Source organism: Sphingomonas sp. DMC6 (genome assembly GCF_056314225.1).
Window position 1 is genome coordinate 683,679 of the sequence record NZ_JBQUYT010000001.1, and the last position, 114,324, is coordinate 798,002.

The window sequence follows — 114,324 nt, forward strand, 5'->3', positions numbered from 1 at the left end:
GCAGGAACAATCGGCTTCTGTCATGGCTTTGCGGAGCACTTCTGCTTGCCAGCATGAACATCATCTCAGCCGCTCCAGCCCAGGCTGCGGCCGGTCCCGGGCGCTGCACCGGCAAGTTCGTCAATCCGATCACGGACATTTGCTGGTCATGCCTCTTTCCGATTTCGGTTGGCGGCCTGAAGATCTGGCCGTCAAGCCGGCCCGACACCAGCAACCCAGCTCTCCCCGTTTGCCTCTGCGGTTTGCGGCCCGGTATCGCCATGGGGTTCTGGGAGCCGGTCCGGCTTGCCGACGTCAGCATGAAGCCTTGGTGCTTCGTCAATCTGGGCGGGATGAAGCTCGATCCGGGGTTCGACATCGGCTTCAAGTCGATGGCGGGGCCATCTGCAGTTGGCGGCAATACCCAGTACAACTCGCAGTGGCATGTCCATTGGTATGCCTATCCGCTGATCTACTGGATGGAGATCATCGCCGATTTCCTGTGCCTCGAGTCCGGCTCGATCGACATCCTTTACATCACCGAGATCGATCCGCTCTGGCAGGACAGCGAACTCACCGCGATCATCAATCCCGAGGCGGTGCTGTTCGCCAATCCGCTGGCGCTTGCGGCCTGCGCGGCCGACTGCGTGGCGGCAACGGCCAAGCTGCCGACCGATGAACTGTTCTGGTGCGCGGGCTGTCAGGGCACGATGTATCCGCTCAACGGGAATGTCTCGGCGACCATTGGCCATGTCCAAGCGTCGCGGCTCGCGCTCGCCCGCTTCTCCTACAAGCTCCACCGCGAGCTCGTCGCCTGGGGGACGATGGGGAGCAAGGGACTTTGCGGCAAGTACCTGATGCCGGTGATGCGCAAGCAGCAATACCGCTTCCAGGCCACCAATCCCAATCCGCAGACCAAGGGCCGCTACGCCTGCGCGCCCATTGGTGCCTCCACCACCTTCATGTCGGCAGGCCAGGTCTATCCCGTCATTGGCGAGGACATGGGCTATCTGGTCTGGCGCAAGCGGAACTGCTGCGCACTATGAAAACCATTCCTCGTCTCATTGTGATCGCCTCGCTTTCGAGCCTTGCCGCTTTGGCTGGCGCGTCGGCGCAGACGGCCGAACCGGACCTTGATGTGGCGGCCATCCGGGCACGCGCCAGCGCTGGCGCCAGTGATGCCGACGCGCTCTCTGCCAATGCTCGCGCAAGGGCCGAGGCGCTGGCGCGGGAGGCCAGGACAAGCACCAGCGAGGCCGAGGCGCACGCTCGTCGCTTCACCCGTGAGGCCGCCGCAAGTGCTAAGCATGATCCGGCCAGCACCTTCGACTTTGACCGGATGGTGGCCGATACCGGCACCATGACCAGCGAAGGCATGGGCGATGCGCCAAGGTTCATAGCCTTTGCTTCGCTCTCGATGCCGCCAGCGGCGTTGCGGGCAATAATCGAAGACGTGGCCAAGGCCGGCGGCATCGTCGCCCTGCGCGGTCTGCCTGGCAACAGCGCCAAGGCTCTGACGGACGCATTGGCAAAAGTCGCAAAGCCCGGCGAGCAGCTGGACGGCGTCGGTATCGACCCGCGGCTTTTCCGTGCTTTCGGGATCGAGACCGTGCCCACCTACGTCGTCACCAGCAGCGACTTCGGTCTGTGCGACGGGTTCGATTGTCGGACGCAGGTCCCGCCCCACGACCGGATGAGCGGCAATGTCAGCGCAGCCTACGCCCTTGAGACCTTCGCGCACGGCGGCGGCCCTAGCGCTTTGCTCGCGGCCCAGCACCTCGCCCGTCTTGAAAGGCAGGATCCATGAAACGACCAATCCTCTGTCGCGCAGGCGTGTTCGCGCTCCTGCTCACCCTCGCCGGACCGCTTCACGCCCAGACCACGACCGATGCCGCAAAGGCAGAGGGCAAGGCTTTCGGGCGAGACAAGGCAGCCTTGGCGCAGAGCGCGGCAACCACAAACCCGGATGCCAGTAGGATCCCCAATTTCGGCGGTGTGCCAAGCCAGTCGGGTTATTTCGACGATCCCGACCGGATGAGCCGCGAAGCGGCAAGCCAGGCCACGACCAGTACCGGCTATAAGGCCATGCGGGACTCGATGGACCGGCGGGCCCGATTTGCGCCGCAGGATCTCGATGCGACGATCGCGCGCAGCAACGTGATCAGCAATGACCCGCTCGCCTATACGAGCGGGATGGCCATCGGCGGCACACAGGGGCGCTGCGTGCCCTTGCCGCCGGCCAGCGGAACTGCCGCGCGCTACATGGCGACCTGCAATGTCGGTTACACGGCATCCCAAGAAACCCGGACCTGCCCCGTGACATTGACCGCGCGGGTCGAGCAACGTCAGCTCTACGGCTACTACTGCGTGGGCGGCAGCGGGGTCGACCCGGCTTCGGTCTATAACTGCAACCGCTACCCCGCGCCGCAATGCACGGTCACGCAGTCCTATCCGATCAACCTGTGCGATCCCTATTTCGGGATCTACTGGGGCTGCAACTCCGGCGATCTGAGGGTTGACCTCGTCAGTTGCACCGCGCCGGTCGAGGGCGCCACGCCCTATACGGTGACGGGCGAGAACGTCGTCACGACGACACGCGACGAAAGCCAGTGCGCTGGCCTCGCAGCCGACAGCTCATGTCAGCAGGACACTGAGACGTGCACCGACAGCGATCCGGTGACCCGCATTGTCGATGGCATCGCCGTGACGCAGCCTTGCTGGGCATGGAGCCGTAGTTACAGCTGCGCACAGTTTACCGAGGCTCAGGACTGCCAGACACTTGAAGACACCCCGGGCTGCAAGCTCGTGCGCGAAGACTGTCTTGCTGGCGAGCCCTGCCGCACCTGGGAGCGGGTCTATGATTGCCCGGTTCCGGACCAGCCCGCGAGCACCAACCAGTTCATCTGCGATGGCGATGTCTACTGCATCGATGGCTCCTGCGAGACCATCCAGCGCGAAGCCAATGACGAGTTCAAGGACGCGGTTGTCGCGTTGAACGCGATGAATCAGGCCCGCCGCGAATTCGATCCAGACAATCTAACCCTGTTCAAGGGGACCCGCGAAAGCTGCTCGTCGAAGGTGTTCGGCATTCTCAATTGCTGCAAGGGCAAAGGCTTCCCGCTGATTCCGGGCATCCAGCTGCTCGTGGCACTGGGCTGCAGCCGCGAGGAGATGCTGCTGCATCAAAAGGACGCACAGGGTCTGTGCGCCTACGTCGGCACTTATTGCTCGTCCTCCTTCCTTGGCGTGTGCCTGACCAAGCGGAAGGTCTACTGCTGCTTTGAATCCAAGCTCTCGCGGATCCTGCAGGAGCAAGGCCGCCAGCAGCTGAACAAGCCCTGGGGCAAGCCGAAGACCGAGCAATGCTCCGGGTTCACCATCGACGAGTTCGCCCGGCTCGACCTCAGTCGGATGGACTTCAGCGAAGTCTATGCCGAGTTCACCGACGCCGCCCGCCTGCCTGACGAACTGCAGGCCACCCAGGAAATCCAACAGAAGATCGAGGACTATTATGCCCGCGCACGCCAATAAGGCCGCGTGGCGGCTGCGTGCCGCCTGCGCGATTGCCAATGCCGTTTGCGTCCTTCCGTCCGCAAACGCGCAGACGACCACCACCCAGACCGATGCGCTGCCACGCGCCGAGACGGACGAGCGGCAGGACAGCTTCTACTGCGCCGAGCGCCGGCTTGGGTACTGGTTCTACTGCAACCGGCCCAAACCGCCGGAACAGAAGGCACCTGCGCCGGCGGCGAGCGCCACGAGCCAGCTTGACGCGATCACGGCGACCTTGCGGGAGCTCAAGGCCAAGGCGATCCTCGAGCCCACGCCTGCTAATGTGACGGCCTACATTCGGTTCCAGCGCGCCCAGCTCGACCGGGCTTCACTCTTCAGCGACGTCTGGCAACGGGCGATCTGGCAGGATCCCGAGCTCGACTACACGCTGCAGCGCCCGGTTTCGACGCTCGGCAAGCGCCAGTGGCAGGATTCGCGCAGCGCGGAACGGAACGCGGCAATGGCGCAGCTCTCCGAGCGCTACGGGCTCTTCTACTTCTTCGCCCAGAGCTGCGGCGCCTGCGAGGTCATGTCGCCGATCGTACAGAGTGTTGCCTCGACCTGGCATATCGCTGTCCGAGCGATTTCGACCGACGGCGGCCCATCGCGGCATTTCCCGAATTACACGGTCGAGACCAACCAGCGCACCCGCATGGGCCTGGAGCCCAAGATTACGCCAGCTGTCGTGCTCTGGGACGCCCTGACCGGCCGCCCTATTCCGATCGGCTACGGCGTGATGAGCGCCGACGAGCTTCAGGACCGGATTTACCTCCTCACATCGAAGGAAGCTGGACGTGACTACTAGGATGAAAAGAGCCGTCGCTGCGATCCTTGCAGCTACCCTTCCTCTCACCAGTGCATCGGCCGACGTCGGCAGTTCGATGGACTCGTTTCTGAACGACTTCGGCGGCGCAGCCAACGTCAACGGGCCGACCGCGTTCCAGGGGCAGTCAGCTGGCTATTACAGCCTCGGCAATGTCTGGACGCGCTTTCCCCAGAAGACGACCAACATTGCCAACCTGCAGCTGCCGCGCGCCCGCGCAGGGTGCGGCGGTATCGACATTTTCGCGGGATCCTTCAGCTTCATCAACGCGAGCGAGATCGTGGCGATGCTGAAGGCGGTCGCCAACAATGCCGTCGGCTTCGCCTTCAGCCTGGCGATCGACACGGTCTGCCCGGAATGCTCGAAGATCATGCAGGAGTTCAGCCAGAAGGCTCAGCTCATGAACAACCTCAACATCAATTCCTGCGAGATGGCACAAGGATTGGTGGGCGGAATCTGGCCGAAGGGCGACCTTGCCGACAAGGCGGTCTGCGAAGCGATCGGCAACTCCGAGGGCATCTTCACCGACTATGCTGCAGCCAAGCACGGCTGCGGCACAAGGGGGCAGCGTTCGAGCACGACTGCGCAAGGGTCGGGCAAGTATGACGACGTCAATCCCGGCGTGCCGCGAAACTACACCTGGACGATCCTCAAGAAGTCGGCGTTCTTCTCACCCGGAGGCCGCTTCGACGAAGAGCTCGCCGAATATGCCATGACGCTGTTGGGCACGATCATCTACGTGCCGCCCAAGGACGATGAACCGGGCAAGTTCGTGCCGATTGTTGGCGAAGCCTCGTCGACGCTTGTGACCTCGTTGCTGGATGGCACCACGAACGGCAACGTCCTCATTTTCGACTGCGACGAGACGGAGAAGTGCCTCAACCCAGGTTTCAAGTCGCTGAGCCTGCCCGCATCGAAAGCGCTGCGGCCGCGCGTCGCGGCGCTCATTGGCGGGATGGTTCAAGCGATCCGCGATGATACGGCGATCACCGAAGAGCAGAAGGAACTGCTGCAGGTCGCATCGATCCCGCTCTACAAGATCCTGACCGTCCAGGCGGCCTATGGCCGCGGCATGCCGACCGACGACCGCGAGACCCTGGCCGAGATCGCCAGTGTCGACCTGCTGTTTGCCGTGCTCGACCGGATCGTCAGCGAGGCCGGCCGATCGATGTCGAGCTTCATAGGGGCCGACGAAGCGAAGATCGCGATGTGGCAGAGCCAGGTCAATGTCGTGCGTCAGGCGCTGGCTGATCGGCAGGCCAACACGCATCTCAAGGTCAATGCGGTGCTGCAGATCATCGAGAAGACGGCGTTCATCGAGAACGTGCTGGCTGCCTCAATGTCTCCCGGCATGGCCGCATCGCTCGACTGGTCGCGCGGCGTCCAGAGCCGCGCCCTCACCCACTGACCGGGCCAACCACATCCAGGCGGGACAATAGACATGGTCGAGATTTTCACGGTCGGCGGCGGCGACTATCTGGTCAACGTCTTCCAGGCAGTCGCTGCCTGGACCGGCAATGGCGGCTACAAAAGCCTGCTCCAGGTGGTCATGGTGATGGGTCTTGGCCTTTCCGCCCTGACACTGGCATTCAACCAGGACTGGCGGGCGTGGATCAACTGGTTCCTGGGCGCCACGCTCATCTACTCCTGCCTGATGGTGCCGCGGCTCGATGTCCATGTGACCGACCGGCTCAACCCGAGCCTTGCGCCAGCCAATGTCAGCAATGTGCCGCTGGGCCTGGCTCTCATGGCGAGCTTTACCAGCCAGGTCGGCGATTATTTGACGGGCTCGGCCGAGGTGGTGTTCGGCCTGCCTGGCGATCTCAACTATTCAAAGAACGGCATGATCTACGGCGCGCGGCTCTACGATGCGACCCGGTCCTTGCGGATTTCCGATCCCGAGTTCGCCGCCAATCTCGATGAGCATTTCCGGCAGTGCGTGTTCTACGATGTCTTGCTCGGCCGCTACTCGATGAAGGAGCTGGCGGAGACGGGCGACATCTGGGCGACGATAGCCCCGGGCAGCCAGGCTCGCGCGCAACGGTTCCTGACACGCGATGCGACCACTGGCGAGGTGAGCTCGAACATCGTGACTTGCCGCGAGGCTTACGACACGCTCAATGCGCAGTGGGCCGGACTGGTCGATGCGATGGGTTCGGTATTCGGCCGACAGCTCTACCCCAACCAGACGGCCGCGCTGGCCAAAGCGAAGCTCTTCGCCGATCTGCCGGTCGCCTATCAGTACCTGACCGGGGTCTCGGCCAACGCGACCGAGATCTTCAAGCAGACGCTGACGATCAATGCGATGAGCCAGGCCATGCACTCGATGTCCGGCGGCAGCGGCGCGGGCAATGTCGACGTCTATGCCCAGACCCGCGCCGACATCCAGACCGAGCGGACCTATGGTTCGATCGCGAGCAACGCGATGAAGTGGGTTCCGCTCCTGAACGTCGTGCTGACCGTACTGTTCTACGCCCTCTTCCCGGTGCTGTTTCCCCTATTCCTGCTTCCCAAGACGGGCCCGGTCGCACTCAAGGGCTATGTGACGGGCTTCTTCTATCTCGCGGCCTGGGGACCGCTGTTCGTGATCCTCCACATGATGTTGATGTACAAGGGCGCGGCCGACATGAGCGCGGTCACAGGCAGCAACGGCCTCAGCCTTGCGAGCTTCACCGGGATGGCCGACGTGAACAGCGATATTGGCCTGCTGGCAGGCTACCTCATCGCCTCGGTTCCGTTCCTGGCAGGCGGTGTGGCCAAGGGTGCCATGGCAATCTCGCACCATGCGACGAGCTACCTCAACCCGAGCCAGAACGCGGCGGAAGAAGCTGCCCGAGAGGCGAGCACAGGCAATATCTCGCTCGGCAACAGCAGCTTCGAAAACTCGAGCGTCCTCACGCGCCAGTTCGCCCAAGGCACGATTGCTCCGAGCTTCACCTATGGCGCGCCGCAGACCCGGACATTCAGCGACACCGGCTCTATGACCACGAGCTTCCCGGAGGGCAGTTACGACCAGATCCCGAACTCCAGTTATCCCTTTACGCCGACGCTGGGCCAGGAGTTCACATCGCGGCTTTCGACAATGGCGTCCCAGGCCCGCGCCAACAGCGAGACCTATGCCAATGTCGCAACGGAATCGACGACCAGCGCCGTCACGAAGTTCCGCGAGCTCAGGGACCAGTTCAGCCGAGGCGCATCCTTCGAGAGCGCGACCGGCACCTCGAATTCCGACAGCATCCAGACCGCATTCAGCGAGGTCGATCAGGCATCGACCAGTCTGCAGCGGCAATTCGGGTTGTCGCGCAGAGCGGCCGATGACATCTCCACTGCCTGGTTCATAGGTGGTGAAGCCGGCGCCAAAGCGGGAATCTCAAACGGTGTCGCTTCGGCCAACGTCGGCCTCAAGGGCGGTGGGACACGGACATGGACCGACAGCGACATCGGCATCGCATCCGAAGACCGTTCCCGGATCTTTGGTAGCCTGTCCCAGATGTCGGACAGCCGCAATTGGTCGAGCACCCGCGATGGGTTCGTTCGCTCAGTGAGCACCTCGAGCAGCTCGTCGATCTCGACAACCGCAATCGGCATGAATGCCTCTCTGACGGAAGCGCAGAGCTTCACTATCGAGGCTCGCCGAGCCGAGGAGCTTGCCAATCGTCTAGAGAGCCAAGCGTCTTTCTTTGAGGGCAACAGTGCTGCAGGCAATCTGAATCTGTCACAAGCCTACCGAGAATGGGGTCTCGCCGAAATTGAAAGCAACCGTGACTATTATGGCAACGCTCGGTTCGACGACGTCACTTTCCAGCTCAGTCCGGAAGGCCAGGCATTGCAGGCAAAGTTCATCGAAAGTTACGCCGAGCAGCTTCGCGACGGGATCGATGATCGCCTCGTACTCGTCTCCGGACAGCCCATATCGCGTCCAACCGTCTCCAGCGCGGCGTCAGTGCGCGGCCAATCACAAATCGGCGGCGGCAATCGAGGCTCAGTGCCAATGTCAGGTGCCGGCAATCTCCACGAAGAAGTGCAAAGGGCTCAGGCGATAGGACGCCAAAGGATCAGCGGCTCCAAGGGACGCCTCGACGCTGTTACGAAGGGAGCCCAAGGCGCCAGCGCAGAGGCAGCGGATGACGTGAAAGAGTGGTAACCTGCAATAGTCACCACAATCCGAATGACCCACCAGCCAAGTACGAGAAACCAGCTGCAATGACGACCAGAACCCCTATCGTGAGCCTACGCCCCCAAGGGTCGGCCCACGACTTCTTGATCTTGTACTCCATTAGGCGATTGTCACGAATTGCCTGGTCGATTTCCGACAAGCCTTCCCAGCGGCGACTTCCGTGCGCTTTGGCGTCATCAAGATCAAAGTGTGTCATAATCGCATCCACCCCAATTCACATGGGAACATAGCAGAAACACGATGTCGGTGAAGCACTATAATTCACCACTGCAGACGCTTGCTCAATTCAAATGGGTCATGTGGTGTGGAGCCCTCAATCGGCCACCCATATTTCGCTGCGGTGCCACGCCAAACGGCTTCTGTGTTCATCCACCAACTGCAACGGAGGCGCTTGATCCAGCGCCAGTGCAAGTCGCGCTGATTTGCCAAGCCTGGGGGAGGCAATAGCATTGCCCAAGTCGTCGAAAGTCACCAAGCCGCTATCGAATGCGGCGTCCCACAAAGATGATAGTAGCAAGCCATTGTGGACGTTCAGTCTTTCCTGATCGCTCTCACAATCGGCCCACGGAATGATATGTGAGGCGCGAAGCAGTTGCGGCTCAACGATGCCAGTGAACGGGCAAGTTCTGTTCCAGTAATCCATGACTGCTGCCCGGAATCGATCCTGCCCTATTCGGACCTTCTGAGCGCGGTCGGCTTCTGTGTCGCCCAGATGAGAGGTTCCCCGAACGAAGTCTTCAAAGGGCAAGGTGGGCAGACTCAGCGACAGGCGGTAAACTGCACTGACGCCAGCAAAGAGGGCGTCTCTCGTGATGAAGGCAAAGGCCGCTGCATGTCCCTTCGCACATGGTCCGGCAGCCTTCGCCTTAAGTTCCCTGGCCGCACCTGGATGTGCGACTGACAAGAAGAATGGCCCATGCAAGCCGGAAGCTGTTGCGGCGACCGCTATTTCACCCGGTGCTGACGCAGACGAGTAAAACAGCCAACCAGCTGCCTGGCCTTGGGAAATGCGATACCCTTGACCGTTGGCGGCATCGCGTAGCTCAGATTCAAGCGCGAAGGGGTAATCGAAAAGGCGTTGCCCGGTGTCGATCATGGGATACGTTCGCTTTCAATATCGTCACCAGCTCTCATGAAAGAGCTGCGAAACCGGTTCCATCGATCCGGGTAGTGCTTTCCCCGAACAAGTGAGCCCCAGAAAAGTCGCCGGTCGGATAGCGCCGACGTAGATATAGCGCTCAAATAGTTCAGGTTCTTGGCAGGCAAGTTCGTCAATATCGACAAAGAAGATCGCCTCGAACTCAAGACCCTTGATGTGTTGAACCTCAAATATTCTCACGTCATTTTCCGGGCCGATTGCCTGGCCCTTTGGACAAGCCACAGCACGAATGGCTTGGTCCTCCAGGGCTTCGTTCAAGGCATCGGCAAGCGTCTGGAGCTGGTCTTCCCGATTCACCAGCACCGCGATCGACCTCGATCCATCGCAAAGGAGGGCGGGCGCTGGCGACGCTGATACCATCAGTCATCCCCTTCAGCTTGCGGGAGGAAAGTCTCGCCGCAGTGGCAAGATCGGAAATTCCTTGGTCCCGCCACCGCTTATAGATCCCGCTCAAAAAGGCGCATTTCTGCGGGTGCGCTGCTAAGCTGCAAAATCAGCCAAGGCGCTACCTGAAGGTCCGGCGGCGGCCTTGTTGTTGTCGTGATGATGTACTGGAAGAGCGGCGCCGTCGTCAGACCTTCCAATGTCCTGACGAGGTCGAACAAACGGTGGTATAGCGGCAAGCCAAGGTCAGCCTCCCGGGGACTATCATGCAGCCAAAAGCCTGGAAGCTGGGTCTTTCCTTCAATCGATAAAATCAGTGCTGCGAGATCAAATGCCACAACTTTGAGCGAGTCCACAGCCGCTGTCGTCAAATTGCCATGCAGCCTAACCGAAGGCTGAATACCGCCTTCCGATAACACTACCTCGCCATGGGCATTGTCCGGGATGATCACGCGGATGACTGTATCAAAGTGCTCCGACAGGCGCTTCACCACGTTCTGTGAAGCCTTGCGAAGGTCATCCGCTTCACGTGAAGCCTTGGAGGCTTTTTCCAAGTCCGCCTTGGCCTGTGTGTCCAGACGAGCGATTTCCGCTCCGAAGGCGCGATAATTAGCCGTCAACGTGACATAGCCACGGGCAGAGGCAAGCTTGTCGGCGGCACTTGTGAGTTCCGCCAATTTCGTCTTTCGGCGTTCGAGCTCCTGCCTAGCCGCCGCAACGTCATAGTTCAGGCTATTTTGCTCACTCTTGAGCGACTGCTGCTGCTCGAGCGCATCATTCTTTTGCTTGAGCAGCACATCGCGCTCAGCCATCCGCTCCGCGATAAAAGCTTCAGAATGCGCGCTGATCGGCTGTCCGCACGCATGGCATTTGGGATTTTCTGCGTCGCTCAGAAGCATTTCACGTTTTGGAAGCACTTCGGCCAACGTTTTCAATTGCGCAGAAAGTCCCGCTTGCTCGCCTTCTATCGATGACAACCGATTTTCGGCTTTGCGGATCTCGTCATCCTTCTCGGCAACGGCCTCTTGCGCATCCTTGAGCTTTTGTCCGAGATCCGGATCGGCTGCAGTCACCTCCGCTTGCGCGGCCGCTCCAGCGGTCCGAGACCACAATTCCGGCGAATCTGAATCTTCCGGATCTCCGCCGAACGCAGCAGCGAGTCCGCGCGCGACATCAGCTCGTGTGGCCTCGATGCGAGTCTTCTTCTTATCAGCTTCTTCGGCGGCGCGCCGATGGCTTTGAGCGCGGCGACTGGCGTCGATCTCGGTCGGTTGGAGGGCATTGATCAGCAATCGGACAACGGCCAATCTATCCGCCTTGGACATGGCGCGCGAAGGCGAGCGTGACTGCGTTTCTGCGGCACGCCACTCCAGTATGTCGAGCAATCGGCATTCCTGATCCCGACTGATCCACGCCAGAGCCGCCTCCCACGCATCGTCGGCACTGCTACCGATCGGCATATGCGGCGTTGCCTCAGGCATGATTGCTTCGGCAATTGCCTGCCGGAGCGGAGACATCGTTGTGTTGGGCATATCGTCACTGAAGGCAGTGTCGAGATTGCCGCCCTTCTGAGCCAGATGCCTGCCGCGCGGGTTACCAATGGGCCGCACAACCACCCAGGGGTTGCCATCGAGAATGATTTCCGCACTAACATGAGCGTCGGGCATCGCGTTTGCGATCAGTTGCCGTTGGTCGATAGTCCCGAAGCTATCCTCACCCAGGCAATAGCGCAGCAGGCGGCAGAAGCTGGTCTTGCCGCCGCCATGCCCCATAGGATTGCCATCAGCATCAGCGTCGGGAGACCAGACGATATTCAAGCCCGGGCGCAACGAAATGTCGCGCACGACCTGCCCGCGCTCGCTCCAGATGATCAGTCGACGCACCCACAGGCGAGGTTCGCTCCTCCCCGCTTCCGGGATGATCGCGTCAATTGAGGATCTGAAAAGATCAGGCAGCGACGGCTTGGGCAAGGAAGCTATGCTCCTCCTGAGACAGCGCGCCGGTCGCGTTCTGCTGGTTGATGGAACGCATGGCGTGCCAAACGAAATCGGCGCGCCCCTCGGTCGAAGGAGGAAGGCTGATGCTGTATATGGCAGAGCCGCGATCCACGGTGTTGGATGCAACATCGAAGCGCCATGCGCCTTCAGCGGCGAGTCTGCCCTTTGCTTCCGTGAAGCGCGCCAGGTGAGACGAGGCGAAGCTGGCGACGGAAATTCTGGACATGTCTGCTGTCGGGCCAACCAGCCGTCGCCACTCAGCCTGACGATCCGCACTGAGGTGCGGCATCAGAAGATGTGGCTGGGCGGCATACAGGAATGCCAGCATCACCTCTTGAATTGGGCGAGGCTGGCCCATTCGCTTGACGATCGCCGCCAGCAAGAGCCGCACATCGACTTCATCGCGAATGGAGTAATCCCAAGCTCCATCGGCAATGTGATGAGAACCCTGCGCGACCGCGCTCAATTCCTGAGGCGCCGCAAGATGTCCCGGCTCGGCATGACAACAGCTCGGGTCGGCGGGCGGCGGTGACAAGCGGCTTTGATAGAATGTCCCGCTGGCCTGCGCCCTTTCCATCTCGCCATAGATTTCCAGCACGAGGCGTTTGGTCCGAAACTCACTGTGATCTCGCTCCTCGTACTTTCGAAGCACAGCAAAGGAGTCCAGCAGCCACTCTGCATCGGCGCGATTTAGCCCATACAAATGAAGAACCGCGGCATCGATCTCTGCCTGCAGCAAGACTCGACGCTCCGGATTCCATCGGAAGGGCCTACCATCAAAGCCAAGATCTTCAGCAAACGGTCGCAGTTCAATGTTCGTATAGTACAATTCCAAAGCCCGAAGTCCGATCCAAATTTCGAATGACGAGCCGAGCCAGTCGCAGTTCTTGTACAAAGCGGTAGGCGTCATGACCGGCAACTGTTCTACGACGAAGTACGTCATACGATTGGTTTTTTGTCGGGCCGCGTAGTCGACAACGAGGCTCGACAGAATTGCGTAAAAGGCGGCACGGGCATAGCCAGCCGACGTCGTGAAAAGTACCGGTGCGGCATGTCCAACGGCTGATTTGGGTAACACAGTTCCGACAAACGTACGTTCTGACGGTCCGACATCGCGCCAGGAATAGTAGAAAGGTTCAGTGTATCTCTCGGCCAAGGCATCGTCGGTGAGAGACGCATCAACCCAATAGAGCGGTTCAATTTGATAAAGTGGGTCGTCGTGCTGGTTATCTCCGGTGCGAGGAAGCACCCCCTTGTTTGACTGCTTTTCGGTTTGCCCTTCGTAAGTCCCGTATCGATGGTCAAAATGCCAAAACATCTTGCCCTCGTAGAGAGGGTAGACTGCCCGGCCATCTTTGAGTGTGGCTTTCGCAAGCTGCCTTTCGACGATTGATTGAGCAATATCGGAGTGATCCAAGAATTTGCTGGCATCATTTGCCATGTCGAACATGCGCTGGAAAAACACATCCCAGACGTTCTCTACGCCATCGTCCGTCTTACGTACCAACACCGGAGCCGCTCTATGCACGGCCGCAGCAACCCTCGCGTCTTTTGCCCAACGAAATGCGGGCAAATTCAGCGTATTTGGATTGATCGCTTCAATTTCTTCAATGCTCAAAGCATACCGACGCTCAGGATCGTGAACCTGTGTTGGTTGGCGCAGATGAGCCGTGAACCACGGCTGTTCAACAGGTGCCTCGGTGCCAGAAAGGGTCAGCAGGCCGAATTTCACCTTGTTCGTAATATGGCGGAACAAAAGTTCCTCGTTCTCAAAGCCGAAGTAGGAAACAATCGTCTTGGTCCGAAGCAAATGCCCGAGGAATTTCCGATAGGTGAAGCCGTCCACTAAGCCGGTCGGCAAAATCAACGCCGCCCGGCCTGTCTTGGTTACAAGCTGCCTGAAGTGGTCGGCAAATACCGCGTATGTGTTCACGTCACCAACGCCGCCGAGAGGGTATCGGCCAGACAAGCGCATAAATGCACTTTCCGCGGCAGACTGGCGAACTGCTGTGGCCCAGGCCGCAGCCAAGGGCGGATCGGTTTCATCGAGAGCGGCAATCATTTTCTTCCGGGCTGCCGCGTTCTTCGCATTCGCTATTTCAGGGGCAGGTGCTGCGAAAAACTCCTCTTCCTGAAGCTTGATCCGCTCCCAAGGCGGATTGCCGATGACCAAGTCAAACCCGCCCTTGCCGATGACGACTTCCGGGAATGCCAGTGGCCAATGAAACGCTCGGACAGAATGTGCGGCAGTGTCGATAGCTACCGCCATCGGGCCTTGGGGTGGACGGCGATCGAGTGCCTCCCTTACGTGCCGTGTTGTTGGCACAAGAACTTTGTCGACTGACGTTTCGGTCTTCGGCTTCGGGAGCATGAACGCTGCGATCCATGCGTCGCAGGCAATCCGAAGGGACCACCAATCTGGGTCGCTTCGGATCTCCGAGAAGGCCCGAGCCTTTTGAGCGATCTCCGCCAAAGTGGCTTCTGGCAATGCATGAAACCGATCAAACTTCTCCGCCAGCTTTTCAGGGGCAATGGCCCTTCGGAGCAGCCCGGCATCACGTTCGGCACGATTCAGCTTTTTGAGCCCGTTGGCCGTATCTTTGTCATCGCTTGGAAGCGTCTTGTAGGCATCATCGGGTATGCCATCTTCCAAGACCTTGAGATCAATAACACCCAGCAAGCTGTCGCCGCACTGTATATTGGCGTCAAGGAAGCCGAGCGGCTTGCCCGGTTCCACCGTCTCGATCCAGAGAGCAACCTTGGCCAGCTCTACGGCCATCGGGTTGCGGTCCACGCCATGGATGCAATTGCGCACCACATCACGCATCGCCGCATTGTAATCGGGCGCATCAGGATTGCGCAGCTGCGCCACCCGAGTCGCCATGCGCCGCGCTGCGCCGAGCAGGAAGTGGCCCGATCCGCAGGCGGGATCGATCACGTTCAGCTCAAGGATCGCGTCCGCGCCGCCTTCAGCTTCGGCGCGCTCCAGCACCGGATCGAGCGCAGAATCGAGCAGGCACTGCACCAGAGAGTCCGGCGTGTAATAGCTGCCCGATACCTTGCGCGCATTGCCACGCGCTTCCGCGCCGCCTGCAAAACTGAAGGTTCGCCCTTCATCCTCGCGCACCGGCACCAGTTCGAGCAGCCCTTCATAAACGCTGCCCAGTTCCTCGGTCGCCATATCGCGCCAGTTGATCCGCACGCGGCGGCCATCCTCGATCAGCCAGCCCAGCTTGAACGCAGCCGCCAGCAGCGCGCGGTTGGGGATTTGCGCGGCATCCAGATCGGGGGTGAGCGCACGGTCGAACAGGCCGCCCAGTGCCGGGAGGCCCAGCAGCTTTTCACCGCGTTCCAGCGCGCGGAACGTGACCTTCATGCCTTCCCAGGCATCATGGTGATGATCATGCGCGTTGCGGCGCGTTGACCTGTCCCGTGCCCAGGCGAAACCATAGTTGTTGCTGTAAAGATCGCGCACGGCCTTGGGCGTTGCGTGCGGGTGCAGCAGATCGCGATCCTCGGCCACGCCAAGGAAGATCATTCGATAAACCACGCGCAGCATCTGTTCGAACAGGTGCGGCATGGTCAGCTGGTTGGTGTCGAGCCGTTCGCGGATCGCGGGGTTGGCATCGAGGATGCCCTGACCCAGCGCCATCAGCGCTTCCTCAACATTGACGCGCAACCGCTCCCGCGCGGACGTGCCCGCCCGCATGCCGGCCTCACGCCAGCGTTCCAGCGCGCAATCGCTGGCCGCTGCGCCCTCTGCGCCGAAGCGGCTGGCGTGGATCAGCAGCCACAGCGCCGCGAAATCGGCGAACATCTCATCACGGAAGATCGCGCCGAGGTCTGCCTCGATCCAAGCGGGCCGGGTCAGGCTGGCGTTATCGCGCATCAACCGCACCCGGTCGCCTGCGAAAACGAGGCCCCAGTAGAAGTCGGGATTGGCATTGAGCCAGTCCTGCAACAGCACGGTGGGCGAACGGCGCGCAATGCGGCCATCGGCGCCATCGCCGAATTCGGACAAAGCGCGGGCGAAGCCATCGCCAACCTTGCCCTTTTCCGCAGGGGCTGGTGGGGAGACCACTATAGGCACACGCCCGCCCTTGGCTTCCCACGCGATGGTGAAGCGCCTGTCCTCACGCATGTGATGGTGTGGCCCGGTCAATTCAAAGCCAAACGCCTGTTCGAGCAGGTTGCGGGCAAACTCTGCCGTCTGCTGCATCGTCGGCTGCTCGAGCCGCGCGTAACCCTGCCAATGGGCCTGTGCGATGCGGAAATAACGTGTGATCTCGTCGCGCAGGCCTGTGCCTTTGGGGCAGCCATAGTCCGCCGCCGTTTTCTGATCGGGCGCGGCGGAAGCGATGGCCTGAACCTGATCGGGCGCGATCAGCCCGCCTTCGATCGTGAGCGCGGCAAAGCCGGTGTCGCTTGCGCGTTTGGTGGGCCGAGACATCAGTTCACCTCCGGCAGCAGGACATAGAGGCCGATGATATCCGCCGGGAGCACCGGGGTCACCTTGACGGTCGCACCGCCGCCTGCCGCTTCGGTCAGGCGCAGATGATCGTGCGACAGTGCTTCACCCCTTTGATGCGCGAAGGCTTCTATGGCCGGGCGATAGGCCGAGAGACGCTCATGCGCGGCCTCGATCTGCCGAATGCGGGCGCTTTCATCCATGTTGCTCGATGCTTCGGCCTCAAGCAGCGTCAGCGCGTCTTCGGCATTGAGCGCGACATCCTGGCCGAGACCGGAGAAGGCAAGCCCGGTTGCCTCTTCGGCCAGCAGCAGCCGGTTCAGGCGTCCGCTCGTCACCAGCTTGTAGCGCAGCCGCAGGACGAGCAATGTTGTCATCTGGGTGACCGCCCGGGTCCGCCACACGCCGGCGCGGCCAAGGGCCTTGCCGTCTGCGCCCGCAGGATCGAGTGCGCCTTCGGCCAATGTTTCGGCCAGCACCGCGACGATGGGATGCACCCGCCCGACATAAGTGACGCCGGGAAGGGGATCATCCTCGAAACTGATCCGCCTCGTGCCACGCAGGCCGCGCTGCTGGAGCCGTTCGCGCATCATGTCAGGCAAGAAATCGGTGTGGAGAAGGGAGTGTCCCTTTGAAGCCTCAAGCGGGGCCTGCAAACGCTTCAGGGCGCGCTCTGTGAAACGGGAGACCTCTTGCGGGCCGCCGTTGAGCGCCCGCATCTTGCGCCATTCGGGCAGCACTTCATCGGGCTTCAGAGCGCCCTGTGCATAGCGTGCGCGGCTGGCCTTCGCGCCTTCCGCCGTATCGCGCCACTGGCGTTCGAACTGCTCGGCGCCCGGCCCGAAATCAAACGCCATCTGGCTGCGCGCACTTCCGCCGCGATGGAGCAGAACCGCCTGCATCAGCGCAGATGTCACACTCTCCTGATCTTCCGGCATCGGAACGCTGACGCCGGTCGCCTTCTCGATGGCTTCAGCCTTGCGCAGGATGACGTTGAGCACGGCACCGTCGATCGGACTGTTGTCGCCGTACATCATGATCGAGCGGACGACCTTCGCCCGTTGGCCGAACCGGTCGACGCGGCCTTCGCGCTGTTGGTGCCGTGTCGGGTTCCAGCTGAGATCATAATGGATGACCGCATCGAACAGGCTCTGGAGGTTGATCCCTTCCGATAGGCAGTCCGTCGCCACTAGGATACGGTTCTCATGCGGCTCCAGCGCATCCACCCGGACCCGGCGTTCGTCGGGTGCCAGTGTGCCGGTAACCACCGCGATCTGGTGTTTGGGGAAGATTGTCCGGAGCGTTTCCCCCAGGGCTTCAGCCGTCGCAATGAAGCGGCAGAAAATGACCGGCTTTACGCCGTCCTTGAGCAACGGCTTTAGTTCAGCGACGAGCTGTCTTACCTTCGGATCGTCATCACGGCTGCTGGACAGGGTTTGTGCAAGGTCGATCAGGCCGCGCAGCGCCTCTCCCTCTTCGCCATGCTCGCTCGCGGTCGCGGGTTCTACATCACTGTCATTGAGCACGCCGTCTTCGGCATCGAAAACGACCGGCTCGATGGCTTCCTCCTCGGCCATGCCGCCAAGCCGGTTGCGGAGAGCGCTCAGGGCCGCGGCGGGAGAGGAGCCGACGCAGCGCATCAGGGCAAGGGTGCCCCAGAAGGCAAGGCGGCGATGACGCTGATCGGACCCGGCGCGCTCGGTCACCGATAGGCAATAGTCCAGCACAGCATCCTGAAATGCCGCGAAATCGCCTGTCAGCGTGAACGGCGCTTCCTTGGCCTCGTGTTTCGCAAAGGCGCGCTGTTCGTCCCAGCCGTCCTGAATGTCCGGGCGGCGACGCTGTACAAAATGCTGCGCCAGACGTCGGGCGTAGCGTTCTCGCGCATTGCTGTCGCCCGCATCGGGGCCGCCCTGCAGATCCTTGTGCACAAGGCCGAGCAAACGGTCGTAGGCCACGGTGTCGCCGCTGTGGGGCGTAGCCGTAAGCAGCAGCAAGTGCCGCTCGCTGTCCGCCGCCAGGCGTTCCAGCAAACCGTAGCGTTGATGCTTGCCACGTTCGTTGCCGACGCAGGCATGCGCTTCATCGACAATCACAAAGGGCGGGCAAGCCCGGGCAAAATCATCTCGGCGACTGTCGGCCTTGATGTAGTCGAGGCTGACGACCGTAAAGGGATAGGCCTCGAAAAGGCTTTGTGAGGTGGGCAGCCCCCGCTCCAGGCCGCGTGCCTTGGCCGCAGTCACAGCAACCGCGTCGATATCGAACTTTTCGCCAAGTTCGCTGACCCATTGATCGACGAGATGCGGCGGGCAAAGCACAGCGAAGCGATCAACGATCCCCCGATCCAGCCATTCGCGCAGGATCATGCCTGCTTCGATGGTTTTGCCAATGCCGACATCGTCTGCGATCAGCAGCCGAGCAACTGATTGCTTGAGCGCCATCATAAGCGGAACAAGCTGATATGCGCGAGGCTCTACCCCGAGATGGGCCGCGCTTCGAAATGGCCCAGCCCCGCGGCGAAGCGACAACCGCAAAGCATCCGCCAGCAATCTGGCGCCGTCCTGCGTGTCCAGGCGATCCGAGGTCGGTGCGGCAAAACTTGCGGCTGAAACCGGAGACGTTTCCAGTGCGGGTGCGATCAGCTGGGCGTCATCGTCCGTGCCCGACAATGGCCGTACATTGAGCAACTCTTCCGACGGTGAAGGCAGAACAATCCATTCGCGCCCGCGCGCGCGCACCATGTCTCCGGGAGAAAAAACAACCGCGTTCATGCGCAAATTCCCAAAGCTGCAACAAGTTCGTTCCGAGCCTGCTCGTCGGGCGTCAGGGGCAAGGAGATGATGTCGAGAATGCCGAGCGCCGAAGCTTCAGCCACGAGGCCGGGTGTCGGGCCGCCAGGAATTGCCAGGACACCTCGCGCAGGCCAGAACAATCGTTGCACCGATCCATCGATCGTAATCGCGGAAGGTGTTGGGACGCCCCATTGCTCAATTGCAGTCAACCATGGATGCTGCGTTTCTGTGTTTTCGGACGCAACTTCGCTTGCCTGTGCAAGCCTGCACAGAACGTCGATCACCTGATCATGACGGCGATCAATCAGCTCGTGATCAGGCTGATTGAAATAGGACAGGATGCAGCGATAACATCCGGCAACGCAGGCATCATCAGTCTCCAGCATATCGGCCGGGTTAAACGGTTCGCGATAATGCATGAGCGTGAGCGCCACCTGAGCGACTTCGGCAACCTTGTTGGGATCAGCCACCAACCGATTCAGCACGCCAGCGCCGCCTTCGGTTGCTTCGTAAAGCAGGATGGCATTGCGAATGTCACGGCTCGGTAGAGGCTCGCCGAGAATTTCGCCTTCTTCCAGCTCGAAAACCAGCTGAGTGCCGCGAATAAATGCATGCTGGAATGTCGCCATTTCCTCCGTGCTGAAGGTGACCTGTGGCTGCAAGAGCAGTGCGTTCTTATGATCCTCCACCATCGGAACAATCCGCTGCGGCTTGGCCTGGGTCGGATCGCCCATGCCATCATCATCGTCACCGTTGGCCGGGTCTTTCAGCCAACGTCCCGAATTCGGGTCGATAAAGAATCCGCAGATCGATTTCGATTTGCGCCGCCGCAGCCCCTTGTTGATGCGCGAGAGCTTTGTTGCTGCGCCATAATCCAGTCGCAGCAAATCTTCTCCAGCGTGACCAAGCACCGTGGAGCGGATGTCTGGCGCACCATTGTGGACCGGCCATTGAAAGACCGTCTGGATCTCGAACCCGCGGCGTTGACGATCTTCGTCATTTGCCGTGATCCGCTCTGCCGGTGCGGTCTCGACATTGTCGATGCGGAACACAGTATCGAGCCGCTCGGCACCACCCAGCGAAGTGTGGCACGCGTGGCAGCGTTCCCGAAGCTCGTCGGTATGTGCTGCTCCGCACTCCGGGCACAGGATCAGTGTCGAGGTCGCCAACTGTCCGCTGTCCATTCGGCCCTCGGCGGGGAGTTTTGCCTTGGTAACGCGGTAGGCGCGACCTTCATGATAGATCATACTGTTCGGACCGAATTCGGCGATCGCGAGGAAGCGCGGACGTTGTAAAACCGCGCTCTTGGCAGCCGGGATAAAGGCATACAACGGGAGGCGCGGGAAGTTGTAGCCGGGCAGAAAGCCCTCGGTGGCGAGGTAGCGATAGGTGTAGAAATCCGAACTGTTGGATGCCTTCCCGCACTCGAGGATCTCAAGCTCCCTGGATGCATTGCGATATCGCCCGGCTGCTGCGGTTCTCTCCCCAGCTTTCAGCCCCACCTTGTTCTGGATAGCGTGAGCCAGCTCCTGCTCGCGGCGCGCGCTGCTATGCAAATTGCGCCAGCGATCGAACGCCTCATTCAACGAGGCCAAGGCCTCCTTGTCGGTCCGTTCGACAAAGGCATCGACGTCAGCAAGCCAGGGTGCGTCACGAAGATTAACAGCAGGTAGCATGGCATCGATGAGGCGGCGCATGATGGGCTTGGCTGCCCCACTTGCTGCAAGCACCTGTAGGCCCTCGTTGATTTCTGCTGTCAACGGCTTCCCATCCCGACCCATGTCCAGGTTTTCCGGAATGGCGGATTTCAGCGGCACATTGGCTGCAGCCAGCCATTCGGCGTGGAGGTGGCTGCGGAGCAGATCCTGATTGGCGAGATCAAGCGCTGGCGGTCGCACGGCGCCTGCAACCACTGCCTGCTGATCGGCGAAATAATATTGATCGTGGGGCGACTGGGCAGCGCAATAGACAACGATCAACGCGGCTTGCCCGCTGCGCCCTGCTCGGCCTGAGCGCTGGGCATAGTTGGCGGGCGTCGGAGGCACGTTACGCAGGTAAACAGCATTCAACGCGCTGATATCGACGCCAAGCTCCATTGTCGGTGAGCAGAACAGCGCAGGAAGGAAGCTGTCCGGCTCACCTTGCTCTCGCATCTGCTCAAGATTGGTTTTCAACCTTTCACGATCCGGCTGCTCAAAGCGGAAGCGGTCTTCCCGCCACGCCCGGACTTCCTGATCGACCTGTGCCGTGTGTTCCCTGGCCTCGAAACTGTAGGGAAGATTGCCGGAATGGCTGAGCATATCGGCGACCTGCTCGTACAAATCTCGGAAAAACAGGTTTTGCCGCTTGCCATCACGACGTGTGTCAGCGGGGATCAGGCGGATTGCTGTCGGCGCCATACGCCATGCCGGCGCTTCATAACCGACATTGACCCGTCGAACGAACTGATGGGCCTCGGCAGCCTTCAGCAATGTCTCGATCAGTTCGTCATATTCTTTCGCCGGAACCTGTTCATTGTTCCAAAGCTTGGGATGGCGCAGGGCTTTGCCGAGCTTGCTCTGGCGACCAGCCCGCAGAATCAAGGCTGCTTCAGAGGCACGGATGGTGCCGCTTCGGGGCGGCGAAATCATCAGGAAACCGCACTCCCGCAGCGTGTTTTCCTCCTCCCTGTCGATAGCCCAGGGAAGCCGGAGGCGGTTGCGTGATACTTCGGCCGATTGCTTCACCTTGCCACGGTCAAGAGCGTCCGTCGCAACCGCGAGACCCTGCCGCATTTGATCGAACAGGATTTCGAACAAATGACGCCTCTGGGCTGGCGTTGCGGATGCCAGGCGCGGATTGCTGGCAAACTCTTCATCGTCGGCAATCAGATCATCCAGTCCCGGGAAGTGAGCCGTGATCAGGCCGACTTCTTCCAGATTTGGATTTGTATAACGCCACCCTCTGCGCAAATCTGCCCAAAGCCGGTGAGCCAAAACTTCGGACAGAGCCTCTTGGGCCTCTTGCCGGTTCTGGTAGCCCTTGGCGTTCGGATCGAGCATCCATTCGCCGAGCCGGTCCTTGTCGTCGAGGTCGAAGCCCAAGGCCAACCGCACGGCCTCACCAAACTTGTCTGCCTTTAGCCCTTGAGGCCCAGCATTCCTGACCGCTCGCAGGATCGCTGCGCGCAGAAGGGTGACAAAGATAAAGTCATTGAAGTGACCTGCCTGAAGCGCTGCATCTTGCCGGTTGTCGGTGAAGCCCAGCAATTTGCGGGTATGCGGGTCGAGCGACCCATCCCGCTCCATCCATGCCAAAATGGTGGCAACGATCAGTGTCGTAGCCGAACTTCGTCCTTCAGCGGACAGGCCGGCCAGCTTGTTGATTTCACGCGCTTGTGACGCTGGTTGATGACCGCATTCCGGGCAGAAGCGGTACTTTCCGGAAAAAAACCACGCCGGGATGCCCTCGTCGCCAAAGCTGCCGTCGGGACGCACCATGACAAGGCGCCCTTCATGCTTTCCGCGATGCGCAGACTTCAGGCGGACCTCACCGCTCGCCGTAGGCTCCAGCCATTCGTCAGGATAGTCATCTGGACTACCCGCAAACCGGAAACCTGCGTTGACCGCAGGCACCAGATAACCCGTTTCTGTGCCATCAGGCTCTGCCTCGTCGCGGGCAGCTTCATCGATCGAGCGAGCAATGACGCGATGCGCGCCATCAGCATTTGTGATGGACACGCTATGGTGTTCCTGACCGCATTCACGGCAGAAGAACAATGGGTAGAGCCGGGCCTCAGGATCATCAGGATGAAACTTCTGTCCCTCGAGACTGACCCGGCGCTGTGCGGACGGTTCCAGTGTCGAATAGGCCTGACCCGCACCGGAGATAAAACGGTGAAGTTTGAACGCAAGAAAGGCCCTTGAAGACGTCCCTCCACGCTCACTCTCGGGCTTGCCCATCATGGCGAGCATGTCGGCTATCGCGCGACTGCAATCCTCTTCGGGCGCGCCCGTCTGAAGGCTCAGCGCTTGCGCTGCAGTGGTAAGGGTCATCGGCTTTCGGCGCCGCAGCTTCTCGGCGTCGTCAAGACCAACCTGAGTCTCGATCCAGCACGCCAGCGGATGAAGTGTGAGATCAGCATCCGTGAGATTGCCGGCAAGCGGCTGCAGCACAGCCTGGCGAAGCTGTTCTCCGAGCGTTTCTGCCTTGATTGCGGGAGATGTGGCGCGCGCGAGACTTTCATCGATGATACTACCAATACCGATGGACTGCCCAAACAGCTTGGTCGCAACTTCGGCAACCGCTGCCGCTCTCTCGGCTTCGTCGGGCGAACTCGACATCGTGGCCGACGTGCCGATACAAATCAGATCCTTGGATGGCGTAAGGCGCTGTTTTACCCGCCGAACCAGCATTGCGACATCGGCACCTTGCCGGCCACGGTAGGTATGAAGTTCATCGAGAACGAGGAAATCGAGGTTCTGGGCATTGTCTATGACCGCCCGATCAAGGCGCTCCTGCCGGGTCATCAGCAGTTCGAGCATCATGAAGTTTGTCAGCAGGATATCGGGCTTGTCCCGTGATATCTGCTGACGCTCTTCGTCCGTTTCCTGGCCGGTATAGCGCGCGACGGAAGGACGCAGGTGTGCTGGCAAACCGGCATCATCAACAAATTTACGGATCTCTCCGAGCTGCGAATTTGCCAATGCATTCATCGGATAAATGATGATCGCCTTGGTACGCGGCGCTTCTCCGGCCTGCTTCGCCCGGACGATTGCATCAACGATCGGCACGAAAAAGCACAGAGATTTACCCGAACCCGTTCCGGTCGTGACAACGAAGCTCTCACGGTTCCGGGCCTTCGCAACGGCCCGCTCCTGATGGCGGTGTAGGCGGATCGGTGTTCGATCTGGTCCAGCGGCGAAGATCGACGCCAGCTCTGGCGCAACGTCACCCGATACGACCAGTTCGTCGATCGATTTTCCAGCTTCAAATCGTGGATTGATCGTGATCAGCGGGTCGGGCCAGAAACGGCCCTGCTCATAGATGGACCGCACCTGCTGATCGATTTCTGGCGCACGAATGGCAGAGAAAGAACGGGCGAAGGAAGCGTATCGGTCAACGAGCGCTTTATCGAGTTCGAAGATGTTCACGCCCTTTGATCCTCCACAGAATCTCGATTTTGCAAAACGATCTGCTGGTCTTGGGGACGTCGCGCGGCGGGGTCCGTGTCTAATCCGAGCCGCTTAAGTGCGTAGTAAAGCATTGCCCGCCGGACAGATATGGTCGTCACCCCATTTTCCATACCGTAGTCGAGCTCGATCGCCTTGCGCTGACCAGCACTCAGTTCGGGATGTGGCACAATCTGGAGATCAACCTGCTCTTCCCAATCGCTATCGACCGAAGACCGCGCATCAGCAGGCTTTGATGCGCGGGTATCGGTAATTCGCGAGAGAATAAAGTCCTTGAAGGCGCTGCTACGTGGGCAGTGCGCGCGAGCATGCCATCTGAACCCGTCAAACACCAAGGCATGGGGTTCGATCCACCGCCAAGCTGGCTCGGGCGATGACATGGATTGATAGAAAACTTCGATCGCCTCGTGCCGCTTGATCGCCGTCACCATCGCCCGCAAGATGTTGGGCGAGACACCTCGAGCAGGCGTCGGAGCGCAGGCAAAGCTTGGCAAACCCCCGATCCAACTGTCCTCGGCGGCAATGATGCCATCCGAAAGCGATCTGAGCTGAGAGAGATACTGGGCTGCGTCTGGCTGGTGGAACACGGGGCTGAAGGACGAGCTACGCACATACGTCCTGGCGCTCTTGTCGTAGACCATGTTTGCTTCGGCTAGGCCGAGATATCTGTTCAGATCCGTCGATGCCTGATTGATCGAAACGCCGAAAACTTCGATCAGGTCACTCCGGTTGACGTGGCCCTCCCAGAAGAGCCTGAATTCAATGAATTCGAGGCGGCTCTCAACCCCGCGCCGCAATCCCGATTCGCTCTCCATGCCCCGATCCCCCAAGAAACTGGGCTAAACCAGTTTCTGTATGGGTAAGCGTAGTGGATGCTTGATGTTGAGGCAACGAGATTCGGAAATCTCCTCGCCTTTCTGTTTTGTCGACCTACCGGCGGCTAACCATCTCTGAGCTCGCAAGAAATTCCGAAACTTTCTGGCAGGTTTTGCGGCGTGGCCTGCGCCCGTCCCTTAGGTCCTGAACGAAACGGGGATCAGCTACAACATGACGGCCGAAGGTGCTCGGCGACGTCCGGGTTTGCACCAGATATTCCTCGATCTGCTCCAGAAGCTCCATCACCGTAGACTCGCTTTACCCTTGCGTTCTTGTTATGTTCTTACTAGGAAGGCTTCCTAGAGTCTAGGATCGATTTTCCTAGGCGCCCGCGATAGGACTGGCAGTCATGGACGACGCACGAAGAGCCCTGGACGAGTTGATCCAGCAACGAGGAGTAAACTATTCCTCGGTTTCGCGCCTGCTGGGGCGCAATGCCGCCTACATCCAGCAGTACATCCGGCGCGGCAGCCCGCGGCAGCTGGACGAGCAGGATCGCTCGGTTCTGGCGCGATTTTTCGGGGTCGATGAGAAAATTCTCGGTGCCCCCGCCCGTCGTTCAGGTCCGGTCGTCGAACTGGTCCATGTGCCTTTGCTCAATGTCGAGGCATCAGCCGGCCACGGCGCGCTCGCGGAGATGGAAGCCAAATCAGCACAATTCGGCTTCGACGAGAAGTGGCTACGCCGGCTGACCGCGAGCAAGGCATCGAGCCTGTCGATCATCGCCGTGCATGGCGACTCCATGGAGCCCACTCTTCATGATGGCGACGAAGTGATGGTCGATCTCGGGGACGGCCAGGCGCGCCTGAGAGACGGGATCTATGTCCTGCGGATGGACGACATGCTGAGCGTCAAGCGGATTGCCCTCGAACCGCAGGGCAAGCGCGCTTCGGTTCTGAGCGACAACCCGGCCTATCCGAGCTGGCGCGGTCTCGAGAAGCGGACGCTCAATATCGTCGGGCGGGTTCTCTGGTTCGGACGAGCACTCTAAGGGAGCCATATGATACTCGCCTTGCTTGCTGCCTCCATCGTCGCCTCCGGACAGCCATTCACCTGCACACCGACCCACGTCTGGGATGGTGACGGTCCGGTCTGGTGCGCGGAAGGTCCTCACCTTCGGATCGCCGGCATCGCTGCGCGGGAAATGGACGGCACCTGCCGGACCAATCAGCCCTGCCCCGCTGCCTCGGCGATTGAGGCGCGCGATGCGCTGGTACAGCTGATGGGCGGCGCGCGCGGAACGATCTCGACCGGTCATGTGGTCGTAAGGGGGCCGCGACTGACATGCCGCTCCGAGGGGGGCGCAGGCGGAAACAGGACCGCTGCCTGGTGCCGCCTGCCGTCAGGCGCAGATCTGTCATGCGCCATGATCAAGACCGGCACTGTCCTGCGCTGGGATCGCTACTGGAAAGGCCCGGCTTGCCGGTGAGCAGCACCACGCATCTGACCGGCATCGTCGAGCGGGCAGCGAACGGACCGGTGCTACGCACCGATGGTGGCGGGACCTGGAAACTCGACAACACCCGCCAGGTACGCAAATTTTTCGGCTCTCGCGTCGAAGTGGTCGGGGAGCGTTCGGGGTTCAACGGGTTTACCTGCGAACAGATATGGCTAGCCGGCCAGCCTCGTCCGAAAGCATTCAAACTCCGCATCGAATTCCTTCTTGCCGCGGGCTTCGTCGCCTACGGCCTCTACGCGACAGTTAGCGCGGTCGTGAGCGCGCTAAGCTGATGCTAAGCGATTGGGAACTATGGGCCTGCGCCAATCACGTCCTGCAAACCCACGGTGACAAGGCGCCCCTTCATGTCGCCGAACAGATTGGCGCGCTTGCGCTCGCGGGTGATGCCGCGGGAATTCAGACCTGGCAGGCTATAGCTGCGCGGATCGTCCAGCTGACTTCAGAAAGTGCTGACCGGCCGCTCCAATAAGCGGCCACCGCCACACTGCCTCACTCACCCGATCGGCGACAGATCGCCGGGAAAGAGACAGGATTGCGCGCCTGCGCCGCCATGGCTGTCGCTTTCGATGGTGAAGCCGCGCATGCGTTCGACCAGATGATGAGCAAGATCGACCCTAGCGCTGCGTTGGGCGCGTGGATCATCGGCATTGAGACGCAAGAGCGTGTGCTCCGGCGCAACGGCCAGTGCGACTTCGAGATGCGTAAGGAGGATTTCGTCGGAGATTCGGGGCATGGGACAATGAGAACAAATAAAGAACTTCTCGTCAACCGGTAGAGTGCGGACGCATGGGGACAGCAGGTCGCTAGATGCCAATCTCGAAGGGCTTCGTGATCGACCGGTCAAGCTCTGGCGGCTTGCGTTCCGGTGCAAGATCGACACGATCTTTGGCCTGCCCTTTTGACGCAGCGTCGCGGAGGAGATCGACCGTTTCCAGAGCCGAGCGCTTCATACCGGCATTGCGCTCGACCGCGACTTCAAGCTTGCCAGCATTGTCGACATAGAGGGTGAGGCCATCGCGCAGCCGTGTGATCGTGACCAGAAACGTCTGCTGGTTGGCCAGATTGCGCTCGCGGCTGTCCATGACCGCAATGCCGCGATCGGAGGTCAGCCCCTGCGCCATATGGGCATTGAGCGCATAGGCGAGATCGAGACGGCGGAGCATCGGGTCGCCCTGCTCCAGCCTGTGCTCTGCGCCCAAGGATGTCTTCACCACGACAGCCTCTTTGTCGACTGCGACAATCCGGGCCTGGTCGGCATTAAGCAGGCCGCGCTGGTGATCGGTCTCTGTCCACCGGATTTTGTCGCCGGTGTAAATGTCGAGGGCGCGGACTTCGAATAAGCGCAGCGGATCCTGTTCACCTTGCGGCCTTATCCGACCGGGACGAAACTCGAACTGCCGGCCACGCTCGTTCTCCAACGTGACCCGCTCGCGAGGCACATCAGTTCCGACCACCCGGTACTCGCCTGCTGCAAGGCCTTGGCTGCGCTGACGCCGCGCGACCTCGACCACCATGCCGGGGGCATAGGTGCTCGCGTATCGCAGCTCTTCGCGGGTGACATTGACGCGCGACAGGGTCTGGAGCCGCATGGTTTCAGGACCGAGCTCGCCGCTCGCTTTAAGGCCCGTCTGCACCGCATCGTTCACCGCACTGCGCAGGTTTCGGCCTGAAGCATAGATCGCGGTTGCCTCGCGCGCCGCTGACGAGAGCGACAACCAAGCGGCGGCGGCTTCGACAGCAGCATCGTTCCCCGCCTCGATCACCTGGGGTGCGAGATGGCGCATGGCGTCCTCAATGCGCCCTTCTTGCGCTGCCTGTTGGGCTTCACGCAGGCCTTCGCTGCGCGCGCGAAGATTGGTGCTCATCACCGCAGTCTCGATCCCGGCCTGCTGCATCATATCGAACGGCTTGCCGGCATCTACGGCACCCAACTGCTTGCGGTCGCCGATGCTGGCAAAGCGGCCGAGTTCGAGCAGGTTGGCGAGGCGCACCAGCTTTTCCTTGTCGGCATTGCCGACCATAGATGCTTCGTCGAGCAGCACGACACTGCCGCGCATATCGGCCCGAGCCTCGGCGAGGCGGTCCGCATCGGCCCCTTCGAGAAGATCGCGGTGCCGCGCGAGAAACCGCGACACCGTCATCGAGGGAATACCCGTATCGCGTTCAAGCATCTGGACCAGCGTGTTTTGCACCGCGAGCCCGAGCACGGCCCTGCCCTCCTCACGCAGAATGTCCGCAACGGGCTTGAGGACCGTGCTCTTGCCTGCCCCGGCAACGCCCTGGATGGCGACGATGCGGTTGTTCGACCCAAGCAGCAGGCGCCCCGCCCCTTCCTGTCCGGCGTTCAAGGTGAGCCCGTACTTGATCTGGGAGAGTGCCTGCAGGCGGGGCCCGGCAAGGTCGGGAGAGACAATCGCCGGAGCGCCGCCGCGCCCGCTTTCGACGCCGGCGATGATGCGCTGCTCCAGACTGACGGCTTCGCGGGTGGTCAGCAGGTCCCGGTCTGCGCCCCTGCCCTTCTCCAGATATCCTTGGCGGAGCAGTTGATCGACGCGATGCTCGACCGCGGCAAGCGATGTAGGGAGCGCAAAGCCAAGTGCGGTGCGGTAGATCTCGGTGCGCGTGAATGCCGCTTCCCGCTCGCCCAGATGCCGGACAGCCGAGGCGACCGCATGAATTGCGGCGACCTGCTCGACACTGCGATTGGTCAGCCGGGCAGGTATCAGAGGATCACCTTCCCGCAGGCCCAGACGCTCGGCAAAGGAAGTTGCGAGGGCCTGAGCATGGCGGACAAACCCGCGCATCGTTGGACCGATACCGGCCACATTCCCAAGATCCTGTGCACTGCGGCCGTTGGCACTGGCAATGACGGTAGCGGGATCAAAGCCAAGCCTGGCGGACGTTTCCTGCCACTGCTGCGTAAGCGCATCGCGATTCTCGATCCGGCCCTTGTTGGCCCTGGTCATCAAGGTTGCGGCATCAAGGACGCTTGGCCCTGAGAAGTTCATTTGGGCTGCTGCCTCCATGATCTCTGCGCGCCGGGAACTGAAGGCATCGCGCACGGCCTTGGGCACCCCGACCGCCTCGAAATTCCCGTGCTTTCCGAACTCCCCAACCTCGTAGCCGAGCTTCTCTACGCCTAACCGAAACCGGGCCATTGTCATGGCATTGAGCAGGGTGTTGTGCTGCCAAAGCTTGTCGTTGCGCAGCGCCCGCCATTTGCCGTCAAGCCCCTGGGTCACATTGGCAACGACCGCATGGAGATGCGCATTGGGTTCCTGGTTACGGTTGGTGTCATGCTGGAAGAGCGCGATCGCGAGGTTACCGGTTTGGACGGCTCGTTCCTTGCCCCGAACCTCCATCCTGGTCTCAGCGAGGTTCTTTTCGGCCCAGCGCAGGGTTTCCCGGACGGCTGACGAGTAGGCATCGAGGATCCGTTTGTCGCCGCCCACCAGAGCAAGGACCGACCAGCTTTTCGGCATCGAAAAGGTGAGGTCGGTCCCCGCCCGGTGCGCCCGATTGTCACTACCAACCCGGCTACCATCCGGCAGCATTCCTTTAAGGACTGCCTCGAACTGCCGCGCATCCACGGCCCCAACCAGCCCAAGGGCGGCAGCGCCCTTCCCCAGCCATTCGCCCGAGCGATCAGCGTCTGCGCGCGTGTAGTAGTTGTCGGCAGCAAAGTAGTTGGCCGCGCCGCCTGCGGTGCGGACGTTGGCTACCGACAGCATCGCTTGTCCCCCGAGGCGGTGGCAATCGGCGGCATGCTCACATCTCCATGTCGCCGAGGTCGGGCCCCGGGATTGGCGGCGGTTCCTGCTCGCGCAGACCATCCTCGAGCATCAGCTTGCGCGCAGCGGCATCGCTGGATCCTCCGCTCTTGGGGCCATCCGGCTTGCCCTCTTGCAGCGGATTTGCGTCCGGTGTTTCGGCTCTAGCAGTGCCCTTGGGAGTAGCCGGCTGCTCCTGCGTCGCGGCGGTTTCGCCGGTAGGCAGGAGCGGGCGGGCGGAGGGTCCAGCCTTTCTCGGCCTTACATCAGTTCGGGTGTTCGAACCCTCCCGGTTGGCGCTGCCCGCCTTCTCTTTCCCGGATCGGGCTGCTCGCTCCTGTTGCTTCGGCATCTTACCCGATGTGCTTTCAACGGCCCGCTTCAAATCCCTTACGGTCGCTTCGGGCTTCTGCCTCGGCTCTGATTGCGGCGCCTTTTCGAGGGCAAGTTCTCCCTGCTTGGGCACGACCGGCTTCCCTGCCCCGTCGTCGTTCGCAGAGGGATGTTCATTGTCCGCCGATGCTGCGGATGGCTCAGACTGCTCCGCCGGCCGCCGGGGCTCAACGACGCGTGCCTTGGGCCCTTCCTTCACTCTTGCGATGAAGGTCTCCGCCCGCTTGGGACGGTCGACGGGAGTGAGCTTGACGGGCGCGGCAGGGAAACCATCGGGGAACTTGATGTACCCGGACAGGCGCGGCAGGTTCATCAGCTGGTCGGGCAGCAAGAGCGGTTCAATGTGCTTGCGCGGGGTCAGGCTGACCGCATCACGTGCATTGTTGTACCCGTAGGTATAGCCCTCCTCCATGTCCCGGACCTGGCGATGTCCTATGAAGTCGGAGCACCAGGTTGCCGTTTCGCGGTCGGCAGTTCCGAGGATCAGTTTCGTCCGGGCCAGCGATGCCAGCGTCATCGCCATGTTCTCGCCGTAGACTTCTTTGAGCTTGGCATAGGCGTGAAGGCCAAGGACAATCGCGCCGCCGAAATTGCGGGCCGTCTGCAAGCCCTTTTCGAGGGCTGGCAGGCGATGCAATGCCCCCAGTTCATCAACGAAGAACCAGCACTTGAGATCGCGCGTGCGAGGCATCGTCATCAGCGTGTTCATCGCGGTGTCGAGCCAGAGTGTGAGCAGCTGCGCGCAAACACTCATGTCGACATAGCGGGCCGAAATGAACAGGATCGAGCCTTCGCTTCGGGTGCTATCGGCTCCGTCCTCAATCCACTCGCGGACCGAGAAACGAGGACCTGCAGTCGGTAGCAGCTTGAGCGCCTTGGCGTTGACGTTGAAGACAGCCCGGATCGATTCCGCCATGCGCGCGGCTTCGGGCGCGGTCAGCGGATCGGCGATCGTTCCGCGCATCATGGCATGCACGCGCGACAGGTCCGCGGTCATCAGCTCGCGCGCCAGGGCATCATTGGTTGCCCTGCCTTCCGCCACGAGCTTGAGGCAGAATTCGACGAACAGGGCGCGGGCAGCGATCACCCAGAACTGGGCTTCCCCGCCCCCGTCATGGGGCACGAGGGCATCGGCAGCGGCCCAGAATTCGCCTTCGGTGCAGCATTCGTCGAAGAGACTCCACTGGGGGCAGCGCGCATCGAGCGGGTTCAAAATGATGTCGCAATGGGCGGCATGGAAGTGCTCGATGAAGGTACCGGTCAGATCGAAAACCACGCAGCGCTGGCCCTTGGCTCTTGCCTCCGCAATCATGTCCGAGATCGCCACGGTCTTGCCCATGCCCGTCGTGCCAATGAGCATCGCGTGGCTCTGTTCGAGCCGCCAGGGATAAGCCACAGTGGCGATATGCGATGGTCGATAGGGAAAGACCCGGGCGATCTCTCGCGGCAGGCTGAGCCGCCATTTCCAGCCCATAGCGGAATCGAGCTCACGGTTGCGCTCGCGCCGGTTGTGGCTTGTGAGTTCATCGACGAGGTCGGGAAGCGTGACAAGCATGGCGCCGCGCTCGTGTTTGCGTTCCTTGGAACGACCACCGAACCGCTCAGCAAACCAGTAAAAGACGGCAAAGGCAGGGACCAGCAGGAGCCCCGATCGCCACAAGGCACTGGTCAGAAGATCTGTCAGCTTATCCCACGCATGGACAACCGGTGGATAGTGGTCGAGCTGTGCAATAGGAAACTGAATGGCGGCGCCGAAGGCGGTTTCCAGCGTGATACGCTTGGCAGGATCGAACTCCATGAAACCGTAGATGGCGGCATAGATCCGCATCCAGACAAGGTAGACTTCGTGGTCGGTGAGCCCTGCCGAAATGGTCCACCAGGATGTCCATGAGATCACGAGCGCGGCAACGATCAAGGGGCCCTTGAGACCTGCCGCGAACATGAAGCTGAAGTGTCCGAGCAGCTGGCTGCCGCGCGTGAAATTGACGAGGTTACGCTTCATCGGAACCTCCCTCGCCGGTAGCGGTGGAGAGGCCGAGCTCCTTGCATTTGCGCACGTAAGCCTGATGAGCCCGACCGCGCAAAGCTTGGTCGGGGTGCCCTGCCAGTAGCGCATCCACACCGACCATGAGGAACACCGAGCGGCGGGAAATGCGTTCAATGGAAGCGTCGAGCCGAGAGGCAAGATCGTCCTCGGCGCAGGCATTGGCGAGCAAGGCACGAACCCATTCGCTCATGCTGATCCCCTTGGCCTTGGCAGCCTTGCGGATCAGCGAGCTGAGCTCGGCCGAGATGTAAACCTGGAGACAGATTGGCCGTGTCATGCACGGACTCCTTGTGGTCAGGAGCCCGGTTCACACTGCGAAAGGCAGGATCGAAGCTAAGTCAGATTCAAGAACATGTCAAGAACATCGAAGTCGGCGAAATTCCGCCCTTCGCTGCGCTGCTTGGGTCAAATCCACGTAACTCGCCTCGCCCACGTCATTTTTGACGGAGAAGCTGCCATTCCAGTACCACCCACACAAATATCTGTATTTTCATGGTTTATCGCCCAATTTTCCTGCGACCGGTCGCGTAGGGTGTGCTCCCCAGTCCCCAGCTGCCAGGTCGGGAACCAGCAATTGAGCCTGTAACGGATGATGCGGTCTGCGATGTCGGTTCGGCCGGTCGCTCTGCAGGTTGCCGATGCCTCGGATCCTAATAGGCACAGACGGGATCGATGCCTATGATGCGGGCATTACCCCGGGCAACAAGGAAGCACGGCATGGGCCAGGTCACATTGAGTGCGACACCGAAGGGCAACGGCTTCCAGGCGACAGTCACTTACCCGAACGGGGTGTCGATCAGTTCTTCCGAGGCTTTTCCGACGCAGGCAGAGGCGATCGAGGCGGCGGCTTTGAAGGTCCTGGATATGCCGAAGCGGCTCACTGATCTCGACCGTTCCGATACCCCCGACTGAAGATTGCGACCCGCATTCCCGTCCCGGCTGAGAGATGCCGAAACAGTCTGCGAGCAAAAAGAAAGGAGGAAGCCCTGACGGACTTCCTCCCAAACCGGCGGATCAGAATTCATCGCTGAGCCGGCCCGGCACCGTCTCAATGACACGGTCCAGCAAGGCCTTGGGTAGTGCGCCGTAGTCCCCTTCATCGACCGCGATGTAGCCTGCCTCTTCATCGCTCAGAATGTACTGCGTGAAGTAGCTGTGAAAGGACCGGGCATGGGCCTGATCCAGTGCGGCAACGAAGGCGGCCTGATCTGCCTTGAGACCGGCATCGGCAATGTTCAGCGAAGCGTACATGATCTTTCCTCCTGATGTTCGATGCGTCGCATCAGGAGTTGCGAAAGATGTGGGTGACGGGCTGGGTCAGGGACCGCGCAAGCGGCCGCGAAGCGGCGATGGGGGCAACGATTTTTGCCGGGCTTGCCCGGTAAAAATGGTGGGGCCCCGTCGTCCTTGACGCAGCCCCAAAGCCCGCATCAGACTTGGTCTTTCTGCGAGAGAGACCTCTCCAACGTCAGCGGGAAAGCGCACCAATCGCCCCACAAACCATTTTCCTACACGCGTCCGGAATGCCAATATCGTCAACGGAGGGGACCAACGGCCAGCAAGAAGGAAACCCTATGGCCAGGTCGAAACCCACTGCGCGCGATGCGCTGAAGAAGCTTCGCGAACAGCGTGCGAGGCTCGAAAGCGAGGAAGCTCGTCTTCGCGAAGAGGCAGCGACCGAACTCGGCAGGCTGCTGATCGAGTGCGGCGCCGAGACGATCGAACCGGCACAACTGAGCCAGATCGTGCGTGCTTCTATGGCACTCGGGATCGAGGAAACGCTGAAGCGGATCGCTACCGCTTAAGGCCAACCAGCGGCGGCAAGGGGTTCGATGCCCCGCGTCGCCGCATCGCCCCAGAGCAAAAGAAAAGGCCCCGATGGCGTCTGCCACCGGGGCCTTGTCGTGGGGTAAGGACATTCAGTCCTCGTCGATATCGGGAGCGCCCTCGTTGCTGCCCGAACGGCCCTTGGTGAGGAAGTCGACCTTGTCGGCGATGATCTCGCAGCCGTAGCGCTTGGTGCCGCTCTGATCCTCCCACTGGGTGTAGTGGATGCGCCCTTCGACCGTCACGAGCTGGCCCTTGGTGCAGTACTTGGCGACGTTCTGGCCAAGGCCGTTGAAGCAGGTGATCCGGTGGAATTCGCTGTCCTTGGCGGTGTAGCCGTTCTCGTCCTTGTAGGTCTTGCCATCCTTGCGGGCGGGACGGTCGGTGACGACCGAGATCGAAGTGATGCTGGTTCCACCCTGGGTGGTGCGGGTTTCGGGGTCGCGAGCGATGCGGCCAACGAGGATAACGAGATTGGTCATGGGCTTTCTCCTGATCGAGCATTCCGGGGCCATCCCGGCTGCAAACCCGAGCAGAAGCGCCCCGCGGCGAAGCGCACCGAAGGGAAACCCGGAACTGGTTCGGGTGGTGCGGGCAGCCGGGCAAAGCCCGGCAACTCGGCCGGACCTGATCCGGGTTGCGCGTCTCGACGGGGGGTGATTCAGGGACAGGTTTGTATCGAAGCCGGGTGGAGCCGGATGCCTTGAACAGGTCTGCCCTGCCTCGTTCCCCTCCGGTCTTGGCCGGATTATCCACCCCAGCTATCCACCGGAGAACCCCCTCTTAAATCTCGGTACGGACGGCTCCTCCAGCAGGTGACACGCTGCTGTACGCAACGGCGTTGCCGGGCACAGGCATGTCGATCGTCACTCCTTCAGCACCGTCCAGAGGGTTGCCTCGCAGCATCCAGGCCTGCGGCGTGATCAAGCGAGCCCAGTCCGCAAAGGAGGGGATCGAGCCCAAGTCTTCGCGGACGTGCTGCTCGCCGACCAGTCGCACCGGAACGACCCGACCATCGGCATTGACGAGGGTCTCGCCGAAGGTTGCCTCCAACATGAATATCCCCTCGGCATGGTGCCGCAGCGCGCGGTGCCGAGGGTCTGCCAGGATTGCCTTGGACTGGTCGAACCATTGGTGAAGCGGCAGATAGTCATCGACCGTGCCGCCCCATTTCCGGACCGACGAGAGGGCGTGGTAATAGCAGTGGGCCATGCCAGGTCTCCTAGATCTCGGTCGAGTGATCATCGGTCGCGGTGAAGCGCAGGCTGCAGTCGAGCACGAAGGTCGCTTCAGCCACATCGATCACCAGTTCGCCGCAGGCACCGTCGTTGATCTCCCAGCCAGGATGATGACGTTCGAGCGCCAGATAGGTTAGGTGCTCGAGAGCTTGCCCAAGCGACTGCAGTTGCTCAGAACCGGCACCTTCCGCTGCGTGTGCTTCGCCTTCCTGCAGCGTAACATCAGGGCACGCGATCGCCGCACCGGCTGCATCGAGGCAGACACATTCCTCGACGGCACCGCTGTCGCTGCAACCGTCGAAGCGGATCTCGACGCGGGCGATGCCGACTTCCTGCAAGCGCGGGAGAATAACGGTCTTGAGCTGCTGAATCTCTTCTGCAACCTTCATCTGCCGCTCGGCTTGGCGAACAGCAAAGTCGGCCATCACGGCCTCGATATCGATCATGGAATACCTCCTGTAGAAAGGAGCCAACGACCATCGCTGGCTCCAACCGACAGGCGCACGCCTTTCCTCTGATGGACGACGCCAGCGCCGATCCGGCGCTGGCGCGAAGACCGACAGGGCCTCAGTCGGTCTTGGCCGACGTGTTCTTCGGATTGGTGCCGAGCGGCCCGCGGCGATCGACCACGGTGATCCGCCGCGCCTTGGCTTCGATTACGAGCCGCTCGAGCACACCGTTACCCGGGAACGCGATGACGTAGCGCGGATCGAGCGAGAGCATCCGCTCGTTGCGCTTGAAGCCAGCACGGGCGCCCAGCCGCATATCGAGCGAGAACGTCACCTGCGGAATGCCGCGACGTTCAGCCCAGCTCGATGCCAGACGGTCGACGCCCTTGGTGTCACCGCCATGGATGAGCACCATGTCCGGCACGCGGTCGCGAACCTTGTCGAGCGTGGCCCAGACATTGTTGCCGAAGTTCAGTGCATCGTCTTCGGTAGCATGACGGGTGCGCCCGCCAGCGAACACGACCGGGGTTCCTTCGGGCACGGCCGCACGGCGTTTGGCTTCGGCGCGGGCGCGCAGGAAGTCGCGCCCTTCGACGAGTGCGGACGTCAGCATGGCGCTGTGGTTGAAGCGCGAGCTGGAGACTGGTTTCCACGAGGAACCGAACTCGTTGAGGTAGAGCGCCGCTGCGACTTCACGCATTTCTTCGAGCGCCAGCATCGCGCTTTCGGCGCACTGCGCCCGCTCGACCTGGGTCTCGAGTTCATGGGTGTGGACCTCGGATCCGTCAGCCGTCGCAAGAAGCGCGCGGACCTCGTCGGTCGCCCGGTCAAGGGCAGACGATTTGCGCTCGGCGGAGCGGTGAAAGATGTTGACGAAGGCCCAGCCAAGATCCTCGGCGTCGGCTTCCAGAGCGGTCCCTGACACCATGGCGAAAAGATCGGACCAGACCGCTTCGAGGGTTTGGACGACCGCCTCCCGGACTGGGAAATCGCTTGTCGATACGGGAGCGGGGCCGATCGAAAAGCCGGCAAGATCGAGCCCGGCGAGTTGGTCGGCGAATGATGTGTGCATGGGATGTCCTCCTGACTGACGTGAGGCCGACGCACCCGTTCATGGCTGCGCCGGCGAGAGCCCGTCAGGGCCAGCATTCAGGCAGGCTTACGCACCCGTCAGGGGGAACCCGGCTTGGCGGGCTGGCGCGGGCAGGCCTTGAGCCCAAAGGGCGAAGGCCAACACGGGCCCGAGCAAGCCGGGTTGCGCAAGACTGGCGGCTGGCCCAGGGCCTCTCTCGCTCGGGCAGCGGCCATGGGCGGTTGGAAAAGCCATTGGCAGGGGCACGCCCTATGCCTCATCCATGCACCGCCCCGGCTCAGCTCGAGCCGCACGCTTGGTGTAAACGCCCTCTCCGTTCGACATGTGCCCGAGACAGTCATAGTCGCCGAACACGGCATCGAAGCGGGATGCGATCTGGGACAGCCAGCGCTGTGCCCGCGGTGAGCGGGCCGTGCGCCAATCGGCGTCCCAATAGGCGCCGTCATCGCGTTCGACGATCCAGACGGCCACCAGCCCGCCGTAGACCGATACGCCGAAATCCGCATAGGCATTGCGCATGAGGATCCTGTCTTCCCGTCCGCGCCAGCCGTCATGCGGGATCAGCGACGGGAAGGCTCGGCCGGCCCGCTCGCGCAGGTCGTCGCGCAGCCACTCGTATTCGAATTCCCAGTCGTCCTCGGCTTCGACCTCAAGCAATGTGAAGGCGACGATTGCGCCGCTGGGATAGCTGACCGATCGGCCCATGGCATACTCCCTCAGGCCGCAAGCGCAGCGTCGTCTGACGCATCGTCAAACTGTTCGGGCATGACCCTTCCGCCAAGCTTCAGCAGCAGGGTCGACGCCTCCTCGGCCTTGGCGGCAGCGGTCAGGATTGCGCGGTCGTCATCCTTCAGAAGCTTGAGCCAATGCTCGATGTAGCTCGCGTGGCTGTCGAGATGTGTGACCGGCAGGCCCAGCTCAGCGCCAAGCATGGCGCTCGATAGCTCGGCTACCAGTTCTTCGGCGGCATAGGCCGCCGTGCCGAAGCGGTTCTTGAGATCACGCCCGAGGCGGCTGGCATGGCCGGTCCAGTGCGACAGCTCGTGGGCGAGCGTGGCATAGTAGTGGTCGAAGCCGGAAAACAGGCTGGTCGGCGGCATCGTGACGCGATCTGCTGTGGGTTCGTAATAGGCTTCAGAACCCTGGTGGCGCAGATTGACGGGGATGGCGGCGAAGAAGGCGTCGAGCTCGGCCTCGCGCCCTTCAGGCTCGACCAGCTCCAGCGTTGCAGCCGGGTGGAAGCGCTCGGGCAGACCTTCGACCTGATCGGCATTGAAGACCGGATAGGCCTTGAGCACCCGGCGGGCCTCGTCGGTCTTTTCAACGGTATCGGGAGCCTCCACCTCCTTGGTGTAGCTCTTGTAGAAGATCGCGATGGTCGACTTCTCACCCTTGCGGACCTGGGCACCGAGCGATTTGGCCTGATTGTAGGTCATCCAGAACGGCGAGGCGTAGCCGCACATGTCGGCGACCATCCACAGCCAGAACACATTCATGCCGCGGTACGGAATCCCGCAGGCCCGCAGGGGCCGCGAAACGGGCACGCCGCGCCACGGCTTGATCCACGGCTTCGTGCCGGCTTCCAGACGCGCGATGATTTCCAGGGTGATGCGGGTAGCGGGCGACAGACCGCCGCTCTGCCCCTTGCGATAGGCCATGCTGGTTCTCCTGATCTTGGCATCTGGTCAGTCGGCAACGGGTTCGCCGGTCAGTGCCACAGGGTCCCGAGCCCCCTCTGCTCTCCTTCCAAAAAGGAAGCGGCCCTCCGGCGTAAGCCGAAGGACCGCTTCTCGAGGTGCGAGTGGCCTTGCCTGTCAGGAGGAGATCAGGCGGCCAGCTCGCGGGGGGACTGATGTTCGGTATCGACGCCTGGCTCAGCGTCAGTGGCGTCAATCTCGAGCTCGCCAGCATCCGGCGCAGCAGGAGCGAAGCGCATGACCTCAGGCACCCAGGACAGAGCCTTCTCGCGCACTTCGACTTCTGTGATGTAGGTGCCGGCGAAGACACGCTCGGCACTCATCGCGAGATCGCCTTTCTTGACCGAGGCAAAGCGCGAGGAAAGCTCGAGACCGCCGACGTCGGTGAGCGCGTCGAGTATCACCTGCTTTGACACCCGGTCGAAGTAGTTGGCCGCCGTCGGTCGCCACCACTGCGCCATGTCGATGCCGATCAGGCGGCCGAGGTGGTCCTGGAACGGCAGCTGACGCTCGCCCGTCATGTTGAGGCCCGCCTCAAGCGACCGGGCAACGACATAGCCGAGCCAAGCGGCGCGGCTGTCATCGGACAGCGTGCGAAACAGGTCGAAACGAGAAGTCGCATCGGTGCCCGCACGCCAGCTTTCGTCGAGATTGGACCTGAGCTCGGCAAGCGCGCTGCTGGCCGGAGCATCCTTGGCTTCGAAGCCGATGATCGGGCCTGCCGGAAGAGGCGCGCGCAGCGTGGTCGCAGCCCGCGCCCGCCAGTCGTGGGTATCGGCATCGGCCAGCGTGAATACCATGACGTCGAGAGCAAGCCCGGGGTCAAAGGCAACATGCAGCGCCAGGACGTCGCGACGCTGCATGGCGAGCTCATCGACCAGGCGCTTGGACAAGGTGGTCCGGCGCTTGTCCGAACCTTCTTCGCCAGCAACGACTTCGATCCCATCGTCGGCCTCGGCGGGTTCAGCCTGACGCTCGCCGTAGAACACCGGCTGGAGAACCGGAGTGCCATCGCGTGAAAGCACCAGGATCATGCCCGCCTCGGCCTTCAGCTCGGGCGTAATGACTGGCGGGCGTGCGCGGATTTCCTGGCATTCGCGTTCGATGGCTTCGATAGCCGCTTCGGCTGCCGCCACGGCATCCTCGGCGCTGTCCTCATCTTCCAGGATCGCTGCATGTTCGTCATAGGAGGCATCGAGCTCGTCGAGCCTCGCCAGTTCCGCTTCGGTTAGTGGTGCCGGTTCCGCGGGAAGCCGGACAAGCCCTTCGACCAGATCGTGGCTGGCGTAGGGATCGAGAGTGGGCTTGATCCAGGCGAGACCCTGCTCGGCGGCGAGAGCTTTGGCCTGCTCTTCCATCTTTGCCGCCGCGAGGCTCTCGAGCAAGGCGACATCGATCCAGGATTCGCTGTCATCGTCGTCGAACAGTTCGCGTTCGATCCGGCCGCCGGCGGCTATGTAGGCATCTCGACCAACGAGGCGAGCGCGCGGATCGCTGCCCCGGACGGTCCCGGAGAGGACCATGCGCCGGATGCTGTCGGGATTGGGCGCATAGTAGGCCGAGGAAACCTGTTCGAAGACGCGGGCCTGGATCTCCTGGTCCGAGGTTGCACCGAAGGCCTTGGCGATATCGAGGGTGATCTGGCCGGAAGCCAGTGCCTCGAACACGACGGGCGCGAGCGTCGCGAGACGCAGACGGCCCTCGACGAAGCGTACGGTCAGGCCGAAGCGGCGGGCAACATCTTCGACAGTCGCATCGCCTGCGACAAGCGCGGCAAAGGCCTGGGCTTCGTCCGCGGGGTTCATGGCCAGACGGTGGAAGTTCTCGGCGAGGCTGGTCCCGACTGCGGCTTCAACGCTGTCTTCGAGCACGAGGCAGGTGACCTCATGATCGCGAGCGAGGACCTTTTCTTCCGCGAGCGCGAGCATCGCGCGACGGCGGCGCTCGCCGGCTTCGACTTCGAACTTACCCTTCGCGGCAGGCCGGACAATGAGGTTCTGCAGCAGCCCATGGGCTGCGATGCTGGCCTTGAGCTCGGCATCGGCAGCTGGATCACCGTGACGGCGGACATTGCGGGGCGACTGAACAAGCTTGTTCAGCGGGATCGACTTGATCATGGGACACACTCCTGATTGTGAGCCCGGTGCATCGACCATCGACGCCCAAATGGCTCAATCAGGGCAAAGCTCCCTCCCCTCTGATGCGTTCGCAGCGGATTTTCTGATGAGCGCGGGGCAATGACGAATGGATATGAGTTTGGACGGTCCAGAACGTCAGCTCGAAACGCGCGAAACAGGATAGCCGCCATTCGGATACGTAGGAGCCAAGGGTGGAAGCACACGACCAGGAGTCGGTTATTCACATAGGCTTCGGTCGACGTCCGGTCTTGACGAGAGCTGCCAATTAGACTGACCGCAACTCCTGCCATGGTGGTCAGCCGATCAGCGCCCTTAGGTTTCCCGTGATACGCCGTGCCATCGACGGCCCATCGAGCCCGTGCATGCGGGCGAGTTCCAATACCGTGATAGATACGTCGACCGGATGGGAGGGGCGTCCCAACGTCTGTGTGAACGGACCATCGGTTTCAGTCAGCACTCGATCGAGCGGTATTGCTGCGGCGAGCGCCCTGCGGCGATCTCCTTCGAGCATCGCAAGGTTAACCGAGAAATAGCACCCCATGTCGACGGCGCGTCGCAGTTCCGCAAGCGTGCCAGTAAACCAGTGCATGACGACCTTGCCGCGTCCTTGGGGAAAGCGAGCCTCGAGGGAGTCGAGCACGAGCTTCACCGCGCGCACGCTGTGAACCGTCAGGATTCGATCTCCGAGTTCAGCGCATCGATCCAGGATTTCGCCGAACACCTGTTTCTGCAGGTCCAGCGAGCGAAAGTATCTCGGGCCCGAGTCGAGGCCGACCTCACCGACGTACCGCGTCTCGTCTACCAACTCCTTCCAGAGCGCGAGCTCGTGTGATCGCGATTCCACAAGCTGTGGGTGGAGTCCGAGCGCCGCCCTGACGTACTTCGTCGTGGACGTTAGTTGATGATTCCGCTCCCAGGCCTTCGGAGTTGTCGTGACAGCCAAGGTATAAACGGCTTCGCGCTCGCATTGGTCGATAGCGGCCTGATGGTCGGGATACAGATCAAGGTGACAATGAAAATCGACGAGCGCTGTACCGTCGACGTTGTTCGGGGCGGTCATCCGGGCGCAGCCCGGACGCCTTTCAGCAGGCGACCGACCTCGGCTAGACCGCGTCGATAGACGTCAGCGAGATCTGCAGTCTGGTGGGGCACGTCGGCTAGGCTTCCGGGTTTATGAACGAGCGTTGCTGCAAGGTCGGGCTTCCGCCGCATGCGCTCGATTGCGAGCTGGAAAGACCGGACCTGTATCCCCTCTGCCTTCCGCGTGTCGAGCGTGACGGCTTTGAGGTCGTCGAGAATGTAGGGCGTCGGATCGCGACCGAGCAGCGAGGCGCGTCGGATCAGGCAGGGAAGACAGTGTCCGCAATGCCCCTGCGGCAGTCCGAGCCAGCGCGCCTTGGCGGGTGACGAACAAGAGAGCGAACTCGCAGCAAGCTTCATCAGCAGCGCCTGCTCCGCGCACTCGGACGCCATCTCCCCCTTGGTCTTGTTCCAGTAGGGATTGACCAGCAAGCCCGAAATTCCTAGCTGGCGAAGGAGTTCGTTCCAACGAGCGATATGAAAGGGATGGGTCGTACGCGTGCTAGGGGCGCCGAGGCGGAGCTGATCTAGCGGTACGTTGAGCGCGATCAGGCCATTCTCGGGAACCTGTATTTCAAACTGGCGTCCCAGTCCGGAACCGGCAGCGGCGGCCAGCGCGAAAAACAGGAAGGACCTTCCCCGCGTCGTCGACTCCGAGGCGACGTCCTCAACCAACCCATTCTCAAAGGTCATCCACACGCGCAAGCGATCGAGGTCGTTGCGTTGGAAGTGCCGCTTGAGTCCGTTAAAACATGCCTCCTGCGACGAACTGACGGCGCTCTCGCCCGCATGGCTGACGAACAGCGGCGCGTGACCCGCACTCAGCCGGTCTATCGCACCGATCAGGCTGTCGAGCCCACCCGAAAACAGGCTAATGCCGTCATATGGGATGCCGCCAAGTCGATTGTCGGGTGCAACGACGAGGGCGTGGTGGGTTCGCGGGCGCGCACGGAACCCGATTTGCCAACGATCACCCGTAAGGAAGTCGAGCGCCCGCTTAACTGTAAGCTCGGTCGTCCGCCACATGGCTGGATCGCTGACTGGGACGACCAGCCGGATCTCGCGCGTCCATCCATCCTGCGCCTCGCTAGCGCGCGAGATCCGCGTATCGGCCGCGTGAACATGTGCGGCAAGGATTAGGAGATCTGCGCCAATCTCGCTCGGATGGAGGCCAAGCTTTCGCAAGTCGTCTAGCGCATGGCCTATCCCGAATGCCAGGCCATCGGCAGGGCCGAATGCTAGCTGCGTCATCTGCTCGTCGGCTGCCTTCGGTATCCTCGTGCGATCGCTTGGGCCGAGCCGGCCTACGATGAGGTGCCGGGTCACTTTTGAGACTCCTCTTCGCCGAGCGCCTCGAGGATGTCGAAGGCCGCTTCGTAGATACGGTCGATCGTCTGTCCGAGCGCTGTTGAATCGATCGCAGCGAAGTCGATCGCTGCTTCGCTGAAGGCATCTGCGACACCGCCGAGAATGAAATCGTGGAGCTGGTCACGCACGGCTTCAGCGGCGTTGATGTCCGAGGGAACTTCGACTCCCTTTATCCCGACATCGTTGTAGATCCGATCTTCGATTGTGTGGGCGACGTAGAGTTCGAGCACGGTCTGCATCTGTTCAGAGGTAAGGTTGGCCATGTCGGTGACGCCAGCGTCGGCCAGATCGATGACGGTCTCCATGAAAGCGTCGCGTGCGATGCCCTCGTCGATCGATCCGCCTTCTGGGCAGAAGTGCTCGACGAGTGCCGACAGGATGTCGGCCGCTGGCCTTCCGGCCAATCCCGCCATGTTGAGAGTCGCGAGTGCTGCTTGCAGCCCGCGGGAGCCAACGTCCCCGAGGAAGCCGGCTATCCGCGCTGCGGCTCCGCGTGACGAACCCATCCTCCGAGCGGCAGAAACCGAGCCTCCCGCAGCCTGTGACACGTATTGGGATACGGCGCGTCCAAGCGCTCGGCGATCGCTACCGCCGGAACTCGCGAACTTGGTGAAGTTCAGGCGGGCACTTCGAAATCGATCTGGCATCGGCGGTGGCATGGGCGCCGGGCGTGGCGCTGGTGCAGGTGGGACGGGCGGAACTCCATCCCCGTCCTGCGGCGCCGGTGCCGTCGGTGGAGCTGCGCCGGCGGTGTCGTCATCAACGAAATCAGGAACGAGCGGGTTGCCGCTTTTGGGGCCGCTGAAGGGCGTCGAGGTTCCCATCAGTTCTTCGCCTTACCCTTGAGCGACACAGCAGCGCTCGCCGCCATCTTGAGGGCGGCGTTACCATCCTGCTCGGCCCACCTCTTCGCGATCAGAGCAAACCGCTGGCCAGATTGCGTCGCAGTCAACGCTGCGTTCCAGCCTGAGGCCAGCCAGGGACCGCAACGGTCAGCGGGAAGCTGCTCTATGAGATCGAGCAGGCTCGGTTCGAGCGCGGGATGCGCGGTAACGAGGGCTATGATGCCGTCGATGCCCTTGGGCTTCTGCTTGATATCCTCGTTCGACATGATCCGGGATCGTACGCCTTCGAAGACCTTGCTGGCCTCTGCGGGCACAAGTTCATTGAGCTTAGCCCCCTGCGCGCCGATCGCGACCTTGGGCAGCATTAGGATTTCCACGATACCCTGAAGATGGCCGAGCGTAGAGGCGCCGCCGAAGAAATCCTTCCGGTCGCGGGCGATGAACAGATAGGGGCGCAGATCGACGCCGATCAATTTCGGCTCGAGCTTGGCCCATTCCGTAACACGGTCATCGACCCGCCATTCTTCGAGGATTTGATCGGCCGCAGGGGCCGGTGCGGGTGTAGTTTCGGGTTTCGTCTTGCGTCGCGCCGTGCCTTCGTCGGACGCCGGCTCGGCAGCGAGTTCGATGGCAGGCTCCGACGCTGGACCCGCCTCAAGCCTGTCCAGGCGCCTGCAAAAACCTTCCGGATCCCGAGCAGCGTCGTTCGCGACCTGCTCGAAAAGGCGCGGAATGAAGCGTTCTGCCAGCATCAATTTGGCGAGGACCGTGCGTTTAAAATCTTCGCTGAAATGTCGATTGCGAGCAGTGTGTTCGCGTAGCAGGAGCGCATTCAGGAACCGTTTGATCTGGCGCGGATTGCCGAATGTGCCTCTGGCGAGCAGGGGGCCAATCTGGTCGCTTAGGGTCAACGCTGCGACCACGGCTTGAGATTTGTCGCCGAGATTGCCGAGGGTATCGCGCAATAACGCCGCGTCGACGCCGCCGCCCTTCCAAGGTTCGCGCAGAGCGACCCGTGCTTCGGCGATCAGCTTCGTGAAGCCGACATGCTCCTCGCCGAGCTCTGCGCCAACGAGAAGCAACGTTACGTACGAGCGGGTCTCAACGTCGCCGAGCGCCGGAATGCGGAAAGGCACCTGGATCAGCTTCTCGAGATAATTGCGGGCGTAATCGCGCGGACCTGTGCTGTCGGGCAGGTCGGGGAAGTGCTTGCGGACGGAATACTCGATCATTGCCTCGTCGGCAGCCACGACAAAAGCTGTGTTATCGGTGAAGAGGAATAGCCGTACGGCTTCGAGCGTCTCGATCGCAGTGTCCGGAAGGCACCGGTCCAGATCATCGATCAGCACGACCAATTGATCGACCCCGGCTTTCTGCAAGAGCTCGTCGAACGCCTTCCGGAAAGCTTGAATCTCTTCCGGCACCTTCTTCGAAGAGGGCTTCAGCAGGCCTTTCGCACCTTCCGCCGCGGCATCAAGGTTCGCCTTCGTAGCAAGTTTGGCGGGATCGGCGGCGAGTTCGTTGAGCTTGCCAACGAGGCCGGCCACCAGATCCGGAGAGGTGATACCAGTCGTCGCGGTCAACGCGAGCCCGCCGGCGTGCCTGGCGACTTTCAGCCAATCGATACGGCTGAAGATATCCTTCACCACATCGCCAGCCTTGGTGAGCATCGGGCGCTTTTCTACCAGCGCGGAAACGATCCCCTCGATCAAAGCGATCTTGGCGTCTTCGAAGCCTTGGAACCGCCAGCCGTTGAATTTCAGGCAGACCGAATTCTCCAGGCTATCGAACTGATTCTCGATCATCTCGAGAATGCTTGATTTCCCGGCACCCCAATCGCCGTGCACGCCGATCGTAATCGGTTTAGATGGATTATCTCGCAGCAGTGCCACGATCGACGCAGCGATCGGCTCACTATTGAGCAAATCGACCTTGGTCTCGTTGTCGAACAAAAACATGTTGTACCCCCAACACCATGCTTGGACGCATCGATCGATAGGTCAAGCCGGAAACAATCGTGCCCAAGCCCGCTCGCTCGCTTCATAGCCGAGGGCTCAATGATCTGACGACATCACTATGTGTTTTCCTGCCGGCGCGCTTCGCATCTGCTCCCACTTCAGTCGATTGTCGATGACACTCGCGTGAGGGTGGCACACCTGCTCTCGCCGAAATCCGTCTTTCAACTGAGCATTGGGAGCGACGGCTTTGTCCCCGGTCCCGTCATTCATACGCCCTATCGGCAACAATGAGCGAACGACCGGTTCTGCCGCGCCAAACTGGCGCCCTGAACGTCCGGTATGTCGGCGGCTACCCGGATTCTCCTCAACATCGGCAAAGCTCGGTGCAGAAACCTTGACGAAACGCCATTGCTCACTTATCTCACGTTCATTAGTGAGGATTGTGAAATGATTCGATACCCGATGTTGACCAGCCCAGCCGGCAGCACAACGCTGGCCGGTAGCGCCATGGGGCGGCAGATGCTCGCCCAGTTGATCGAGAAGACGAAGCCGGTGGTCGGGCCGACCCTTGCCTTCCTCGATTTCGCGGAGGTGGACATCGCGACGGGTTCGTTCCTTCGCGAGGCCGTGATGGGCTTCCGCGACTTCTGCCGCAACGCGGCTGGCATGATCTACCCTGTGGTGGCCAATGCCAATGCGACCATTGAAGAGGAACTTGCCACCTACCTTCGGGGTCGCAACGACGCCATTTGGGCATGTGCCCTTGATGCCGATGGCGCGGCCACTGACCCCCGGATCCTCGGAGAGCTCGACGCAGGGCAGATGAGCACCATCCAACTGATTGCCCAGCACCATCCGATTTCCGCGCCCGAGCTGGCCAAGCTTCGCCCCGATGACAAGATCGGCACGACTGCGTGGAACAACCGGCTGGCGACGCTGTCCGCCAAGGGCATGCTGAAGGAAGTGCGGCACGGCAAAACCAAGCTGTTCAGCCCGGTGATGGAGACCGTGTAATGGGTGCTGATTTCATCCGCGAACAATCTGGCCAGCCCTGGCGAAAGCGCTGGAACAAGGGCGTGGACCGCCTCAAGCAGCCGGGCCTGTTCGATGTCCGGTTCGGGTCACAACAGCGGACCATTACGGCGGACATCGACCCCGGCATGAGCGTGCGGGCGGGCGACGAGCTGGTCGTGCAGTGTGGGTCAGGCAACGCAATGGTGTGCCGCGGGCAAAGCCGCATCGGTGCCGTCAAGGGCCTGCCTTCCGATATGCACACAACCATTACCGACTGCGGCGGCGTCGCTCTCGGGATCGTTGAACGGGTCAGCCTGTTCGGCAACAGCGTGGAGCTTCGTTTGCAATGAAGAATGCCAACAACAATTCGCTGCCCCGCATCGTCCGCAATTCGCAGCGCCTGTGGGACGATGCAGGAACGATGCCCTGTTCGCTGGGTTGCGTGACCTGCGTAGATCGCCCCATCTGTGGCGGTGCGCACATCAGCGCCAGCTTCTTCGATTGTAGCGATTATTGTCGCTGCGATGACAAAGCGACCTGCGATTTGGTCTGCCGAGGCAATCCCAAGCAGTTTGTAGAACGCCTGCGGGAGGTCAATGGCTTGGACCTCAACAACGCGCCCCGCGCCCCAATCGTCCCCATTGAGGCACTGCCGCCCATGGTTCCGTTGATCGAGCATTCGACGGCGCGTATCGGCACGCTCAACTCTCCGATTGTCGCGCTGCCGCTCCATGCGCTTTTGGACATCAACGCTGGCACGCTTCGCTATCCCGACAGGGACGCGCTAGGTCAGAAGTTCGGTATCGATCCGAACGCCCGATTGGTGATTTCAGGGGTAGCGCGCGACCGGAGGATCGAGCGCTACTGGGCGGCAGCAGACAGGGCTGCCATGCTGGAGCAGCTGTCGACCTTCGACATCGCGCTGATCACGCCACCTAATTATAGCGTGCTGACCGATGTGCCCCGCACTGACAACATGCATTCCATGAAGCGCATCCTGATGGCGGCGGTTGAGATGATGCAGGCAGGGCTTCCGACCGCGATGCATGTCAACGCGCGGACGGAACGGGATTACGAGCGCTGGGCCGAGCTGATCGCCGAGCGCCCGGAGATCCAATGCCTAGCATTCGAGTTCGCGACCGGTACGGGCCGTGGCGAACGGCTCGATTGGCATGTGACGCAGCTGTCAGCACTTGCCGCCCGCGTGCCCCAACCGCTGGGTTTGGTGGTGCGTGGCGGCATGCGGGCACTGGAACCGCTACGCGCAGTGTTTGCGGCGGTGACGATGATCGATACCGACGCCTTCACCAAGACCCGATGCCGCCAAGAAGCCCAATTCCGCCCCGACGGAAAATTAGTGTGGCGCAAACATCCGACGCCGCGTGGCGCGCCCATAGACACGTTGTTGCAACAGAACGTCGCAGCGCTTCACAGCAATCATATCATCTTGGAGCGCACCCACGCAGAGCGGCGGCTCGACGCCGCTTTACGGGGTCTCCGCGCGCCAAATCGCGCTGATCGTCAGGCCCGCGAGGGCTGAGGTATGGCTGAGCCGTTGGTGCCCGTTAAGGGGATCATTTGTCGGACATAGCGTGAGCGCATGATCACCTGAGCGGAAGCGAAGCTCGACCCGGTCTGTCACCATTGACCTGCAAAGCTGGATAAATCCCTGGCCCCGTCCGCTGGAAGCAGGGAACCGTGACACCCCAGGTCGGATCGCCTCCGTCAGCGCCGCACCTGCGTCCGCCAAATACGCGTAGTCAGGGTTTTGCCGCAGCGTCTCCAGCACACCCATGCCGCGATCCGCAACCACAAACTCGAAGGTGCGATCCGTGACCGCATATGCAACCAGCCCCGTTTGGGCCGCGCCGCTATGCTCATAGACATTGTCCTGCATCTCACCCAATGCCCCTACCAGCGATGCGACGAGCCCGGCGGGAAAGCCTCTATTTTTGGCAGCATTTTCTGCGTGTAGGAGCCATTGCGCCCACACGGGATCACCGGTCTCAACAGGGTTCTCTAACGGCAATGGAAACGCCCCAGCTTGGTCGCTGAAGCCGCCGCCGAACGGCTGGCCCGTTGCCCAAGCATCGCGAACTTTCGGGGCAAATGACCCCGCAAATGAAACGGATGCATACTCGGCCGGAAATTGCTGGGCAGCAGCCAGTAACTCGACAAGTGGACCAATACGTCCTGAGTTTTCGATGATAAACGGACCGTGACCATGCAAATGACCATGCATCGCTTCTCTGAGAAGATCATCTACATCCGAGAACTGTGCCTGCAAGGTACGCATCGTTGCTCAATACCATAAGCACTTGGCTTACGCCTACAATTCTTTGGGTTGAGCACAGCTAGGGGATTATGATTGGGCTGACTCAGGAGCGATGTGCCCGGCGATGTTGGTCACAGACGTCTTCTGGTTTGATAGCTCTGACGCCCCGCATAACTCCCCTGTCTACGACGATGTGAGTGGCGGGTCTCATCATTCCAGCAGCCAGGCCACCAGCTTCGGTGGACGCGCTGGACACCGAACATTATCGTGGGCCGCCATGTTTTGCCTCCATTGCACCAAGAAATTACTTGATCGGATCAAACCCGAGATCGCTGAGCCCGGGCAAAGCGATACCGCCTTGGGCAATTGGTATGCCACGGTGCTGTTCTGGAAGCCGCAAGTCGCTTTGCTGGCTTCTGAGCGCACACTGCTTCCTGTGCTTATGCCGCTAGCCCCAGCGGCCACGCTTACCCGACGATTTCCCACACAATTGGCGCTGGTTCTGAGGGAACACGGCGTCTCATCTGAATTCATTGCCCAAGAGGTCTGGCGGATGGACACCGTCCAGTATGCAAAGACCGCGAACCGGAGTGTCGTGGGCATCCTCAACGAGTTCGTTAAGCAGGCCGAATTCTGGCTGGCCGCCTATGCCTATGAAAAGGGCGATGATGACGACCTCTTGGCGATTTCCGCCAAGCTAGCGGAGACACCGTGCAGCCCGCTGTACAAGGGCCCGGTTTCGCCGGACAAAGCCCTTCATGAACTCGTGAAGGCTGGCGCACAGACTTGAGTCTGCTGGCCAACCTCTGTGCGCGGAGATCCTACAGCACTCGGCCGGAGGGCCAACTCATGCTGTCAGACAGGATCGGGCGGCAAATCTACGATACGGAAAACAGCTCCCGAACTGGCATCGCGGACAAGGTCAACGCACGCGCCATCCCAGTGGTAGTCGAGGTGCCGCCCTTGAAGGGGATTTGACGCGCAGTCCGGGTAGAAGAGAGCGACGCAATCTCCACCGGGATGCCGGATGCTCGGGTAGGCAATCCCGTTTGATCCCGCGCCCCTGAGCTGCCGCGCGACCGCTTGGGATGCGGCATAGCTGTTGGGATCGAGCGCGGGAACCGGCTCTCCCGCGGTGGATCGCAAATCATGGAGGTCAGCATCGACCGACATTACGATCTCTCGGAATTGCGAGGTCCAGCCAGGTGCTTCTCTGGTTCGCGCCATGAAGTGGGCATGGTGGTGGATCGTCTCGAACAGTGCGGTCTCGAACCGGTCACCAACATAGAGCACGCCGTAGCTGCCATCGGTAAAGCGGCTCGTCCGGTCTATGCTGACGTGGGTGAATGGCGCCATGAGGTAGGAGGCGCCGCTGCCGCCAACGCGGCGTTCGACCGGCACCAGATCGAGATTGCCGATCGTCGCCATGATGCGGGGGTTGGTCTTCTGCTCTGCCGAGATCAGCAGCGGCCAGTCGGCTGGATCAGCGATGTCCTCGAACAGGTCGATCGGTGGAAAGGCACTGCGGATGATCCTGACAGCGCCCTTCCACTCAACTCGAGAAACGGGGATATCCGCCGTTTCGTTCACCAGCCACCACGCTCGGCGTCGAGGTAGCGACGCACCCGCATGATGTCGGTGAGTTCGCCCCCGAGCATCACGTCGAGCGCACTGGCTCCACCGAACGCATCATTTGCCGACCTGATCCAGGCATAGCCACGAGTTGCCTCCGAGAAGATGATCCGAAGCGCCTTGTGGATGCCCATGAGGTTGGAGAGGCGCGAACGCCCATCACGCGAGACGCGCCCGGGACCTTCGGCTTTCCAGCGGCGATAGGAGCGCACTGGCATGTCGAGCAGCGTTGCAGCCTGCTCGTCGGTGAGCTCCCATTTGCCAAACAGATTGAGGACTGCCCGGAACATGGCAGCTGCCTCATCTTGGGTAATCGGATCGGGACGGAAAGCGGTAACGGCAGTGTCAACGGGTTGTAGAGCCAGCATGGCAATTCTCCATTTGGCATCATATACGACACTTAATGCCATTTGGCAATGTTTTATGCGGATGACACTAATCTGGCAATCACGCTGGCTGCGCCCTCGATCGGCACGAAGAGGCGTGTCTGGTAGCGGATGATTTCCGTGAAACACCCTTGAGCCTTGTACCAGTCAAGACGGGCTACGCTCCATCCGGTCAGTTCAATTCGCTGTGAGCCATTGACCAGGCTGCGCTTGACCATGAGCTGCTCGCGGCCGGCGAATTCCATGGCTCGGCCGGTCGCCAGGACGGTCTGGACGATGTCATCGGCGGAGAGCGATTGCTCGCGTTCCAGACCCAGCGCCCGGCACAGTTCCGGAACGCAATGGACCGGAACCTCCCGGCCAAGGAGCGAGCGGCCGTCCGCCGCCGAGATGCGGCTGACCCTTACGAAATCCGAAGGAAGCTTGTCCCAGATCGGCAGCAGAAGGCCCGTCGCAAGATAGAGGCGCTCGCGCTTATGGCTGGTCCGCGCTTCCTCAACCTCGGCTGCCCAGGCTTCGCGGAAAGCGTCGACGGAGATTGCCTCCCAGCTGCTCTCAGCCAGCTGATCCTCGGCGATGTGGCTGCGCTTCAACGGGCGCAGCAGTTCGAAGCGGGAAACGCGACTGCCGTCATCAGCAAGAATGCTGCGGGCGGGCACCAGCAAGGCAACCCGGCCTGAACGGGCGTTCCGAACAGGCCGCTGCCGCTGCCCAACGAGACCATGGAGATCTTCGAGCCTCTTCAGCGTCAGCGGCTTCAGGGCCCGGGCGATTTCCAGTTCCAGCAGATGGGTGGTCGCGCCCGACGCCGGATCCGTACGCAGCAGCGTGTCCGACAGGACCGTGAAGTCCTCGACCGCGATGGTCTCAAGGCCGAGATCAAGCGTCCCGGCCTGGCGGGCGGCATCGATACGCGCCTCGACCAGCCCCATGAACTCGTCAAAGATCGCATTTTGCAAGGCAATGGGCAACGCGAGGATGCGATTGAGCCAGCGCTGGATCGACGGCAGGTCATCGACCATCGACCCGTCAGAAGCTTCGATCCTGAGCCCCGTCAGCTCCTGGAAGCGCCCGAGGCTGACCGCTTCGAGCTTGCCGGTGAACAACAGGCTGAACCAGCGATGGAGCGCCTCCCTGGCATAGATGCTCTCGAGGTTGTCAGCCGGATCGAACAGGTTCTGTCCGCCGGTCTGGCGCTGCCCGCGCGTCAGGGCGCCGAGGCTGTCGAGCCGCCGCGCGATCGTCGAGATGAAGCGCCGCTCGCCGCGCACATCGGTCGTTACCGGTCTGAACAGCGGCGCCGATGCCTGATTGGTACGATTGGTCCGCCCCAAACCCTGAATCGCGGCGTCAGCGCGCCAGCCCGGTTCGAGCAGGAAGTGCACACGGCGGGCCTGCTTCCTGGCGGCGAGGTCGGCATGGTAGCTGCGCCCCGTTCCTCCGGCATCGGAAAAGACGAGGATGTGCTTGGTGCCGTCCATGAAAGCCTGGGTTTCGGCGACGTTGGCGCGCGGCGACCGGGATTGGAGTTTCTGATGGCCATCGCCACCAATGATCAGCCGCCGCGTACGGCCGGTCACTTCTGCCACCTGGTCGACGCCGAAGCGTTCGATGATGGCATCAAGCGCGGTCGCGATCGGCGGCAAGGCGCAGAGCTGTTCGATCATCCGGTCGCGCGCGGAGAGTGCCGATCGGCATAGTACAGGCGCGCCTTGCTCGTCGCTCATCGGCTCGGATCGAGGATTGCCGTTTTCATCGGTGAAGACAGCCATCAGCCGGACAGGAAAGCTCTTGGTGAGGTAGTCGATCACATATTCGCGCGGGGACAGATCGATCTCGAGTGTTTCGCGTTCCTCATCCGAGAGGTCGCCAAGCCGACGATTGAGCATGGCTTCTGCGGTCGAGACGAGCTGGACGACAACGGCGTTCCCATCAGCGATGGCGGCGTCGATGGCTGGTAACAGGCTCGGCAGCTTCATCGACAGAAGCAGCTGCGCGAAAAAGCGCTGCTTGGTGCCCTCGAAGATCGACAGCGCTGCGGACTTGGCACCGGAGTTGAGCGTCCCTCCGGTTTCGCTATCGACGATGCGGGTAGCCTCCAGCGCGTCGCGCAGGTTGGCGTGAATGATCGCCCAGGCGTCGGCATAGGCATCATAGACCGCGATCTGATCCTCGCTCAGGCAATGCTCGAGGATCTCGTATTCGACGCCGGCGAAGGACAATGCACGCGCGGTATAGAGACCGAGCGACTTGAGGTCCCGGGCGACCAGCTCCATCGCTGCGATTCCGCCGTCACGAATGTCGGCCACGAAGGCCTCACGATTGGCGAAAGCGGTCTCCGGCCCCCACAGGCCGAGGCGCGTGGCATAGGCCAGATTGTTGACGTCTGACGCGCCGGTTGCCGAGGCATAGAGCACCCGCGCGCGGGGCAGGAGGTTTTGCAGGCGCACGCCCGCGATACCCTGCTCGGAGCCCTTGACCTTGCCCCGTGATCCTTCTCCGCCAGCAGCATTGGCCATGGCGTGCGCCTCGTCGAACACGATGACGCCGTCGAAATCGTTCCCCGCCCAGGCGAGGAGCTGGTCGAGGCGGGTCGCCTCGCTTCGGCCTGACCGCAGGGTCGGGTAGGTCACGAAGAGAATGCCCTCGCGCATGGCGATGGGGGTGCCGAGCTTCCAGGATGCAAGCGGCTGGATATCGATCGGCAGGCCGCCGAGCGCTGCCCAGTCGCGCCGGGCATCTTCCAGCAGTGCCTCGTTCTTCGAAATCCAGATATGGCGCCGTTCCCCGCGCACCCAGCGGTCGAGGATGACGCTCGCAACCTGACGGCCCTTGCCGGCGCCGGTTCCATCTCCAAGGAAATAACCCTGCCGGTAAGTCTGACCTTCCGCAGATGCCTTGAGCGAACAGCCCTTGTCCTCGGGTTCGAAGCGGCCGGGAAGATTGCGCGCGTGAGCGTTGGCCGCGTAGATCAGAGTCTCTGCCTGGGCAGTCGACAGCAGCCCTTTGGCAACCAGCCCGTCGGGCAGCTGCGGTACAGCTTCGGGCATCGGCGCGGCGATCGACCCCATGGCGACCGACTCAACGAGCGGCGTCGGATGCTCGGCTGCGCCATGGATCACGATCCTGCTCGGACGATAGGGCAGATAGTGGCCGACCTGAGGGGCAAGCGGCGCAGGGGTTTCGAGCGACTGGTAGGTGAGCGTCCTGATGGCGGATGCTGCAGGCGTGATCTTGGCTGGTGTCGGCAGCGGCCTGCGCGGCGCGGCGACCAGGCGAAACGGCGCACGAGCCGGAAGGCTTGATTGCTCGGAAGCAGCCGCCAAGCCGGCGCGATCCGGCAAGGCATCGACGAGATCGACCAGCTGGCGAAAGTCGCTTGTGCGGATGGCCACAGGCTCATGGGAGTGGTCCACCTTGTCGAGAACCAGCAACCGCGTGGTGATGCCGGTGCCATGCTTGACGAACGCGCGTTCGACGGTGGCATTGAGCCGTAGCGAGACCGGTCCCTTCAGCCCCGCCAGGAACTTCGCGCAGTCGAACCATTCAGGCATGATCGCGACAAGGCGACCGCCGGGTGCCAGACGGCTCCATGCCGACCTGAGGTGGCGCGAGCCGGTGCGACTGTCGTGCCCTCGCTCGATGCCGTGCGAATAGGGAGGGTTCATCAAGACGACGCTTGGGGTGATGGCGGGATCGAGCAGTTCGTCGATCAGCTCAGCGTCATGGCCGGCCAATCGGGCAGCCGGGAACAGGGCATTCAGGCAGTCGCGGCGGGGCGGCGAGATTTCGTTGAGAGCAAGGCGCGCGCCAGCCTTGGCGGCCCAGACCGCGAGCATCCCCGTTCCGGCCGAGGGTTCCAGCACAAGCTCGTTAGTGGCCAGCGCGCAGGCCCGGGCAGCGAGCCAGGCCAGGCGCGGCGGCGTTGCGAACTGCTGCCATTCGATCTGCTCGTCGCTGCGATTCGTCTGGGGCGGAAGCCGGGCATCGAGGGAACCGAAGAACTGTTCCGCCTTGTCGATCGGGGTCGAGAGCGAAATCTGATCTGAAGATTGCAGGTATTGAACCTGTGCCACCTCAAGCGCTGCGTGAGCGTCACGAACTGACCAACGGCCGAGAGCATCGCTGCCCCCGAAGTGCTCCGTCATGATCCGCGTGACGTCGCTACGTGAAAGCGCGCGGCCTGCCGCCAGTTCAGAACCCATGGTCTGGGCCGCCATCATAACAACGGGCGGTGATGGGTCATCGAATGCAAAGGCGAGGGAAGAGTTGGACATGGGAACCTCCTGACGAGGTCCTGCGGCGGGCAGACCTCAATCAGCCGAAGGCCCCCTCCCCTCTGCTCGATGGATCGGGTTGTCGGGCGAGGCGCGACTTAAGTTCATCGTTCCAGTCAAACCCGGGTGAGACTGGCGCGCGTGAGTGGATAACGCGGTCAGGCGCAGCGTAGGCCTTAAGCGCGCGCTCCTCGGCGTGAGCACCTCCGGCGTCATTGTCGATGAACAGGAAGAGTTCGTGCACGCTCTCCGGGATCGAGACGAGACCGAACCGCTCGTTTCCAAGCGTCGCCCAGCACGGGATCCCGAAGAGCTGCATGGCTGAGAGGGCGCTCTCGATACCTTCGGCAAGGCCCAGCCTCCCCTGCTCCGGGGGAGCAACTCTGACGGCGCCAAAGCCGAGACTGCCAAGCGCACGCTTGGGTCGCTCGAAGCCGGCCAGCTTGCCACTCGCCACATCGAGAAATGTCCTGTGTACTGCGATAACGCCAATGTCAGTCGTTACTGCGGCCAGCATCGCAGGGAGAAATTTAACTGCCCCGCGTGGCCCGAGCGGCGTACGTTCCAGGTAACGGAACTGGTCAGATGCGCGCTGGAGACCGCGCTGTGCGAGATATCGTTCGACCGGGCTGTCGGAGATCGCCGAAGCCGATTGCCACAAGCGTCGCGCATTGGGACTGAAGTCACTCTGATTTTGCCGATCAGCTGTCCCAGGGCCGGAACCATCAAAGAGCTCTCGGCTGCGAAAGCCCTGGCGATCCAATGCAGCAATGACGTCCTCATTCGAACATCCGGCGAAGCAATGGAACAGGATGGCCTTTCGCCCCAAGGTCACGCTGAGCGACGGTGTGCGGTCGTCGTGGGCAGGACAGCAGCACATGCCCTTGTTCTGGCGCCATGTTCCCTTGAGGCGTTCGACAATCGTGCGGGCACGGCGTTCGAGTTGATGACTTTTCTCTAGCTGGGGCATCGACCTACTCCGGTTGAGGTGCCCTCCCCGCGCAGCCTCCGCTCTGCACCAGCGCCAAAGCATTTTCCTACATCGTTTGTTCTTTATATGTTCTCACTCGATTCGGCTATAGAAGGATCGAGAAATGACAATGAAAGTCCTCCTGATCGGCGGCATTGCCATCGCATCAGCCATGCCTGCTAATGCCCAGGATCTGCCAAGGCCAGAAGTCCCCGAGCAACGTGCCGGTCCATCCGGCGGCATTAGGATTGCCGAAGCATCGAACGGATTTCAGTTGGTCGAGCATGGGTTCTGGCAATCCGAGCAGGCCGCCCCAGCACCAAGTTCGAGCGTTGCAGAAAATGGCCGAGTCAACCTGCCGTACAGATACGAGCCCAAGGCCAAAACTGCCCCATCCTGGTTTCGGCGGGCGAGCTACCTGCCCCACGTCTATGCGGCGGAAGCGAAGTATTCATTGCCCACCGGCCTGCTCGACGCGCTCGTCTGGACGGAATCCCGCTATAACCCCCTTGCTGTCAGTCCGGCAGGAGCTGCGGGCCTTGGCCAGCTGATGCCAGCAACGGCCAAGGAACTCGGCGTCTCCAATCGCTTTGACCCCATGGCCAATGTCTTCGGCGCGGCGCGATATCTGAGGCAGATGCTCGACAGGTTTGGCGTGGTTCACCTCGCTGTCGCGGCCTACAATGCCGGTCCAGGCGCAGTCGAACGCGCGGGCGGTATACCGCGGAATGGCGAGACGCCCGGATATGTCCGCGACGTCCTTCGCCATTGGCGCTTTTAGCGGTCTATCCCCAAGTTAACCGAAACAGAGGCAATCGACTGATTGTTGCCGGGCTGGACCATGTCGCAGGCAAGCGACTGCACGGGAGTTTAGCCGCTTTTGGCCTCGGCCGGGTACTTGGCTACAATCTGCATTACCTCCTTACCCCACAACGCCAACGCCTCGCGCTTCTCGTTGGTATACTGGTGTCGGTGATAGACCCCCGCCACACCGGCCATAGCTGATCCTGACTGGTGATTGAGGACCGCCTCAGAAACCACCAGAGGTATGCCGAGACGCTGGAGGCCAGTTGCCACCGTCCGCCGAATGTCATGCATTGTGAAGTGACCGGCTTCGTAGCCGAGCTTCTCGTCCACGCTTGCTCTGATCCGCTTCCATGCTTTCGAGAGGCCGCTAACGCTGTTCGAGCTGGTGACCTTCGATGCCAATAGAATCTGGGATTGCTTGTGAGCGTCGTCAGGGTCGATCCCTACGGCCATGAATACCTCTGTGACGACTGCGAGAGCCTGCGCGGACAGCGGCACCACATTCGCTTTGCCATTTTTCGCTCGGTCGCCTGGGACGGTCCAGACCTTCGCCTTGAAATCGAACTCGTCGCAAGCTGCATCGAGCACTTCACCCCGGCGTTGAGCCGTAAGGACAAGCATCTGCACAAGGTGACCGAATGGATAGCCATCCTCGACCGCAGATTGCCATAGCGCCGCGAGTTCTCGGTCGCTGAGTACGCGATCACGAGGTTCATTCCGCTTCGGACGCCACGCGTCCCGGCAGGGATTAGCAGGCATATGCTCGAGTCTGGTGAGTGCCCACGTGTAGAAGGTCGAAAGATGGCGATAGACGATCCGCGCCATCGTCAGGGTTTCCTTGCCCCGCTCGAATGCGATCTTCTCAACAAAGCGGCTCACGTCACCTCGGGTAATGGAGTCCGCGAGGCGGTCTCCCAGCTCAGGCTCAATGTACTTTCGGAAGACCCGATCGAACTCCCTCGCGCTGCGCTTTTTGCCCTCGATCTGCTGGGACAGATACGTCTCGTAGAGCTCGGCAACCGTACCGACGCCCTTTGACCCCTGCCTCTTAGCTCCCGGCTTCCTGGCAATGCTCTTGCCCTGCTCGACATCGACAAGCAGATCGCGCGCCTTCTTACGCGCATGGGCGAGGGTAAAACTCGGACCATGGCGTCCGATGGTCACATTCAACCACTTGCCCTGAACCCGCTTGCGCAGAATGTACGTCTTGATACCACTGGCGCCCATGCGGAGCCTCAGGCCGGGGACGATACCATCGGCCAGCTCAATCTGACCAGCCGCCGGCGCCTTGAGTCCTGCGATCTTCGCGTCCGTCAAACCTACTTTGTTCGCCATATGTACCTGCTACCTTAGGTAGCTTTTTGTAGTGGATACTGGCGAACATTTCAAGAACAATGCGGACTGTGAATCCCGGATTTCCGCCATTTTTGGACACATGCGGATGCGCTAGGACCCTCTGATCATGGCTCTTAATCAGCGGGTCCTAGGTTCGAGCCCTAGTGCGTCCACCATATTCGCCAATCCGCAGCCCGATAGTAACTGCTAGATTGGGCGCTGCCGATCTGGCCTTAACCTCGGAATGACCGTAGAAAGCTTCGAAAGCTGCCCGGTCCACCATGCCCCTTTCCATCCGCCCCGCTACCGTAACCGACCTCGCTGCGCTCCACCCGGTGATCGAGCGTGCCTATCGGGGGGACAGTGCGCGGCTTGGCTGGACGCACGAGGCCGACCTGCTTTCCGGTGAACGCACAGACCGGGCGACGCTGGAAGCGATTGTCGCGGACCCTGCCCAGGCGCTGCTGGTGGCGCGGGAGGAAGATATGACGATCGGCTGCGTCAATGTCGCCGATCGCGGCAACGGGCTCGCCTATCTTGGGCTGCTCTGCATCGAACCGCTGCGCCAGGCGGGCGGGTTCGGGCGCCAGTTGATTGCTGCGGCGGAGGATCATGCCCGCACCGCCTTTGGATGCACCCGCATCGAGATGACGGTAATCGAGCAGCGCCGCAAGCTGATCGCATACTACGAACGGCGTGGCTATGCACGCACCGGCGAGCGGCGCGACTTTCCGATCGCGCTCGACCCGCCGCTGTTCATGCAAGTGCTGGCCAAGCCGCTCGTCTAGCGCCTAAGGGCATCGCCATGCCCGCGACTGCCAAAATCTGTGGCCTGTCCACGCCCGAGACGCTTGCCGCCGCGATTGCCGGCGGGGCGAGCCATATCGGTTTCGTCTTCTTCCCCCCCAGCCCCCGCCATATCGGCTTCGACCGGGCAGCCGGGCTGGCGGCGCAGGTGCCCGGCCCTGTCGCGCGCGTCGGCGTGTTCGTCGATCCCGACGATGCGCTGCTCGACGCCGCCATCGCGGCGGGCCTGCTGAATGTCATCCAGCTCCACAAGGTGACGCCGGAGCGCGCAGCAGCGGTGAAGGCCCGCACCGGCCGCGAGACCTGGGCCGCGCTGGCAGTGAAGACCCGCGCCGACCTGATCCCGGCCGCCGGCTTTCGCGGCGCCGCCGACCGGCTGCTCTACGACGCCAAGGCCCCGGAAGGCGCCAAGGTCCCCGGCGGCACCGGCCTGCGCTTCGACTGGAAGCTGCTCGACGGCTTCGCCCATCCCCTGCCCTGGGTTCTTTCCGGCGGGCTCGATGCCGGCAATGTCGGCGAAGCCATCGCCACCACCGGCGCCCGGCTGGTGGATGTCTCTTCGGGCATAGAGGCCGCGCCGGGCGTCAAGGATGTGGACAAGATCGCCGCTTTCCTTAAAGCCGTGGCCCGACCATGAACGCACCAAACTCCTTCCGCGCCCAGCCCGACGAACGCGGGCATTTCGGCCAGTTCGGCGGACGCTTCGTCGCCGAGACGCTGATGCCGCTCATCCTCGACCTCGAGCGCGAGTATGAAGCCGCCAAGGCCGATCCCGCCTTCCAGGCCGAATTCGACGACCTGCTCGAACATTATGTCGGCCGCCCCAGCCCGCTTTATTATGCCGAACGGCTGACCGAGGCGCTGCGTGCAAACGCGCCAGAGGGTATGGGCGCAGAGGTCTGGTTCAAGCGCGACGAGCTCAATCACACCGGCGCGCACAAGATCAACAACTGCATCGGCCAAATTCTGCTTGCCAGGCGGATGGGCAAGACACGCATCATCGCCGAGACCGGCGCCGGCCAGCACGGCGTGGCGACCGCCACCGTCTGCGCACGCTTCGGCCTGCCCTGCGTCATCTATATGGGCGCGACCGACGTGGCGCGGCAGCAGCCCAACGTGTTCCGCATGAAGCTGCTCGGCGCCGAAGTGGTGCCGGTCACCAGCGGTGCGGCGACGCTGAAGGACGCGATGAACGAGGGCCTGCGCGACTGGGTCGCGAACGTCCACGACACCTTCTACATCATCGGCACCGCCGCCGGCCCGCACCCCTATCCGGAGCTGGTCCGCGATTTCCAGTCGGTGATCGGCCGCGAGGCGCGCGCGCAGATGCTGTCGCGCACCGGCAAGCTGCCCGACCTGCTGGTCGCCGCGATCGGCGGCGGGTCGAACGCGATCGGCCTGTTCCACCCGTTCCTCGACGATGCGAGCGTGAAGATGCTCGGCGTCGAGGCGGCGGGCGAAGGGCTCGACAAGCGCCATGCCGCCAGCCTGGCCGGCGGCGCGCCGGGCATTCTCCACGGCAACCGGACCTATCTGCTCCAGGACGAGGACGGCCAGATCACCGAGGCGCACTCGATCTCGGCAGGGCTCGATTATCCGGGCATCGGCCCCGAGCACGCCTGGCTGCGCGATATCGGCCGCGTGGAATACACGGCGGTGACCGACACTGAGGCGCTCGATGCCTTCCAGCTGCTCTGCCGCACCGAGGGCATCATTCCCGCGCTCGAACCGAGCCACGCCATTGCCGCCGTGGCCAAGGTAGCCCGCACCATGCCCCGCGACAAGGTGATCCTCGCCAACCTCTGCGGTCGCGGTGACAAGGATATCTTCACCGTCGCGGAAGCGCTGGGAGTGCAGATGTGATGATGACGCGCTATCAGCCTGCGCTCCCCTTCCGCTTGCGGGAGGGGTCGGGGGAGGGCCTGACCGACCTCGCCTCGAATTGCTATCCCCCCCCCCAGCCCCTCCCGCAAGCGGGAGGGGAGCAATGACCCGGCTCGCCAACGCCTTTGTCCGAGCCGCCGATGAGGGCCGCGCCGCGCTGGTCACCTTCGTCACCGCCGGTGATCCTCGTCCGGGCGCCACGGCCGCAATCCTCGACGCGCTCGTCGCGGGCGGGGCCGACGTGATCGAGCTCGGCATGCCGTTCACCGATCCGATGGCCGATGGCCCAGCGATCCAGGCGGCAAACCTGCGCAGCCTTGCCGCCGGGACAACCACCGCCGACGTGCTCGCCATCGCCACCGCGTTCCGCACGCGCCACCCGGCGGTGCCGCTGGTGTTGATGGGCTATGCCAACCCCATGACGCGGCGCGGCCCCGAATGGTTCGCGAAGGCGGCGCTCGATGCTGGCGCCGACGGCGTGATCTGCGTCGACATTCCGGCAGAGGAAGACGACAGCCTCGGCGAAGCGCTCCGCGCCGCCGGCGTCGCCAATATCCGCCTCGCCACGCCGACCACCGACGCCGCCCGCCTGCCGGCGGTACTCGAAGGTGCCTCGGGCTTCCTCTATTATGTCTCGGTTGCCGGGATCACCGGACTTCAACAGGCGGCCACAGCCTCGATCGAAGCGGCGGTCGCGCGGCTCAAGGCGGCGACTGACCTGCCGATTGCAGTCGGCTTCGGCGTCCGCACCCCGAAACAGGCGGCGGCGATCGGCCGCGTTGCCGACGGCGTGGTCGTCGGATCGGCCATTGTCGAGCTGGTCGGCCGTCACGGCGCCGATGCGGCGGAACCTGTCCGTACCTATATCGCAACATTGAAGACGGCGCTGGTCGCCGCACGCAAGGAAGTCGCATGAGCTGGATTTCGCGCGTCCGTAACGCGCTCGCCTATGTCACCACCCGCGGGTCCGAGAGCCCCGACAATCTCTGGCACAAGTGCAAGGGATGCGGGCAGATGGTCTTCATGAAGGAGTTCGAGGCGAACCTGAACGTCTGCCCGCACTGCCAGCACCATGACCGGATTGGCGCAGCGAAGCGGTTCGCGCATCTGTTCGACGAGGGCAGTTTCAAACTGCTGTCCAGCCCCAAGGTCAGCGAAGACCCGCTGAAGTTCCGCGATTCCAAGCCCTATCCGGCACGCCTGAAGGCCGCCCGCGCCAGCACCGGCGAGCAGGATGCGTTTCAGAACGCCAGCGGCACGATCCTTGGCCACAAGGCCGTGATCGGCGTGCAGGATTTCGCCTTCATGGGCGGATCGATGGGCCAGGCGGTGGGCGAGGCGTTTATCGCCGGGGTCGAGGCGGCGATTGCCGCCCGCGCGCCCTATATCGTCTTCACCGCCTCGGGCGGGGCGCGGATGCAGGAGGGCATTCTCAGCCTGATGCAGATGCCGCGCACCACGGTCGCGATCGAGATGCTGCACGATGCGGGGCTTCCCTATATCGTCGTGCTGACCGATCCGACCTCGGGCGGCGTGATGGCGGCCTATGCGATGCTGGGCGACGTCCAGATCGCCGAGCCAGGCGCCACGCTCGCCTTCACCGGCCGCCGCGTGATCGAGAACACGATCCGCGAAAAGCTGCCCGACGATTTCCAGACCAGCGAATATTATCGGGACCACGGCCTGGTCGACATGGTCACGCACCGCAAGGAACTGCGCGACACGCTGGGCCAGTTGATCGGCCTGCTGTGCGAGGCCAAGGCGGCGGCGTGATACCCTCCTGAGCCCCTCCCCTCATGGGAGGGGTTGGGGTGAGGCGGTGTCTCACCGAGACCAACAAACGTTCTGGAATCCCTCCACCCCCAACCCCTCCTCCCAGGAGGAGGGGCGGAAAAGGTCCGATGCCTGACTTCGCTATTTCCGCCGATCCATCCGTCCAGCACCAACTCGATCGCCTGACTGCGCTCTCGCCGGGCGCCGACATTCTCGGCCTGGAGCGCATCACCCGGCTGCTCGAACGTGTCGGCAATCCGCATCTCCGCCTGCCGCCGGTCCTCCACGTCGCCGGCACCAACGGCAAGGGCTCGACCTGCGCCTTTCTGCGCGCGGCGCTGGAGGCGGCAGGATTGCGCGTGCATGTCTATTCCAGCCCGCATCTTGTCCGCTTCAACGAGCGGATCCGCCTCGCCGGTCGGCTGATCGACGACGACACGCTCGCGCCGCTGCTGGAGGAAGTGCTCGATGCCGGCGGCGATATCGGCGCCAGCTTCTTCGAAGTGACGACGGCCGCCGCCTTTCTCGCCTTTTCCCGTACACCGGCAGATGCGTGTGTGCTGGAAGTGGGGCTCGGCGGGCGGCTTGATGCGACCAACGTCGTGCCCTGCCCCGCCGCGACGGCCATTGCCCAGCTCGGCATCGACCATCAGGCATTTCTGGGCGACACGCTGCCGCAGATCGCCCGCGAAAAGGCTGGCATCGCCAAGCCCGGCGTGCCGCTGGTGACGATGCGCTACGATCCCGAGATTGCCGCCGTGGTCGCCGCAGCCGGCGCACCGGTACTGGCGCAGGGCAAGGCATGGGACTTCGCGGTCGCGGGAGACCGCCTGGTGTATCGCGACTCCCGCGGCACCGTAGAAACGCCGCTGCCGCAACTCGCCGGGCCGCACCAGCCGGGCAATCTCGCGCTGGCCATTGCCGTGCTGCGCCACCAGACCACGCTCGACATTCCCGATACGGCCCTCGCCGCTGCCGCCACGGGCGCACGCTGGCCTGCGCGCATGCAAAAGCTCGGTGCCGGTCCGCTGACGGCGCTGCTACCGCCGGGCAGCGACTGCTGGCTCGACGGCGGGCATAATGCCGCAGCCGGCGAGGTGATTGCCGGCAGCGTCGCGACACTTGTGGCGCCGGAGCGCCCCTGCCACCTCGTTCTGGGCATGCTCGCCAACAAGGATCCGCTGGGGCTGCTTGGCCCGATCGCGCACCGCCTTGCCAGCATCACGGCCGTCCCCGTGCCGGGCCATGCCCATCACGCACCCGAAACGCTTGCATCCCTCGGCCACGACCTTTCGATTCCGACGACCGCAACGGCGAACGATGTCGCCGAGGCACTGTCACTTATTGCGCAACACGCGCAACAAGCATCGCCTGCCGTGCTGATTCTGGGCTCGCTCTATCTCGCGGGAACCGTGCTGGAGGCCAATGGCGAACTGCCGGACTGACGCAGCGCGCAACCCGTAGTTATTGCGATTGACTATCAATAGCGGATTTGCATGATGCTTCCGGTAGCCAGCCGGAGAGTCCCATGCCCGTGTCCGTCCAGAGCCTTGCCACTGCCCTGCCCCAGTTCCAGCCGGAGGATCCGGGCGCGCGGCTGTTGCTGTTCGGCATTCGCCAGACCGGCGCGCACGGCTTGCAGGATGCAAGCGCGGCGCACGCCTTCATGGTCGCGTTCGGCAAGCAGTTTCGTCGTCCGCTGGTCCTGCTGCGCGCACTGATGCAGGAAATGTCGGCAACTGCAGCGGGTCCGGTACAGATCGCACCCTGGTGCTGCCCGCGCATGACGGCAAGCGAATCCGGGCTGCTGGCGGCGCTGGGCAAGGTGCGTGACAACCCTCAGGGCGCAGCGTTGCTGCTGGCCGACCTTCTCGGCATCCGTGACGCGCGCGGGCTGATCCCCACCGCCCATGCACTGGCAGAGTCGTTCGCGAACCTCGCCCTGCCGCTGGAACCCTAACCCCGCCGCAGCCGCGCCAGCGTCTCGCTCGCCCAGCGATACATGTCTGCCTCGGCGGCGCGCTGCTGGCGATCCATCCGCTTCATGCGGAACTCGACTTCTTCGAGCACGGCGCGTGCCGTTACCGTATCGCCGGTCTCGATCAGCAGCGCCGCATAGCGGCACCGCGCCTCTTCCCCGGTGTAGCGCGTCGATACATCGGCATAGAGCGCCAGCGCCTCCGCCGTACGGCCGAGATGTTCGTATATCTTGGCGCGGAGCAGGCCCAGCCGGTCCCGCTCGCTCTGGCCGCTCGGATCGGGCAGCGCATCAAGGACCACCAGCGCTTCCCCGCTCTGCCCAGCCTCGTGCAGCGCCGCCGCCAGCTTCGCCTCGGTGCGCGGATCGCCGCTGCCGTGCAGCAGCGCCAACGCCTGGCGGTAGAGCGGCACCGCCTCGCTCCAGCGCCCCAGCGCCACCAGCGCATCGGCCATCCGCAGCCGGTTGGCGGCGGTGTCGGCGAGTTCCAGCGCCTCACGGGCAGCGCGCAACTCGCGCTCGGGGTCCAGCGCTGCCACCGCGCGCGCCCGGGCGGTGCGGACGTGGCGGTTGGTGCCCATGCCGGGCAGTATCTCGACGATCAGATAGGCAATGGCGCTGACCATCGGCAGGAAGATCAGCGCGCCGAACCACATCGGGTTCCGGCTGTGCCGCATCAGGTGGACAATACACAGCACCTGGATTCCCAGGATCACCAGATACGGCATGTTCGATCAATGCTCCCCCGTCGTCCCCGCACTGCCGATCGACCGATCGACCAGGCCGGTCCGCATCATCCACCAGTAGATCGCCACGCCGGGCAGCGCGATGATCGTGGTGAAGATGTAGAAGTCGATATAGCCCATCGCCTTGATCAGCGCACCCGCAGTCGTGCCGGTGATGAAACGACCCAGGATGCTGGCCCCCGCCGAAATCAGTGCATATTGCGCGGCCGTGAAGCGCAGGTCGGTCAGCGCCGAGAAATAGGCGATCACCACCACCCCGCCGATCCCGCTGGAGATATTCTCGAACGCGATAGCGCCCGCCATGACGATGTTGGAATGGCCCATCGCGGCGAGAATGGCGAAGCTGAGGTTGGAAACCGCCATCAGGATCAGGCTGAGCATCACCGATCGCTTCATGCCCATCCGAGCATACATCACGCCGCCCAGAAACACGCCGATCATGAAGGCGAGAAAACCGAGCGAGACGTCGTAGAACGCAATCTCGTCATTGCTGAAGCCCAGATCGTTGAACAACAGCCGGAAGGTCAGGTTCGCCAGCGTGTCGCCAATCTTGTGGACCAGGATAAAGGCTAGGACGATCCATGCGCCTTCGCGCGCGAAGAACTGCACGAACGGCCCCCAGATGGCGCGGACGACGGTTTCGACGCTGCGGCGTTCGGCGGGCGGGCGATGGCGCTCCGGCTCGCCGATCAGCAGGCCCGTCACGACTGCCGGCACGGCGAACAGGGCGCAGAAGAGATAGCCCGCGCCCCACCCTGCGCGGCCGGCGATCACCAGCGCCAGCGCGCCGGCCCCGGCCGAACCGATCCGCCAGCCATATTGCCCCATGCCCGAACCATAGCCCAGCTCGCTCGGCTTCAGGATTTCGATGCGATAGCCGTCGATAACGATATCGAACGTCGCGCCCGCCACGCCCATCAGGATGGCGGCATAGACAGTCGGCCAGATATTGGCCGGGTCGGGATTCACCAATGCCAGGTTCGCCGTCGCCGCCACCACCATCGCGCCAGCGAGGATCAGCCAGGACACACGCTGCCCCAGCCGTCCGAGCAGCGGGATCGGCACGCCGTCGACGATCCAGGCCCAGAAGGGCTTCAGGTTATAGACGAGGATGGCAAGCGTGAATGCCGTGACCGTGGACTTGTCGATACCGCCTTGCGCCAGTCGGCTGGTGAGCGTCGCCCCGATCATCGCGAAGGGAAAGCCCGACGAAAGCCCCAGCGCAAACGACGCCAGCGGCCCGCGCTCGAAATAGGGCCGCACACCTTCAGGCAGGTCTGCCCGCCAGTCCGCCGGCGCCGCCGCCCGGCCGGCGAAGAACGCGACCACCAGCGCCGCGATGGCGGCCGGGAAGCCGAGCGCAGGCGCCAGCGTCGCACCCGCCAGCACCTTGGGCGGCGAGAACAGCGTGAACAGCACCGCCAGTGCAATCAGCACGGCGCTTGCCAGACTGCCGCCGACGATCAGGCTCGCGCCACCGCGCCGCCGCCACAGCACGCCCAGCACCAGCGTGGCGGCGAGCGTGATCAGCCCCAGCAGGAACGTCATCGACGGGGCAAGCGCGGCCTTGCCCGCGCCCTGCCAGCCGGTAACGAATGCAAGCCCGCGCACCGACACCGGCGCTGCGCCCGGCAACGCGATGGTGATCCAGGGCAACGCAAGCGCCCCCAGGGCGGCGATCAGCGCAGCGAGGGCGAGGAGATCGGCGCCCCGCGAAGCGGAAGGCGCGGATAGCGGAGTGGTTTGGTTCGACATTCGGGGCGGAAACTAGCCGAATTTTCGGGGGAGAATAGCCTCCACCACGCCGCACGACCTCTCGACCGCGCCGGCATTCAAAAAAACCTGTTGCTAACCCCCTTTGTTCAGGCTGCCGTTCAGGAAGCGCCTCTATAACACAGGGAGTAGATAACAGGAGAACCGCCGATGTCGCGCTCCCCGTCGCGTCCCACTGCCCGCAGCATTGCTCGCCCCCAGCCGGCGTCGCCCGCCGCTATCGTGGCGAAACTGGCGGTACTGGCGTCGGTGTTCAGTTGGGCCGGCGTTGTAGTGGCGCTGCTCTGGCATTGATCGCTGCAGGTTACACCTGCCGCTGATCCTCACTCTCTGCAAGAAACAGGCTGAAGCTGGGCGGGAGGCGCCGCGGCAGCGCACTCCCCGCCAGCACCGCTTCGATGGCATCGATGGCGGCCACCAGATCGCGCTGGGCATAGGGCTTGGCGAGACACCCCGCTGCCAGCGCCCGAGCATCCGCCGGGCAGCTTCCCGTTACGAACAGCACCGGCACGCCGCGCGCCTGCGCCGCCTGCGCCACCTCCACCCCGCTGCCATCGGCCAGATTGATGTCGGCCAGAACGAGATCGAGCCCGCCACCGCCCCCGATCACGCGAGTCGCATCGCTGACCGAGTCGACCGTGGCGACGATGCGAAAGCCCGACTCGCGCAGGAAATGTTCGGTATCAAACGCCACAAGCGGCTCGTCCTCCACGACGAGAAGCTGTTCGATACGCCGCTTCTTCCTGCCGAACCGCATTCGTTTCGTATCCATATTCTGCTGCTTTCCAAGCGCCTAACGCGCGAAAAGCTTCTCTGCGCCGTATAAATTTTTGCCCGGGCAGTCATAATCGCTATATCGCTGCGGTGTCTGAAACCAAGCCTCCCAAATCGGGCGGTACGCCGCAGCGTATCGCCAAGCTGCTCGCCCGCGCCGGCATCGCCTCGCGTCGCGAGATCGAACGGATGATCGCCGAGGGGCGGATTGCCCTGAATGGCGCCGTCCTCGATACGCCGGCGACCATCCTGACCTCACTGCACGGCGTCACCGTCGAAGGGAAGCCGGTCGCCCAGCCGGCACCCGCACGCCTGTTCCGTTATCACAAAGCCGCCGGACTCCTGACCGCAGAACGCGATTTCACCGGCCGCCCGACCATTTACGACCGGATGCCGGAGGGGCTGCCGCGCGTGATGCCGGTCGGCCGGCTCGATCTCAATACCGAGGGGCTGCTGCTGCTGACCACGGACGGCGAGTTGAAGCGCCAGCTCGAATTGCCGGCGAGCGGAGTCGAGCGGAGCTATCGCGCCCGCGCCTATGGCCAGGTGAGCCAGGAACAGCTTGAAGACCTGATGCTCGGGATCGAGATCGAAGGCGTCCGCTACGGTCCGATCAACGCCAATATCGAGCGGCGGACCGGCGCCAATCTGTGGATCGAAATGACCCTGACCGAGGGCAAGAACCGCGAAGTGCGCCGCGTGCTCGAACATCTCGGGCTGCAGGTCAGCCGGCTGATCCGAACCCGTTACGGCCCCTTCTACCTGGGCGACCTGCCTGCGGGCGACGTGGACGAGATCCGCCAGGCCGACCTGATCACCTTCCGCACCGTGCTGTCCAAGCCCGGCGGCGGGAAAGCGGCGTCGAACCTGCAATTTGCGGTGCGCCAGCGCGTGGTGGAGCCGGCCGAAAAGCCCGCGGCTAAAGTGGAACCGGAAGGGCGCCGTCGCATCGCGCGCCCAGCGCCCGCGGCGCCCAAGGGGCCAACCTTCACCGCCCGAACCACTCCCAAGGCCAAGGCAAAGCCCGTAGCCGGCGAGGAGCGTGCCCGGACCGCCGGAAAACTCTCCGCGCGCGCATTGGAAGGCGGCGTAGCCAAACCCGCGCATGCTGCCCGCGCTAAGGCATTTCGCGATGCGCAAGATCCGCGCCCCGGCGATCTGGTCGATCGGCCGCGCGGCCGCCGCGACACGCGCGGCGAACAGTCCGGAGAGCGCGCCCGCTCGCCCCGCAATGCGGAGCAAGGCACCGAACGCGGACGCCCGCTCCGCTCAGCCGGCAATGGGGACGAGCGGCCGCGTGGTCCGCGTCCGCCGCGTCCGGGCGGCGGTGGCAGACCCGGTCGCCCCGGCGCCTCGCCCCGCCCGCCGCGGGGGCGTAGCTGATGCGGATCATCGCCGGGGAATGGCGCGGCCGCCCGCTTGCCGCACCCAAGGGCGACACGACTCGCCCGACCGCCGACCGTACCCGCGAGGCGCTGTTCTCGATGCTCGCCTCGCGCCTCGGTAGTTTCGAGGGGCTGGCCGTGGGCGATTTCTTCGCCGGATCAGGGGCGCTGGGGCTGGAGGCACTGTCACGCGGCGCCGCTTCGTGCCTGTTCGTCGAACAGGACCGCGCCGCGCTCGATGTGCTGAAGGCCAATATCGCCAAGCTGGGGGCCAAGGGCGCGGATGTGCGCCCCGGATCGGTCCTCGCGCTCGGCCCGGCCCGCGCACCGCTGGATCTGATCCTGATGGACCCGCCCTATGGCACCGGCGCGGGCGCCGTCGCGCTCGACAAGCTGGCGCGGCTGGGCTGGACCGGCCCCGGCACCTGGATCAGCATTGAAACCGCACGCGACGAGGCCGTGGCGGTGGAAGGCTTCGTGGTCGATGCCGACCGCATCCACGGCAAGGCACGGCTGACGCTGCTGCGGGCGGGATGAGCACGGTGGCGAGCCAGCATGGAACAGCGGTTGCACCAGCGCTGCTCCATGCATGGCTGGCCGGCCGCTCGATCGCGCGCGGACTGCCCGCCCCGGTCGCGGATCATGGTGGCTACCGCGTCGATACGCGCTCCGAAACCGAATATTGCCGCTGGGTATTCGCCGCGCCCGCCCCTGAGATCACAACGCTCGCGCAGAGCATTTGCCAGGCCGGCAGGCTGATCAAGCTTTGCGACAGCGCAGAATGCCTCCGCGCGCTGCTGCCTACCGGGTGGCAGTTCCATACGCCCAGCTATTTCATGCAGGCGGGCGAATGGCAGGCCGATGCCGCCTTGCCGACAGGCTATCGCTGCACGATCGAAACCGACGGTCCCGCGATGCGTGCGATCATCCTGACCGAAGGCGGCGAAGGCGCAGCATTCGGTTATGCCGGCGAAACCGCAGACGCCTTTGTCTATGACCGGATCGTCACCGCCCCCGAGCATCGCCGCAAGGGGTTAGGCACGATCGTGATGGCCGCGCTGCACGCCGCACGCACGCGCACCGATACGCCAGAGCTGCTCGTCGCCACGGAGGACGGAAGGCAGCTCTATCAGCGGCTCGGCTGGCACGTGCTGTCGCCTTACACCACTGCTTCGATTCCAGCGGAATAAACCCGCCGTACCAGCGCCAGCCCGGCGAGGCTGAGCAGCGCCGCGCCCGCCAGATACCAGCCGACCATGCCGATTCCGCCCCGCTGCACCAGCGTTTCGGCGATCAGCGGCGTCAGCCCGCCACCCAGGATGCCGCCCAGGTTGAACGTCACCGACACGCCGGTATAGCGCACGCGCGCGGGGAAGAGGCTCGGCAGCCAGCCCCCCAGCGGGCCATAGACGAAGCCCATCACGAACAGACCGGCGGCAAGCCACACGAACACCGTGCCCAGCGCGCCCGGCACCAGCAGCCACGGCATCGCGACGCCCAGCGGAATCATCGCGATACAGCCAAGCGCCAGCGCCAGCCCCGGCCCCCGCCGGTCTGCCAGCCAGCCGGCCAGCCCGATGCCGAGCGCCATGAACAGGATCGCCGCCAGTTCGACGCCCAGAAACGCCTCGCGCGGATAGTGCAGGCTCTTGGTACCGAAGCCGATCGCGAACAGCGTCGCGACATAGAAGAGCGCGAAGCACGCGATCGTGCCCAGCGTGCCGGCAATCGTCGGCCCCAGATGGTGGCGAACCAGTTCGCCCAGCGGCACCTGCGGCGAGTGGCCCTGTTCGACCACTTCCTTGAATGCCGGCGTCTCGGCGATCCGCAGCCGAACCCACAGGCCCAGCCCCACCAGCACCGCGCTGGCGATGAAGGGAAGCCGCCATCCCCAATCGCGAAAGGCAGCGTCGTCGAGGAACGTGCCCAGAATCAGGAACAGGCCATTGGCGGCGATAAAGCCGACCGGCGCGCCGAGCGGCGGAAAGCTGCCATAGCGATAGGCCCAGCCCTTGGGCGCATATTCCACGGCGAGCAGGCTCGCCCCGCCCCATTCGCCGCCCAGGCCGAAGCCCTGTCCGAACCGCAACAGGCACAGCAGCAGCGGCGCCAACCAGCCAATCAGCGCATGGGTGGGCAGACAGCCGATCAGTACCGTCGAAAGCCCCATCAGCATCAGCGAGGCGACGAGCGTTGACTTGCGCCCCAGCCGATCGCCGAAATGGCCGAACACCAGTCCGCCCAGCGGTCGCGCGAAGAACGCCACGCTGAAGCTGGCATAGGCCGCCACCTGTTGCAGCCAAGGTTCCTGCGCGGGAAAGAACAGCGGACCGAACACCAGCGCCGTCGCGGTGGCGTAAATATAGAAGTCGTAGAATTCGACCGACGTGCCAATCAGGCTCGCGAACAGGATGCGCCGGTGCGATGCGGCGGGTGCTGTGTTCATGCGTCTTCCTCCCCGCCCCCTACCTCGGCCCAGCGCGTGCGCGGGTCAAGCGCGCGCTTTTGCGGGGGTAAGCGAGAAAGGCGCGCCATCGTTCAGCGAGCGGTCACCTTTGTTTCGGTAGCGAGCTCCTGCACTCGCTGCACCGGATTTAGGGAGACGGATAATGCGCGAATCGCCTGTGAAGCGTCTGGTCTACGCAACCCTGTTCGCCGCTTCGGCTGGCCTGCTGGTTGCCTGCTACAACCCCGTAGACCATTTGAAAGCCAATCTGCGCGCCGATACGCAGGGCGTGGGGCAAAGCCTCCACCTGGCGGTGCGCGACCTGCAACGCGAAAGCGTCAGTCTGTAGCATGGAAGGCGGGGCCGACGGCCCCGCCGTCTCGCTCAGTGGAGCCCGAAGGTGCGGACCGCAGTGAGCATCAGCCAGTAAAGGCTGCCCGACAGCAGCATCGCCGCCGGCAACGTCATCAGCCACGCCAGCGCCATATTGCGAATCGTCCGCGCCTGCAGCCCCGCACCGCTGCCCACCGACGCACCCGCAACACCCGAAGACAGGATGTGCGTCGTCGATACCGGTACGCCGAGATGGTCTGCACCCATGATCGTCGCGGCAGCGACGATTTCGGCGGCGGCGCCCATGCCATAGGTCATGTGCTGCTTGCCGATCTTCTCGCCGACGGTGACGACGATGCGCTTCCAGCCAATCATCGTCCCGAGGCCGAGCGCGATCGCGACGACGATCTTCACCCATAGCGGGATGAAGCGCGTGCCGGTTTCCAGCCCGTTCTGATAGGCCTTCACCACCTTCAGCTCCTCGGGCTTGAAACCGTCGGGCTTCTTGGTCGCGAGCTTGGTGGTGTCGAGCACCAGATACATATCGTTGCGAACGTTCGAGGTCGCGCGCGCCGGCACCTTGCTCAGCGAGCCATAGCCCGAGACGCGCTCGACGAGGTTCTTCGACAGGGTTTCCAGCGCGGCATAGACCTTGGTGCCTTCCGCCTTGCGGTGCTGCAGCGCGTCCGTCAGCGTCGCGCGTGCATCGACCGGAGTCATGTTCAGCCCGCCGCTGCGCGCGTCGAACACGGCGGTCGCCGCCTGCGAAGTCTGCACGAAGGCGGCGGTAGCGCTCGCCGGCAGCGTGCGGTTGAGCGCATAGGCGGTAGGGGCGCAGCCGATCAGGATCAGCATGATGAGCCCCATGCCCTTCTGACCGTCATTCGAACCGTGGAAGAACGAAACGGCGGTACAGGTGCCGATCAGCAGCGCGCGAATGCCGCGCGGCGGCGGCGCATTGCCGGCGGGCGCCTGAAACAGCTGCGGCCGCTTCATGAATAGCACGCGCATCAACAGGATCAGCAGCAGCGCGCCCGCAAAGCCCATCAGCGGGCTCCAGAACAGCGCCGAGAAAACCTTCATCGCCTGGCTCCAGTCGACCCCGGCGGTGCCGCCGCGCGACCCGCTGAGGATGAGCTGGTTGGCGAAACCGACGCCAAGCACCGAACCGATCAGCGCATGGCTCGACGAATTGGGCAGCCCGACATACCAGGTCGCGAGATTCCAGAGCACCGCCGCCAGCAGCAGCGAGAAGATCATCGCAAAACCGGCGGAGGAGCCGACGTTCAGGATCAGATCGACCGGCAGCAGCGTGATGATCGAATAGGCGACGGCGCCGCTCGACACCATGACGCCCAGGAAATTGAAGAAGCCCGACCACACCACCGCCAGCTGGGCCGGCATGGAATTGGTGTAGATTACCGTGGCGACGGCGTTCGCGGTATCGTGGAAGCCGTTCACGAACTCGAAGCCAAGCGCGATGACCAGCGCCAGCCCCAGAAACGCGAACACGCCCAGCGCAAGCTGTTCGCCCGCCTCCCGGGTATCTACAAAGATGCTCCAGCCGGCAAAGGCCAGCCCGCCGACCAGAAGGAGGCCGAACAGCAACCGTGCAACGGGATGCGTCTTTTCAGAGAATCGGGGACTTCGCGGCGATTCCGCCTGCGAACCTTGTTCCATTGCGAGCGTCGCCATGATGTTAGCGCCTCTGGCTGTAGCTTGTGACAGGATGATGACGGTTTGGTGACGCGGAATACATAGATGTCAGCGAAGGCATTCGGTGTGCGTAATTCGCACGAGCTTTCCGCTGGCATCCTTCTCCTCATGCCGGCCTGCCTGACAGGCCGGCGCCCGCGCATGGTCCGCCTCCCGCCACGCCACAAAGGCTGCGACGATGGCGAGCGTAAGCACCGCCGCGAGCCGCACCTTGAGCCGGCGAGATTGGTTCGGGTTTGTCATCGGGATTTCCTGCGGCGCCTCTTACCCATGGCGGGCGCATCGCGCAATCGAGGACTTGGGCGGCTCGTCGCAGCGCGGCAACGCTTGCCGCGCACCGCTTCGTTCCCTAGTTGTTCGCGGATGTCGCATCCCACGCCCTTACCGGACGCGCCCTATCTTTCGGGCCTGAACGAACCGCAGCGCGAAGCCGTGCTCACCACCGACGGCCCGGTGCTGGTGCTGGCCGGCGCGGGAACCGGCAAGACGGCGGCGCTCACCGCAAGGCTGGCGCATCTGCTCTGGACGCGGCGCGCCTATCCCTCTGAAATCTTGGCCGTAACCTTCACCAACCGGGCTGCGCGCGAGATGAAGGAGCGCGTCGGCCGCCTGGTCGGCGAAGCGGTAGAGGGCATGCCGTGGCTGGGCACCTTCCACGCGATCGGCGCCAAGATGCTGCGCCGCCATGCCGAACTGGTCGGGCTGCAGAATAATTTCACCATTCTCGACACCGACGACCAGTTGCGTCTGCTCAAGCAGCTGATCGTCGCCAACGAGCTCGACGAAAAGCGCTGGCCTGCGCGCCAGCTTGCCGGGCTGATCGACGGCTGGAAGAATCGCGGTCTTACCCCCGCTGATCTCGATGCGGGCGAATCCGAAGCCTATGCCAACGGGCGCGGCCAGTCGCTCTATGCGCAATATCAGGAGCGGTTGCGGCTGCTGAACGCCTGTGATTTTGGCGATCTGCTGCTCCACATGCTGACAATCCTCAAGACCGATCGCGAGGTGCTGGCGCAGTATCAGCAGCGGTTCCGGTACATCATGGTCGACGAGTATCAGGATACCAACGCCGTCCAGTATCTGTGGCTGCGGCTGCTAGCCCAGGAGCGCAAGAACATCTGCTGCGTGGGCGATGACGACCAGTCGATCTACAGCTGGCGCGGCGCGCAGGTGGAAAATATCCTGAAGTTCGAGAAGGACTTCCCCGGCGCGCGGGTGATCCGGCTGGAACAGAATTACCGCTCCACCCCGCACATCCTGGGCGCGGCCTCCGGCGTGATCGCCAACAATGGCGGACGGCTCGGCAAGACGCTGTGGACCGAAAAGGATGTCGGCGAAAAGGTGAAGGTGCTCGGCGTCTGGGACGGCCCCGAGGAGGCCCGCCGCGTCGGCGACGAGATCGAGGCGCTGCAGCGCGGCGGCCTCAGCCTCGATGCCACCGCGATCCTCGTCCGCGCCCAGCACCAGACCCGCGAGTTCGAAGACCGCTTCATCGCGATCGGCCTGCCCTACCGCATCATTGGCGGCTTCCGCTTCTATGAGCGGCAGGAAATCCGCGATGCACTCGCCTATCTGCGCGTCGTCGCCCAGCCGGCCGACGATCTTGCGTTCGAGCGCATCGTCAATGTCCCCAAGCGCGGCCTCGGCGACAAAGCGCTGGCCAAGGTCCACCAGTTCGCCCGCGCACAGGACATTCCGCTCACGACCGCAGCCGCACGCATTCTCGATACCGACGAGCTCACCCCGCAGGCACGCCGCGCGCTCGGCAATCTGGTCGGCGACATGGCGCGCTGGCGGAGCATGGGGAACGACCTGCAGCACCCCGATCTCGCCCGCATCATCCTCGACGAGAGCGGCTATACTGCGATGTGGCAGGCCGACCGCACCGCCGAGGCAGCCGGGCGGCTCGAAAACCTGAACGAACTCGTCCGGGCGATGGAGGAGTATGAAAGCCTCTCCGCCTTCCTCGAACATGTCAGCCTGGTCATGGACAATGAGGCGAGTGCGGAGGAGCCCAAGGTCACCATCATGACCATCCACGCCGCCAAGGGGCTGGAGTTCGACACTGTCTTCCTCGCCGGCTGGGAAGAAGGCATTTTCCCTTCGCAGCGCGCGCTGGACGAAGGCGGCCTCGCCAGTCTGGAGGAAGAGCGGCGGCTCGCCTATGTCGCGATCACGCGCGCGCGGCGGCAGGCGACGATCCTCCATGCCGCCAATCGCCGCATCTACGGGCAATGGACTTCCAGCCTGCCAAGCCGCTTCATCGCCGAGCTGCCGCCCGAGCATGTCGAATCGGAAAACAGCATGAGCGGCGGCGAAAGCCTGTGGCGCGCCAACTGGAGCGAACGCAGCGATCCCTTTGCAGATACGTCACGCGGCACCGGCCGCGGCCCCGGCTGGCAACGCGCCGCCGGTGTCGACCCGAAGAATCCGGGCGGCGGTTTCGCGGCGCGTACGTTCAGTCGCGAGCCCGCGCGGGTGTTGGAAAGCCGCGCTTCGGCGGTCAGCTTCGGCGCCAAGCCGCGTGCCGATCTGGCGATCGGCATGCGCGTGTTCCACCAGAAGTTCGGCTATGGCACGATTGCCGAAATCGAAGGCAACAAGCTGGAGATCGATTTCGAACAGGCCGGCCGCAAGCGCGTGATGGACAGTTTCGTCTCGACCGAGTGAGCGGTTATTCCTGTGCGCCGGGTTCGACCTGCATCAGCGTGACGCCGGCATATTTGTCCAGCTCGGGATCGAAGAGGTCACTGATGTCGAACGGGCGCTCCAGCACCGTCACGTCCCTCAGCCCGTCGACCTTGAACGTCGCAATCTTCGGCTCGCGCGGCAGCATGCCTTCACGGGAAACGATCGCCGCGTCGGCGTAGAGTGATTCGTTGCGCGTATAGAGAATGTGCGGCGCGACGATCATGCGCGTACGGTTGTAGGTGATCGACAGGCAAAGCTGCCGAACGATCCCTTCGAGCACGAAGGGCGTGTTATTTACGGGTTCTTCAGGCACGGCAGCACGAGCGTTCATCTGACCAATATGATGCCAATGTTGCATCGCAGCAACCACAAAGCGCAAGCATCATGGTGCGTTTCCCTCCCCCGATCGTTGCACTATCAGCTTCGTTCAGCCGGGCTTCACGCGCAAGACTGGAAGAAGCGCGTGTTTCCGGCGATAGCATCGCCACCGTCCGCAAAGGAGAACCGCATGAAACATTTGCTCGCCCTCGCCGCCTTCGCTGCGGCCGGGCTGTCGGTCGCCGCGCCGGCATCGGCGCAGAATTTCTCGACGCCGGATCAGGAGCGCGCCCGCTTCGAAGCGGCACGCGACCGGTTCGACCGCGAATATCGCCTGTTCCAGCAGGCCTCGGAGCGCTACGCCCAGTATAGCGACTGGCTGGCGCACGCCCCGCCCCCGCCGCCCCGTTTCGACAGCCGCGACGAAGGCGATTATGATCCCGCGCGCTATTATCGCCCGGGCGACAGCGAGCGCGTGCTCGGCCCGAACGACCGCGTCTATCGCGGGCAGGACGGCCGCTATTATTGCAAGCGCCCTGACGGCACGACCGGCCTGATCGTCGGCGCAGCAGCCGGTGGCCTGTTCGGCAACGTCATCTCCAGCCGTCATTCGAGCACGGTCGGCACGCTGCTGGGCGCCATCGCCGGCGGCGCGCTCGGTGCCTCGATCGACAAGAACAACCAGATGAACAACCAGGACGTGCGCTGCCGCTGATCCCGGTATCGGGTGCCCGTGCAAAATTGCGCGGGCACCCCTTGCACACTGATTTTCCTGCCCTAGATTGAAGAATGCGGGACCGGGCCCCTCTGGCGGCGGCTTCACCTGAAGCCCCGTGATGTCGGACCGCATCGAGTGCGCTCGGTGCAGGTTCGGTGACTGTCCCAAACCACCCCCACCGCCGGGCAACTCGATCGATGCAACCATCGATAGGAAGAGGCCTATGAAAACGCTTGTCGAACGACTGATCGCCACCCACCGCAAGCTGGAGCGGGAGTTGCGCGCCGAATGCGCGCGCCGCCTGCCCGACGCCTTTCGCGTAATGCAGCTCAAGCGGCATAAGCTGGCGGTGAAGGATCGGCTCTACCAGCACATGCCCGAACCGGCAGCGCGGCTCGCGCTGGCCCGATCGGCGCGCTGACGCGCAAGCCATGGCCGTCGCGCCTTTCAAAAGACGCGGCGGCCTCTGGCCTTCAATGCCAGAACAACAGGATCAGCAGAATCACAGGGATCGGAATCCCCAATAACCACAACAGGATACCCTTGCCCATCGGCTCTCTCCAGCGAATCGATTTCGCATCCGGAAGAACCCGGCAGACACTGTTACGGTTCCGGCTGGGAACCGAGGCGAAGCTGGTGCACTAAGCGCGGCATGATTCCCAACGGCCTGCCGCTTTCCCGCCGCATCTACGCCATCGCGGCTATTTCCTTCGGCACCGCACTAGTGGTGATCGACGGCGCTATTGCCACGGTCGCACTTCCCACCATCGCTCGCGACCTGCACGTCGAGCCCTCCGCCGCAGTGGCGGTGGTGACGGTGTACCAGCTCGTGCTGGTCATGCTGCTGCTGCCCTTTTCGGGCCTCGGCAGCCGGATCGGGCTCAAACGCCTCTATCAGGGCGGGCAGCTGGTCTTCACCATCGCCACCGTCCTTTGCTTTTTCGCCAAGAGCCTGCCCTTCCTGCTGATCGTGCGCGCCGCGCAGGCGGCAGGCGCAGCGGCGGCGCTCAGCGTTTCGTCGGCGCTGATCCGCCAGATTTACCCGCGAACGCAGTTGGGCCGTGGTCTCGGCGTCAATTCGGTTGTGGTGTCGAGTTCCGCCGCGCTGGCCCCAACGCTGGGCGGGCTGGTGCTGGGGCTCGGTCCATGGCCCTGGGTGTTCGCCTCTGCCGTGCCCTTCGCGATCGCCAGCCTGCTGCTGGGGCGCGCACTGCCGGATAGCCCCCGATCGAATGCGCCGTTCGACGTAATCGGCGCGCTGCTCTGCGCCGGCATGTTCGGGCTGGTCATCGGCGGGCTGGAAAGCGGCGTGCATGGCGACAGCCCGGTCGTCTCTGCGGCAATCGTCGTCGCGGGCATTGCGATCGGCGTGGTGTTTGTGCGCCGCGAGAAGGATGAGCCCGAGCCGATCCTGCCGATCGATTTGCTCGCGCGCCCCGTACTCGCCCTCTCGGTGCTGGGCGCGTTCACGGCATTCCTCGCGTCGATGACGCTGCTGCTGTCGCTGCCGTTCCGGCTGGAGCATCTCTATGGTTTCTCCCCCTCGGAAGTCGGCGCAGTCATGGCCCCGTGGCCGCTCACCACGATGATCGTGGCGCCGCTCGCCGGTGCGCTCTCGGACCGCTATCCCGCAGGCATATTGGGCGGCATGGGCATGGCCATCGCGATTGCAGGCCTCGTCCTGCTGGGCCTGCTGCCCGCGCACCCAGGATGGTTCGACATTGCCTGGCGCATGTCACTGACCGGTGCGGGATTCGGCATGTTCCTGTCGCCCAATGCCCGGCTCATCATCGGTTCGGCGCCGGTCGAGCGTGCCGCCGCTGCGGGCGGGCTGATCGCGTCCACCCGGATGCTGGGACAAACCACCGGCGCGACGCTAGCGGCGGCACTGCTGGCGCTGAGTATCGGCAGCGGTGCCGTCCCGCCGCTCTTCGCAGCGGGGCTGGCGGCAGTAGCCGGGCTCTGCAGCCTTGCGCGCCTGCGCCCGTCGATCCGAAATCCGGCGCCAGGAGAATCGCGCGCGGCACAGCCCGCCGACGTGCGCTGATGCTTTAGTCGCCCCAAGCGAAACGATCGTTGCGGCGCAGCGCGGGACGCGCCAAGAGGCAGGCTATGGCAACCCATCCGCTCGCCGTCCCGCATTTCCGTGCTTATTTCATTGCCCGCCTCGCCGCGACGCTGGGGCAGATGGCGATGGTGATCGTGATCGGCTGGCAGGTGTACGATCTGGCCCGCCATTCGATGAGCATCCGCGCCGCGTCGTTCCAGCTCGGCATGATCGGCGTGGCGCAGTTCCTGCCGCTGCTGTTCCTGTCGCTGTTCGCCGGCTGGGCAGCCGACCGTGTCGACCGGCGCTGGATTGCCCGCGGCGCACTGGCGCTGGAGGCCTTCTGCGCGCTGAGCCTCGCCTGGCTGACGTGGCGGCACACCATCACCCTGCCCCATCTGTTCGGCATTGCCGCATTGCTGGGCGTCGCACGCGCCTTTGCCAGCCCCGCGCTCGGCGCACTCGCCCCCAATCTGGTACCCAAGGCGATCCTGCCGACGGCCATCGCGCTCAGCTCACTCGCCTGGCAGGCCGGTACCGTGATAGGCCCGGCGCTGGGCGGCTACCTCTACGCCGCAGCCTCGTGGCTGGCCTATGCCGTGTCGGGCGGGCTGTTCCTGCTGTCGCTGCTGATGCTGTTCCTCATCGGCCCGATTCCGCGCAGCGCGATGAAGTTCACCGGCAGTCCCTGGGCGCAGATGGTCGACGGCCTCCATTATGTCCGTCGCAACCGGCTGGTGCTCGGCGCGATTTCGCTCGACCTCTTCGCGGTGCTGCTGGGCGGCGCGACGGCGATGCTGCCGGTCTATGCGCGCGACATTTTGCAAGTCGGCTCGGCCGGGCTGGGACATTTGCGCGCCGCTCCCGCGTTGGGTGCAGTGATGACCGCGCTGTTCTTCTCATGGCGCCCGCTCAAGACGCAGGTCGGCGTGAAGATGCTGCTGGCGGTCGCCGCTTTCGGCGTTGCCACCATCGTCTTCGGTGCCGCTGCGCCCGTGCTGGTGCCGATATTGGGTCCACGCGCCGTCGGCAGCGATTTCGCCCCCGCCGTGCTGATCTCGCTCGCCGCGCTGTTTGCACTGGGGGCCGCTGACATGGTTTCGGTCTATGTCCGCCAGTCGCTGATCCAGCTCTATACGCCCGATGCCATGCGCGGGCGTGTGGGCGCGGTTTCCACGCTTTTCATTTCCGGATCGAACGAACTGGGCGAGGCCGAATCGGGCTTCCTCGCCGCGCTGATCGGCCCGGTCGCCGCCGTGATCGGCGGCGGCATCGGCGCGGTCCTTGTCACGGCGCTGTGGGCCAAGCTATTTCCCGAACTCAAGCGGGCTCGTACCTTCGATCCTCCGGCCACACTCGAAATCCCTCCCAAGGAGATGCAGTCATGAAGGCCAACACGATCCTCGAGACGATCGGCAACACGCCGCACATCCGCATCAACAAGCTGTTTCCCGGCGCCGAAGTCTGGATCAAGTCCGAGCGCTCGAACCCCGGCGGGTCGATCAAGGACCGAATCGCGCTGGCGATGATCGAGGCGGCGGAGGCCGATGGCAGCCTGAAGCCCGGCGGCACGATCGTCGAGCCGACCAGCGGCAATACCGGTGTCGGCCTCGCGATGGTGGCGGCGGTCAAGGGCTACAAGCTGATCCTGGTGATGCCGGAGAGCATGTCAGTCGAACGCCGCCGGCTGATGCTCGCCTATGGCGCCACCTTCGATCTCACCCCCCGCGAAAAGGGCATGAAGGGCGCTATCGAACGCGCGCTGGAAATCGTCGAAACGACTCCGGGCGCGTGGATGCCGCAGCAGTTCGAAAACCCCGCGAACATCGATGTGCATGTCCGCACCACCGCGCAGGAAATCCTGAACGACTTCCGCGACTCGCCGATCGACGTGATCATCACCGGCGTCGGCACCGGCGGCCATATCACCGGCGTCGCCGAGGCGCTGAAGAAGGCATGGCCGAACCTGAAGGTGTTTGCCGTCGAGCCGGAGGCATCACCTGTCATTTCCGGCGGCCAGCCGGCACCGCACCCGATCCAGGGCATCGGCGCGGGCTTCGTGCCGAAGAATCTGCATACCGATGCGATCGACGGTGTCATCAAGGTCGATGCCGCCGTTGCCAAGGACATGGCGCGTCGTTCGGCCCGCGAAGAGGGGCTGCTGGTGGGCATTTCCTCCGGCGCGACGCTGGCGGCGATCCTGCAGAAGCTGCCCGACCTGCCCAACGGCACGCGTGTGCTCGGCTTCAACTACGACACCGGTGAGCGCTATCTGAGCGTGCCGGATTTCCTGCCGGAGAACTGATCGGCGCGCGGGGCGGTCCCCCCGGGCCGCCCTGCCGTCCCTCAGGCGTACACCGGCTGCGCTGGGCCTTGCGTGAACCCTTCCCGCCGCCAGCGGTTTCCACCGCTTCAGGCTTGGGATAAGGCCGGCCACCCGAGATCGAGACCGCGCAACCGCCCGTGACATCCGCTACCCCGAACCCTCCTGTTCCCGCGTGGCTGCGCGTCGTGCTCGGCGTGATTGCGCTTGCCGCGATCGTTGTGCCTGCGCTGCTGGTGATCAACGCGCCCCGGGTTGTGCCGAAACATCGTCGCCTCCCGGTCGCACTGCCCAACAGGGTGGTGCCGAAGGAGGAGCTGCCCTCCGTAGAGCCCGTCGCCATCGCCGACCTGTCGCCGGACGACGCACGCGCGTTCAACGAATCGATCCCCTTCTCCACGGCGCCCAATCCGGCGGCACGGCCCTTTCACCTCTATGGCGCGGCACTGAGCCAGGCGCGCGCGATCGACTGCCTTGCCGCCGCTGCCTATTACGAAGCGGGTGACGATGCGGTCGGGGAACGCGCCGTCGCGCAGGTCGTCGTCAACCGCACCCGCCACCCTGCCTTCCCCAAAACGATCTGCGGCGTGGTCTTTCAGGGATCGGAGCGCAGCACCGGCTGCCAGTTCACCTTCACCTGCGACGGCGCGCTGCTGCGCTATGCGCCGACACCCGCAGCCTGGGCGCGCGCGAGAGAGATCGCCCGTGCGGCGCTTTCCGGCACCGTCTATCGCCCGGTCGGCCATGCAACCCATTATCATACCGACTGGGTGGTGCCCTATTGGAGCGCCAGCCTCGACAAGATCGTCGCGGTTCACACCCATCTGTTCTTCCGCTGGGCCGGCTGGTGGGGCACGCCGCCCGCCTTCAATCGCGACTATATCGCCGACGAGCCGAACATTCCGCTGATGAGCCGCCTGTCGTCCGCGCATCAGGGCGACGGGAGCAGCGCAGCGCCCGCTGCGGGCCGCGACCTGATCGTCGACATGAATGCTGCCGTGGCGAGCATTCCCGCCAGTGCCGTGCCGCAGCCGGCGCCCGGCGCCCCGAACGTGTTTCTGGTCACCCTAGATCCGGACATGATCCCGGACCTCTATCCCGCGCTCGCGCTCCGGACCTGCGGCGAGCGGCGCTATTGCAAGTTCATGGCGTGGGAGGACGCCACGAAGAAGCCCGACCGCTTGCCCCCGACCGGTGACCAGGCGGGGGCCATGTCATTCAGCTATCTGCGCGACGCCGGCGCGGGCTATGCGAAGTCGCTGTGGAACTGCGACCAGTATCGCCGCCCAAGCCCGGCGCAATGCATGCGGCGCCAATATTATCCGCAACCGGCTGCAACGCCGACGCCAGTGGCCACGCCTTCCCCATCGCCTACGCCACAGCCCGGACCGGCATTGCTGGGGGGCGTTCGGCGCAAGTCGGATATGCCTGCGCCGGCGGCGAGCGCTACGCCCGCCAGCGAGTAGCGACACTCCCCTCCCTTTCCGGGAGGGGAGAAGTTAACACTGCCCTCTTACGCCGCCCGGAACATCTCCGGGTCGAGCGCCATCACCGCGGCGCTGCCCGCCTCGATCTTGCGGCGCAGGCCGCTCGCCTCGGGCAGGAAGTGTTCGGCATAGAAGCGCGCCGTCACCAGCTTGGCTTCGAGGAACTTCACGTCCTCGGCCCCGCCTTCCAGCGCCTCGGTGGCGGCCTTCGCCATGCGCAGCCACATCAGGCCCAGCGCCACCGTGCCGGTGAGCTGCATATAGGGATAGGCGCCCGCGCCGACGTCGTTGGGGTTCTTGAACCCGTTCGCTGCCAGCCACATCGTCGCGCCCTGAAGATGCCCCAGCGCCTTTTCCAGCGCCTCGGCAAAGTCCTTCAGCTTCTCGTGCCCCTTGGCCGCGCCGACTTCCTCGGTCACCACGCGGAAAAAGGCCTGGATCGCCCGGCCGCCGTTCAGCGCCAGCTTGCGGCCGACAAGGTCCATCGCCTGCACGCCGTTGGTGCCTTCATAGATCATCGCGATCCGGGCATCGCGGACATATTGCTCCATGCCCCATTCGGCGATGTAGCCATGGCCGCCATAGACTTGCTGGCAATCGGTCGCGACCTTGTAGCCGATATCGGTGCCGACGCCCTTGATCACCGGGGTCAGCAGCCCGATCAGGTCGCCGGCCAACTGGCGCTCCTCCTCGGTCGGCGCGGCGTGCTCCAGATCGACCTGCAGCGCGCCCCACAGGCACAGCGCGCGCAGGCCCTCGATCTGCGCCTTGGCCTCCATCAGCATGCGGCGGACATCGGGGTGGACGAACAACGTATCGGCCTTTTCGCCCGGCTCCTGCGGACCGGTCAGCGCGCGACCCTGGCGACGGTCACCGGCATATTGGACCGCGTTCTGCATCGCGACTTCGGCAATGCCCAGCCCCTGCAGGCCCACGCCGAGCCGCGCCGCGTTCATCATGATGAACATGGCGGCGAGGCCCTTCATCTCCTCGCCGACCAGCCAGCCCTTGGCGCCGTCATAGTTCATCACGCAGGTCGAATTGGCGTGGATGCCCATCTTGTGCTCGATCGAGCCGCACGACACCGCGTTGCGCTCGCCCAGCGAGCCGTCGTCGTTCACCAGGAACTTCGGCACCACGAACAGCGAAATGCCCTTGGTGCTGTCCGGCGCACCCGGCGTCTTGGCCAGCACCAGATGGATGATGTTGCTGGTCAGGTCGTGCTCGCCCGACGAAATGAAGATCTTGGTGCCGGTGATGCTGTACGACCCGTCGGCATTGGGTTCGGCCCGGGTCTTGATGAGGCCCAGGTCGGTGCCGCACTGCGGCTCGGTCAGGTTCATCGTGCCGCCCCATTCGCCGGAGACCATCTTCGGCACGTACTTGGCCTTCTGCTCGTCCGATCCCTTGACCAGCAGCGCGGCGATCGCGCCGTGCGTCAGGCCCGGATACATGGCGAAGGCCATGTTCGAGGAGATCATGAACTCCTCGAACGCAGTCGCCACGACGTGCGGCATGCCCTGCCCGCCAAATTCCTCCGGCGCGCTGAGCGTACCCCAGCCGCTTTCGACGAACTGCCGATACGCTTCCTTGAAACCCTCCGGCGTCGTCACGCTGCCATCGGCATGGCGGGTACAGCCCTGCTGGTCGCCGCTATGATTGATCGGGAACAGCACCTCGGCAACGAAGCGGCCGCCCTCGTCCAGCACCGCATCGACCACATCGGCGGTGGCGGCCTGAAAATGCGGGAGATTGGTATAGCGATCGAGCCCGATAACCCGATCGAGGATGAAGCGCGTGTCGCGCGAAGGCGGCGTGTATTGCGGCATTTCAGGGTTCCTCAGTGCTCGTTTTCTTTGCTTTTGATCAGGTCGACGAACTGGGCGAGCTCGGCGATATGCGCATCGATGTCGCGCTTCTGCGCTTCCAGATGACGGATGCGGTCCAGGCACCGCTCCAGCGTGACCTGCCGCTGCACCCGCCGGCCGTCGCCAAGATCATAGAGGTCGATCATCTCCTTGATCTCGGCCAGGCTGAAGCCGACGCGCTTGCCGCGCAGGATCCAGGCCAGCCGGGCGCGGTCGCGATGCGAATAGATTCGCTGGGTACCACGTCGCTCGGGGCCGATCAGCCCCTCGTCTTCATAGAAGCGCAGCGCGCGGGGCGTGACGCCGAACTCGGCGCAAAGGTCTGAAATCGAAAAGGAGTCGCGATCCGGTCGCGGTTCGATCGGCGCAAGGGCCTCAAGCGGAAAGGCAGCAGCGGTCATGCTGCAAATTTACTTTCCCTTTACGTGAACGTCAAGCACGTGCCGCTTATTTTGCGCCGGTCCTGAAGCTCCTGGCGCGTACGATATCGTCGTGAAGCAACGCCGCTCGGGTCTCCAGTTCGCGTTCTTCGGATGCACTCAGACCGTCGACAGCAAAGCTCGCCGCCAGTTCCGCAATTGCGCGACTCTCGCGCCGTAACTGCCGGGCGTCTCCGCGGGTCAATTGCCCCGCCGCGCGACCTTCGCCGATTTCCCGATCGGCCTTGGCGAGCGATGCCGGCAGGCTTCCCCTGATACCCGAATAGGGCTTGCCGATGGATTGCGGCGTGGGGCCGCTCCATATCTGGGCGGAAGCCGGGGTGGCGATGGCGCAACCCAGCAATACAGCTCCGACAAACAGACGCATGGCCCACTCCCTATTCTCGGCGGCAACCGCGATCCGGGACGTTGTAGCCCGCTCGACCGCCAGCTCCAAACAACCATCACCAAGGCTGCGCCAATGTCCGGCAGTCATTCGCGCCGTGCAAAATCCGCCCTCTATGGCTTCGTGCAATGTCCGGCTCGCCAACTTCCCCGATCGCTCTTACGTGAACTGCGGCAAAGTGCACGGCTGGTGCGTCCACGTGCACGAAAATGCTTCTTGTCGCAAATGGCCGCGAACGCCGTCGCGGAAAATATGACATTCTCACATTCGCAGATACACAAATTTAACATAGGTGAACTTACACGCAGAACACCGTCCAAATACCCAGATACAAGAGGGAAACGATGAATCAGGAAGCCCCCACGGCGCCTGCCAGACAAGCCGGTGTGCTGACTGCGGAAGACTGGCGCGGGCCAAGCACGCGCCGCACCCCTCGACCAGCAGCGGCGAAGCGGGCAAGCAAGGCCAATGACCGCTTCTTCCTGAACAGCAGCAAGGGCTCTTTCGGCGAGGAATGTGATCGCGCCCGCCAGGTTGTTGCCTTGGCAAGGGATGCCGTGGAGGAGGCCTTTTCAGACATTCGTTTTGGCCGCCGGCTGCGCACGATCGCGCTAAAGCCGATCGTCTCCGCGATCGCGGCTTCGGTCGAACGCAACCCCTTGGCCTTGCCCAGCGTCACGCGGATCAAGGAGCGCCACGAATACACCTACCTCCATTCAGTGTCGGTGTGCGGACTGATGATCGGGCTGGCGCAGGAGCTCGAACTCGAGCCCCGGCTGACCAGCGAGATCGGCCTGGCCGGCTTGCTGCACGATGTCGGCAAGGCGGCAATTCCGGTGGAGCTGCTCGACAAGCCGGGTCCGCTCGATCTGGACGAATATGCGCTGGTGCAGGAACATACGACTCGCGGCTATGAGCTGCTGCGCGCGTCGAGCATCGGTTCCGAAATCGCCCTGGACGTGTGCCTCCATCATCACGAGAAGATCGACGGCACCGGCTATCCCACCGGCATTTCCGCCGAAACGATGAGCATCTTTGCGCGGATGGGCGCGGTCTGCGACGTCTATGACGCCGTCACCTCGACCCGCTCGTACAAGAAGCGCTGGTCGCCGGGTCAGGCGATCGAATGGATGGGCAGCACGCAGGGCCATTTCGACCGCCGCGTGCTGCATGCCTTCCGGGGGATGCTGGGCGCTTTCCCGATCGGGTCGCTGGTCCGCCTGCAGAGCAATCGCCTGGCAGTTGTGCTCAATGCGCCGGTGGAGGATCCCTTCACGCCCGATGTCTGCATCTTCCTTTGCGGCGACAATCAGCGCGAATTGCCCCCACAGCGGATCAGCGTTCGCGACGACCCCATCCTTGGACTCGAAGCACCCGCCAACTGGCGACTGGCGGATTGGGACACGCGACGGGACGAACTGCTCGCAGCCTATGCGGACGAATGACACCCGGCTTCTGAATTGAACAAGCATCGGGCCGACCTGCCGGGGGAAGCAGGAAGCGCCTGATGCCCTCGCTTAATCGCCGCAGAGGCGCCGGCCGCGCGCATCGCGCATTGCCTGAGCCTCGGCAACCGAGTCTCCCAGCCGCACCACCTGCAAGCCGGTAAGCGACGCCCGCCCGCTGCAAAAGCGCGCACACCCCGCCGGAAGCGCGCCCGGAAAGGCGATATGCTCCCCGTCATAACGGGCATCGAAGCTGCACCCTTCGCCCGTACCCAGGCGGATGTGCAGCGCCTCTCCTGCCCGCGTTGCGGTGCCAGCAGCACTGCAGGCAATGCCCTCGCCATAATCGATCGCGATTCCGATCCGGTGCCCCTGCTCTGCCGGCACCAGACAGGCGCGGTCGGTGTCGCGGGCAAACACACCGGCAATCGCGCCGTCGGCGGGGTCATGGACCAGCCCCCGCGCCTTCGCCGCCTGCTCGAGATCGACCGAGGCTGCGGGCGAAGGCGCACGCCCACCGCCACCACAACCGGCCAGCGCCAGCAGCAGCATCGCCGCCAGCGCCCGTCTCATGCGTCGCGCACCAGCTTTCCGTCCTCTATGCGGCGATAGAAGCAGCTCGGCGCGCCGGTGTGGCAGGCCGGCCCTTCCGGCTCGACGCGCAGCCACACGGCATCCTGATCGCAATCGATCCGCGCCTCGACCAGCTTCAGGAAATGGCCCGAAGTCTCGCCCTTGGTCCACAACCGCCCCCGGCTGCGCGACCAGAAAGTCGCCTTGCCGGTCTCCAGCGTCACCGCCAGCGCCTGCGCGTTCATATGTGCGAGCATCAGCACCTCGCCGGTGGCGGCGTGGGTGGCAACGGCGGTGATCAGGCCGTTGGCGTCATATTTGGGGTCGAGCGTGGCGCCCGTTTCGCGGTTATCGGTCACGGAAGCGCTGTAGCGCGGGATGGCGCATGCGTCACGAGTGACGATGATCGACCGGCACCACAAAGACAGCGAGCCTGTCGCCACTTCCCGACCAGACATGGTGCGCATGCGTACCTGTCGCCACTACGCAGCCACATGTCTTGTCTGGTCAGGAATGTTCACTATATGTTCTAATTCGTGCCACGTTGGAAAACGCGCCGCTCTTTGTATCGTGAACCCATCCGAAAAGGCTGCCGCACACGCGCGCCGGCAGACACGCGCACGCTCACGGACACAGTTATACCGAGTTGCGTTGATAAGAACCCATCGCTGCTTCACAAAGCGTCACCCCGGCGAACGCCGGGGTCCATTGGGGTCTCGCTATCGCCTCTTGCTGAGAAGGAGAGGCGAATGGATCCCGGCTTCCGCCGGGATGACGGAGGGAAGCGGGATGAGTCTCCACCCATGCACCTTGGTATTAGCCGCCACACGGATGGCGCCCGGTAGGCCGGCGCAAGCTCGCATTTCCCGCTGGATCGCTGTCCGGTTTTTGCTCCCCAGCGTTCGCCGCGGTGACGGCTTGGTGCTGAGGACAGGGATGCGCGGAGGAAGCCGCATTGACGCAACCGAGCCTAAACTTCCTAAACTTCGGGAGGCGAGCCGATCGCGCGTGGGCCTAAACTTCCTAAACTTCGGGAAGCGGGCCGATCGCGCGTGGGCCTAAACTTCCTAAACTTTACCCGGCCATCGGGCGCCCTGTCCCTTGCAGATCAGGACGATGGGGCATCGCCCGGCAACACCCGCCTTCAATGCTCCCGGATCGCCTTCACCAGTTCGTCCTTGTCCATCCTCGACCGCCCGTCGATGCCAATCTGCTTGGCCTCTTCGTAGAGCTCGGCCTTGCTACGGTCTTCCAGCCGACCGCCGCCCGAATCGAGCGAACCGTTCGCCCGGGCATTTGCAATGCGCGCCGCCTTTTCTGTCGAAGCGCCTTCATCGCGCAGCTTCTCGTAGAGGCTGTCATCCTTGATCTGGGAACCATGATCGCGGGCCATGCGCCGTCTCCTTTCCCCGCTATCAACAGAGGAAATCGGTAAACGCTCCTTTTCCGTGTGACAGACCGGAGACAAACCGGGACGAAGCGCCTATATGGCCCGCAACAGTCGCTGATCCCCCCGAGGGCAAATGCTTACCACACACCCGTTCGATGACGACAAGCTGCGCGAAGAGTGCGGCATTTTCGGTGTTTCCAATGGCGAAGGCGCCGCTGCGCTGGTCGCGCTCGGGCTGCACGCGCTGCAGCACCGCGGCCAGGAAGCCGCCGGCATTACCAGTTGGGACGGCAACCAGTTCCACACCCACCGCGCAATGGGCCATGTCGCCGGCAATTTCGACCGCGACGATGTCATCCGCGCGCTGCCGGGCACCACTGCCTGTGGCCATGTCCGCTATTCGACGACAGGCGAGACTGCGATCCGCAATGTCCAGCCGCTTTATGCCGAGCTGGCCAGCGGCGGCTTTGCCGTTGCGCATAACGGCAATATTTCCAATGCGATGCGGCTGCGGCGCGACCTCGTCCGGCGCGGTGCGATCTTCCAGTCGACCTCGGACACCGAGGTGATCATCCACCTCGTCGCCACTTCGCAATATCGCACGCTGATCGATCGCTTCATCGATGCGCTCAAGCAGGTCGAAGGCGCCTATTCGCTGATCGTGATGACGCCGGAGGGCATGATCACCTGCCGCGATCCGCTCGGCATCCGCCCGCTGGTGATGGGCAAGCTGGGCGATGCGGTGATCTTCGCCTCGGAAACCGTCGCGCTCGACGTGGTCGGCGCCGACTATGTCCGCGATGTCGAACCGGGCGAACTGGTCATCGTGAAGGCCAATGGCGAGCTTTCGAGCCACAAGCCGTTCGCGCCGCAGGCGGCCCGCCCCTGCATCTTTGAATATGTCTATTTCTCGCGCCCTGATTCGATCAGCGACGGTCGCTCGGTCTATTCGGTGCGCAAGGCGATCGGCGCGCAGCTGGCGATCGAATCGCCGGTCGAGGCCGACCTGGTCGTGCCGGTGCCCGATTCCGGCGTACCGGCGGCGATCGGCTATGCCCAGCAGTCGGGCATTCCGTTCGAGCTGGGCATCATCCGCTCGCACTATGTCGGCCGCACCTTCATCCAACCGGGCGACAAGGTCCGCCACCTTGGCGTGAAGCTGAAGCACAATGCCAATCGCGACCTGATCGCAGGCAAGCGCATCGTGCTGATCGACGACTCGATCGTGCGCGGCACCACCAGCCTCAAGATCGTGCAGATGATGCACGAGGCGGGCGCCAAGGAAGTGCATATGCGCATCGCGTCGCCGCCGACCCGGCACAGCTGCTTCTACGGCGTCGACACGCCCGAGCGCGCAAAGCTGCTGGCGGCGAAGATGGACGTGGGCGGCATGACCGACTTCATCCATGCCGACAGCCTGGCCTTCATCTCGATAGACGGCCTGTACAAGGCGCTGGGCGAGGCGCGCCGCGCGGATATTCATCCGAAGTACTGCGACGCCTGCTTCACCGGCGACTATCCGACGACGCTGACAGACCAGGACGAACTGGCGCCGCCGCCGGACCAGCTGGCGCTGCTGGCCGAAAAGGTCGGCTGAACTTCCTTTCGCCAACGGAGATTGCATGACGGAGCGCCCGCTTTCCGGACAGACTGCCCTTGTCACCGGCGCCAGCCGCGGCATCGGCGCGGCGACCGCCGCTGCTTTGGGGGCGGCGGGCGCGCATGTCATCCTCACCGCCCGCACCGCAGGCGGGCTGGAGGAAGTCGAGGAAGCGATCTTCGAAGCCGGTGGCAGCGCGACGATCGCGCCGCTGGACCTTGCCGAGAATGACGCCATCGCCCGACTGGCCGGTGCGATCGGGGAGCGGTGGCCGGCAATCGACATGCTGGTGCTCAACGCGGCGTCGCTGGGTACATTGAGCGCCGTTAGCGCGATAGACTTTCAGGAATTCGCCAAGGTGCTGACGCTCAACGTCACGGCGCAGGCGGCCCTGCTCGCAGCCTTCGATCCGCTGCTCCGCCAGGCGCCTGCGGCCCGCGTGCTCGGGATCAGCTCCAGCGTCGCACGGACGCCGCGCGCCTATTGGGGCGTCTATGGCGCGTCCAAGGCGGCGTTCGAGAATCTGGTGCTGACCTATGGCGAGGAAGTCGAAAATATCAGCCGCGTCCGTGTCGGCATTCTCGATCCCGGCGCCACCCGCACCAAGATGCGCGCCCGCGCCTTTCCGGGCGAAGACCCTGCCAGCGTGAAGGCCCCGGAAGCCGTCGCCGCACGGATAACCGCGCTGATGGCCGAAGGCTTCACCCACGGCCATTTTGAGCGGGTCGGCTAAGCTACTTCGCTGCGGCGGCAGTCAGTAGCCGGTCGAGAAACGCTTCCCGCGCCTTGCCCAGTTCCGGGTCGGTGGCCTTGGGCCAGGCGCTGGAAATGGCGATAACGGTGCGGGTCTTCGGGTCTACCCGGATCGCCTGCCCGAAAATGCCGACAGCCCCGAACCGCCCCTGCGGATAGGTCCACCACTGGTAGCCATAGCCATAGCCGGGCCTGCCGATTTCGGCATGGACGCGGGTCGCCTCGGCGAACCAGCCATCGGGGACTACGCCCTTGCCGCCGGCCAGCGCGAACATCCCCATTCGCGCATAGTCGCGCAGGCTGACCGACAGGCAGCAGCCGCTTACCTCGTGCCCCGCCGGATCGACCATCCAGAACGCATCGCGTTCCATGCCCCAGGGCTGCCACACCTTCTCGCTGAGATAGGTCGCGAGCGGCTTGCCGGTCGCGCGCTGCACCAGCACGCCGATCAGATTGGTCTCGCCGGTCTTGTACACCCATTTCGTACCTGGCGTGCTCTCACGCGGCAGATTATTCATGTACCAGATGGTCGGATCCCGTCCCGCCGGGACCGGCTCCAGAAACATCCGCGCCACATCGGACTTGGGATCGGTATAATCCTCGTTCCAGCGCACGCCCGAAGTCATGGTGAGCAGCTGGCGGATCGTCACCCCGTCATAGCCGCTGCCGGCCAGATCGGGGATGTATTTGGTCACCGGCTCTTCGACGGACTTGATATAGCCTTCGCGGATCGCTGCGCCGACCAGCGTCGAGGTGAAGGACTTGGCGACCGAAAAACTCGTCCAGCGTCCATCGGCGGAATAGCCACGGGCATAGTGCTCCAGACGAATCTTGCCGTCCTGCACCACGATCAGCCCGGCGACATTGTTCGCCGCGATATAGGAATCGACCTCTGCCGCCGGCACCGGCAACGGCTTGCCCGCCGGTAACGGGCGGACTGTACCACCGGCCTTCACGACATGACCCGGGAACAGCTTTTCCATGTGCGGGAAGTTGGCGTCGCGCTGGGCCTGGCTCCAGAACAACACCTCGGCGCCGATCTTGCGCAGTCCCGCCGTGTCATTCGCAGCCAGCGGCACGTCAGGTGAAACAACAGCCTGCGCAGCTGCAGGGGCGCTCGCAAGCAAGGCGAGCAAAAGACACCATTTCTTGGCCATCACTTCCCCTCTTTGACCAGCGTCATTTGTATGACGTCTATTCCGCCACCGCGGAATCCGCCTTCGCAGTACATCAGATAATAGCGCCAGAGGCGAAGGAAACGATCATCGAATTGGGAGGGCAGCAGCCCGGCAGCAGCCGCGGCGTCGAACCGTTCGCGCCACAACCGCAGCGTTTCGGCATAATCCAGCCCGAAATGGACCTGATCCTGCCAGCGCAGCCCCTCGCGGGCCGTCAGCGCGCGGAACGCGCTTTCGCGCAGCAACATGCCGCCCGGGAAGATATAGGTCTGGATGAAGTCGACATTGTTTGCATAGCCGTCGAACAGCGCATCGTCGAAGGTGATGATCTGGAGCGCAGCCCTGCCGCCCGGCTTCAGTGCACGGGCAATGGCGGCGGCATACGCGGGCCAATATTCGCGCCCCACCGCCTCAGCCATCTCGATGCTGGCGACCGCGTCATAGGTGCCCACCACGTCACGATAATCGGTCAGCGAGAAAGTCGCCCCCTCCATGCCAACCGTGCGACGCTCTGCCCATGCCTTTTGCTCGGTCGAAAGCGTGATGCCGTGCACCCGCCGCCCGCCCCGCAGGGCGATTTCGGCGAAGGGGCCCCAGCCGCAACCGATCTCGAGAATGGTGTCGCCCGGCCCGGTCGCTGTCCGGTCTAGGATCGCCTGCAACTTGTTGGCCTGCGCCGCCTCCAGCGTCTCGGCCGCGTCGCGAAACAGGGCACTGGAATAGCTCATCGAGGGATCGAGCCAGGGTGCGTAGAAGTCGTTCCCCAGATCATAATGGAAGGCGATATTCTTGCGCGATCCGCTGCGATGGTTGCGCCGCATCCAGTGCAGCAGCCGCTTCGCCGCAAGCGCCAGCCCCCGCGACCGCGCTTGCGCCGCCAGCCCGGCACGGTTGCGACCGAACAGCGCGAAAAGCTGCACCGGATCGGGGCTGGCCCACTCGCCTTTCTCCCACGCCTCGTACCACCCGGCCGAGCCGCCCGTCGCCAGCCGCACCAACGCCCGCCAACTCTGCAGATCGACCACTGCGGCAGGCCCCGGCGCCCGTCCGCCGAGCAGGCGGGTGCTGCCATCCGGGGTCCGCACTTCCAGCTGCCCTTCGGCGATACCCCGGTCCAGCCCGTCGAGCTGGCGGTGGAAGAAGCCGCCGAACAGGCCGAGCAGGCCCTTGCCGGCGGGTTCGGCGACTCGTGCGCCATCCTGGGCGGGAGCGTTCATGCCCCCGCTAAATGCACGCAATCCCGGATCGGGCAACCCCTCAGGCCAGCGCGCGCCCGGCAACCAGTGCCCGCTCGCGGCCCTCCCGGTGACCGATCCGCTTGGCCGGATAGCCCGCCGGGCGGCACCCGGCCGCCTCCGGATCATGGATCGCATCGTCCGGCAGATGCGCCAGTTCCGGCACCCAGCGGCGAATATAGTCGGCGGCGTCGAACTTCTCGGATTGCACCAGCGGCGCCATCACTCGGCTCCACTGGCTCGCATCGACACCCGTGCCGGATACCCACTGCCAGTTGACGGCGTTGTTACCATAATCGGCATCGACCAGCGTATCCCAGAACCAGCGCTCGCCCTCGCGCCAGTCGATCAGCAGGTGCTTCACCAGAAAGCTCGCCGCGATCATCCGCACCCGATTGTGCATCCAGCCGCTCGCCCAGAGCTGGCGCATCCCGGCGTCGACAATCGGATAGCCGGTCTCACCCCGCTGCCAGGCGCGCAGATCGTCCCTCGCCTCCGGTCCACACCGCCACGCCATTCCGTCCCAGGCGTCGCGGCCGTTCCGCCCGCCATAATCGGGGAACTGGCAGATCAGGTTCTGGGCGAAATCTCGCCAGCCCAGTTCGCGCAGAAATTCCTCCGCCTGCCCGCCCGCGCCGGCAACGCCATGCCATACCTGCGCCGGCGACAGCTCGCCGAAATGGAGGTGCGGCGACAGGCGCGAACTTCCGTCGATCGACGGAAGGTTGCGCGTGTCGTCATAGCGCGCGGCGTGGCGGCGAAAGGCGTCGAGCCGGGCCTGCGCCCCCTCTTCCCCGGGCTCCCATTCCGCCCGCAGGCCGCCCGCCCAGTCGGGCGAACGGGGCAGCAGCCCCCAATCCTCCAGCGCATCGCTCTTCGGCCAGTGCGCGGGCGGTGGGATGATGCGCGGTGCGGGGGCCGGTGCCGCCGGTGGCAAGGAACCGCGCAACGCCTTCCAGAAGGGGGTGAAGACCCGGTAGGGCGTGCCGCTGCCCGATCGCACACTGCCCGGCGGCATCAGGTAATTGCCGTCATGGGCGACCAGATCCAGCCGCTTCGCCACGGCCCGCTCGGCATTGCGCCACCAGGGCTCGTAATGGCGGAGGCAATGCACACGGGTCGCCCCCGTTTCCTCCGCCAGCGCGGCAAGTGCGACATCCGAAGACCCCCGCCGCAGCACCAGCCGTGAGCCCTTTTCGCGCAGCCGGTCGTCCAGCGCCTCCAGACTGTGGTGCAGCCACCAGCGCGACGCGGCGCCCATTGCCCGGTGCTTCGCCGTTTCGTCGTCGAGAACATAGACCGGGATCACCGGCCCTTCCGCCGCTGCCGCGATCAGGGCCTGCTGGTCGGCCAGGCGCAAATCGCGACGAAACCAGAGCAGAACGGGTGCAGCCATGCGATCAGAAACGCATCGGCGACCCACGCCGCCACCTGTACGCTGGGACAGGTCAGGCGGGCGAGGAAAAGCGCGCCACCTCGCGCCCCAGCGCCAGAATCGAGGCGAGGTGACGACGCGATACCTCCATCGCATCTTCGCCATAGCCGCCGCCCAGCGCGCTGGCGAAGGGAATGCCCCGGCTGCGCAGCGTGCGGGCGATCCAGCGGTCACGCGCCTCCAGCCCCTCCCCGCTCAGCGCCAGCCGCCCCAGCCGGTCGCCCCCGAACGGATCGACGCCGGCCTGATATAGCACCAGATCGGGTGCGAATTGGTCGAGCAGCGGGACCAGACTCTCCTCCAGCGCGGCGAGATAGTCGTCATCGCCGGTGCCGTCGGGCAGGCCTACATCCAGCGTCGAGCGTGCCTTGCGCACCGGGAAGTTCTTTTCGGCATGGATGGAATAGGTCGCGATCTCCGGCCGGCCGGCGGTCAGCGCGGCCGTGCCATCCCCCTGATGCACATCGCAATCGACGATCAGCACGCGCGATACATCGCCTTCCTCCACCAGCCGCACTGCCGTGATCGCCAGATCGTTGAACACGCAATAGCCGGCGCCGGTATCGGCCAGCGCATGGTGGCTGCCGCCCGCACTGTTCGCCGCATAGCCGTGCCGCAACGCCAGTTGCGCCGCCAGCCAGGTGCCGCCGGGCACATAGCTGGCCCGCAGCGCCACTTCCGGCGTCACCGGAAAGCCGATCCGCCGTGTCTTTTCCGGCGGCACCCGCGCCTCGATCACTTCGGCGACATAATCGGGGTCGTGCACCGCCTCGATCCAGTGCCGGGGCATCGGATCGGGTTCGTGCCAGGCGATGGCACCCGCCTGTTCGCGGAGCAGGTCGCGGACCAGCCCGTTCTTGTTCCACTGATAGGTGCTGCGCGCGGGTGCCGGGGCGACATAGCTGGGGTGGTGGACGACGGGGATCACGCCCCCAAGCTAGGGCGGTCCACGTCCGCGATAAAGCTGCCCCTGCGGCCGCACTCTTCCGCCGCCCCGCGAAGCCGGATAGAGGAGCGGCCATGACCGACATCGCTTCGCTTCCCTATCGCCACTGTGCCGGCGTGATGCTGCTCAACCGCCATGGCCGCGTGTTTGTCGGCCAGCGGCTCGATTCGGTGGTCGAGGCCTGGCAGATGCCGCAGGGCGGGATCGATCCGGGCGAAGACCCGCTCGAAGCCGCCTTTCGCGAGCTGTGGGAAGAAACCGGCGTGGTGCGCGATCTGGTGGAACTGGTCGCGGAGGCGCCCGACGAGCTTTTCTATGACCTGCCCGACGATCTGATCGGCAAGATCTGGAAGGGCAAATGGCGCGGCCAGCGGCAGCGCTGGTTCCTGTTCCGCTTTCTGGGCGAGGACGAGCAGATCAACATCGTTACCGCCGAACCCGAATTCCGCGCCTGGCGCTGGGCCGAGCCGGCGGAACTCCCCGAGCTGATCGTGCCCTTCAAGCGCGCACTGTATCAGCAGATCCTTGAGGTCTTCGCGCCGCACTTGCCGGAATAGGGGAAGTCAGGGGCGCCTGATGGAGTGCATCAGGGCGCTCGCGGCGATCGCGATGGCGCCTTCCTGCACCGTGAAGTTTAGGAAGTTTAGGCTAAAGCACGTTTCTCGGATGGAGACAGCACCCCCATCGTCATGCCAGCGCAAGCGCGGCGAAGTTTAGGAAGTTTAGGCTCACGCGCGATCGGCTCGCTTCGCGAAGTTCAGGAAGTTTACGGTTTCGCGCAGCGTGTGAAGTTCAGGAAGTTGAGGCCCACGCGCGATCGCGGGGGCTGTTGCTGCGTTCAACGAATTCAAAGAGCCGGGCCGCCAGCAGGTAGCCCGGAACATATGGCGAACAACGCCACGAAAACAAGGGGATGGCGGGCGCCTCCGCCCGCTTCGCCCGCTAGAAAAGCGGCTGCTGCTCCGGCGAGGGCGCGGCGCCATGGCGGCTGGGCATGACGGCAAAGGAAAGGCCGGTCACGATGCCCAGCACCAGGCCCGACGCAACGCCGCCCACCAGCCCGCGGAACGCGATCTCCAGCGATCCCGGCGCGCTGCTGCCCACGGACGCTGCGATATAGATGCAGGGCAAGGCCGCCCCCCATCCGACCGCGTTGGTCGCCACCCACCAATGGGCGTTGCGGGCGACGCCGCGCAGCACCAGCGCCTGTACCGCCCCGAACAACAGCCCCACGCCCAGCCCGAATCCGGCAGCGGTCAGCGCGGTCTGGAACAGGGTCTGCACCGGCGGCATCAGGTTTTCGCCATCGGCGGGCGGGAAGACCGCATACCAGGCGCCGATCGTCCAGAGCGCGACAGCAACGAGCGTCGTCACCAGCGCCCAGCGGCCGGGCCGCAACGCGGGGAACTGGCGGCGCAAGGCCCAACCCTGGAGGAACCCGAGCACGGCGCCTTGCAGCAGTCCGCTCGCGCTCTTGGCGATGAACATGGCGATTTCAGCACCTTGCCCGGTCGGCACCGGATCGAACCGGTCGACGGTGGTCCACCACAGCACGGCCGTGGCGATGCCGAGCAGTTCACCCGCGGCGCACGCTTCCATCCATCGGGTGAAGCCGTCGTCTTCCTGCATTGCGCCCCTCCCGGTCCCGCAGCACCCGCGCGGCACCGCCGGTACCTAGATTGCCCCGGTCCGTTCTGCGACAATCAGGGTTAACTCGGCAATCCCTGAAATAACCAAAGCTGCCGAAGAAGCTGCCCAAAAGTGCTAGTGCCAGCGGTCCGTCAGAAAGGCGCTGCGATCCTTATTCGAATTCGAGGATCGCCGCGTCCACCACGAGGCTGTCGCCGGCACCGAAATTCGCCGCCTTCACCACCCCGGCGCGTTCGGCGCGCAGGATATTCTCCATCTTCATCGCCTCTACCACCGCGAGCGGCTGCCCCGCCTCCACCTTATCGCCGGGGGCAACGTGCAGGCGGGTGAGCAGACCCGGCATCGGCGCGAGCAGGAACTTGCTCATGTCGGGCGGGATCTTTTCGATCATGTGGCGGCGATAGCCGGCGATATGCGGCTGATAGACTTCCAGCCGGTGCGCGGCGCCGTGGGCGGTCAGCTTCCAGCCGGTGCGCAGCCGGTCGACCGCCACCGCGAAGGGCACACCGTTGATCGTCGCGGCGAACTGCGGCTCGCCCGGCCGCCAGGTCCCGGTCAGCAGGATCGGCGCGCCGGCACCGTCCACCTGCCAGCCTTCCGCCTGTTCGGTGACGTGCAGCGTCCATTCGTCCTCGCCCAGCCGCACGACCCGTGCCTGGCCGCTCGACACTGGCCCGTCGAGCTGGCCGGAAATGCCGGCTGCACGCTCGGCGCGGATCCGGTCGAGCACCGCTGCGACCGCCGCAAGCTTGCGCTGAAGCTCCGGCGCGGCCGGGGCACCGTGGAAGCCCTCGGGATATTCCTCGGCGATGAAGCCGGTGGTGAGCTCGCCCGAGCGGAAGCGCGGATGCTGCATGATAGCAGACAGGAAATCGATATTGTGGCCGATGCCGTCGATGCGGAACTGGTCGAGCGCCTGCACCTGCAGGTCCGCCGCCGCGTCGCGGGTCGGCGCCCAGGTGATCAGCTTGGCGATCATCGGATCGTAGAACATGCTGATCTCGGAGCCTTCGGTGACGCCGTCGTCGACGCGGATATAGCCCTCGCCCGCTTTTTCGGCCGCAGGTGGCCGGTAGCGCACCAGGCGCCCCGTGCTCGGCAGGAAGCCGCGATAGGGATCCTCGGCATAGACGCGGTTCTCGATCGCCCAGCCGTTGATCTTCACATCCGCCTGCCCGAAGGCGAGCTTTTCGCCCGCCGCAACGCGGATCATCTGTTCGACCAGATCGAGCCCGGTGATCGCCTCGGTCACCGGATGCTCCACCTGCAGGCGGGTGTTCATTTCGAGGAAGTAGAAGCCCTGCCCGGTCTTGTCGGCGCCGGATACGATCAGCTCGACCGTGCCCGCGCTGTAATAGCCGACCGCCCGCGCCAGCGCGACCGCCTGCTCGCCCATCGCCTTGCGCATTTCAGGCGTGACGAAGGGCGACGGCGCCTCTTCGACCACCTTCTGGTGGCGGCGCTGGATCGAGCATTCGCGCTCGTTGAGGTAGACGATGTTGCCGTGCTGGTCGCCCAGCACCTGGATTTCGATATGGCGTGGGCTTTCGATGAACTTCTCGATGAACACGCGGTCGTCGCCGAAGCTCGCGAGCCCCTCGCGCTTGGTCGCCTCGAAGCCTTCGCGGACATCCAGCTCGCTCCAGGCCAGCCGCATGCCCTTGCCGCCGCCGCCGGCCGAGGCCTTCATCATCACCGGATAGCCGATCTCGGCGGCAATCCGCACCGCATGCTCCGTATCCGCGATCTCGCCGACGAAACCGGGGACGACGTTCACGCCCGCCTGCTTGGCGAGCTTCTTCGATTCGATCTTGTCGCCCATCGCGGCGATTGCGCCGGGCGGCGGGCCGACGAACGCGATGCCCGCCTCGGCACAAGCCTTGGCGAAGCTCTCGCGCTCGGAGAGGAAGCCATAGCCGGGGTGGATCGCGTCGGCGCCCGTCGCCTTGGCCGCAGCAAGGATCAGATCGGCCTTGAGATAGCTCTCCGCCGCCGGCGCCGGCCCGAGCCGCACCGCCTCGTCCGCCATCCGCACATGCGGCGCGCGGGCATCCGCATCCGAATAGACCGCGACCGTGGCGATGCCCATCTTCCTGGCCGTACGCATAACCCGGCACGCGATTTCGCCACGGTTGGCGACGAGGATTTTCTTGAACATTAGCGGCTCCGCTGATGTGTAATGCTATTGGCAATCGTCTGCCCCAGCACCATGCTAAGGACAAAATAGGCAAATCCGCCGATTATCAGCGTCATGCCTCTCGCCTCCGGCGACCATCGCTCAAGAATGGTATTCGCCAGCAGGGTCCATATCAGCCAACCGAATACCAACATGGGGAGGCCTACTGCGAATTTGATCCATTTGATCCGATTCACTACTCCGCCGCCTCCAGCTCCACCTTGCACTCCGCGGCCATCGGCGTGAGCCCCAAGCGCGCGAACAGTGCGGCGTCCTTGTCGTCGCCGGCATTGCCTGCGGTCAGCAGCTTGTCGCCGGTGAAGATCGAGTTGGCGCCTGCTAGGAAGCACAGCGCCTGGGTGGCATCGCTCATGCTCTCGCGGCCGGCCGACAGACGGACCATCGAGCGCGGCATGGTGATCCGCGCCACCGCCACGGTGCGGACGAACTCGATATCGTCGATCTTGGCGAGCGGCGTGTCGGCCAGCATGTCGCCCAGCACCGTGCCCTTTACCGGCACCAGCGCGTTGACCGGCACGCTGCCCGGATGCACCGGCAACGTCGCCAGCGCATGGATGAAGCCCACCCGGTCGCCGCGCGTCTCGCCCATGCCGACGATGCCGCCGCAGCACACGTTGATGCCCGCCTCGCGGACATGCTCCAGCGTTTCCAGCCGCTCCTCGAAGCTGCGGGTGGTGATCACCTCGCCGTACCGCTCCGGCGAGGTATCGATATTGTGGTTGTAGTAATCGAGCCCGGCATCGGCGAGCGTCTTTGCCTGGCTGTCAGTGAGCATGCCGAGCGTCATGCAGGTTTCCATGCCCATCGCGCGGACGCCCTTCACCATCTCGACAATGGCGGGCATGTCGCGGTCCTTGGGGTTGCGCCAGGCGGCGCCCATGCAGAAGCGGGTCGAGCCATGGTCCTTGGCCTGCGCCGCCGCCTGCAGCACTGCGCGCGGGTCCATCAGCTTGGTCGCCTTCAGGCCGGTATCGGCATGGGCCGACTGGCTGCAATAGCCGCAATCCTCCGGGCAGCCGCCGGTCTTGATCGACAGCAGCGTCGAGCGCTGGACCTGATTGGCCGGGTGGTTGGCGCGGTGGATTGCGGCCGCGCGGAACACCAGCTCGGTGAACGGCAGGTCGAACAGCGCGGCGATTTCCTCGCGAGTCCAGTCGGTACGAATTGGCTGATTTTCAAACACAGATCGATCCATCAAATTGGAGAGGAGGCGCAGAGCGCCAGGCGAATCTCGCCGTCCTTGCGTTTAAGCCGCCTGTTGCATAGCAATTTCTGCACCTTCGCCGTCGACCGTTGCAGCAGGCCCGGGCTCTGCCGGGCCATAGCCGCGCCGGCGCGTTCTCCCTCAAGGCTGGACGGTGCATCGCGCTCGATTACCGGAAAAGGAAAAAGGGCGTATGGCGTCAATCCATTCAGCCAAAAGCGGCCCATTTCGTCATCGATTGGCATATCGATCGATTGAACCGTCGCCAGAAACCGCGCGGCCGCATCTTTTCGAATTAGATAGGCCTGCGCCCCATAGGGGTCGGTGAGGAAGCGGATGACGTTCCGCGTACGCCAAAGACCAAGAAATTCCGAACGCTTCCAGTATTTGGCGTACAGCCGCATGTAACCGATGTCGTTGCTGTCACAAAAGGCGGAAAGCGCCGCGAAGTCGAAAGCGGTATCGACCCAGACGTCGTCCTCCAGCACCAAGAGCCATTGCGCGGGTGACGAACGGACAAAGGCATCCAGAACCGACAGATGGCTTTTCGCGCATCCGATTTCGCCGTTTGTCAACGTTCGTCCAAACAACAGCCTCTGGCGATCAGCATCCGGTTCGACTGCGCAGGGCGTGTCTTTGTCGCAGGCATCGAAAAAATGCCACGCATGCGGAAATGCTTTGAGGGCATCTTGCACCGCCGAACGGCGCGCAGTTTGATTGCGCAAACTTATAATGCGCACGTCCAGCACAGTCATTTCCCAAGCCCCCCAATAATGCAACCTGCCGGTTTTACCGAGTTACGCCACCGGCAGCTAGCAGACAGGTGCGGGAGCGAGCTTGGGGTCACGCCGCCAGTTCCCCGGAGGGGGGCATGTTGTGCCCCAGCAAGCGGAGCACTTCTGCCGCCGCCTTAACGACATTTGTGCCGGGGCCAAAGATGGCCTGTACGCCCGCCGCGCGCAGGAACTCATAATCCTGCGCCGGAATCACGCCGCCGGCGATGACGCGGATGTCGCTGCGCCCCGCTTCGCGCAGGCCGCGGATCAGTTCGGGGATCAGCGTCTTGTGCCCGGCGGCGAGGCTGGAGGCACCGACCACGTCAACGCCGCTCTCCAGCGCGAGCACCACGGTTTCCTCGGGCGTCTGGAACAGCGGGCCGCTGACGACCTCGAATCCCATGTCCGAAAAGGCAGAGGCGATGACGTTGGCACCGCGATCATGCCCGTCCTGCCCCATCTTGGCGACGAGCATGCGCGGCTTGCGGCCAAGGCGGCGTTCGACCGCCTCGACGCCGCGCACCACTTCGGCCCAGCTATCGTCCTCGGCATAGGGGGCGGCATAGACGCCCTGCACCGGGGTGGGGACGGTGGCATAGCGGCCGAAGGCATCCTCCATCGCCGCGCTGATTTCGCCGAGGGTGGCGCGGGCGCGGGCGGCTTCGACGGCGAGCGCGAGGAGGTTGTTCTCGAGTCCCTGGGACGCTCCGGCTTTCGCCGCTGCCCGCAGCTTCGCCAGCGCCGCCTGGCATGCCGCCTCGTCGCGGCCCGCCTTAACGCGCTGGATGCGGGCGATCTGCGCCTCGCGCACTGCGGCATTGTCGACCTCTAGAGTCTCGAGCAGTTCCTCGTTCGCCAGCCGGTATTTGTTGACGCCGACGATCACGTCCTCGCCGCGATCGACGCGCGCCTGCCGGGCGGCGGCGGCTTCCTCAATCATCGCCTTGGGCCAACCCGCTGCCACGGCCTTGGCCATGCCGCCCTCGGCCTCGACCCGCTCGATGATCTCCCAGGCCTTGTCGACCAGCTGCTGCGTCAGGCTCTCCACATAATAGCTGCCGCCCAGCGGATCGACGACCCTGGTCATCCCCGTTTCTTCCTGCAACACGATCTGGGTGTTGCGGGCGATGCGGGCGGAGAAGTCGGTCGGCAGCGCGATCGCTTCGTCGAGCGCGTTAGTGTGGAGGCTCTGGGTGCCGCCCAGCATCGCCGCCATCGCCTCGATCGTGGTGCGGATGACGTTGTTGTACGGGTCCTGCTCGGTGAGCGACACGCCGCTGGTCTGGCAGTGGGTGCGCAGCATCTTCGAGCGCTCGTCCTTCGCACCCAGCTGCGTCATCACCCGGTGCCACAGCACGCGCGCGGCCCGCAGCTTCGCGACTTCCATGAAGAAGTTCATGCCGATCGCGAAGAAGAAGCTGAGGCGCCCGGCGAACTTGTCGATGTCGAGGCCCGAGGCGACGCCGTATTTCACATATTCCATGCCGTCGGCGATGGTGAAGGCAAGCTCTTGCACCTGCGTCGCCCCGGCTTCCTGCATGTGATAGCCAGAGATGGAAATGCTGTTGAATTTCGGCATCTTCGCGCTGGTATAGGCGAAGATGTCGGAGATGATCCGCATGCTCGGTTCGGGCGGGTAGATATAGGTGTTCCGAACCATGAACTCCTTCAGGATGTCGTTCTGGATCGTCCCTTCCAGCTTCTCCTGCGGAACCCCCTGCTCCTCGCCCGCGACGATGAAGAAGGCGAGCACCGGAATCACCGCGCCGTTCATCGTCATCGAGACGGACATCTGATCGAGCGGGATGCCGTCGAACAGGATCTTCATGTCCTCGATCGTGTCGATCGCCACGCCCGCCTTGCCGACATCGCCGACGACGCGGGGATGATCGCTGTCATAGCCTCGATGGGTGGCGAGATCGAACGCGACCGACAGGCCCTTCTGACCGGCGGCGAGGTTGCGGCGGTAGAAGGCGTTCGATTCCTCGGCGGTGGAGAAGCCGGCATATTGCCGGATCGTCCAGGGACGGCCGGCATACATCGACGCGCGCACGCCGCGGGTGAAGGGCGCGAAGCCGGGCAGGCCGGGGTCGACCTCGGCGACGTCGGCGGCGGTGTAGAGCGGCTTGACGGCGATGCCTTCCGGCGTCTGCCACGTCAGGTCAGCGCCCTTCACTTCCTTCGCGGCAGCGGCGGACCATTGGTCGAGGGTGGGGTTGTCGGTCATGCTCCCTCTCCCCCTGTGGGAGAGGGAGGGAGCGCGCGCAGTGCGCGGAAGGGTGAGGGGGACAGGGGCGAAGAGGCTACGTCCCCCTCACCCTTCCCACCGCCTGCGGCGGCGGGCCCCTTCCCTCTCCCACAAGGGGAGAGGGAGAAAAGATCAATGCTCCCCACGCGGCGTCTCCATGATTTCGGTGAGCACTCCGCCCATGTCCTTGGGGTGGACGAAGAAGATCGGCGTGCCATGCGCACCGATGCGCGGTTCGCCGAGGACCTTGCAGCCCTTGGCCTCAAACCATGCCTTGGCTTCGTGGATGTCGGACACTTCGTAGCAGAGGTGGTGCTGTCCGCCCGCCGGGTTCTTCGCGAGGAAGCCATGGATCGGCGACGCCTCGCCCAGCGGCTCGATCAATTCGATCTGGCTGTTCGGCGTATCGACGAAGCACACCTTCACGCCTTGCGCCGGCAGGTCGAACGGCGCGCGGATCACCGTTGCACCCATCACGTCGCGATAGAAGGCGATCGACGCTTCGATCGACGGCGTGGCGACGCCGACATGGTTGAGACGGCCCAGTTTCATGGCATTCCTCAATCAGGCCCGCATCAAAGCGGGATGTTGTCGTGCTTCTTCCACGGGTTCTCGAGCTGCTTGTTGCGCAGCTTGCGTAAGCCCAGCGCGATCCGGCGGCGGGTGGAGTGCGGCATGATGACCTCGTCGACAAAGCCCTTGCTCGCCGCCACGAACGGGTTGGCGAAGCGCGCCTCGTACTCGGCAGTCCGCTTCGCGATTTCCTCCGGCGTCTTGCCGCGGAAGATGATCTCCACCGCGCCCTTGGCGCCCATCACCGCGATTTCGGCCGTCGGCCAGGCATAGTTGAGATCGCCGCGCAGATGCTTCGAGCTCATCACGTCATAGGCGCCGCCATAGGCCTTGCGGGTGATGACCGTGATCTTCGGCACCGTCGCCTCGGCATAGGCGAACAGCAGCTTGGCGCCGTGCTTGATGATGCCCGAATGCTCCTGGCCGACACCCGGCAGGAAGCCGGGCACGTCGACAAAGGTGACGATCGGAATTTCGAACGCATCGCAGAAGCGCACGAACCGCGCGGCTTTTTTCGAGGCGTTGATGTCGAGGCAGCCCGCCAGCACCATCGGCTGGTTCGCCACCACGCCCACGGTGCGCCCCTCGATCCGGCCGAAGCCGATCAGGATGTTGCCGGCATGGCCCGGCTGCAGCTCGAAAAACTCGCCTTCGTCGAGCGTCTTCCGGATCAGCTCGTGCATGTCGTACGGCTGGTTGGCGCTGGGCGGGATCAGCGTGTCGAGGCTTTCATCGATGCGATCCCAGGGATCGTCGCACGGCCGCTCGGGCGGTGCCTCGCGGTTCGAGGCCGGCAGAAAGTCCACGAAGTCGCGGGCCGCGAGCAGCGCCTCGATATCATTATCGAAGGCCACGTCAGCGACCCCCGACTTCGTGGTATGCGTCACCGCTCCACCCAGCTCCTCCTGCGTGACGATCTCGTTTGTAACGGTCTTCACTACATCCGGGCCGGTGACGAACATGTACGATGAATCCTTCACCATGAAGATGAAGTCGGTCATCGCGGGGCTATACACGGCGCCGCCGGCGCACGGCCCCATGATCAGGCTGAGCTGGGGCACGACGCCCGAAGCGAGCACGTTGCGCTGGAATACCTCGGCATAGCCGCCAAGGCTGGCCACGCCCTCCTGAATGCGCGCGCCGCCGCTGTCGTTCAGGCCAATCACGGGCGCGCCGACCTTCAGCGCCATATCCATGATCTTGCAGATCTTCTGCGCGTGCCGTTCCGACAGCGAACCGCCGAACACGGTGAAATCCTGGCTGAACACGAACACGAGCCGGCCGTTGATCGTGCCCGAGCCCGTGACCACGCCGTCGCCGGGGATCACCTGATCCTGCATCCCGAAATCGGTGCAATTGTGCTCGACATACATGTCGAGCTCCTCGAAACTGCCCTGGTCGAGCAGCACCTCGATCCGCTCGCGCGCGGTCAGCTTGCCCTTGGCGTGCTGCGCGTCGATGCGCTTTTGCCCGCCACCCAGGCGAGCGGCCGCGCGGCGGCGTTCCAGTTCCTCGATCGTCGACGACATCGGCATCTCTCTCCGTGGCCGCGCCTTCTGCAACGGGCCATGCCATGGCGGCAAATGCAATGTTGCAAAGTTGCGTTGATCAGGTTTGCGGAATATCAAGGCATATGGCCAGCAACCCCGCTATTGCGCCCCGCCGCCGCCTGTTCGAAGGCTTTCGCCTGCGCGAATTGCGGCGCCGGCTGGGCATCCCCCAGGCGGGCATGGCGCAGCGGCTGGGCATATCGGTATCCTATCTCTCGCAGATCGAGAATAACGACCGGCCGATCACCGATGTCGTACTGCTCGCGCTCGCCCGCGAATTTCCGGTCGAGGCAGCGGAGATCAACGGCGAGGCCGTGACCGCAGCACTGCTCCGCGCCATCGACGCCGCGACCGACAGCAGCATTCCTGCCGACCGGATCGAGGAAGCCGATGTCCGGCGCGGCATCGAGCAGCAGCCCCTGCTGGCCCGCCGCATGGTGGCGCTGCACGACGCGTGGCGCCGCAGCCAGGAGCAGTTGCGCGTGCTCGATGACCGGTTCGATACCGGCTCAGGCGATGCCGCCCCCCTGCCCTGGGAGGAAGTGCGCGACTGGTTTCAGGCCGAGGGCAATTATATCGACGCGATCGACCGGTCGGCGGAAACGCTGGCCGATGCGCTGGCACTCGACGACGACAATATGATCCGCGCGTTCGAGGATCGACTGCGGCTGTGGCACGGCGTCCGCGTGATCGGCAGCACGCCCGAGAGCGGCGACCTCAGCCGGTTCGACGAGGCGACGCGCACACTCGCGCTCGATTATGCCCTGCCGCCCGAAAGCCGCGCGTTCCTGCTCGCGCATCGACTCGTGCGCTACGAATTTTCCAACGAGATGCGCGCGGTTATAGACGGCGCCGGCCTGGCCTCCCCGGCCGCGCGCGAGTTGCTGAGCGTAGGGCTGGCGAATTACGCGGCGGGTGCGCTGCTGATGCCCTATGGCCGGTTCCGCGCCGCCGCCTATGAAGTGCGGCACGATATTGACCGACTGCGCCAGCGCTTCGCGGTCAGCTTCGAACAGGCATGTCACCGGCTGTCGACCTTGCAGCGACCGGGCGCGCAGGGACTGCCGGTGTTCTTCTGCCGCGTCGACATGGCGGGCAACATCACCAAGCGCCATTCGGCCACGCGCCTGCAGTTCGCGGCGCTGGGCGGCGCCTGCCCCTTGTGGATCGTGCATGAAGCGGTGGCGATCCCCGACCGCATTCTCGTCCAGCTTGCCGAGATGCCGGACGGGACACGCTATGTCTCGATGGCCAAGGGGCTGGTGAAACCCTCGAGCAGCTTCACCCGGCCGCCGCGCCGCTACGCCGTGGCGTTGGGCTGCGAGGAGGAACATGCCGCGGACTTCGTCTATGCCGACGCGCTGCGCACCGGGGGTTCGGCGACGCCGATCGGCGCCTCGTGCCGTATCTGCCCGCGCATGGACTGCGACCAGCGTGCCTTTCCGCCGGCGGGATCGGCGATCGAGATCGATCCCGACCGGCGACGCGCGGTGCCATACGGGTTTAGGTAAGGCTCTCAGCCTCCCCTCCCTGCAAGGGAGGGGCCGGGGGTGGGTGCGCGCGTCTGCGCGCTCCAAAGACTATCCTCCCTAACTGACAGCGAGTCCCGCCGCCTGACGGCGGCGGACCCACCCCCGCCCCTCCCTGCGATGCAGGGAGGGGAGAGAAAAAGCCAAACAGGATAAGCGGAGATGTCAGCGTCCGCTGGCAAGACGACGGGCACGACCGACGGTGCAATTGCCCTCCCCCGCCCTTTCATGGCATACCCGACACTCGAAAAGCACAATCCGGAGAGGTTCCATGGCCACCACCCTTGCCCAGAAGCCGCAGGTCAGCGACGCCGAATGGGAGGCGCGGCAGCAGCTCGCCGCCTGCTACCGCGTGTTCGACATGCTCGGCTGGTCGGAGATGATCTACAACCACATCACCGTGAAGCTGCCGGATCAGGACGGCGCGTTCCTCATCAACCCGTTCGGGCTGCATTTCAGCGAGGTAAAGGCATCCAACCTCGTCAAGATCGACATTGACGGCAACAAGGTGGACGACTCGCCCTATCCGGTGAACCGCGCCGGCTTCGTCCAGCATGCGCTGTTCCACCGCCATTTGCCCGACGCGCATTGCATCATGCACAGCCACACCACTGCCGGCATGGCGGTCGCGTCACTGGAAGGCGGGCTGCGCGCGACCAATTTCTACGCCTGCAACTTTATCGGCCAGATCGCCTACCATGATTTCGAAGGTGTGACCGTGCGCGAGGAAGAGGGCGAACGGCTGCTCGCCAATCTGGGCGACAAAAGAGTGATGCTGCTGCGCAATCACGGCATCCTGGCGATGGGCCGCACCCTGCCCGAGGCGTTCATCAAGCATTGGGCGCTGCAACGCGCGTGCGAGATCCAGGTCGCGACGATGGGCATGGGCACGCCGATCGAGATTTCGCCGGAGGTCGTCGCCGTCCACCAGCGCGACCTGCACATGGCGCAGGTGCCGGGCGGCCCGGGCGCCGCGGACTTCGCGGCGATGGTGCGGCTGGTCGACCGGATCGACCGGAGCTGGCGGGAATAGCCCGCCAGCTACCCAACTTCCCTCACGCCGCCAGCGAGTAGTTCTTGTATTGCTCGCGGATCGCCATCTTCAGCAGTTTGCCGGTGGCGGTGTGCGGCAGGCTGTCAACGAAATGGATTTCGTCCGGCAGCCACCATTTGGCGACATGGGCGGCCAGATGCGCCTGGATGTCCTGCGCGGTCACGCCGCTATCGGGCTTGCGCACCACCAGCAGGATCGGCCGCTCCTCCCAGCGCGGATGATGCACCCCGATCGCGGCCGCTTCGGCAACGCCCGCACAGCCGACTGCGCAATTCTCCAGTTCGACCGAGCTGATCCACTCGCCGCCCGACTTGATGACGTCCTTGGCCCGGTCGGTGATTTGCATCACGCCGTCGGGATGGAGCACGGCCACATCGCCGGTATCGAACCAGTTGTCGGCATCGACCGCCGGCTTCTCCTCGCGATAATATTGCCCGATCACCCAGGGCCCGCGCACCTGCAGCCGGCCCGAGCTCTTGCCATCGCGCGGCAGGACATTGCCTTCATCATCGACGGTGCGCAGCTCGACGCCGTACGGCACCTTGCCCTGCTTGCTCACCTGATCGACCTGCGCGTCGAAGCTGAGCTCTTCCCAGTCGGCGGAGGGCGCGCCCATGGTGCCGATCGGGCTCGTCTCGGTCATGCCCCAAGCGTGGTTGACGCGCATCCCCATGCGCATCAGCCGCTCGATCATCGCACGCGGCGCCGCCGATCCGCCGATGGTGACGATCTTCAGATGCTCGGGCGTGATCCCGGTCGCGTCGATGTGCTGGAACATCGCAAACCAGACGGTCGGCACGCCGGCCGAATGCGTCACCTTCTCGCGGTTCATCAGTTCGCACAGGATCTTTGGATCGTTGAGCGCCGAGAAGACCAGCTTCGCCCCCACCGCCGGTGCCGCCCAGGGCAGGCCCCAGCCGACCGCATGGAACATCGGCACGATCGGCATCGCCACCGACTGGGTGGAAAGATCGAACTCTGCCGGCTGCAATTCGGTGAGCGCATGGAGCACGGTCGAGCGGTGGGTGTACATCACCCCCTTGGGATTGCCGGTGGTGCCGCTGGTGTAGCAGAGCATCATCGGCTCGCGTTCGTCGCCCTTGACCCAGGCATAGTCGCCATCTTCCCTGGCGATCCACGCCTCGAAGCCGTCGGGGCCGAGATCGTCGAAGCAGATATAGTGCTCGATCGTCTTCCACTGCGGCTTCAGCCGCTCGACTACGGCCGCGAACATCCGGTCGTAGAGCAGCACCCGGTCTTCGGCATGGTTGGCGATATAGGCGAGCTGGTCGTCGAACAGGCGCGGGTTGATGGTGTGGATCAGCGCCCCCATGCCGGTGGCGCCATACCAGGCGACGAGGTGGCGGCCATGGTTCATCGCCAGCGTTGCGACGCGGTCGCCCTTTTGGACACCCAGCCGCTCCAGCGCCTGCGCCATCCGCCGCGCGTCGTGCGCGATGCCGGCCCAGGTGGTGCGGGTCTCGCTACCGTCGGCCCAGCGCGTGACGATCTCGCGCGGCCCATGTTCGCGCGCGGCGTGATCGAGGAGCGTGGATACCCGAAGTTCGAAATCCTGCATGCCGCCCAGCATATGCCTCTCCATTGCGTGGCTGTTTTGCAGGAGGATAGGCCGGATTCCGGGGGGAAGTCGAGAGGGCGAAGGGTTACATCGTGTTTCCGGAAAACGACGTACCGGACGATGGATCCCATCAGCGCGACCGTCGCCCCAGCGAAAGCTGGGGCCTCCCGTTGCAGCCCAAACCGTCGCGGCGAGCTGCGGGAGATGCCAGCTTTCGCCGGCATGACGGCATAGGTTAGGCCGCCGCCGCCAGCTTCATGCTCGCGGGCATCAGCGACGCCGCCTTTACCCCCGGCAGCGCCTCGATCCGTGCGGCCAGCTCGGTATCCAGCCGGAAGCCGCGGCCGAGCATCACCGTCGCCTCGCCGCCGTCGATCGGCGCATGGACCAGGATTTCTCCCCTGCCCCCACCGCGCAACTCGCCGACCAGCTCCGCCAGCCGCGCCGGCACCGCCGGGTCCTCGATGCGGATTTCCATCACGAGCTGCGTCGTGCCTGCCAGCGTATCGAAGGGCTGCACCCGCTTCACTGCCGCACGCGGCGTGTCCTCGCCCGGTCGCTTGTCCAGCTCCAGCGTCAGGATCGCGCAGCCGGCGCCCTTGGCGCACTCCTCCATGTCCTTCGCGATCAGCTCGTCGAAGCACGAGGTCTGGATCTGCGCGCTCCGGTCGGAGATCGACGCCATCAGATAACGGTTGCCGCGCGCCGAGGTGCGATAGCGGCAATCCTCGATCAGCGCGGCGATCTGCGCGTTCACCCGCGCGCCTTCGGGGATGTTCATTTCCGGCAGCGAGGCGATGTCGCGCACGCCCTGCCCCCGGAACAGATGCTCGTATCGATCGAGCGGATGCGCCGAGAAATAATAGCCGAAGGCATCCTTCTCGGCGTTGATCTTGTCGGACATCGTCCACACCGCGTCGCGCGGGACGGTGACGCCGCCGCCCGCCGGCTCGGCATCGCCGAACAGGCCGCCCTGCCCGCTGATCCGGCTGGCATGGTCGCGCTGCGCAACCGCAAGGATCGTCTCCGCCGCCGCATGTACACCAGCGCGATTTGCTTCGATGCTGTCGAACGCGCCCGCCGCGGCGAGCGTTTCAAGCTGCCGTTTGTTGAGCACGCGCGGATCGACACGCTTGGCGAAATCGTCGAGGCTGGCGAAGCGGCCCTTGGCCTCGCGCTCCTCGACCAGCAGCTCCATCGCCCGCTCGCCCACGCCCTTCAACGCGCCCAGCGCATAGCGCACCGCCAGCCCCTCGCCCTGCGCCTGCACGGTGAAGTCGGCCTCGCTCTCGTTGATGTCGGGCGGCAACGCGTCGATGCCCAGCCGCCGCATATCGTCGGCGAACACCGCCAGCTTGTCGGTCTGGTGGATATCGTACGCCATCGACGCGGCGAAGAATTCGTGCGGATGATGCGCCTTCAGCCACGCCGTCTGATAGGCGAGCAGCGCGTACGCCGCGGCGTGCGACTTGTTGAAGCCGTAGCCGGCGAACTTGTCGATCAAGTCGAACAGCTCGTTCGCCTTGGCGGCGGAGATGTCGTTCACCTCCTTGCAGCCCTTCACGAAAATGGCGCGCTGCGCGTCCATTTCCGCCTTGATCTTCTTGCCCATCGCGCGCCGCAGCATGTCTGCGCCGCCCAGCGTATAGCCGGCCAGGATCTGCGCGGCCTGCATTACCTGTTCCTGATAAACGAAGATCCCGTAGGTCTCCTTCAGGATCGGCTCCAGCAGGTCGTGCGGATAGACGATCGGCTCCCGCCCGGCCTTGCGCGCGCCGAAGGTCGGGATGTTGTCCATCGGGCCCGGGCGATAGAGCGAGACGAGCGCGACGATGTCGCCGAAATTGGTCGGCCGCACCGCCGTCAGCGTGCGCCGCATGCCTTCGGATTCGAGCTGGAACACGCCCACCGTGTCGCCGCGCTGGAGCAGGGCGTAGACGCCTTCATCGTCCCAATCGAGCCGGTCGAGATTCACATCGACCCCGCGCTTGGCGAGCAGTACCACCGCCTTTTTCAGCACCGACAGTGTCTTCAGGCCGAGAAAGTCGAACTTCACCAGCCCCGCGCCTTCGACATTCTTC

General features: G+C 63.7%; 98 protein-coding genes and 1 tRNA gene (1 of these 99 cut by a window edge). 43 read left to right on the forward strand and 56 right to left on the reverse strand.

Annotated elements, in window-relative coordinates; translation table 11 throughout:
• Positions 1-53: 53 nt before the first annotated feature.
• The 6 genes from traU to ACT53M_RS03090 are packed head-to-tail and all read left to right on the forward strand — an operon-like array spanning position 54 to position 8,498.
• The gene (traU, locus tag ACT53M_RS03065) at positions 54-1,025 is read left to right on the forward strand and encodes a conjugal transfer pilus assembly protein TraU (RefSeq protein ID WP_476231403.1); all 972 of its coding nucleotides are present in this window, start codon (positions 54-56) and stop codon (positions 1,023-1,025) included.
• Positions 1,022-1,786, forward strand: a complete 765-nt coding sequence (trbC, locus tag ACT53M_RS03070) for a type-F conjugative transfer system pilin assembly protein TrbC (RefSeq protein WP_476231404.1) — start codon at positions 1,022-1,024, stop codon at positions 1,784-1,786. Before traU ends, trbC begins: the two co-directional genes overlap by 4 nt.
• Positions 1,783-3,510: a conjugal transfer protein TraN gene (locus ACT53M_RS03075; protein ID WP_476231405.1), complete on the forward strand. Its 1,728-nt coding sequence runs from the start codon at positions 1,783-1,785 to the stop codon at positions 3,508-3,510. The genes trbC and ACT53M_RS03075 overlap by 4 nt, the downstream gene beginning before the upstream one ends.
• Positions 3,491-4,336 carry a conjugal transfer protein TraF gene (locus ACT53M_RS03080; RefSeq protein ID WP_476231406.1) on the forward strand — a complete coding sequence of 282 codons (846 nt, stop codon included), beginning with the start codon at positions 3,491-3,493 and terminating at the stop codon, positions 4,334-4,336. Before ACT53M_RS03075 ends, ACT53M_RS03080 begins: the two co-directional genes overlap by 20 nt.
• A 1-nt stretch (position 4,337) precedes the next feature.
• Entirely contained in the window at positions 4,338-5,762 is a 1,425-nt protein-coding gene (locus ACT53M_RS03085) for a conjugal transfer protein TraH (RefSeq protein ID WP_476231407.1), read from the forward strand.
• A gap of 33 nt (positions 5,763-5,795) precedes the next feature.
• Complete coding sequence (locus ACT53M_RS03090; RefSeq protein WP_476231408.1) at positions 5,796-8,498, forward strand: conjugal transfer protein TraG N-terminal domain-containing protein; 2,703 nt, start codon at positions 5,796-5,798, stop codon at positions 8,496-8,498.
• A 346-nt stretch (positions 8,499-8,844) separates the two neighbouring features.
• Here ACT53M_RS03090 and ACT53M_RS03095 read toward each other — a convergent pair whose 3' ends face one another.
• The 7 genes from ACT53M_RS03095 to ACT53M_RS03125 form a co-directional block, all read right to left on the reverse strand.
• Positions 8,845-9,627: an HNH endonuclease gene (locus ACT53M_RS03095; RefSeq protein WP_081095300.1), complete on the reverse strand. Its 783-nt coding sequence runs from the start codon at positions 9,625-9,627 to the stop codon at positions 8,845-8,847.
• A gap of 24 nt (positions 9,628-9,651) precedes the next feature.
• On the reverse strand, positions 9,652-10,050 hold the full coding sequence (locus tag ACT53M_RS03100; protein ID WP_476231409.1) for an ATP-binding domain-containing protein: 399 nt from the start codon (positions 10,048-10,050) through the stop codon (positions 9,652-9,654).
• Between the two features lie 77 nt (positions 10,051-10,127).
• Positions 10,128-12,044, reverse strand: a complete 1,917-nt coding sequence (locus tag ACT53M_RS03105; RefSeq protein ID WP_476231410.1) for a hypothetical protein — start codon at positions 12,042-12,044, stop codon at positions 10,128-10,130.
• A complete protein-coding gene (locus tag ACT53M_RS03110) occupies positions 12,022-16,521 on the reverse strand; it encodes an Eco57I restriction-modification methylase domain-containing protein (protein WP_476231411.1) in 4,500 nt (1,499 codons plus the stop codon). The genes ACT53M_RS03105 and ACT53M_RS03110 overlap by 23 nt, the downstream gene beginning before the upstream one ends.
• Entirely contained in the window at positions 16,521-19,310 is a 2,790-nt protein-coding gene (locus ACT53M_RS03115; protein ID WP_476231412.1) for a helicase-related protein, read from the reverse strand. Before ACT53M_RS03115 ends, ACT53M_RS03110 begins: the two co-directional genes overlap by 1 nt.
• Positions 19,307-24,463: a DEAD/DEAH box helicase gene (locus tag ACT53M_RS03120; protein WP_476231413.1), complete on the reverse strand. Its 5,157-nt coding sequence runs from the start codon at positions 24,461-24,463 to the stop codon at positions 19,307-19,309. The genes ACT53M_RS03115 and ACT53M_RS03120 overlap by 4 nt, the downstream gene beginning before the upstream one ends.
• Entirely contained in the window at positions 24,460-25,317 is an 858-nt protein-coding gene (locus ACT53M_RS03125; protein WP_476231414.1) for a BrxR family helix-turn-helix transcriptional regulator, read from the reverse strand. Before ACT53M_RS03125 ends, ACT53M_RS03120 begins: the two co-directional genes overlap by 4 nt.
• Positions 25,318-25,727: 410 nt before the next feature.
• On the opposite strand from ACT53M_RS03125, the gene ACT53M_RS03130 reads away from it, so the two are divergent.
• From ACT53M_RS03130 to ACT53M_RS03145, 4 genes are read left to right on the forward strand one after another with little or no spacing between them, the layout of a single operon-like run.
• Entirely contained in the window at positions 25,728-26,369 is a 642-nt protein-coding gene (locus tag ACT53M_RS03130; RefSeq protein WP_096614344.1) for a S24 family peptidase, read from the forward strand.
• A 12-nt stretch (positions 26,370-26,381) separates the two neighbouring features.
• On the forward strand, positions 26,382-26,807 hold the full coding sequence (locus ACT53M_RS03135) for a thermonuclease family protein (RefSeq protein WP_476231583.1): 426 nt from the start codon (positions 26,382-26,384) through the stop codon (positions 26,805-26,807).
• Positions 26,804-27,109, forward strand: coding sequence for a DUF5818 domain-containing protein (locus ACT53M_RS03140; RefSeq protein ID WP_476231415.1), 306 nt, complete (start codon positions 26,804-26,806; stop codon positions 27,107-27,109). The genes ACT53M_RS03135 and ACT53M_RS03140 overlap by 4 nt, the downstream gene beginning before the upstream one ends.
• Positions 27,109-27,306, forward strand: coding sequence for a DUF6961 family protein (locus tag ACT53M_RS03145; RefSeq protein ID WP_476231416.1), 198 nt, complete (start codon positions 27,109-27,111; stop codon positions 27,304-27,306). Before ACT53M_RS03140 ends, ACT53M_RS03145 begins: the two co-directional genes overlap by 1 nt.
• 24 nt (positions 27,307-27,330) lie before the next feature.
• On the opposite strand, the gene ACT53M_RS03150 is transcribed toward ACT53M_RS03145, so the two are convergent.
• From ACT53M_RS03150 to ACT53M_RS03165, 4 genes are all read right to left on the reverse strand, one after another.
• Entirely contained in the window at positions 27,331-27,570 is a 240-nt protein-coding gene (locus tag ACT53M_RS03150) for a hypothetical protein (RefSeq protein ID WP_476231417.1), read from the reverse strand.
• A 70-nt stretch (positions 27,571-27,640) separates the two neighbouring features.
• Complete coding sequence (mobF, locus tag ACT53M_RS03155) at positions 27,641-30,568, reverse strand: MobF family relaxase (protein WP_476231418.1); 2,928 nt, start codon at positions 30,566-30,568, stop codon at positions 27,641-27,643.
• Positions 30,569-30,605: 37 nt separating this feature from the next.
• The gene (locus ACT53M_RS03160; RefSeq protein ID WP_476231419.1) at positions 30,606-33,002 is read right to left on the reverse strand and encodes a type IV secretion system DNA-binding domain-containing protein; all 2,397 of its coding nucleotides are present in this window, start codon (positions 33,000-33,002) and stop codon (positions 30,606-30,608) included.
• The gene (locus tag ACT53M_RS03165; protein WP_476231420.1) at positions 32,992-33,324 is read right to left on the reverse strand and encodes a hypothetical protein; all 333 of its coding nucleotides are present in this window, start codon (positions 33,322-33,324) and stop codon (positions 32,992-32,994) included. The genes ACT53M_RS03160 and ACT53M_RS03165 overlap by 11 nt, the downstream gene beginning before the upstream one ends.
• A 440-nt stretch (positions 33,325-33,764) precedes the next feature.
• On the opposite strand from ACT53M_RS03165, the gene ACT53M_RS03170 reads away from it, so the two are divergent.
• Positions 33,765-33,959, forward strand: a complete 195-nt coding sequence (locus tag ACT53M_RS03170) for a hypothetical protein (protein WP_476231421.1) — start codon at positions 33,765-33,767, stop codon at positions 33,957-33,959.
• 102 nt (positions 33,960-34,061) lie between these two features.
• Here ACT53M_RS03170 and ACT53M_RS03175 read toward each other — a convergent pair whose 3' ends face one another.
• A complete protein-coding gene (locus ACT53M_RS03175) occupies positions 34,062-34,298 on the reverse strand; it encodes a hypothetical protein (protein WP_476231422.1) in 237 nt (78 codons plus the stop codon).
• Between the two features lie 323 nt (positions 34,299-34,621).
• Between ACT53M_RS03175 and ACT53M_RS03180 the strand changes: the two genes are divergently transcribed.
• On the forward strand, positions 34,622-34,852 hold the full coding sequence (locus ACT53M_RS03180; protein WP_476231423.1) for a DUF6437 family protein: 231 nt from the start codon (positions 34,622-34,624) through the stop codon (positions 34,850-34,852).
• Between the two features lie 114 nt (positions 34,853-34,966).
• Here the strand turns inward: ACT53M_RS03180 and ACT53M_RS03185 are convergent, their stop codons facing one another.
• The 11 genes from ACT53M_RS03185 to qatA all read right to left on the reverse strand — a co-directional run bounded on the left by ACT53M_RS03185 (position 34,967) and on the right by qatA (position 46,740).
• On the reverse strand, positions 34,967-35,356 hold the full coding sequence (locus ACT53M_RS03185; protein WP_007688363.1) for a single-stranded DNA-binding protein: 390 nt from the start codon (positions 35,354-35,356) through the stop codon (positions 34,967-34,969).
• 301 nt (positions 35,357-35,657) lie between these two features.
• A complete protein-coding gene (locus ACT53M_RS03190) occupies positions 35,658-36,086 on the reverse strand; it encodes a DUF6915 family protein (RefSeq protein ID WP_476231426.1) in 429 nt (142 codons plus the stop codon).
• A 10-nt stretch (positions 36,087-36,096) separates the two neighbouring features.
• Positions 36,097-36,558: a DUF6878 family protein gene (locus ACT53M_RS03195; protein ID WP_476231427.1), complete on the reverse strand. Its 462-nt coding sequence runs from the start codon at positions 36,556-36,558 to the stop codon at positions 36,097-36,099.
• A gap of 121 nt (positions 36,559-36,679) precedes the next feature.
• Positions 36,680-37,633, reverse strand: a complete 954-nt coding sequence (locus tag ACT53M_RS03200) for a DUF2493 domain-containing protein (protein WP_476231428.1) — start codon at positions 37,631-37,633, stop codon at positions 36,680-36,682.
• 270 nt (positions 37,634-37,903) lie between these two features.
• Positions 37,904-38,359: a hypothetical protein gene (locus tag ACT53M_RS03205; RefSeq protein WP_476231429.1), complete on the reverse strand. Its 456-nt coding sequence runs from the start codon at positions 38,357-38,359 to the stop codon at positions 37,904-37,906.
• Positions 38,360-38,370: 11 nt separating this feature from the next.
• The gene (locus ACT53M_RS03210) at positions 38,371-39,312 is read right to left on the reverse strand and encodes an ArdC family protein (protein WP_476231430.1); all 942 of its coding nucleotides are present in this window, start codon (positions 39,310-39,312) and stop codon (positions 38,371-38,373) included.
• Between the two features lie 167 nt (positions 39,313-39,479).
• Positions 39,480-41,468: a ParB/RepB/Spo0J family partition protein gene (locus ACT53M_RS03215; RefSeq protein ID WP_476231431.1), complete on the reverse strand. Its 1,989-nt coding sequence runs from the start codon at positions 41,466-41,468 to the stop codon at positions 39,480-39,482.
• Between the two features lie 316 nt (positions 41,469-41,784).
• Complete coding sequence (qatD, locus tag ACT53M_RS03220; RefSeq protein WP_476231432.1) at positions 41,785-42,549, reverse strand: Qat anti-phage system TatD family nuclease QatD; 765 nt, start codon at positions 42,547-42,549, stop codon at positions 41,785-41,787.
• Entirely contained in the window at positions 42,546-43,895 is a 1,350-nt protein-coding gene (gene qatC / locus ACT53M_RS03225) for a Qat anti-phage system QueC-like protein QatC (RefSeq protein WP_476231434.1), read from the reverse strand. The genes qatD and qatC overlap by 4 nt, the downstream gene beginning before the upstream one ends.
• Positions 43,892-44,761, reverse strand: a complete 870-nt coding sequence (gene qatB / locus ACT53M_RS03230; RefSeq protein ID WP_073974086.1) for a Qat anti-phage system associated protein QatB — start codon at positions 44,759-44,761, stop codon at positions 43,892-43,894. Before qatB ends, qatC begins: the two co-directional genes overlap by 4 nt.
• Positions 44,761-46,740 (reverse strand): Qat anti-phage system ATPase QatA, encoded by a 1,980-nt coding sequence (gene qatA, locus ACT53M_RS03235; protein ID WP_476231435.1) that lies wholly within the window; start codon positions 46,738-46,740, stop codon positions 44,761-44,763. The genes qatB and qatA overlap by 1 nt, the downstream gene beginning before the upstream one ends.
• Positions 46,741-47,187: 447 nt before the next feature.
• Between qatA and ACT53M_RS03240 the strand changes: the two genes are divergently transcribed.
• The 3 genes from ACT53M_RS03240 to ACT53M_RS03250 are packed head-to-tail and all read left to right on the forward strand — an operon-like array spanning position 47,188 to position 49,294.
• Complete coding sequence (locus ACT53M_RS03240; protein ID WP_096614283.1) at positions 47,188-47,754, forward strand: hypothetical protein; 567 nt, start codon at positions 47,188-47,190, stop codon at positions 47,752-47,754.
• The gene (locus tag ACT53M_RS03245) at positions 47,754-48,104 is read left to right on the forward strand and encodes a hypothetical protein (protein WP_476231436.1); all 351 of its coding nucleotides are present in this window, start codon (positions 47,754-47,756) and stop codon (positions 48,102-48,104) included. Before ACT53M_RS03240 ends, ACT53M_RS03245 begins: the two co-directional genes overlap by 1 nt.
• Positions 48,101-49,294: a hypothetical protein gene (locus tag ACT53M_RS03250; RefSeq protein ID WP_476231437.1), complete on the forward strand. Its 1,194-nt coding sequence runs from the start codon at positions 48,101-48,103 to the stop codon at positions 49,292-49,294. Before ACT53M_RS03245 ends, ACT53M_RS03250 begins: the two co-directional genes overlap by 4 nt.
• Here the strand turns inward: ACT53M_RS03250 and ACT53M_RS03255 are convergent.
• Positions 49,241-50,050, reverse strand: a complete 810-nt coding sequence (locus ACT53M_RS03255; protein ID WP_476231438.1) for an ATP-binding protein — start codon at positions 50,048-50,050, stop codon at positions 49,241-49,243. The genes ACT53M_RS03250 and ACT53M_RS03255 overlap by 54 nt on opposite strands.
• Positions 50,051-50,306: 256 nt before the next feature.
• On the opposite strand from ACT53M_RS03255, the gene ACT53M_RS03260 reads away from it, so the two are divergent.
• The gene (locus tag ACT53M_RS03260; RefSeq protein WP_184048443.1) at positions 50,307-50,819 is read left to right on the forward strand and encodes a DUF6933 domain-containing protein; all 513 of its coding nucleotides are present in this window, start codon (positions 50,307-50,309) and stop codon (positions 50,817-50,819) included.
• 65 nt (positions 50,820-50,884) lie between these two features.
• Here ACT53M_RS03260 and ACT53M_RS03265 read toward each other — a convergent pair whose 3' ends face one another.
• The 4 genes from ACT53M_RS03265 to ACT53M_RS03280 are packed head-to-tail and all read right to left on the reverse strand — an operon-like array spanning position 50,885 to position 57,294.
• Positions 50,885-51,619: an RES family NAD+ phosphorylase gene (locus ACT53M_RS03265; protein ID WP_476231439.1), complete on the reverse strand. Its 735-nt coding sequence runs from the start codon at positions 51,617-51,619 to the stop codon at positions 50,885-50,887.
• Positions 51,616-52,029, reverse strand: coding sequence for an MbcA/ParS/Xre antitoxin family protein (locus tag ACT53M_RS03270; protein ID WP_184053456.1), 414 nt, complete (start codon positions 52,027-52,029; stop codon positions 51,616-51,618). The genes ACT53M_RS03265 and ACT53M_RS03270 overlap by 4 nt, the downstream gene beginning before the upstream one ends.
• A 53-nt stretch (positions 52,030-52,082) precedes the next feature.
• On the reverse strand, positions 52,083-56,324 hold the full coding sequence (locus tag ACT53M_RS03275) for a strawberry notch-like NTP hydrolase domain-containing protein (RefSeq protein ID WP_476231441.1): 4,242 nt from the start codon (positions 56,322-56,324) through the stop codon (positions 52,083-52,085).
• Positions 56,325-56,364: 40 nt separating this feature from the next.
• Positions 56,365-57,294 carry a DUF7146 domain-containing protein gene (locus ACT53M_RS03280; protein ID WP_476231443.1) on the reverse strand — a complete coding sequence of 310 codons (930 nt, stop codon included), beginning with the start codon at positions 57,292-57,294 and terminating at the stop codon, positions 56,365-56,367.
• A 124-nt stretch (positions 57,295-57,418) separates the two neighbouring features.
• Between ACT53M_RS03280 and ACT53M_RS03285 the strand changes: the two genes are divergently transcribed.
• A complete protein-coding gene (locus ACT53M_RS03285) occupies positions 57,419-58,075 on the forward strand; it encodes a lytic transglycosylase domain-containing protein (protein ID WP_476231445.1) in 657 nt (218 codons plus the stop codon).
• Positions 58,076-58,164: 89 nt separating this feature from the next.
• Here ACT53M_RS03285 and ACT53M_RS03290 read toward each other — a convergent pair whose 3' ends face one another.
• The gene (locus ACT53M_RS03290) at positions 58,165-59,436 is read right to left on the reverse strand and encodes a tyrosine-type recombinase/integrase (RefSeq protein WP_476231447.1); all 1,272 of its coding nucleotides are present in this window, start codon (positions 59,434-59,436) and stop codon (positions 58,165-58,167) included.
• A 94-nt stretch (positions 59,437-59,530) separates the two neighbouring features.
• Here ACT53M_RS03290 and ACT53M_RS03295 point away from each other — a divergent pair.
• The 8 genes from ACT53M_RS03295 (at position 59,531) to ACT53M_RS03330 (ending at position 65,860) form a co-directional block, all read left to right on the forward strand.
• Positions 59,531-59,612, forward strand: a tRNA-Lys gene (locus tag ACT53M_RS03295).
• 105 nt (positions 59,613-59,717) lie between these two features.
• Positions 59,718-60,224: a GNAT family N-acetyltransferase gene (locus ACT53M_RS03300; RefSeq protein ID WP_476231448.1), complete on the forward strand. Its 507-nt coding sequence runs from the start codon at positions 59,718-59,720 to the stop codon at positions 60,222-60,224.
• Between the two features lie 17 nt (positions 60,225-60,241).
• Complete coding sequence (locus ACT53M_RS03305) at positions 60,242-60,880, forward strand: phosphoribosylanthranilate isomerase (RefSeq protein WP_476231449.1); 639 nt, start codon at positions 60,242-60,244, stop codon at positions 60,878-60,880.
• The gene (gene trpB, locus ACT53M_RS03310) at positions 60,877-62,106 is read left to right on the forward strand and encodes a tryptophan synthase subunit beta (protein ID WP_476231451.1); all 1,230 of its coding nucleotides are present in this window, start codon (positions 60,877-60,879) and stop codon (positions 62,104-62,106) included. Before ACT53M_RS03305 ends, trpB begins: the two co-directional genes overlap by 4 nt.
• A gap of 124 nt (positions 62,107-62,230) precedes the next feature.
• Positions 62,231-63,043, forward strand: a complete 813-nt coding sequence (gene trpA / locus ACT53M_RS03315; protein ID WP_476231453.1) for a tryptophan synthase subunit alpha — start codon at positions 62,231-62,233, stop codon at positions 63,041-63,043.
• The gene (gene accD / locus ACT53M_RS03320; protein ID WP_476231454.1) at positions 63,040-63,900 is read left to right on the forward strand and encodes an acetyl-CoA carboxylase, carboxyltransferase subunit beta; all 861 of its coding nucleotides are present in this window, start codon (positions 63,040-63,042) and stop codon (positions 63,898-63,900) included. Before trpA ends, accD begins: the two co-directional genes overlap by 4 nt.
• A 128-nt stretch (positions 63,901-64,028) precedes the next feature.
• Positions 64,029-65,345: a bifunctional folylpolyglutamate synthase/dihydrofolate synthase gene (locus ACT53M_RS03325; RefSeq protein WP_476231455.1), complete on the forward strand. Its 1,317-nt coding sequence runs from the start codon at positions 64,029-64,031 to the stop codon at positions 65,343-65,345.
• A gap of 83 nt (positions 65,346-65,428) precedes the next feature.
• Positions 65,429-65,860 carry a DUF6628 family protein gene (locus tag ACT53M_RS03330; protein WP_476231456.1) on the forward strand — a complete coding sequence of 144 codons (432 nt, stop codon included), beginning with the start codon at positions 65,429-65,431 and terminating at the stop codon, positions 65,858-65,860.
• Here ACT53M_RS03330 and ACT53M_RS03335 read toward each other — a convergent pair.
• Entirely contained in the window at positions 65,857-66,606 is a 750-nt protein-coding gene (locus tag ACT53M_RS03335) for a tetratricopeptide repeat protein (protein WP_476231458.1), read from the reverse strand. The two genes, ACT53M_RS03330 and ACT53M_RS03335, sit on opposite strands and share 4 nt — an antisense overlap.
• 6 nt (positions 66,607-66,612) lie before the next feature.
• Positions 66,613-67,899 carry an MFS transporter gene (locus tag ACT53M_RS03340; protein WP_476231585.1) on the reverse strand — a complete coding sequence of 429 codons (1,287 nt, stop codon included), beginning with the start codon at positions 67,897-67,899 and terminating at the stop codon, positions 66,613-66,615.
• 648 nt (positions 67,900-68,547) lie between these two features.
• On the opposite strand from ACT53M_RS03340, the gene ACT53M_RS03345 reads away from it, so the two are divergent.
• Positions 68,548-68,691, forward strand: a complete 144-nt coding sequence (locus ACT53M_RS03345; protein ID WP_476231459.1) for a hypothetical protein — start codon at positions 68,548-68,550, stop codon at positions 68,689-68,691.
• Between the two features lie 10 nt (positions 68,692-68,701).
• Here the strand turns inward: ACT53M_RS03345 and ACT53M_RS03350 are convergent, their stop codons facing one another.
• The gene (locus ACT53M_RS03350) at positions 68,702-69,154 is read right to left on the reverse strand and encodes a response regulator (RefSeq protein ID WP_476231587.1); all 453 of its coding nucleotides are present in this window, start codon (positions 69,152-69,154) and stop codon (positions 68,702-68,704) included.
• 107 nt (positions 69,155-69,261) lie between these two features.
• Here ACT53M_RS03350 and ACT53M_RS03355 point away from each other — a divergent pair, with 107 nt between their 5' ends.
• From ACT53M_RS03355 to ACT53M_RS03365, 3 genes are read left to right on the forward strand one after another with little or no spacing between them, the layout of a single operon-like run.
• Positions 69,262-70,554 (forward strand): pseudouridine synthase, encoded by a 1,293-nt coding sequence (locus tag ACT53M_RS03355; protein WP_476231460.1) that lies wholly within the window; start codon positions 69,262-69,264, stop codon positions 70,552-70,554.
• Entirely contained in the window at positions 70,554-71,093 is a 540-nt protein-coding gene (gene rsmD, locus ACT53M_RS03360; RefSeq protein WP_476231461.1) for a 16S rRNA (guanine(966)-N(2))-methyltransferase RsmD, read from the forward strand. The genes ACT53M_RS03355 and rsmD overlap by 1 nt, the downstream gene beginning before the upstream one ends.
• A gap of 5 nt (positions 71,094-71,098) precedes the next feature.
• On the forward strand, positions 71,099-71,746 hold the full coding sequence (locus tag ACT53M_RS03365) for a GNAT family N-acetyltransferase (protein ID WP_476231462.1): 648 nt from the start codon (positions 71,099-71,101) through the stop codon (positions 71,744-71,746).
• Here ACT53M_RS03365 and ACT53M_RS03370 read toward each other — a convergent pair.
• Positions 71,716-73,002, reverse strand: coding sequence for an MFS transporter (locus ACT53M_RS03370; RefSeq protein ID WP_476231463.1), 1,287 nt, complete (start codon positions 73,000-73,002; stop codon positions 71,716-71,718). The two genes, ACT53M_RS03365 and ACT53M_RS03370, sit on opposite strands and share 31 nt — an antisense overlap.
• A gap of 163 nt (positions 73,003-73,165) precedes the next feature.
• On the opposite strand from ACT53M_RS03370, the gene ACT53M_RS03375 reads away from it, so the two are divergent.
• A complete protein-coding gene (locus tag ACT53M_RS03375) occupies positions 73,166-73,351 on the forward strand; it encodes a hypothetical protein (protein ID WP_476231464.1) in 186 nt (61 codons plus the stop codon).
• 35 nt (positions 73,352-73,386) lie between these two features.
• On the opposite strand, the gene ACT53M_RS03380 is transcribed toward ACT53M_RS03375, so the two are convergent.
• Both ACT53M_RS03380 and ACT53M_RS03385 read right to left on the reverse strand, forming a co-directional pair.
• A complete protein-coding gene (locus tag ACT53M_RS03380; protein ID WP_476231465.1) occupies positions 73,387-75,030 on the reverse strand; it encodes an inorganic phosphate transporter in 1,644 nt (547 codons plus the stop codon).
• 69 nt (positions 75,031-75,099) lie between these two features.
• Positions 75,100-75,294 carry a hypothetical protein gene (locus ACT53M_RS03385; protein WP_476231466.1) on the reverse strand — a complete coding sequence of 65 codons (195 nt, stop codon included), beginning with the start codon at positions 75,292-75,294 and terminating at the stop codon, positions 75,100-75,102.
• Between the two features lie 120 nt (positions 75,295-75,414).
• Between ACT53M_RS03385 and ACT53M_RS03390 the strand changes: the two genes are divergently transcribed.
• Entirely contained in the window at positions 75,415-77,721 is a 2,307-nt protein-coding gene (locus ACT53M_RS03390; protein ID WP_476231467.1) for an ATP-dependent helicase, read from the forward strand.
• A 4-nt stretch (positions 77,722-77,725) separates the two neighbouring features.
• Here ACT53M_RS03390 and ACT53M_RS03395 read toward each other — a convergent pair whose 3' ends face one another.
• Positions 77,726-78,073 (reverse strand): hypothetical protein, encoded by a 348-nt coding sequence (locus ACT53M_RS03395; protein ID WP_476231468.1) that lies wholly within the window; start codon positions 78,071-78,073, stop codon positions 77,726-77,728.
• A gap of 177 nt (positions 78,074-78,250) precedes the next feature.
• Here ACT53M_RS03395 and ACT53M_RS03400 point away from each other — a divergent pair, with 177 nt between their 5' ends.
• The 6 genes from ACT53M_RS03400 to ACT53M_RS03425 all read left to right on the forward strand — a co-directional run bounded on the left by ACT53M_RS03400 (position 78,251) and on the right by ACT53M_RS03425 (position 84,614).
• The gene (locus tag ACT53M_RS03400; RefSeq protein WP_476231469.1) at positions 78,251-78,775 is read left to right on the forward strand and encodes a glycine zipper 2TM domain-containing protein; all 525 of its coding nucleotides are present in this window, start codon (positions 78,251-78,253) and stop codon (positions 78,773-78,775) included.
• 226 nt (positions 78,776-79,001) lie between these two features.
• Positions 79,002-79,199 (forward strand): DUF465 domain-containing protein, encoded by a 198-nt coding sequence (locus tag ACT53M_RS03405; RefSeq protein ID WP_476231470.1) that lies wholly within the window; start codon positions 79,002-79,004, stop codon positions 79,197-79,199.
• Between the two features lie 231 nt (positions 79,200-79,430).
• Entirely contained in the window at positions 79,431-80,825 is a 1,395-nt protein-coding gene (locus ACT53M_RS03410; protein WP_476231471.1) for an MFS transporter, read from the forward strand.
• 65 nt (positions 80,826-80,890) lie between these two features.
• Positions 80,891-82,213 carry an MFS transporter gene (locus ACT53M_RS03415; protein WP_476231472.1) on the forward strand — a complete coding sequence of 441 codons (1,323 nt, stop codon included), beginning with the start codon at positions 80,891-80,893 and terminating at the stop codon, positions 82,211-82,213.
• Positions 82,210-83,130: a cysteine synthase A gene (cysK, locus tag ACT53M_RS03420; protein WP_476231473.1), complete on the forward strand. Its 921-nt coding sequence runs from the start codon at positions 82,210-82,212 to the stop codon at positions 83,128-83,130. Before ACT53M_RS03415 ends, cysK begins: the two co-directional genes overlap by 4 nt.
• A gap of 158 nt (positions 83,131-83,288) precedes the next feature.
• Positions 83,289-84,614: a cell wall hydrolase gene (locus ACT53M_RS03425; protein WP_476231474.1), complete on the forward strand. Its 1,326-nt coding sequence runs from the start codon at positions 83,289-83,291 to the stop codon at positions 84,612-84,614.
• A 47-nt stretch (positions 84,615-84,661) separates the two neighbouring features.
• Here the strand turns inward: ACT53M_RS03425 and ACT53M_RS03430 are convergent, their stop codons facing one another.
• The 3 genes from ACT53M_RS03430 to ACT53M_RS03440 are packed head-to-tail and all read right to left on the reverse strand — an operon-like array spanning position 84,662 to position 87,310.
• Entirely contained in the window at positions 84,662-86,464 is a 1,803-nt protein-coding gene (locus ACT53M_RS03430) for an acyl-CoA dehydrogenase C-terminal domain-containing protein (RefSeq protein WP_476231475.1), read from the reverse strand.
• Between the two features lie 11 nt (positions 86,465-86,475).
• On the reverse strand, positions 86,476-86,904 hold the full coding sequence (locus tag ACT53M_RS03435) for a MerR family transcriptional regulator (RefSeq protein WP_476228046.1): 429 nt from the start codon (positions 86,902-86,904) through the stop codon (positions 86,476-86,478).
• A 46-nt stretch (positions 86,905-86,950) separates the two neighbouring features.
• A complete protein-coding gene (locus ACT53M_RS03440; protein ID WP_476231476.1) occupies positions 86,951-87,310 on the reverse strand; it encodes a hypothetical protein in 360 nt (119 codons plus the stop codon).
• 362 nt (positions 87,311-87,672) lie between these two features.
• Here ACT53M_RS03440 and ACT53M_RS03445 point away from each other — a divergent pair, with 362 nt between their 5' ends.
• Positions 87,673-88,773 (forward strand): HD-GYP domain-containing protein, encoded by a 1,101-nt coding sequence (locus tag ACT53M_RS03445; protein ID WP_476231477.1) that lies wholly within the window; start codon positions 87,673-87,675, stop codon positions 88,771-88,773.
• Positions 88,774-88,845: 72 nt separating this feature from the next.
• Here the strand turns inward: ACT53M_RS03445 and ACT53M_RS03450 are convergent, their stop codons facing one another.
• From ACT53M_RS03450 to ACT53M_RS03460, 3 genes are all read right to left on the reverse strand, one after another.
• Positions 88,846-89,346 (reverse strand): hypothetical protein, encoded by a 501-nt coding sequence (locus tag ACT53M_RS03450; protein ID WP_476231478.1) that lies wholly within the window; start codon positions 89,344-89,346, stop codon positions 88,846-88,848.
• Positions 89,343-89,705 (reverse strand): phosphoribosyl-AMP cyclohydrolase, encoded by a 363-nt coding sequence (gene hisI, locus ACT53M_RS03455; protein WP_476231588.1) that lies wholly within the window; start codon positions 89,703-89,705, stop codon positions 89,343-89,345. Before hisI ends, ACT53M_RS03450 begins: the two co-directional genes overlap by 4 nt.
• Before the next feature lie 785 nt (positions 89,706-90,490).
• Entirely contained in the window at positions 90,491-90,739 is a 249-nt protein-coding gene (locus tag ACT53M_RS03460) for a DUF7218 family protein (protein WP_476231479.1), read from the reverse strand.
• A 130-nt stretch (positions 90,740-90,869) separates the two neighbouring features.
• Here ACT53M_RS03460 and purF point away from each other — a divergent pair, with 130 nt between their 5' ends.
• Together purF and ACT53M_RS03470 are read left to right on the forward strand one after the other, a co-directional pair.
• Positions 90,870-92,333 (forward strand): amidophosphoribosyltransferase, encoded by a 1,464-nt coding sequence (purF, locus tag ACT53M_RS03465; RefSeq protein ID WP_476231480.1) that lies wholly within the window; start codon positions 90,870-90,872, stop codon positions 92,331-92,333.
• Positions 92,334-92,358: 25 nt separating this feature from the next.
• Positions 92,359-93,069: an SDR family NAD(P)-dependent oxidoreductase gene (locus tag ACT53M_RS03470; protein WP_476231481.1), complete on the forward strand. Its 711-nt coding sequence runs from the start codon at positions 92,359-92,361 to the stop codon at positions 93,067-93,069.
• Position 93,070: 1 nt separating this feature from the next.
• On the opposite strand, the gene ACT53M_RS03475 is transcribed toward ACT53M_RS03470, so the two are convergent.
• From ACT53M_RS03475 to ACT53M_RS03490, 4 genes are read right to left on the reverse strand one after another with little or no spacing between them, the layout of a single operon-like run.
• Complete coding sequence (locus tag ACT53M_RS03475) at positions 93,071-94,246, reverse strand: serine hydrolase domain-containing protein (protein WP_476231482.1); 1,176 nt, start codon at positions 94,244-94,246, stop codon at positions 93,071-93,073.
• A complete protein-coding gene (locus tag ACT53M_RS03480; protein ID WP_476231483.1) occupies positions 94,246-95,484 on the reverse strand; it encodes a class I SAM-dependent methyltransferase in 1,239 nt (412 codons plus the stop codon). Before ACT53M_RS03480 ends, ACT53M_RS03475 begins: the two co-directional genes overlap by 1 nt.
• 40 nt (positions 95,485-95,524) lie before the next feature.
• Positions 95,525-96,898 (reverse strand): cryptochrome/photolyase family protein, encoded by a 1,374-nt coding sequence (locus tag ACT53M_RS03485; RefSeq protein WP_476231484.1) that lies wholly within the window; start codon positions 96,896-96,898, stop codon positions 95,525-95,527.
• Between the two features lie 52 nt (positions 96,899-96,950).
• On the reverse strand, positions 96,951-97,865 hold the full coding sequence (locus tag ACT53M_RS03490) for a histone deacetylase family protein (RefSeq protein ID WP_476231485.1): 915 nt from the start codon (positions 97,863-97,865) through the stop codon (positions 96,951-96,953).
• Between the two features lie 92 nt (positions 97,866-97,957).
• On the opposite strand from ACT53M_RS03490, the gene ACT53M_RS03495 reads away from it, so the two are divergent.
• Positions 97,958-98,440, forward strand: a complete 483-nt coding sequence (locus ACT53M_RS03495; protein WP_476231486.1) for an RNA pyrophosphohydrolase — start codon at positions 97,958-97,960, stop codon at positions 98,438-98,440.
• 385 nt (positions 98,441-98,825) lie between these two features.
• On the opposite strand, the gene ACT53M_RS03500 is transcribed toward ACT53M_RS03495, so the two are convergent.
• The 8 genes from ACT53M_RS03500 to ACT53M_RS03535 form a co-directional block, all read right to left on the reverse strand.
• The gene (locus ACT53M_RS03500) at positions 98,826-99,512 is read right to left on the reverse strand and encodes a hypothetical protein (RefSeq protein WP_476231487.1); all 687 of its coding nucleotides are present in this window, start codon (positions 99,510-99,512) and stop codon (positions 98,826-98,828) included.
• A 172-nt stretch (positions 99,513-99,684) separates the two neighbouring features.
• A complete protein-coding gene (locus tag ACT53M_RS03505) occupies positions 99,685-101,691 on the reverse strand; it encodes an acetyl-CoA carboxylase biotin carboxylase subunit (RefSeq protein WP_476231488.1) in 2,007 nt (668 codons plus the stop codon).
• Positions 101,691-101,906, reverse strand: a complete 216-nt coding sequence (locus ACT53M_RS03510; RefSeq protein ID WP_476231490.1) for a hypothetical protein — start codon at positions 101,904-101,906, stop codon at positions 101,691-101,693. Before ACT53M_RS03510 ends, ACT53M_RS03505 begins: the two co-directional genes overlap by 1 nt.
• On the reverse strand, positions 101,906-102,925 hold the full coding sequence (gene bioB / locus ACT53M_RS03515; protein WP_476231491.1) for a biotin synthase BioB: 1,020 nt from the start codon (positions 102,923-102,925) through the stop codon (positions 101,906-101,908). Before bioB ends, ACT53M_RS03510 begins: the two co-directional genes overlap by 1 nt.
• On the reverse strand, positions 102,925-103,689 hold the full coding sequence (locus tag ACT53M_RS03520) for a glycosyltransferase family 25 protein (RefSeq protein WP_476231492.1): 765 nt from the start codon (positions 103,687-103,689) through the stop codon (positions 102,925-102,927). Before ACT53M_RS03520 ends, bioB begins: the two co-directional genes overlap by 1 nt.
• An 88-nt stretch (positions 103,690-103,777) precedes the next feature.
• Positions 103,778-105,937 carry a methylmalonyl-CoA mutase gene (gene scpA / locus ACT53M_RS03525; RefSeq protein ID WP_476231493.1) on the reverse strand — a complete coding sequence of 720 codons (2,160 nt, stop codon included), beginning with the start codon at positions 105,935-105,937 and terminating at the stop codon, positions 103,778-103,780.
• Positions 105,938-106,090: 153 nt separating this feature from the next.
• The gene (gene mce, locus ACT53M_RS03530) at positions 106,091-106,510 is read right to left on the reverse strand and encodes a methylmalonyl-CoA epimerase (protein ID WP_476231494.1); all 420 of its coding nucleotides are present in this window, start codon (positions 106,508-106,510) and stop codon (positions 106,091-106,093) included.
• A 23-nt stretch (positions 106,511-106,533) separates the two neighbouring features.
• Positions 106,534-108,060 carry an acyl-CoA carboxylase subunit beta gene (locus ACT53M_RS03535; protein ID WP_476231495.1) on the reverse strand — a complete coding sequence of 509 codons (1,527 nt, stop codon included), beginning with the start codon at positions 108,058-108,060 and terminating at the stop codon, positions 106,534-106,536.
• A gap of 104 nt (positions 108,061-108,164) precedes the next feature.
• Between ACT53M_RS03535 and ACT53M_RS03540 the strand changes: the two genes are divergently transcribed.
• Both ACT53M_RS03540 and ACT53M_RS03545 read left to right on the forward strand, forming a co-directional pair.
• Positions 108,165-109,592, forward strand: a complete 1,428-nt coding sequence (locus tag ACT53M_RS03540; protein ID WP_476227548.1) for a helix-turn-helix domain-containing protein — start codon at positions 108,165-108,167, stop codon at positions 109,590-109,592.
• Between the two features lie 289 nt (positions 109,593-109,881).
• Complete coding sequence (locus ACT53M_RS03545) at positions 109,882-110,643, forward strand: class II aldolase/adducin family protein (RefSeq protein ID WP_476231497.1); 762 nt, start codon at positions 109,882-109,884, stop codon at positions 110,641-110,643.
• A 22-nt stretch (positions 110,644-110,665) separates the two neighbouring features.
• Here the strand turns inward: ACT53M_RS03545 and ACT53M_RS03550 are convergent, their stop codons facing one another.
• Positions 110,666-112,255, reverse strand: coding sequence for a long-chain fatty acid--CoA ligase (locus tag ACT53M_RS03550; RefSeq protein WP_476231498.1), 1,590 nt, complete (start codon positions 112,253-112,255; stop codon positions 110,666-110,668).
• Between the two features lie 223 nt (positions 112,256-112,478).
• Positions 112,479-114,324 carry the 3' portion of a DNA polymerase III subunit alpha gene (gene dnaE / locus ACT53M_RS03555; RefSeq protein WP_476231499.1) on the reverse strand. The gene runs 1,634 nt beyond the window's last position, so only the last 1,846 of its 3,480 coding nucleotides appear in the window; its start codon lies off the right edge, out of view; it ends in the stop codon at positions 112,479-112,481.

What these genes read in the sequence shown, in the direction of transcription:
- trpB (WP_476231451.1), top strand. Translation starts at nt 60,877, where the DNA reads ATGAACGCACCAAACTCCTTCCGCGCCCAGCCCGACGAACGCGGGCAT.
- ACT53M_RS03450 (WP_476231478.1), bottom strand. Translation starts at nt 89,346, where the DNA reads ATGAGACGGGCGCTGGCGGCGATGCTGCTGCTGGCGCTGGCCGGTTGT.
- ACT53M_RS03485 (WP_476231484.1), bottom strand. Translation starts at nt 96,898, where the DNA reads ATGGCTGCACCCGTTCTGCTCTGGTTTCGTCGCGATTTGCGCCTGGCC.
- ACT53M_RS03480 (WP_476231483.1), bottom strand. Translation starts at nt 95,484, where the DNA reads ATGAACGCTCCCGCCCAGGATGGCGCACGAGTCGCCGAACCCGCCGGC.
- ACT53M_RS03195 (WP_476231427.1), bottom strand. Translation starts at nt 36,558, where the DNA reads ATGATCGATATCGAGGCCGTGATGGCCGACTTTGCTGTTCGCCAAGCC.
- ACT53M_RS03145 (WP_476231416.1), top strand. Translation starts at nt 27,109, where the DNA reads ATGCTAAGCGATTGGGAACTATGGGCCTGCGCCAATCACGTCCTGCAA.
- ACT53M_RS03190 (WP_476231426.1), bottom strand. Translation starts at nt 36,086, where the DNA reads ATGGCCCACTGCTATTACCACGCCCTCTCGTCGGTCCGGAAATGGGGC.
- ACT53M_RS03345 (WP_476231459.1), top strand. Translation starts at nt 68,548, where the DNA reads ATGTCGCGCTCCCCGTCGCGTCCCACTGCCCGCAGCATTGCTCGCCCC.
- ACT53M_RS03335 (WP_476231458.1), bottom strand. Translation starts at nt 66,606, where the DNA reads ATGCCGTATCTGGTGATCCTGGGAATCCAGGTGCTGTGTATTGTCCAC.
- ACT53M_RS03350 (WP_476231587.1), bottom strand. Translation starts at nt 69,154, where the DNA reads ATGCGGTTCGGCAGGAAGAAGCGGCGTATCGAACAGCTTCTCGTCGTG.
- ACT53M_RS03550 (WP_476231498.1), bottom strand. Translation starts at nt 112,255, where the DNA reads ATGCTGGGCGGCATGCAGGATTTCGAACTTCGGGTATCCACGCTCCTC.
- ACT53M_RS03205 (WP_476231429.1), bottom strand. Translation starts at nt 38,359, where the DNA reads ATGGGCCGATCGGTCAGCTATCCCAGCGGCGCAATCGTCGCCTTCACA.
- qatA (WP_476231435.1), bottom strand. Translation starts at nt 46,740, where the DNA reads ATGTTTTTGTTCGACAACGAGACCAAGGTCGATTTGCTCAATAGTGAG.
- ACT53M_RS03200 (WP_476231428.1), bottom strand. Translation starts at nt 37,633, where the DNA reads ATGCACACATCATTCGCCGACCAACTCGCCGGGCTCGATCTTGCCGGC.
- ACT53M_RS03470 (WP_476231481.1), top strand. Translation starts at nt 92,359, where the DNA reads ATGACGGAGCGCCCGCTTTCCGGACAGACTGCCCTTGTCACCGGCGCC.
- ACT53M_RS03245 (WP_476231436.1), top strand. Translation starts at nt 47,754, where the DNA reads ATGGGTGCTGATTTCATCCGCGAACAATCTGGCCAGCCCTGGCGAAAG.
- ACT53M_RS03100 (WP_476231409.1), bottom strand. Translation starts at nt 10,050, where the DNA reads ATGGTATCAGCGTCGCCAGCGCCCGCCCTCCTTTGCGATGGATCGAGG.
- ACT53M_RS03085 (WP_476231407.1), top strand. Translation starts at nt 4,338, where the DNA reads ATGAAAAGAGCCGTCGCTGCGATCCTTGCAGCTACCCTTCCTCTCACC.
- ACT53M_RS03460 (WP_476231479.1), bottom strand. Translation starts at nt 90,739, where the DNA reads ATGGCCCGCGATCATGGTTCCCAGATCAAGGATGACAGCCTCTACGAG.
- scpA (WP_476231493.1), bottom strand. Translation starts at nt 105,937, where the DNA reads ATGACCGACAACCCCACCCTCGACCAATGGTCCGCCGCTGCCGCGAAG.
- bioB (WP_476231491.1), bottom strand. Translation starts at nt 102,925, where the DNA reads ATGGATCGATCTGTGTTTGAAAATCAGCCAATTCGTACCGACTGGACT.
- ACT53M_RS03375 (WP_476231464.1), top strand. Translation starts at nt 73,166, where the DNA reads ATGCGCGAATCGCCTGTGAAGCGTCTGGTCTACGCAACCCTGTTCGCC.
- mce (WP_476231494.1), bottom strand. Translation starts at nt 106,510, where the DNA reads ATGAAACTGGGCCGTCTCAACCATGTCGGCGTCGCCACGCCGTCGATC.
- traU (WP_476231403.1), top strand. Translation starts at nt 54, where the DNA reads ATGAACATCATCTCAGCCGCTCCAGCCCAGGCTGCGGCCGGTCCCGGG.
- ACT53M_RS03410 (WP_476231471.1), top strand. Translation starts at nt 79,431, where the DNA reads ATGATTCCCAACGGCCTGCCGCTTTCCCGCCGCATCTACGCCATCGCG.
- ACT53M_RS03400 (WP_476231469.1), top strand. Translation starts at nt 78,251, where the DNA reads ATGAAACATTTGCTCGCCCTCGCCGCCTTCGCTGCGGCCGGGCTGTCG.
- ACT53M_RS03520 (WP_476231492.1), bottom strand. Translation starts at nt 103,689, where the DNA reads ATGACTGTGCTGGACGTGCGCATTATAAGTTTGCGCAATCAAACTGCG.
- ACT53M_RS03445 (WP_476231477.1), top strand. Translation starts at nt 87,673, where the DNA reads ATGAATCAGGAAGCCCCCACGGCGCCTGCCAGACAAGCCGGTGTGCTG.
- purF (WP_476231480.1), top strand. Translation starts at nt 90,870, where the DNA reads ATGCTTACCACACACCCGTTCGATGACGACAAGCTGCGCGAAGAGTGC.
- ACT53M_RS03210 (WP_476231430.1), bottom strand. Translation starts at nt 39,312, where the DNA reads ATGGCCTATCGCAAGGGGCAGAGCGGCGGTCTGTCGCCCGCTACCCGC.
- ACT53M_RS03180 (WP_476231423.1), top strand. Translation starts at nt 34,622, where the DNA reads ATGGCCAGGTCGAAACCCACTGCGCGCGATGCGCTGAAGAAGCTTCGC.
- ACT53M_RS03260 (WP_184048443.1), top strand. Translation starts at nt 50,307, where the DNA reads ATGTTTTGCCTCCATTGCACCAAGAAATTACTTGATCGGATCAAACCC.
- mobF (WP_476231418.1), bottom strand. Translation starts at nt 30,568, where the DNA reads ATGCTGTCGGTAGCCAACGTCCGCACCGCAGGCGGCGCGGCCAACTAC.
- ACT53M_RS03280 (WP_476231443.1), bottom strand. Translation starts at nt 57,294, where the DNA reads ATGCCCCAGCTAGAGAAAAGTCATCAACTCGAACGCCGTGCCCGCACG.
- ACT53M_RS03495 (WP_476231486.1), top strand. Translation starts at nt 97,958, where the DNA reads ATGACCGACATCGCTTCGCTTCCCTATCGCCACTGTGCCGGCGTGATG.
- ACT53M_RS03290 (WP_476231447.1), bottom strand. Translation starts at nt 59,436, where the DNA reads ATGGCGAACAAAGTAGGTTTGACGGACGCGAAGATCGCAGGACTCAAG.
- qatB (WP_073974086.1), bottom strand. Translation starts at nt 44,761, where the DNA reads ATGGGAACCTCGACGCCCTTCAGCGGCCCCAAAAGCGGCAACCCGCTC.
- ACT53M_RS03475 (WP_476231482.1), bottom strand. Translation starts at nt 94,246, where the DNA reads ATGGCCAAGAAATGGTGTCTTTTGCTCGCCTTGCTTGCGAGCGCCCCT.
- ACT53M_RS03115 (WP_476231412.1), bottom strand. Translation starts at nt 19,310, where the DNA reads ATGAACGCGGTTGTTTTTTCTCCCGGAGACATGGTGCGCGCGCGCGGG.
- ACT53M_RS03080 (WP_476231406.1), top strand. Translation starts at nt 3,491, where the DNA reads ATGCCCGCGCACGCCAATAAGGCCGCGTGGCGGCTGCGTGCCGCCTGC.
- ACT53M_RS03285 (WP_476231445.1), top strand. Translation starts at nt 57,419, where the DNA reads ATGACAATGAAAGTCCTCCTGATCGGCGGCATTGCCATCGCATCAGCC.
- ACT53M_RS03240 (WP_096614283.1), top strand. Translation starts at nt 47,188, where the DNA reads ATGATTCGATACCCGATGTTGACCAGCCCAGCCGGCAGCACAACGCTG.
- trbC (WP_476231404.1), top strand. Translation starts at nt 1,022, where the DNA reads ATGAAAACCATTCCTCGTCTCATTGTGATCGCCTCGCTTTCGAGCCTT.
- rsmD (WP_476231461.1), top strand. Translation starts at nt 70,554, where the DNA reads ATGCGGATCATCGCCGGGGAATGGCGCGGCCGCCCGCTTGCCGCACCC.
- ACT53M_RS03380 (WP_476231465.1), bottom strand. Translation starts at nt 75,030, where the DNA reads ATGGCGACGCTCGCAATGGAACAAGGTTCGCAGGCGGAATCGCCGCGA.
- ACT53M_RS03330 (WP_476231456.1), top strand. Translation starts at nt 65,429, where the DNA reads ATGCCCGTGTCCGTCCAGAGCCTTGCCACTGCCCTGCCCCAGTTCCAG.
- ACT53M_RS03430 (WP_476231475.1), bottom strand. Translation starts at nt 86,464, where the DNA reads ATGCCGCAATACACGCCGCCTTCGCGCGACACGCGCTTCATCCTCGAT.
- accD (WP_476231454.1), top strand. Translation starts at nt 63,040, where the DNA reads ATGAGCTGGATTTCGCGCGTCCGTAACGCGCTCGCCTATGTCACCACC.
- ACT53M_RS03090 (WP_476231408.1), top strand. Translation starts at nt 5,796, where the DNA reads ATGGTCGAGATTTTCACGGTCGGCGGCGGCGACTATCTGGTCAACGTC.
- ACT53M_RS03505 (WP_476231488.1), bottom strand. Translation starts at nt 101,691, where the DNA reads ATGTTCAAGAAAATCCTCGTCGCCAACCGTGGCGAAATCGCGTGCCGG.
- ACT53M_RS03175 (WP_476231422.1), bottom strand. Translation starts at nt 34,298, where the DNA reads ATGTACGCTTCGCTGAACATTGCCGATGCCGGTCTCAAGGCAGATCAG.
- ACT53M_RS03440 (WP_476231476.1), bottom strand. Translation starts at nt 87,310, where the DNA reads ATGCGTCTGTTTGTCGGAGCTGTATTGCTGGGTTGCGCCATCGCCACC.
- ACT53M_RS03545 (WP_476231497.1), top strand. Translation starts at nt 109,882, where the DNA reads ATGGCCACCACCCTTGCCCAGAAGCCGCAGGTCAGCGACGCCGAATGG.
- ACT53M_RS03255 (WP_476231438.1), bottom strand. Translation starts at nt 50,050, where the DNA reads ATGCGTACCTTGCAGGCACAGTTCTCGGATGTAGATGATCTTCTCAGA.
- ACT53M_RS03395 (WP_476231468.1), bottom strand. Translation starts at nt 78,073, where the DNA reads ATGAACGCTCGTGCTGCCGTGCCTGAAGAACCCGTAAATAACACGCCC.
- ACT53M_RS03250 (WP_476231437.1), top strand. Translation starts at nt 48,101, where the DNA reads ATGAAGAATGCCAACAACAATTCGCTGCCCCGCATCGTCCGCAATTCG.
- ACT53M_RS03270 (WP_184053456.1), bottom strand. Translation starts at nt 52,029, where the DNA reads ATGCTGGCTCTACAACCCGTTGACACTGCCGTTACCGCTTTCCGTCCC.
- qatD (WP_476231432.1), bottom strand. Translation starts at nt 42,549, where the DNA reads ATGACCGCCCCGAACAACGTCGACGGTACAGCGCTCGTCGATTTTCAT.
- trpA (WP_476231453.1), top strand. Translation starts at nt 62,231, where the DNA reads ATGACCCGGCTCGCCAACGCCTTTGTCCGAGCCGCCGATGAGGGCCGC.
- ACT53M_RS03110 (WP_476231411.1), bottom strand. Translation starts at nt 16,521, where the DNA reads ATGTCTCGGCCCACCAAACGCGCAAGCGACACCGGCTTTGCCGCGCTC.
- cysK (WP_476231473.1), top strand. Translation starts at nt 82,210, where the DNA reads ATGAAGGCCAACACGATCCTCGAGACGATCGGCAACACGCCGCACATC.
- ACT53M_RS03535 (WP_476231495.1), bottom strand. Translation starts at nt 108,060, where the DNA reads ATGTCGTCGACGATCGAGGAACTGGAACGCCGCCGCGCGGCCGCTCGC.
- ACT53M_RS03415 (WP_476231472.1), top strand. Translation starts at nt 80,891, where the DNA reads ATGGCAACCCATCCGCTCGCCGTCCCGCATTTCCGTGCTTATTTCATT.
- ACT53M_RS03385 (WP_476231466.1), bottom strand. Translation starts at nt 75,294, where the DNA reads ATGACAAACCCGAACCAATCTCGCCGGCTCAAGGTGCGGCTCGCGGCG.
- ACT53M_RS03305 (WP_476231449.1), top strand. Translation starts at nt 60,242, where the DNA reads ATGCCCGCGACTGCCAAAATCTGTGGCCTGTCCACGCCCGAGACGCTT.
- ACT53M_RS03275 (WP_476231441.1), bottom strand. Translation starts at nt 56,324, where the DNA reads ATGTCCAACTCTTCCCTCGCCTTTGCATTCGATGACCCATCACCGCCC.
- ACT53M_RS03215 (WP_476231431.1), bottom strand. Translation starts at nt 41,468, where the DNA reads ATGATCAAGTCGATCCCGCTGAACAAGCTTGTTCAGTCGCCCCGCAAT.
- ACT53M_RS03435 (WP_476228046.1), bottom strand. Translation starts at nt 86,904, where the DNA reads ATGACCGCTGCTGCCTTTCCGCTTGAGGCCCTTGCGCCGATCGAACCG.
- ACT53M_RS03300 (WP_476231448.1), top strand. Translation starts at nt 59,718, where the DNA reads ATGCCCCTTTCCATCCGCCCCGCTACCGTAACCGACCTCGCTGCGCTC.
- ACT53M_RS03325 (WP_476231455.1), top strand. Translation starts at nt 64,029, where the DNA reads ATGCCTGACTTCGCTATTTCCGCCGATCCATCCGTCCAGCACCAACTC.
- ACT53M_RS03075 (WP_476231405.1), top strand. Translation starts at nt 1,783, where the DNA reads ATGAAACGACCAATCCTCTGTCGCGCAGGCGTGTTCGCGCTCCTGCTC.
- ACT53M_RS03390 (WP_476231467.1), top strand. Translation starts at nt 75,415, where the DNA reads ATGTCGCATCCCACGCCCTTACCGGACGCGCCCTATCTTTCGGGCCTG.
- ACT53M_RS03150 (WP_476231417.1), bottom strand. Translation starts at nt 27,570, where the DNA reads ATGCCCCGAATCTCCGACGAAATCCTCCTTACGCATCTCGAAGTCGCA.
- ACT53M_RS03165 (WP_476231420.1), bottom strand. Translation starts at nt 33,324, where the DNA reads ATGACACGGCCAATCTGTCTCCAGGTTTACATCTCGGCCGAGCTCAGC.
- ACT53M_RS03170 (WP_476231421.1), top strand. Translation starts at nt 33,765, where the DNA reads ATGGGCCAGGTCACATTGAGTGCGACACCGAAGGGCAACGGCTTCCAG.
- ACT53M_RS03540 (WP_476227548.1), top strand. Translation starts at nt 108,165, where the DNA reads ATGGCCAGCAACCCCGCTATTGCGCCCCGCCGCCGCCTGTTCGAAGGC.
- ACT53M_RS03370 (WP_476231463.1), bottom strand. Translation starts at nt 73,002, where the DNA reads ATGAACACAGCACCCGCCGCATCGCACCGGCGCATCCTGTTCGCGAGC.
- ACT53M_RS03405 (WP_476231470.1), top strand. Translation starts at nt 79,002, where the DNA reads ATGAAAACGCTTGTCGAACGACTGATCGCCACCCACCGCAAGCTGGAG.
- ACT53M_RS03160 (WP_476231419.1), bottom strand. Translation starts at nt 33,002, where the DNA reads ATGAAGCGTAACCTCGTCAATTTCACGCGCGGCAGCCAGCTGCTCGGA.
- ACT53M_RS03125 (WP_476231414.1), bottom strand. Translation starts at nt 25,317, where the DNA reads ATGGAGAGCGAATCGGGATTGCGGCGCGGGGTTGAGAGCCGCCTCGAA.
- ACT53M_RS03130 (WP_096614344.1), top strand. Translation starts at nt 25,728, where the DNA reads ATGGACGACGCACGAAGAGCCCTGGACGAGTTGATCCAGCAACGAGGA.
- ACT53M_RS03095 (WP_081095300.1), bottom strand. Translation starts at nt 9,627, where the DNA reads ATGATCGACACCGGGCAACGCCTTTTCGATTACCCCTTCGCGCTTGAA.
- ACT53M_RS03185 (WP_007688363.1), bottom strand. Translation starts at nt 35,356, where the DNA reads ATGACCAATCTCGTTATCCTCGTTGGCCGCATCGCTCGCGACCCCGAA.
- ACT53M_RS03500 (WP_476231487.1), bottom strand. Translation starts at nt 99,512, where the DNA reads ATGCAGGAAGACGACGGCTTCACCCGATGGATGGAAGCGTGCGCCGCG.